This is a genomic window from Emticicia agri (genome assembly GCF_004168285.1).
GTDB classification, from domain to species: Bacteria; Bacteroidota; Bacteroidia; order Cytophagales; family Spirosomataceae; genus Emticicia; species Emticicia agri.
The window spans coordinates 1-115,343 of record NZ_SEWF01000015.1 but is presented as its reverse complement, the minus strand read 5'-3'; the positions used below and the strand labels follow the sequence as shown (position 1 = coordinate 115,343).

At 39.9% G+C, this 115,343-nt stretch carries 98 protein-coding genes (1 of these 98 running past the window's edge); 41 read left to right on the top strand and 57 right to left on the bottom strand.

The features are described 5' to 3' along the window. Positions 1-670 carry the 3' end of a DUF3748 domain-containing protein gene (locus EWM59_RS12235; RefSeq protein WP_130021265.1) on the top strand. The gene continues 683 nt to the left of window position 1, outside the view, so 670 of the gene's 1,353 nt are visible here — the last part of the coding sequence; the start codon falls outside the window, past its left edge; it ends in the stop codon at positions 668-670. Here EWM59_RS12235 and EWM59_RS12230 read toward each other — a convergent pair. The 4 genes from EWM59_RS12230 to EWM59_RS12215 all read right to left on the bottom strand — a co-directional run bounded on the left by EWM59_RS12230 (position 654) and on the right by EWM59_RS12215 (position 7,391). Further along, the gene (locus tag EWM59_RS12230) at positions 654-3,116 is read right to left on the bottom strand and encodes an AsmA family protein (RefSeq protein WP_130021264.1); all 2,463 of its coding nucleotides are present in this window, start codon (positions 3,114-3,116) and stop codon (positions 654-656) included. The two genes, EWM59_RS12235 and EWM59_RS12230, sit on opposite strands and share 17 nt — an antisense overlap. Before the next feature lie 230 nt (positions 3,117-3,346). After that, positions 3,347-4,357 carry an LLM class flavin-dependent oxidoreductase gene (locus EWM59_RS12225; RefSeq protein WP_130021263.1) on the bottom strand — a complete coding sequence of 337 codons (1,011 nt, stop codon included), beginning with the start codon at positions 4,355-4,357 and terminating at the stop codon, positions 3,347-3,349. Between the two features lie 316 nt (positions 4,358-4,673). Further along, on the bottom strand, positions 4,674-5,633 hold the full coding sequence (locus EWM59_RS12220) for a dihydrodipicolinate synthase family protein (protein WP_130021262.1): 960 nt from the start codon (positions 5,631-5,633) through the stop codon (positions 4,674-4,676). Positions 5,634-5,831: 198 nt separating this feature from the next. Continuing rightward, on the bottom strand, positions 5,832-7,391 hold the full coding sequence (locus tag EWM59_RS12215; protein ID WP_130021261.1) for a sodium:solute symporter family protein: 1,560 nt from the start codon (positions 7,389-7,391) through the stop codon (positions 5,832-5,834). Between the two features lie 383 nt (positions 7,392-7,774). Here EWM59_RS12215 and EWM59_RS12210 point away from each other — a divergent pair, with 383 nt between their 5' ends. Further along, entirely contained in the window at positions 7,775-8,653 is an 879-nt protein-coding gene (locus EWM59_RS12210; protein WP_130021260.1) for an AraC family transcriptional regulator, read from the top strand. 137 nt (positions 8,654-8,790) lie between these two features. Here EWM59_RS12210 and EWM59_RS12205 read toward each other — a convergent pair whose 3' ends face one another. The 14 genes from EWM59_RS12205 to EWM59_RS12140 form a co-directional block, all read right to left on the bottom strand. Beyond that, positions 8,791-9,486 carry a sulfite exporter TauE/SafE family protein gene (locus tag EWM59_RS12205; RefSeq protein WP_130021259.1) on the bottom strand — a complete coding sequence of 232 codons (696 nt, stop codon included), beginning with the start codon at positions 9,484-9,486 and terminating at the stop codon, positions 8,791-8,793. Position 9,487: 1 nt separating this feature from the next. Next, positions 9,488-9,925 (bottom strand): FixH family protein, encoded by a 438-nt coding sequence (locus tag EWM59_RS12200; RefSeq protein WP_130021258.1) that lies wholly within the window; start codon positions 9,923-9,925, stop codon positions 9,488-9,490. A gap of 128 nt (positions 9,926-10,053) precedes the next feature. Continuing rightward, on the bottom strand, positions 10,054-11,472 hold the full coding sequence (gene ccoG, locus EWM59_RS12195) for a cytochrome c oxidase accessory protein CcoG (protein ID WP_130021257.1): 1,419 nt from the start codon (positions 11,470-11,472) through the stop codon (positions 10,054-10,056). A 67-nt stretch (positions 11,473-11,539) separates the two neighbouring features. Continuing rightward, the gene (locus EWM59_RS12190) at positions 11,540-12,352 is read right to left on the bottom strand and encodes a cbb3-type cytochrome c oxidase N-terminal domain-containing protein (RefSeq protein ID WP_130021256.1); all 813 of its coding nucleotides are present in this window, start codon (positions 12,350-12,352) and stop codon (positions 11,540-11,542) included. Between the two features lie 31 nt (positions 12,353-12,383). Then, positions 12,384-12,563: a CcoQ/FixQ family Cbb3-type cytochrome c oxidase assembly chaperone gene (locus tag EWM59_RS12185; RefSeq protein ID WP_130021255.1), complete on the bottom strand. Its 180-nt coding sequence runs from the start codon at positions 12,561-12,563 to the stop codon at positions 12,384-12,386. A 31-nt stretch (positions 12,564-12,594) separates the two neighbouring features. Next, on the bottom strand, positions 12,595-14,736 hold the full coding sequence (ccoN, locus tag EWM59_RS12180; protein ID WP_374755945.1) for a cytochrome-c oxidase, cbb3-type subunit I: 2,142 nt from the start codon (positions 14,734-14,736) through the stop codon (positions 12,595-12,597). 124 nt (positions 14,737-14,860) lie between these two features. Further along, the gene (locus tag EWM59_RS12175; protein WP_130021254.1) at positions 14,861-15,253 is read right to left on the bottom strand and encodes a hypothetical protein; all 393 of its coding nucleotides are present in this window, start codon (positions 15,251-15,253) and stop codon (positions 14,861-14,863) included. Between the two features lie 37 nt (positions 15,254-15,290). Further along, positions 15,291-16,154 carry a universal stress protein gene (locus EWM59_RS12170; RefSeq protein ID WP_130021253.1) on the bottom strand — a complete coding sequence of 288 codons (864 nt, stop codon included), beginning with the start codon at positions 16,152-16,154 and terminating at the stop codon, positions 15,291-15,293. A gap of 168 nt (positions 16,155-16,322) precedes the next feature. After that, positions 16,323-17,150: a hypothetical protein gene (locus EWM59_RS12165; RefSeq protein WP_130021252.1), complete on the bottom strand. Its 828-nt coding sequence runs from the start codon at positions 17,148-17,150 to the stop codon at positions 16,323-16,325. Between the two features lie 61 nt (positions 17,151-17,211). After that, positions 17,212-17,379: a cbb3-type cytochrome oxidase assembly protein CcoS gene (ccoS, locus tag EWM59_RS12160; RefSeq protein ID WP_130021251.1), complete on the bottom strand. Its 168-nt coding sequence runs from the start codon at positions 17,377-17,379 to the stop codon at positions 17,212-17,214. Positions 17,380-17,381: 2 nt separating this feature from the next. Further along, positions 17,382-19,790, bottom strand: coding sequence for a heavy metal translocating P-type ATPase (locus EWM59_RS12155; RefSeq protein ID WP_130021250.1), 2,409 nt, complete (start codon positions 19,788-19,790; stop codon positions 17,382-17,384). A 19-nt stretch (positions 19,791-19,809) separates the two neighbouring features. Further along, positions 19,810-20,556, bottom strand: a complete 747-nt coding sequence (locus EWM59_RS12150; protein ID WP_130021249.1) for an acyl-CoA desaturase — start codon at positions 20,554-20,556, stop codon at positions 19,810-19,812. 235 nt (positions 20,557-20,791) lie between these two features. Then, positions 20,792-21,139 carry a hypothetical protein gene (locus tag EWM59_RS12145; protein WP_130021248.1) on the bottom strand — a complete coding sequence of 116 codons (348 nt, stop codon included), beginning with the start codon at positions 21,137-21,139 and terminating at the stop codon, positions 20,792-20,794. Positions 21,140-21,160: 21 nt separating this feature from the next. Further along, positions 21,161-21,979, bottom strand: a complete 819-nt coding sequence (locus EWM59_RS12140; RefSeq protein ID WP_130021247.1) for a universal stress protein — start codon at positions 21,977-21,979, stop codon at positions 21,161-21,163. Positions 21,980-22,138: 159 nt separating this feature from the next. Between EWM59_RS12140 and EWM59_RS12135 the strand changes: the two genes are divergently transcribed. From EWM59_RS12135 to hemN, 3 genes are all read left to right on the top strand, one after another. Continuing rightward, positions 22,139-23,374 (top strand): PAS domain-containing sensor histidine kinase, encoded by a 1,236-nt coding sequence (locus EWM59_RS12135; protein WP_130021246.1) that lies wholly within the window; start codon positions 22,139-22,141, stop codon positions 23,372-23,374. Between the two features lie 13 nt (positions 23,375-23,387). Beyond that, the gene (locus EWM59_RS12130) at positions 23,388-24,428 is read left to right on the top strand and encodes a response regulator (protein WP_130021245.1); all 1,041 of its coding nucleotides are present in this window, start codon (positions 23,388-23,390) and stop codon (positions 24,426-24,428) included. 65 nt (positions 24,429-24,493) lie between these two features. After that, positions 24,494-25,843: an oxygen-independent coproporphyrinogen III oxidase gene (gene hemN, locus EWM59_RS12125; protein WP_130021244.1), complete on the top strand. Its 1,350-nt coding sequence runs from the start codon at positions 24,494-24,496 to the stop codon at positions 25,841-25,843. A 90-nt stretch (positions 25,844-25,933) separates the two neighbouring features. Here hemN and EWM59_RS12120 read toward each other — a convergent pair whose 3' ends face one another. The 8 genes from EWM59_RS12120 to EWM59_RS12085 form a co-directional block, all read right to left on the bottom strand. Further along, a complete protein-coding gene (locus EWM59_RS12120) occupies positions 25,934-28,150 on the bottom strand; it encodes a T9SS type A sorting domain-containing protein (protein ID WP_130021243.1) in 2,217 nt (738 codons plus the stop codon). A gap of 209 nt (positions 28,151-28,359) precedes the next feature. Continuing rightward, a complete protein-coding gene (locus EWM59_RS12115) occupies positions 28,360-28,725 on the bottom strand; it encodes a Rid family detoxifying hydrolase (protein ID WP_130021242.1) in 366 nt (121 codons plus the stop codon). A 34-nt stretch (positions 28,726-28,759) separates the two neighbouring features. Next, on the bottom strand, positions 28,760-29,587 hold the full coding sequence (locus EWM59_RS12110) for a CvfB family protein (RefSeq protein ID WP_130021241.1): 828 nt from the start codon (positions 29,585-29,587) through the stop codon (positions 28,760-28,762). Between the two features lie 266 nt (positions 29,588-29,853). Then, positions 29,854-30,549: a M10 family metallopeptidase domain-containing protein gene (locus EWM59_RS12105; protein WP_130021240.1), complete on the bottom strand. Its 696-nt coding sequence runs from the start codon at positions 30,547-30,549 to the stop codon at positions 29,854-29,856. A gap of 6 nt (positions 30,550-30,555) precedes the next feature. Then, positions 30,556-30,840 carry a PH domain-containing protein gene (locus EWM59_RS12100; protein ID WP_130021239.1) on the bottom strand — a complete coding sequence of 95 codons (285 nt, stop codon included), beginning with the start codon at positions 30,838-30,840 and terminating at the stop codon, positions 30,556-30,558. Between the two features lie 39 nt (positions 30,841-30,879). Next, positions 30,880-31,512 carry a 16S rRNA (guanine(527)-N(7))-methyltransferase RsmG gene (rsmG, locus tag EWM59_RS12095; RefSeq protein WP_130021238.1) on the bottom strand — a complete coding sequence of 211 codons (633 nt, stop codon included), beginning with the start codon at positions 31,510-31,512 and terminating at the stop codon, positions 30,880-30,882. A 25-nt stretch (positions 31,513-31,537) separates the two neighbouring features. Further along, entirely contained in the window at positions 31,538-32,752 is a 1,215-nt protein-coding gene (locus tag EWM59_RS12090; RefSeq protein WP_130021237.1) for a glycosyltransferase, read from the bottom strand. A gap of 139 nt (positions 32,753-32,891) precedes the next feature. Further along, positions 32,892-34,823, bottom strand: coding sequence for a putative porin (locus EWM59_RS12085; RefSeq protein WP_130021236.1), 1,932 nt, complete (start codon positions 34,821-34,823; stop codon positions 32,892-32,894). 169 nt (positions 34,824-34,992) lie between these two features. On the opposite strand from EWM59_RS12085, the gene EWM59_RS12080 reads away from it, so the two are divergent. From EWM59_RS12080 to EWM59_RS12070, 3 genes are all read left to right on the top strand, one after another. Beyond that, positions 34,993-36,096 (top strand): vWA domain-containing protein, encoded by a 1,104-nt coding sequence (locus EWM59_RS12080; protein ID WP_130021235.1) that lies wholly within the window; start codon positions 34,993-34,995, stop codon positions 36,094-36,096. Between the two features lie 68 nt (positions 36,097-36,164). Beyond that, positions 36,165-36,824 (top strand): endonuclease III, encoded by a 660-nt coding sequence (nth, locus tag EWM59_RS12075; protein WP_130021234.1) that lies wholly within the window; start codon positions 36,165-36,167, stop codon positions 36,822-36,824. Positions 36,825-36,852: 28 nt separating this feature from the next. Continuing rightward, the gene (locus tag EWM59_RS12070; RefSeq protein WP_229239345.1) at positions 36,853-37,371 is read left to right on the top strand and encodes an MOSC domain-containing protein; all 519 of its coding nucleotides are present in this window, start codon (positions 36,853-36,855) and stop codon (positions 37,369-37,371) included. Here EWM59_RS12070 and EWM59_RS12065 read toward each other — a convergent pair. Beyond that, a complete protein-coding gene (locus EWM59_RS12065) occupies positions 37,352-37,690 on the bottom strand; it encodes a translation initiation factor (RefSeq protein WP_130021233.1) in 339 nt (112 codons plus the stop codon). The two genes, EWM59_RS12070 and EWM59_RS12065, sit on opposite strands and share 20 nt — an antisense overlap. Continuing rightward, positions 37,687-38,556, bottom strand: a complete 870-nt coding sequence (locus EWM59_RS12060) for a diacylglycerol/lipid kinase family protein (protein WP_165372162.1) — start codon at positions 38,554-38,556, stop codon at positions 37,687-37,689. The genes EWM59_RS12065 and EWM59_RS12060 overlap by 4 nt, the downstream gene beginning before the upstream one ends. A 112-nt stretch (positions 38,557-38,668) precedes the next feature. Between EWM59_RS12060 and EWM59_RS12055 the strand changes: the two genes are divergently transcribed. Then, positions 38,669-39,100 carry a YybH family protein gene (locus EWM59_RS12055; RefSeq protein WP_130021231.1) on the top strand — a complete coding sequence of 144 codons (432 nt, stop codon included), beginning with the start codon at positions 38,669-38,671 and terminating at the stop codon, positions 39,098-39,100. Here EWM59_RS12055 and EWM59_RS12050 read toward each other — a convergent pair whose 3' ends face one another. Continuing rightward, positions 39,101-39,451 carry a LytR/AlgR family response regulator transcription factor gene (locus EWM59_RS12050; RefSeq protein WP_130021230.1) on the bottom strand — a complete coding sequence of 117 codons (351 nt, stop codon included), beginning with the start codon at positions 39,449-39,451 and terminating at the stop codon, positions 39,101-39,103. It lies immediately after the preceding gene. A gap of 98 nt (positions 39,452-39,549) precedes the next feature. Continuing rightward, positions 39,550-42,129: a penicillin-binding protein 1A gene (locus EWM59_RS12045; protein ID WP_130021229.1), complete on the bottom strand. Its 2,580-nt coding sequence runs from the start codon at positions 42,127-42,129 to the stop codon at positions 39,550-39,552. A gap of 198 nt (positions 42,130-42,327) precedes the next feature. Here EWM59_RS12045 and EWM59_RS12040 point away from each other — a divergent pair, with 198 nt between their 5' ends. The 7 genes from EWM59_RS12040 to EWM59_RS12010 all read left to right on the top strand — a co-directional run bounded on the left by EWM59_RS12040 (position 42,328) and on the right by EWM59_RS12010 (position 53,435). After that, positions 42,328-42,756 (top strand): hypothetical protein, encoded by a 429-nt coding sequence (locus tag EWM59_RS12040; RefSeq protein WP_130021228.1) that lies wholly within the window; start codon positions 42,328-42,330, stop codon positions 42,754-42,756. Positions 42,757-43,008: 252 nt separating this feature from the next. Then, positions 43,009-44,757: an ATP-binding protein gene (locus tag EWM59_RS12035; RefSeq protein WP_130021227.1), complete on the top strand. Its 1,749-nt coding sequence runs from the start codon at positions 43,009-43,011 to the stop codon at positions 44,755-44,757. 295 nt (positions 44,758-45,052) lie between these two features. Then, entirely contained in the window at positions 45,053-45,697 is a 645-nt protein-coding gene (locus tag EWM59_RS12030; RefSeq protein ID WP_130021226.1) for a response regulator, read from the top strand. A 216-nt stretch (positions 45,698-45,913) separates the two neighbouring features. Then, positions 45,914-49,132, top strand: coding sequence for a SusC/RagA family TonB-linked outer membrane protein (locus EWM59_RS12025; protein ID WP_130021225.1), 3,219 nt, complete (start codon positions 45,914-45,916; stop codon positions 49,130-49,132). 31 nt (positions 49,133-49,163) lie between these two features. Next, entirely contained in the window at positions 49,164-50,882 is a 1,719-nt protein-coding gene (locus tag EWM59_RS12020; protein WP_130021224.1) for a RagB/SusD family nutrient uptake outer membrane protein, read from the top strand. Positions 50,883-51,149: 267 nt separating this feature from the next. Then, positions 51,150-52,064 carry an ABC transporter ATP-binding protein gene (locus EWM59_RS12015; protein WP_130021223.1) on the top strand — a complete coding sequence of 305 codons (915 nt, stop codon included), beginning with the start codon at positions 51,150-51,152 and terminating at the stop codon, positions 52,062-52,064. Between the two features lie 33 nt (positions 52,065-52,097). Beyond that, positions 52,098-53,435, top strand: a complete 1,338-nt coding sequence (locus tag EWM59_RS12010) for an ABC transporter permease (protein ID WP_130021222.1) — start codon at positions 52,098-52,100, stop codon at positions 53,433-53,435. A gap of 7 nt (positions 53,436-53,442) precedes the next feature. Here the strand turns inward: EWM59_RS12010 and EWM59_RS12005 are convergent, their stop codons facing one another. Continuing rightward, a complete protein-coding gene (locus tag EWM59_RS12005; RefSeq protein ID WP_130021221.1) occupies positions 53,443-54,129 on the bottom strand; it encodes a peptidoglycan DD-metalloendopeptidase family protein in 687 nt (228 codons plus the stop codon). A gap of 117 nt (positions 54,130-54,246) precedes the next feature. Between EWM59_RS12005 and EWM59_RS12000 the strand changes: the two genes are divergently transcribed. Continuing rightward, positions 54,247-56,031, top strand: coding sequence for an ABC transporter ATP-binding protein (locus tag EWM59_RS12000; protein ID WP_130021220.1), 1,785 nt, complete (start codon positions 54,247-54,249; stop codon positions 56,029-56,031). A gap of 1 nt (position 56,032) precedes the next feature. On the opposite strand, the gene EWM59_RS11995 is transcribed toward EWM59_RS12000, so the two are convergent. The 6 genes from EWM59_RS11995 to EWM59_RS11970 form a co-directional block, all read right to left on the bottom strand. Next, entirely contained in the window at positions 56,033-57,868 is a 1,836-nt protein-coding gene (locus tag EWM59_RS11995; RefSeq protein WP_165372161.1) for a TonB family protein, read from the bottom strand. Further along, positions 57,868-58,278 carry an energy transducer TonB gene (locus tag EWM59_RS11990; protein ID WP_130021218.1) on the bottom strand — a complete coding sequence of 137 codons (411 nt, stop codon included), beginning with the start codon at positions 58,276-58,278 and terminating at the stop codon, positions 57,868-57,870. Before EWM59_RS11990 ends, EWM59_RS11995 begins: the two co-directional genes overlap by 1 nt. A gap of 251 nt (positions 58,279-58,529) precedes the next feature. Beyond that, the gene (locus EWM59_RS11985) at positions 58,530-60,140 is read right to left on the bottom strand and encodes a M56 family metallopeptidase (protein WP_130021217.1); all 1,611 of its coding nucleotides are present in this window, start codon (positions 60,138-60,140) and stop codon (positions 58,530-58,532) included. 88 nt (positions 60,141-60,228) lie between these two features. Continuing rightward, positions 60,229-60,600, bottom strand: coding sequence for a BlaI/MecI/CopY family transcriptional regulator (locus tag EWM59_RS11980; RefSeq protein WP_116981083.1), 372 nt, complete (start codon positions 60,598-60,600; stop codon positions 60,229-60,231). Between the two features lie 156 nt (positions 60,601-60,756). Continuing rightward, complete coding sequence (locus EWM59_RS11975) at positions 60,757-61,269, bottom strand: photosynthetic reaction center cytochrome c subunit family protein (RefSeq protein WP_130021216.1); 513 nt, start codon at positions 61,267-61,269, stop codon at positions 60,757-60,759. Between the two features lie 257 nt (positions 61,270-61,526). Then, positions 61,527-62,408, bottom strand: a complete 882-nt coding sequence (locus EWM59_RS11970) for a dienelactone hydrolase family protein (RefSeq protein WP_130021215.1) — start codon at positions 62,406-62,408, stop codon at positions 61,527-61,529. 226 nt (positions 62,409-62,634) lie between these two features. Between EWM59_RS11970 and EWM59_RS11965 the strand changes: the two genes are divergently transcribed. The 11 genes from EWM59_RS11965 to EWM59_RS11915 all read left to right on the top strand — a co-directional run bounded on the left by EWM59_RS11965 (position 62,635) and on the right by EWM59_RS11915 (position 76,150). Continuing rightward, a complete protein-coding gene (locus EWM59_RS11965) occupies positions 62,635-63,861 on the top strand; it encodes a hypothetical protein (protein WP_130021214.1) in 1,227 nt (408 codons plus the stop codon). Beyond that, positions 63,858-64,442, top strand: coding sequence for a DNA N-6-adenine-methyltransferase (locus EWM59_RS11960; protein WP_130021213.1), 585 nt, complete (start codon positions 63,858-63,860; stop codon positions 64,440-64,442). The genes EWM59_RS11965 and EWM59_RS11960 overlap by 4 nt, the downstream gene beginning before the upstream one ends. Before the next feature lie 697 nt (positions 64,443-65,139). Next, positions 65,140-66,615, top strand: a complete 1,476-nt coding sequence (locus EWM59_RS11955) for a peptide MFS transporter (RefSeq protein WP_130021212.1) — start codon at positions 65,140-65,142, stop codon at positions 66,613-66,615. A 102-nt stretch (positions 66,616-66,717) separates the two neighbouring features. Further along, on the top strand, positions 66,718-67,494 hold the full coding sequence (locus EWM59_RS11950; protein WP_130021211.1) for a PASTA domain-containing protein: 777 nt from the start codon (positions 66,718-66,720) through the stop codon (positions 67,492-67,494). 32 nt (positions 67,495-67,526) lie between these two features. Then, positions 67,527-69,365, top strand: a complete 1,839-nt coding sequence (locus EWM59_RS11945) for a T9SS type A sorting domain-containing protein (RefSeq protein ID WP_130021210.1) — start codon at positions 67,527-67,529, stop codon at positions 69,363-69,365. Positions 69,366-69,632: 267 nt separating this feature from the next. Further along, positions 69,633-69,947 carry a rhodanese-like domain-containing protein gene (locus EWM59_RS11940; RefSeq protein ID WP_130021209.1) on the top strand — a complete coding sequence of 105 codons (315 nt, stop codon included), beginning with the start codon at positions 69,633-69,635 and terminating at the stop codon, positions 69,945-69,947. 1 nt (position 69,948) lies between these two features. After that, on the top strand, positions 69,949-70,419 hold the full coding sequence (locus EWM59_RS11935; protein WP_130021208.1) for an NADH-quinone oxidoreductase subunit A: 471 nt from the start codon (positions 69,949-69,951) through the stop codon (positions 70,417-70,419). Next, a complete protein-coding gene (locus tag EWM59_RS11930; protein ID WP_130021207.1) occupies positions 70,416-70,925 on the top strand; it encodes an NADH-quinone oxidoreductase subunit B in 510 nt (169 codons plus the stop codon). The genes EWM59_RS11935 and EWM59_RS11930 overlap by 4 nt, the downstream gene beginning before the upstream one ends. 294 nt (positions 70,926-71,219) lie before the next feature. Beyond that, positions 71,220-72,380: a hypothetical protein gene (locus EWM59_RS11925; RefSeq protein WP_130021206.1), complete on the top strand. Its 1,161-nt coding sequence runs from the start codon at positions 71,220-71,222 to the stop codon at positions 72,378-72,380. 586 nt (positions 72,381-72,966) lie between these two features. Beyond that, complete coding sequence (locus EWM59_RS11920) at positions 72,967-75,180, top strand: TonB-dependent receptor (RefSeq protein WP_130021205.1); 2,214 nt, start codon at positions 72,967-72,969, stop codon at positions 75,178-75,180. A gap of 94 nt (positions 75,181-75,274) precedes the next feature. Then, complete coding sequence (locus tag EWM59_RS11915) at positions 75,275-76,150, top strand: glycoside hydrolase family 16 protein (RefSeq protein WP_130021204.1); 876 nt, start codon at positions 75,275-75,277, stop codon at positions 76,148-76,150. A 185-nt stretch (positions 76,151-76,335) separates the two neighbouring features. Here EWM59_RS11915 and rodA read toward each other — a convergent pair whose 3' ends face one another. Next, positions 76,336-77,610, bottom strand: coding sequence for a rod shape-determining protein RodA (gene rodA, locus EWM59_RS11910; protein ID WP_130021203.1), 1,275 nt, complete (start codon positions 77,608-77,610; stop codon positions 76,336-76,338). Positions 77,611-77,749: 139 nt separating this feature from the next. Beyond that, the gene (locus EWM59_RS11905; RefSeq protein ID WP_130021202.1) at positions 77,750-78,133 is read right to left on the bottom strand and encodes a hypothetical protein; all 384 of its coding nucleotides are present in this window, start codon (positions 78,131-78,133) and stop codon (positions 77,750-77,752) included. Positions 78,134-78,284: 151 nt separating this feature from the next. On the opposite strand from EWM59_RS11905, the gene tsaE reads away from it, so the two are divergent. From tsaE to EWM59_RS11890, 3 genes are all read left to right on the top strand, one after another. Next, a complete protein-coding gene (gene tsaE / locus EWM59_RS11900) occupies positions 78,285-78,689 on the top strand; it encodes a tRNA (adenosine(37)-N6)-threonylcarbamoyltransferase complex ATPase subunit type 1 TsaE (protein ID WP_130021201.1) in 405 nt (134 codons plus the stop codon). 58 nt (positions 78,690-78,747) lie between these two features. Further along, positions 78,748-79,965, top strand: coding sequence for an alanine dehydrogenase (locus EWM59_RS11895; RefSeq protein WP_130021200.1), 1,218 nt, complete (start codon positions 78,748-78,750; stop codon positions 79,963-79,965). Positions 79,966-80,070: 105 nt separating this feature from the next. Then, positions 80,071-80,475, top strand: coding sequence for a hypothetical protein (locus EWM59_RS11890; RefSeq protein ID WP_130021199.1), 405 nt, complete (start codon positions 80,071-80,073; stop codon positions 80,473-80,475). 5 nt (positions 80,476-80,480) lie between these two features. On the opposite strand, the gene panC is transcribed toward EWM59_RS11890, so the two are convergent. The 8 genes from panC to xerD form a co-directional block, all read right to left on the bottom strand. Further along, the gene (gene panC / locus EWM59_RS11885; RefSeq protein ID WP_130021198.1) at positions 80,481-81,323 is read right to left on the bottom strand and encodes a pantoate--beta-alanine ligase; all 843 of its coding nucleotides are present in this window, start codon (positions 81,321-81,323) and stop codon (positions 80,481-80,483) included. Positions 81,324-81,380: 57 nt separating this feature from the next. Continuing rightward, positions 81,381-81,782 (bottom strand): response regulator, encoded by a 402-nt coding sequence (locus tag EWM59_RS11880; RefSeq protein ID WP_130021197.1) that lies wholly within the window; start codon positions 81,780-81,782, stop codon positions 81,381-81,383. Continuing rightward, positions 81,757-85,302 (bottom strand): PAS domain S-box protein, encoded by a 3,546-nt coding sequence (locus EWM59_RS11875; RefSeq protein WP_130021196.1) that lies wholly within the window; start codon positions 85,300-85,302, stop codon positions 81,757-81,759. The genes EWM59_RS11880 and EWM59_RS11875 overlap by 26 nt, the downstream gene beginning before the upstream one ends. Beyond that, positions 85,302-85,739, bottom strand: a complete 438-nt coding sequence (locus tag EWM59_RS11870) for a response regulator (RefSeq protein WP_130021195.1) — start codon at positions 85,737-85,739, stop codon at positions 85,302-85,304. Before EWM59_RS11870 ends, EWM59_RS11875 begins: the two co-directional genes overlap by 1 nt. A 44-nt stretch (positions 85,740-85,783) precedes the next feature. Then, on the bottom strand, positions 85,784-88,513 hold the full coding sequence (locus tag EWM59_RS11865) for a PAS domain-containing sensor histidine kinase (RefSeq protein ID WP_130021194.1): 2,730 nt from the start codon (positions 88,511-88,513) through the stop codon (positions 85,784-85,786). A gap of 292 nt (positions 88,514-88,805) precedes the next feature. Further along, the gene (locus tag EWM59_RS11860) at positions 88,806-89,552 is read right to left on the bottom strand and encodes a PI-PLC domain-containing protein (RefSeq protein WP_130021193.1); all 747 of its coding nucleotides are present in this window, start codon (positions 89,550-89,552) and stop codon (positions 88,806-88,808) included. Then, positions 89,521-90,486 (bottom strand): 1-phosphofructokinase family hexose kinase, encoded by a 966-nt coding sequence (locus EWM59_RS11855; protein WP_130021192.1) that lies wholly within the window; start codon positions 90,484-90,486, stop codon positions 89,521-89,523. The genes EWM59_RS11860 and EWM59_RS11855 overlap by 32 nt, the downstream gene beginning before the upstream one ends. Before the next feature lie 17 nt (positions 90,487-90,503). Next, a complete protein-coding gene (gene xerD / locus EWM59_RS11850; protein ID WP_130021191.1) occupies positions 90,504-91,430 on the bottom strand; it encodes a site-specific tyrosine recombinase XerD in 927 nt (308 codons plus the stop codon). A 76-nt stretch (positions 91,431-91,506) separates the two neighbouring features. Between xerD and aroQ the strand changes: the two genes are divergently transcribed. Next, complete coding sequence (gene aroQ, locus EWM59_RS11845; RefSeq protein ID WP_130021190.1) at positions 91,507-91,932, top strand: type II 3-dehydroquinate dehydratase; 426 nt, start codon at positions 91,507-91,509, stop codon at positions 91,930-91,932. Here aroQ and EWM59_RS11840 read toward each other — a convergent pair. Further along, on the bottom strand, positions 91,929-92,279 hold the full coding sequence (locus EWM59_RS11840) for a LytR/AlgR family response regulator transcription factor (protein ID WP_130021189.1): 351 nt from the start codon (positions 92,277-92,279) through the stop codon (positions 91,929-91,931). The two genes, aroQ and EWM59_RS11840, sit on opposite strands and share 4 nt — an antisense overlap. A gap of 339 nt (positions 92,280-92,618) precedes the next feature. On the opposite strand from EWM59_RS11840, the gene EWM59_RS11835 reads away from it, so the two are divergent. The 3 genes from EWM59_RS11835 (at position 92,619) to EWM59_RS11825 (ending at position 98,395) form a co-directional block, all read left to right on the top strand. Continuing rightward, a complete protein-coding gene (locus EWM59_RS11835; protein ID WP_130021188.1) occupies positions 92,619-93,737 on the top strand; it encodes an efflux RND transporter periplasmic adaptor subunit in 1,119 nt (372 codons plus the stop codon). A 50-nt stretch (positions 93,738-93,787) separates the two neighbouring features. Then, the gene (locus EWM59_RS11830) at positions 93,788-96,892 is read left to right on the top strand and encodes an efflux RND transporter permease subunit (protein ID WP_130021187.1); all 3,105 of its coding nucleotides are present in this window, start codon (positions 93,788-93,790) and stop codon (positions 96,890-96,892) included. 207 nt (positions 96,893-97,099) lie between these two features. Beyond that, positions 97,100-98,395 (top strand): TolC family protein, encoded by a 1,296-nt coding sequence (locus EWM59_RS11825; RefSeq protein WP_130021186.1) that lies wholly within the window; start codon positions 97,100-97,102, stop codon positions 98,393-98,395. Positions 98,396-98,576: 181 nt separating this feature from the next. Here EWM59_RS11825 and EWM59_RS11820 read toward each other — a convergent pair whose 3' ends face one another. After that, entirely contained in the window at positions 98,577-99,899 is a 1,323-nt protein-coding gene (locus tag EWM59_RS11820) for a Gfo/Idh/MocA family oxidoreductase (RefSeq protein WP_130021185.1), read from the bottom strand. Positions 99,900-100,072: 173 nt separating this feature from the next. Here EWM59_RS11820 and EWM59_RS11815 point away from each other — a divergent pair, with 173 nt between their 5' ends. The 4 genes from EWM59_RS11815 to EWM59_RS11800 all read left to right on the top strand — a co-directional run bounded on the left by EWM59_RS11815 (position 100,073) and on the right by EWM59_RS11800 (position 103,067). Further along, positions 100,073-101,218, top strand: coding sequence for a redoxin family protein (locus EWM59_RS11815; RefSeq protein WP_130021184.1), 1,146 nt, complete (start codon positions 100,073-100,075; stop codon positions 101,216-101,218). A gap of 6 nt (positions 101,219-101,224) precedes the next feature. Beyond that, positions 101,225-101,710: a helix-turn-helix transcriptional regulator gene (locus tag EWM59_RS11810; protein WP_130021183.1), complete on the top strand. Its 486-nt coding sequence runs from the start codon at positions 101,225-101,227 to the stop codon at positions 101,708-101,710. Between the two features lie 110 nt (positions 101,711-101,820). Next, on the top strand, positions 101,821-102,348 hold the full coding sequence (locus EWM59_RS11805) for a DUF4199 domain-containing protein (protein ID WP_130021182.1): 528 nt from the start codon (positions 101,821-101,823) through the stop codon (positions 102,346-102,348). A gap of 146 nt (positions 102,349-102,494) precedes the next feature. After that, positions 102,495-103,067: a dihydrofolate reductase family protein gene (locus tag EWM59_RS11800; protein WP_130021181.1), complete on the top strand. Its 573-nt coding sequence runs from the start codon at positions 102,495-102,497 to the stop codon at positions 103,065-103,067. A gap of 285 nt (positions 103,068-103,352) precedes the next feature. On the opposite strand, the gene EWM59_RS11795 is transcribed toward EWM59_RS11800, so the two are convergent. The 6 genes from EWM59_RS11795 to EWM59_RS11770 all read right to left on the bottom strand — a co-directional run bounded on the left by EWM59_RS11795 (position 103,353) and on the right by EWM59_RS11770 (position 109,638). Next, entirely contained in the window at positions 103,353-104,330 is a 978-nt protein-coding gene (locus EWM59_RS11795) for a formylglycine-generating enzyme family protein (RefSeq protein WP_130021180.1), read from the bottom strand. A 219-nt stretch (positions 104,331-104,549) separates the two neighbouring features. Then, positions 104,550-107,009 carry a bifunctional UDP-N-acetylmuramoyl-tripeptide:D-alanyl-D-alanine ligase/alanine racemase gene (locus tag EWM59_RS11790; protein ID WP_130021179.1) on the bottom strand — a complete coding sequence of 820 codons (2,460 nt, stop codon included), beginning with the start codon at positions 107,007-107,009 and terminating at the stop codon, positions 104,550-104,552. Between the two features lie 47 nt (positions 107,010-107,056). Beyond that, positions 107,057-107,494 carry a hypothetical protein gene (locus tag EWM59_RS11785; RefSeq protein ID WP_130021178.1) on the bottom strand — a complete coding sequence of 146 codons (438 nt, stop codon included), beginning with the start codon at positions 107,492-107,494 and terminating at the stop codon, positions 107,057-107,059. A 254-nt stretch (positions 107,495-107,748) separates the two neighbouring features. Next, a complete protein-coding gene (gene coaD / locus EWM59_RS11780) occupies positions 107,749-108,204 on the bottom strand; it encodes a pantetheine-phosphate adenylyltransferase (protein WP_130021177.1) in 456 nt (151 codons plus the stop codon). Between the two features lie 39 nt (positions 108,205-108,243). Further along, positions 108,244-109,122, bottom strand: coding sequence for a DUF3822 family protein (locus tag EWM59_RS11775; protein WP_130021176.1), 879 nt, complete (start codon positions 109,120-109,122; stop codon positions 108,244-108,246). 75 nt (positions 109,123-109,197) lie between these two features. Beyond that, a complete protein-coding gene (locus EWM59_RS11770; protein ID WP_130021175.1) occupies positions 109,198-109,638 on the bottom strand; it encodes an NUDIX domain-containing protein in 441 nt (146 codons plus the stop codon). 281 nt (positions 109,639-109,919) lie between these two features. Here EWM59_RS11770 and ligA point away from each other — a divergent pair, with 281 nt between their 5' ends. Beyond that, the gene (gene ligA, locus EWM59_RS11765; protein ID WP_130021174.1) at positions 109,920-111,998 is read left to right on the top strand and encodes an NAD-dependent DNA ligase LigA; all 2,079 of its coding nucleotides are present in this window, start codon (positions 109,920-109,922) and stop codon (positions 111,996-111,998) included. Between the two features lie 129 nt (positions 111,999-112,127). On the opposite strand, the gene EWM59_RS11760 is transcribed toward ligA, so the two are convergent. Together EWM59_RS11760 and EWM59_RS11755 are read right to left on the bottom strand one after the other, a co-directional pair. After that, on the bottom strand, positions 112,128-113,081 hold the full coding sequence (locus EWM59_RS11760) for a nitrilase family protein (protein WP_130021173.1): 954 nt from the start codon (positions 113,079-113,081) through the stop codon (positions 112,128-112,130). A gap of 6 nt (positions 113,082-113,087) precedes the next feature. Beyond that, a complete protein-coding gene (locus EWM59_RS11755; protein WP_130021172.1) occupies positions 113,088-113,957 on the bottom strand; it encodes a pirin family protein in 870 nt (289 codons plus the stop codon). Between the two features lie 359 nt (positions 113,958-114,316). Between EWM59_RS11755 and EWM59_RS11750 the strand changes: the two genes are divergently transcribed. Next, a complete protein-coding gene (locus EWM59_RS11750) occupies positions 114,317-115,306 on the top strand; it encodes a transposase (protein ID WP_130021068.1) in 990 nt (329 codons plus the stop codon). Positions 115,307-115,343 lie beyond the last annotated feature (37 nt).

The following is a 115,343-nucleotide window of genomic DNA, read 5'->3' as shown; positions in this document are numbered from 1 at the left end:
AACCCCTACCCCACAACCCGGCTCTGACGAAATCAGTCATGCGGCAGGTGATAGCTGGGTAGGGACAAACGGATATAAAAAAACCGACGGAACCAGACAAATGGCAAGGGCTTTTATTGGCAGTGTGAGAGATAGAAATGGTAAAAGTGTTGACGAGGTTTTTATAGTAGATATTCCCGAGGCAATTGATATAGCAGGAGAATCAGGACCATTAGAGGGTACAGCAACCACCATGCCCATGCCGCCCAAAGGTACGCTTCAACGCCGACTTACCTTTACAGCCAATGGCAATCAGCCGGGTTGTGTGGGTATTGTGCGCAGCTCGCCCGACGGGGAGTTATTAGCTTTTTTAGCGAAAGATGAAAAAGGTGTTTTACAGCTATTTACGATTAATCCTGACGGTAAAAATCTGACACAGCTTACCTATCATACAAGCAATGTAGAAGGTTTTTTCCGCTGGCATCCGTCAGGTAAAAGTATTTACTACGTTTGGAACGGGAGTATCGTCAATTGTGAGACAGGGAATGAAGCATTTGAGAAACGCCACCATCTATTAACCGAGCGTACTGTTCCATCACCTACGAATCTTGTGATTTCGCACGATGGAAAAACAATTGCTTTCAATCGGTTGATTGGCAAAGCTAAACAAGTCTTTATCGGAAAGCTCTGAAAGGTATCTTTCGGGTTTTCTTTTTCATCACATACTTGATATTCACTTTTCCGTTTTCGTCCACGGCTTTCAAAAATATATTTGAGCCGATGGCATCAGGGTCATATTCTTTGAACTGATAGGTAGAATCTCTTTTGCGCAGATTACTCAAAGGAATCTGGATATTGAGGTCGGTTTTATCCCCTAAACTGTAAACACCATCTAAAAAGAAAGTCATCACATTGCTTTCTATCTGCATTTTTTTCACTTCTACTTCCTTACCCTTAATCACAAACTCATGCACAATAGGCGCAAATTGTACATGCTCTAAAGGGCGTTTTCTGAAAACCAGTTTTTTCATTTTCAGAAATGGGTCAAAGTCAATAATTTCAGCATCTCTTAAATCAACCGTCAAAGTTCCGTCAACTGAGTTCTGCACCAACGATACATCATTTTTCAACTCGGCAGTAAATTTAAAAGTGCTGCTCAGTTTTCCCTGAATATTTCTGTCGGTCATGGTATATTGACCAAAATTATTAAAAGAAGAAAAAACCGACTTCACATCAGTATTGGTGAGCCTGGCATCGACTTTTAGTTGAATAGGCCTACCTGAACGTAACTGATTCACATTTCCGGCAATCTGAAAAGTGCCACCAAAGGCATTCATTGAGAAATTATGCAGATGAATTTTATCAGTACTCAACGTCATTCTTCCTTTAAGGTTCCGTGCTGATAGTCGGTTATACCTGAATCTTCCGGCCTCAAGTGTAGCATCAATCTCAATGTTATCAATGGCTTTATCTAACAAAGCAGACAAAGTAAACTTCGAATTACCGCTTCTTTTAGGTCTTGAACGGTCAAGGTTCAACAGTACCTTTAACCAGTTCAGTTGCCAGTCTGGTATTTTAATATTGGCATACGCTTTCAGCGGACTATTTTCCAGATAGAGGTAAGGGAAAAATCCGGTTATACGACCATTCACATACAGGTTATTCTGGCCGTCAAATATCTGAATATTAGGTATTCTTATTTCTTCACCTGTAAAAGCCATATCTCCCCTTATCTGCTCAATGGTAACTTTCTGCGGTAGATAAGTAACGGCTAAATCCTGCAAGGATACACTCCCGAAAAGGAGTCCGTTCAATTTCTTTGTTTCCTTATTGAAAAAAGATTGAATATTGCCTTTGTAGGTAAGTTTCATTTCTGCTTTTCCCTTTTGTACCTTATAGCGTTCAGGATCAAGCAAATCATTCAATGAGGTTGGGTCGGCATTTAAAGTACATTCTATATCGGCCAAAGCCTGTTCAAGGTCATTTACTGCTATTTTGCCCTGTATCGGAATGGTCTCAAACAACCCTCTGATATTATTCCCTGTGATACGTGTATTGGCATCGCCTGTGGGTTGGGCATTATCTGCATGATTGGTAAAGATACCCTGAGTACTTAATTCTTTCAGCAACCCGACAGGAAGCCGGTACTCAAAAGAACGGGCATCGAAATTAATATCAAATTTAGGAATTCGTTCGCCAAATTTCCCGTTCAGTTGCACCTGTGCCGTTACGAGCGGGTCTATTTTGATACGCTCTAAAACATTATTTAAATGCGCTGTCAGTAATTTTCTGGCATTACTTAGCCGCAATTCTCTGGTTGTGAAACCTAACCGGAGAGTACGTACATTTTCACTGAAGTTAAATTCACCCGCAAGTTGAATTTTATCTTTGGTAGCCGCTTCAATTTCAGATGGATTGATGGTCAGTTTTTGCTCTTTTTCATGAAAAACAGCAGATAAGCGTAAATCTACTTCCTGATTAGTCAGAAAGCCTCCTTTCTCCGGATTAAAAAACAGCCCTTTAAAAAATACATTACCTTTCGACTCTATGTTCCAAAGGTCATCATCAAATTCAACTTTATTGACAAACTGGTGGAAATCTGCGCCAAAGAATTTTTCCTGCAACGAATCGGCATACTGCACCTGAAAGTCTTTAAACGATACCTCTTCTAAATCTCTTAAAGCACCTGTATCTGTTTTTTTGGTGGTGGTAGAATCTTTTTTACCAGAAGAAGAGAAAATAGAAAGGTTAGAAAAACCATCTTTACGCTTGTAAACATTCAGTTTACCATTGGTAAATTTCAGGCTATGAATCAATACTTTACCTCTGAATAAAGATTGTGTTTCGAGTGTAACATTAATAGAAGCGGCGTCTATCAGATAAGTTTGATGTTGATTAAAGTACTTATCACTGAGTTTTACCCCCATCAGCGAAAACGTAAAGCCTACCCCGTTCTGAAAAGGCGTAAACTTAAAATCTTTTACTTCAAGTGTACCTTCAATTTTTTCATTAACCAATGCTTTCAATCGGGTAAAAAGCGAATCCTGGTTATAATATATCCAAAACCCTACTCCAGCAAAGAGCAAAACAAAACCGCCCAATATAAATAATGCTACTCTCAGGATTTTAGCCATCATAACAGGATTTTTTAACAAATGTGTGAATTCAGCTGATTCACAGGTAAAAGCACGTTTGCATTTCGAATTTACTCAAGAAACTTATGCAATTAGTATTCAATGATGATTTTTAATTAAAAACTAATATATGGTTAAGTAATTTTTAAAATGAGTATGAATAACGCTTTTTACCTGCCTTTATTTCAAGACAGTTCTACTGATATTTTCCCCTATTATAATATAACAAAAAACTATGCCAGTGCCTTTAGTTCAAAGGCTTCGGCTAATAATTCAAACGAACGCATACGGTTCAACGAATGATTGGCCATTGTTGATACTATGACTTCATCTACGCCAAAATCGTTGGCAAGCGCCAGTAATTTTTCTTTTACTTCCTCTTTTGTACCCGATATAACCCTGCCTCTGTTACGGTGAATACGCTCCTGTTCGGCCAATGAAAACTGGTATTTCTGTATATAGGCTTCGTCGCCGAAGTTGTCAAACTTGCCTTGCTCAAACTGCACCAGTACATAATCTAAAAATTTGCGCATTTTTTGGGCTTCTTCTTCTGTTTCGGCACATAATACCGAGATTGACAGCAAAGCATGCGGTTTTGAGAACTGAGACGAAGGTTCGAAATTCCGGCGGTAGGTTTCTACTACATCGGGCTGTGCAAAACCATTGATGAATCGGGCAACTGCCAGCCCCATGCCAAACTGTGCTGCAATTTTACTGCTTCCGCCACTCGAACTCAATATCCATTGAGAAGGGATGGTTGGTGCCTGTGGCACTGCGAGAATCGGCCCGTATCTGGTAGCAGCCGTATCTCTGAAAAACTGTTGCAGATACGCTAATTGTTGTAAATAACTCTCCTCACTAAAATCGTTCGATGGATTTAATAAAGCGGCTGTAATTCTATCGCCTCCCGGTGCTCTGCCTATTCCTAAATCAATACGTCCTGGAAACAGCGTTTCCAACATTCTGAAATTCTCGGCTACTTTTAAAGCACTATGGTTGGGCAACATAATGCCACCTGAACCTATTCTGATGCGTCTGGTCTCATCGGCCAGTTTCACCATCAGCACCTCCGGTGTAGAGCCTGCAATAAAAGAAGAATTATGGTGCTCAGATACCCAGAAACGGCTATACCCTAATTTTTCGGCCAGTTTTACGGTAGCAATAGTTTCTTCTACGGCGTCTATAGCAGTTTTGCCTTGTGTTACTATTGATTGGTCAAGTACTCCTAATTTTAATTTACTCATGTTAAATCCGGTCTTTTGTTTAGTAACATCAATCGGCATTAATTAGTTACCCAAGAGCTACTATACAAAAATATAGCATTAGGAAACTCATAAGGTGAATATATTCAAGAGTTTTTTAATATATCATCCATACGGGACTTAGAAACTATTTTAGTTATGTTTACTACCGATATATCGTCCCTCTGGGTAGGGACGATATATTAAAAGTCTTTCAGTTTATTTAACTCAAAGGTTAAACAAAAAATCTCCGGCAGGTACCTACCGGAGATTGAAGCTAAGAAACAAAACTATTATAAAGAGGAAGGTGATACAAAAATTAAGAAACTAAAGCTGATGAATGTTGGTAAACAGGTTTAATGCCGAGTTCATCATGCAAATTATCTATTGTAATCAATAAGTCGTCCATACCTTCTTTCAGGGCTTCCGTCAAAGGGTCAACTTTTCTGCGGGTATAAGTAGAAATCGGGAAACCTCTTTTCATCAGACTATATTTGGCTATAGTCGGGTAAGCCGAGTGTACAATCTCCATTGAATCATTAAAAAATTGCTGTACTTTCTGTGCTTCCGGTGAGGCGTCGGCATAATGTTCGCAAATCCACACAATCAATTCGGGGTAAATATTCCCCTGTATGCAAGAAAGTCCCGCCGCTCCTGCCTTCAACGACGAAGTAGCGTTTACCATATAGGCATCGTATAAACCAAAATTATATCCTTGTGCAACAGCCAATCTACGTTCTACCTCAGCTGCATCGAGGCAAGTATCTTTATGATAAATCAGGCGTTTGGAAGGGAGAAGTTTTGCCAGCACATCGGCATTAATCAGGCGTTTATAAGGCACAGGACATTCATAAAACCCTAAAGGTACACCCGGTGTCAGGTGCATTAATTCCTCCATCCGCTCTATAAATACTTCGTCAGACTCATCAGCCGCAGCTATCTGACCCGAAATCACAATGACAGCCTGCACACCAGTATCATAAATTCTTTTCACAAAATCTGCCTGTGCGGCTATGGTTCCGCCCAACGTACCTGTTGATACTACCGGAATATGCCCGGCAGCCTGGTCAACTACCTGTTTAGTAATAGTTAGACGCTCATCATTGGTCAATTCATACATTTCACTCGACAAACAATTGGCAAATAACCCTGCCGAACCTGCCTGCATATAATAATCAGTCAAAACAGAAAGTCCTGCATGGTCAATAGCACCTGAATCTGTAAAAGGCGTGAGCATAACAGGAATAAAGCCTTGTGGTAGTGAATTGGTGGAAGCCATAATCTTTTATATTAATCAGTTAAAAACTGTTGAGTTGAGAGTATTTTTAAAATTTATGATTCGACCTACAAAGCCATCTTTTCTGTCTATACCGCGTTGTATTTTTTCGATGTAGCTGCCGGCTACATCTGCAAAATACGCCTTGTATATCCAGAAAATCTGTGCTTTTCGGTCAGAATAACAAAATTTAAACATACTCTATGCTTTTTTGAGTTTTATTTTACTTATCAGTACGCCTGTCAGAAAAATGCTGAGTGTGCCAATAACCATAATCATATTCTGATGGAACGGGCTGCGCAAAGCGGCATATTCATCTGGTATCTGTTTTGAGAAAGTCATCCAGCAAATCACGAGTATGCCTATCACAGTAGCTATTACGGCTTCGGTATTTTTGGCTTTTTTGGCAATCATACCCAACAGGAACAAGCCTAACATACCCCCTGCAAATATACCTGAGAGCATCCACCAGATGTCTAAGACGCTTTTGACGCCAATCATAGCCACCCCTGTCAACATCCCTAACAGCCCAAACACGGCCGTAGCAATGTAGAGTAACCGCAAGGTTTGTGATGACGTTAAATCTGATTTGATGTAACGCTGGTAAATATCAACCGAGAAAACCGTAGCAGAAGCGTTCATACCTGAGCTGATGGTACTCATGGCCGCCGACATAATAGCGGCTACAATCAGCCCTACCAGCCCTGCCGGAATCTTATTGACCATGAAGTGCGGCATGACTTTATCGCCTATATCAGCGGCAGATAAGGTACTGGCTAACTGACTGATGGCATCAGTACTGCCACCGGGCAGACGTTCGGTTGCCACCTGCATTCTTACCTGATTCAGTAAGTCTGGATTGCTTTGATAATAGGCAAATAAACACGAACCTATCACAAAGAATATCAGTGAAACAGGTAAGTACAGATACACACAAAGCCAGATTGAACGGGTGGCTTCTTTGACAGAAGTAGTAGTATGGTACCTCTGCACGTAATTCTGGTCCATGCCGAAATTATTCAGGTTCATAAAGAACCCATATAATAATACTACCCAGAATGTGGATTGAGTAAAGTCGGGAACAAGGCTGCCCAGACTGAATTTATCATTTGCCTGGCCTATTTCTACAATACGACTGATGCCGCCGGGCATTCCCTGAATGACCAGCACCAGAATAATTAAAGCACCGAGGGTTTTTATGACCCCTTGTACTACTTCCGTCCAGATGACGGCCTCCATGCCTCCCATCACAGTATATATAATAATACATATACCTACCACAATCATGATACTTTCCATTGAGTAGCCTGTAAGCGCCTGTAAGCTCAGGGCAATTCCGAAGAAAATAGACCCCATACGTGCCAACTGGGTAAGCAGAAAACAGACTACTGCATAAGTTCTTGCCCAGGCACCAAAACGGTGTTCGAGATGCGTATAGGCCGATACTTCTCCGGTATTCCGGTAAAAAGGCACAAAATAACGAGACGCCACCCAGGCTGCCAGCGGCATAGATAAACTGAACACAAACGAGTTCCAGTTACTGCCGAATGCTTTACCCGGTACCCCTAAAAAAGTATTACTGCTCAAAAAAGTAGCATAAATAGACAACCCGATAGCCCAGCCGGGAATCTTACCCGAAGCAGTGGTAAACTGGTCGGCATTTTTGTTCTTTCTTGAGAAATAAACTCCTATTATTACCATTCCGGCCAGATAGGCAAAAATGATAGCTAAGTCAATAACAGGGAGTGTTTTTAAGTTCATGCGTCAGGTTTCAAAAGATTCAATAGGACAAATAAGATGCTTGGCCGTATTATAGGTGATTCTGTGCTGAGAGTGACAGCGAATAGAAACGGTCCGCCGTCGCGGTCGCCGTCTAAGAAAACAAAGGTCTTTTTTATATATGTAGGCCGACTTAAGTCGGCCTTTGTAAGATGAAAAGACCTTTGTTTTCTTAGCCACCGACTTTAGTCGGTGAAACGCCAAGCACAATGCTAAAAATATACATTGCTTTTCAGCACGATGCGTATTTTCTATAATAAGGCAAATATTTTATTTAACTTTACAAAGATAACAGATAAAAATACAAGCTTTTTATAGACAATTTCCCAATCATTGTACGATATTATCATAAATAATTTTCAGGCATGAAACCCCATTTCCATAAAGTACCCAGTAATACAGAGCAATCGTTTAGCATCAGACATGATATTAAACCTAATTTTGGTACGATATGGCACTACCACCCTGAACTCGAATTGCATTACGTTATCAGAGGTGAGGGCGTACGGTTTATAGGAGACAATGTCAGTAATTTTTCGTCGGGAGAAGTGCTGTTATTAGGAGAGAACCTGCCTCATACCTGGCGTTGTAATCAGGAGTATTTTCAGGGTAATGCCGATTTACAGATAGAAGCCATTGTGATGCAATTCAGACCCGATTGCCTGGGTAATGATTTTCTGGGACTGAGCGAAGCCTATGCTATCAGGAAATTGTATGAAAAGGCAAAAAAAGGCCTGATTATTCAGGGAGGAACTGCGCAACAAATTAAAAATCTGCTGCACAGTGCCCTGCTGGCAAGCCCGCTGCAACGCCTGATTGTTTTGTTATCGATTCTTGAACTATTGACCGAATCGGACGAAATGGAAATGATTACGGCTGCCAATACATTTTATCAGTCTAACGAAATGGAAACCGTCAGGCTGAATAATGTTTGTAGTTATACGCTGGCCAACTATGCTAAAGACATCAAATTAGAAGACATTGCCGCCATTGCCCATTTAAGTACTACTTCTTTCTGCCGTTATTTCAAATTAATGACTCACAAAACCTATAACGATTTTCTGACCGAAATCAGGGTAAGTCATGCGTGCAGGGCATTGATTGAAAACCGATTGAGCATAGAGTTTATCTGCTTTGAAAGCGGCTTTAATAATCTCTCTAATTTTTACAGGCATTTCAAAAATGTAAAAGGCATTACACCGTTGGAGTATAAGAAGCAATACCTAAAGGAAACCAACCCCTAACCGCACGGCGGACCGTCCCTAAAGGGGGACTTAAAATGGTATTTTAAAACCCTTGCTTCAAATATAATGCTTGTGCTTCGTAGATTCTTAAAATAAGACTCTTTAGAATTTAATACCTACAAACAAATATAGCCATCTCACTTCCCATGACAAACAGTAATACCATTTGCCTCATGATGAGCAAAATTGTTTGCAGGCAAATTAACGCCTTTAAAAATCAACCAGATGGCTAAAACAATGTAAGAACAGGTATAAATAACTTTAGGTTTAAAGCTAAACCATTTACGGAGGGTATTACCTAAAAAGGCAAAGCCTAACATCATAGGCAAGGTTCCTAACCCGAATAAGGCCATAAATAAAACGCTTTCCCAAGGTTCACTCATCAGAAAGGCACCGCTCAGAGCTGCATAAACCAATCCGCAGGGCAATAGTCCGTTCAGCACGCCAAAAACCAATTGAGCAAAGAGCGTATGTTTTTTGTAGAAAACCGATAATGAGGCTTTGATGAAATTGTTAAATCGGTTTACGTAGGGCAAAACATCTAAAGATTTTAGCCATCGGGCAGGTAAAATAAAGGCCAAAAGGATCAAGCTACCAACAATGATAAAAAGGACTTTCTGAGAAGTAAACAAAGCAATCTGCTCGCCAACTAACCCAACCAGTAACCCCAGGAGACTGTAAGTAAAAATCCGACCCAGATTATAAACTACCCTACCTATAATGTATCTGCCTCTTTTACTTTTATCACCCGGCAGGAGCATAGAAATAGGCCCACACATACCCATGCAGTGCAAGCTCCCCGCTAAACCAAGTATAAAAGCCGGATATAACATTTCAGAGTACGATTTTTTCTTCTTTCAGATACGCCTTCCCTGCGTTTTCCCATTCTATTTTTACTACCCAAAGCCCTTTTGTCAGGTGATTGACCGGAATATGCTGTACTGCTGTTTCGTTTAACTGTAAATCTACTGCAAAGTCTTTTTTAGCATCAGACGGACGGTAGAATTTTACCTTACCTCTTGCCCCGATTTGCTCTTGCGGAAAACTCACGGTTAGCTGTTGTTCCGCTCCTGCATAAGTTATTTGCACAGGGTTGGTTAACTGCCCGGCGTTGCGTTGTTTGTCTATTTCAGCCTGGTATGCTATTTCCTGTTTGTAATAGTCGTTACTTACCAGCGATATGTCTTTTTGTCTGATACATAGTGTTACGAGTGTAATCATAAAAATGACAAACAACCCGTAAAAAATCCCGATTTTATGCCCGAAGTTCATGTTTTTTGATATTTAGTGATTGAGTGAGTTAGTGATTTAGTGATTATTATTGTTATCTTGAACTATATTTTAACTGATTGAAAGACTTAGCAGATTATAAAAAATTAATCACTCATTCACACAATCACTCATTCACTAAATCCTAAGAATGTCGTCTTAATCGTCTCCAATTTCTCATCGCCTTGCCACACTTCAATTGCCAGATTGGTTTTGATTTTGCTGATAGCCGCTTTATCCATTTCTAAAAAGAAAACTACTTCGGCTTTTCCCTGTTTCTGTATTTTTATACGCTGTTTCCCATCAATCAGCCTGATAGTACCCTCGTTATCTTTAACTTTCAGCAAAACCTCCCTATCTTCATTGCTTTTATTCACAATTTGGGCATTGTAGAGGTTACTGATTTTGTTATTGGCTTGCTCCTGATACATTTGTCCGGGTACCCGCATCACCGTAGTTTCTATGGCCGAGCGGCTCAACAACAAGAATGCTTCAATGCCCACCAATAACAACAATACTCCCGAATAGGCATAGGCTCTTGCCGAAAGTTTAAAAGGCACCCGTTTCTCAATACTTTCTACCGAGCCAAATTTTATCAAGCCTGTGGGCTTGTTGATTTTAATCATTACATCGTCGCAGGCATCTATACAGGCGGTACAGTTGGTACATTCCAATTGTGCACCATTGCGTATATCAATACCCATCGGGCAAACCTGCACACAGAGTTTGCAGTCGATACAATCGCCTTTCGGGGTTGAAACGGGGGCAGCAGGCTCATGCTTATTGAGTTTCCCTCTTGGCTCGCCACGAATCCAGTCATAAATAATATTAACGGTGTTGCGTCCCATTGATACGCCCTGCAAACGACCATAAGGGCAAATAGAAATACAAACCTGCTCACGCAGTACCGCAAAAACATAATAGAAAATACCTGTAAATACCACCAACCCTATAAAACCTGTCAGATGCGCCATAGGCGACTGTGTAATAATATCTCTGGTAGCCTCCAGGCCTATCAGATAGGCCATCGTAGTATGGGCAATCAGAATAGAAATAAGCAGAAATATCAGCCTTTTGCCTCCTTTTTTCAGTATTTTTTCGGTATTCCAGGGAGCTTTGCTGAGTGCTATCTGTTGTTTGCGGTCGCCCTCAATCCAGTATTCTATTTTGCGGAAAACCATTTCCATAAACACTGTCTGCGGACAAGCCCAGCCACACCAGAAACGCCCATAAACCACCGTAAAAACGATAATAAAAACAAAGAAAGTAAGCAGACCAACACTAAAAATGACGGAGTCCTGAGGCAGAAACAATTGCCCGAATAAGACAAACCTGCGTTCAAAAACATTAAGCATTAATAAGGGTTGACCGTTGATTTTAACGAATGGCCCCAAAAAGAACAGGCTCAGAAAAACGATGGTAGCTATCACACGGTAATTATGATAGTGTCCATTAGGTTTTTTCGGATACACCCATACCCTCTTCCCTTCACTGTCTACCGTGGCTATACTGTCCCGATAGGCTTCATCTATAAAATCTAAATTGCTCACCTGATGCTTTAATTTAATTCCTCTTATTTCTATCTGATATACTCATGTCAGCAGTCAACGAGATGGTTTATAAGTTTTCTACCGGCTTGGCAGCGGTAGAGTCTGTACCCTCAGTAAATTTTTCTCCCTGCGGTGCTTTGGCATTGGCAGGATTTGTGCCTTTAATTGACAGAATATAATTACTTACACTCTGAATTTCATTAGGCTTCATGGTAGCCTGCCAGGCAATCATGCCCTTTTCAGGTACACCATATTTGATAGTTTTGAAAATATCGTTGATGCTCCCGCCGTGTAGCCAGTACTCATCAGTCAGGTTAGGGCCTACGCCACCCTCTCCGGCTTGTCCGTGGCAGGCTACACATTTGGCTATATAAATATCTTTTCCGCTACTAACAGTCTTACTATCATCAACTAAGAGTTTTACTGTTTTTTCGTCAATAGTATTGGCCATTTTTGATTGGTATAGCTCTACCTCTTTTTTGGCTTCGTCCATTGCTATTTGGTATTCTTCATCTTGCAAAGGTGTAATATTCCAGACATGATAAAGACCCAGATATATCACTGAAAAAGCAATGGTAGCATAAAACATTTTTACCCACCACGGCGGCAGATGGTTGTCGAGTTCCTGAATACCATCATAATTATGGTGCAATAAAATGGTTTCTTCTTTCTCTACCGGAACATCTGTTCCTGATTCTCTCTCCCACCATTTTTTAAAGCTGAATCGCTCTATGGTTTTTCCTTCTTTTTCGCCAATGATTCTGTAAATAACATTGTACATATTCAGTACAATAAACAAAAGTACAATGGCCGTCAGAATCAAAATAATAAGTATCAGAAACTGAATAAGTTCATCGCCTGATTTGATAAATGTTCCCATAAACAGATAGTGTTTAAAATTTCTTTATAACTCAATGCAAACCCGACAGTTCTTTCTCATCTAATGGCAGGTTTTCTATGTATTGCTGTTTCTTTTTATCAAACCTGAACACGTGCCAGCCCAAACCTAAAAAGAAGAAAAAGAAAACTAATAGTGAGAAAATCGGGTAGATACTTACCCCGTCTATCTGCTCGAAATAATGTTTAAACATGGTCGTAAATTTTAAGTAAAATAGCGGTTACCTACTTTGTTGTTTTTATGTCTGTCCCTAATCTTTGTAAATAAGCAATCAGGGCTATGATTTCCTTATCGCTGCTGGTTTTGATTTTTGCATCAGCCAGACTTTTAGCAATGTCTGCGGCTTGTTTCTCTGCTTCTGCTACTGCTATGTTTTCATATCCTTCAGGGTATGGCACACCCAGTGTACGCATGGCTTTTATTTTGGCAGGCAGCAATTCTTTATCGTAATCATTCTCTAAAAGCCAGGGGTAAGGTGGCATAATTGAACCCGGCGACATAGTGGTTGGGTCCATCATGTGGTTGTAGTGCCAACTGTCAGGATACTTCTTACCTAACCGATGCAAATCAGGCCCCGTACGTTTTGACCCCCACAAGAACGGATGGTCATACACAAATTCTCCGGCTTTTGAGTATTCGCCATAACGCTCGGTTTCTGAACGGAATGGCCTAACCATTTGCGAGTGGCACCCTACACATCCCTCTTTTATATAAATATCACGTCCGGTCAGCTCCAGAGGGGTGTAAGGTTTTACAGCATCAATCGTTGGTATATTAGAGTCAATCAGGGCAGTAGGTACAAACTCTATGACACCGCCTATAATGACAGCAATCAAAGCTAAACCGGTAAATATGAAAGGCTTACGCTCAAGCACCGAGTGCCAGGTACCACCGGTTACTCTTACCCGTTTTTCAAGGGCAGGTGCCTCGGCGTATTCGGCAGCTACAAAAGTGCCTTGTTTAGCAGTTTTAATCAGGTTATATATCATTACCAGCGAACCAATCAGATACATCGTTCCACCCACGGCTCTGAGCATATACAAAGGCACAATCTGTGTTACAGTTTCCAGAAAGTTCGGATAGGCTAAAAAGCCGTCTTTTGTAAACTCTTTCCACATCAGACTTTGTACAAACCCTGCCCAATACATAGGCAAGGCATAAAAAATAATACCTAAAGTACCTAACCAGAAGTGGGTGTTTGTAAGTGTTTTTGAGTAAAGTTTTGTCTGGTACATACGTGGTATCAGGTAATACAGGATACCGAAAATCATGAATCCATTCCAGCCTAAAGCACCTACGTGTACGTGTGCAATGGTCCAGTCGGTAAAGTGAGAAATGGCATTTACATTTTTTAAAGACAGCATAGGTCCTTCAAAAGTGGCCATACCATAGGCGGTTACAGCTACTACAAAAAACTTCAGCACGGGGTCTTCACGTACTTTATCCCAGGCACCACGTAAAGTCAGTAATCCATTCAGCATCCCTCCCCAAGAAGGGGCAATCAGCATAATAGAAAATACCGTACCTAAACTTTGCGCCCAGTCAGGCAATGAGGTATAAAGCAAGTGGTGAGGCCCTGCCCAGATATAGATAAATATCAAAGACCAGAAGTGTATAATTGATAACTTATAGGAATATACGGGTCTGTTGGCAGCCTTTGGCAGAAAGTAATACATCAACCCCAGATAAGGCGTTGTCAGGAAGAAAGCTACTGCATTATGCCCATACCACCATTGTACCAGCGCATCCTGAACCCCGGCATATAGCGAATAACTTTTGGTGAGCGATACAGGTAATTCTAACGAATTGACAATATGCAGAAGTGCGACCGTTACTACTGTTCCGATATAAAACCAGACCGCTACATACATGTGGCGTTCACGGCGTTTAATAATCGTGCCAAACATATTAATCGCAAATACTACCCAAACCAACGTGATAGCAATATCTATGGGCCATTCCAGTTCGGCGTACTCTTTACTGGTGGTCATTCCTAAAGGCAGCGTAATGGCCGCCGCCAGAATAATCAGTTGCCAACCCCAGAAATGAGTCCAGGACAGGGCTTTGCTATACATGGCAGTTTTAAGTAACCTTGGCAAAGAGTAGTAAATACCTGCAAACATGGCATTGCCCACAAAGGCAAAGATAATGGCATTGGTGTGTAAAGGTCTTAATCGTCCGAAGGTTACATGAGGATTTTCAAAATTGGCTCCGGGCCAGAAAAGTTGTATAGCCAGCGTTAGCCCGGCCAACATACCCACTAAACCAAAAATCACCGTTGCGATTAGAAAGGCTTTGACGATTTTATTATCGTATTCAAATCGTTCCAATGTTTCAACTGGTTCAGGTTGCGTCATATACTGCATAGATAAATCTGTTTAAAAACTTTGATGGAGCAAAATTAGGGTCGGTCAGATGCACAAAACATGACTATCATTTGATGGAAATATGAGATTCATCATAATTTCTGATTCGGATATTGGGTTTTCTCTATTCTGTACTTATAGTTTCAGAGTTGGCAATAAAGTCCCTGAACTTAGCTTTTACAATCCGGTAATCCTGCTCAAAATAGTCCATTTCATCTTTCAGGTACTGGTAGTCAAGTTTTTGCTCTTTATTCAAAATTTTTTCCTCTTTTACACCCTCGGCCAGTTCTTGCTCAACCCTGCCTAATTCGCCCTGTATCTGTTTAATCAGGCGTTGAAAGTGATGAAACTGATTGATAAACCAGTTTTGCTTTACTTCTCTATCAGTACCTTCAAGCCTGCTGATTTCCTCAGTTATACTCAGGAAAAAATCAGTCTCTAATTTCATTAACTCCAATTCATTACGCCATATCCGATACTGAAAATGGGTATGATTCAATTGAAAATACTTATTCATGACTGTTAAATAATAGATGATAAATGTCTTTAATTCATTAAAAAGTAACCAATTCGTTGTCAGGCACTGCTGCATGCACATCTTCATAAATACTCAGTAAAGGAATAACAGGATTGAAGGCAAACCTGCGTGTAACTGAGCGGTTAAAAAGTACATCGAAAAATGAATGATGGCGTGTAATCATTACCAGCATATCAGCTTCATGAGCAATTAAATAGTTCACAATTCCTTCTTCAACGCTATCGGCGTGAGTCTGATAATCAATGATACTGACTTCTTTAAAATAATCGTGGTATTCAAACTTCATCAAGCCATCTAATTCGGTAGAAGACTGCCCTTCTTTTAATACGGTTAATAAAGTAAGCGTGGCGTTCTTTTCTGCTATCAGTGCCTTTAATGACGCAAATTCATCAAAAGAGCTTACAGGCTGGTAATCAACCGCAAGCACTACGTTTTTAATGGGTTGTACTTCTGCTTTAACCGGCACAATGAGCGAATTAACCGCTACGTTTCTTACCACATCAGTAGCTGTACTACCAAAATATATATCATTGCCTTTGCCTGTGGCTCCAACAATGACAAAATCATAATTATGACTTTGATTGAGAATCTGAATCGCACTTGCCGGAGAACCCGACACCAGTTCTGTTTTGAAAGTATGAATCTTTCGGGTATCCAGTTCTTTTATTGCTTCAAGATATACAGCTATCTCTTTTTTAGCAGCTTTAAACATTTCATCTATCAGGGCATAAGCAATTTCAGGAGAACCACCTGCCGGAAAAGTATCATAAGCGTGCATCAGAGTAAATTCGCAAGGGGTATCGCCGAATAAACTGAGTGCATATTGAATAGCATTGTCTGAAGCCTTTGAAAAGTCGGTTGTAAGAAGTATCTTTTTCATGAGAGCATTTCGTTTAATTTGATAGAACAAATCTAAAACAGGTACTAAAAGCAATTTATGAGCAGAAATACCTGTAGATATGATATATATCAGAAAAAAAAAGACAGGTAATACCCGTCTTTTTTCATTTTACGAACCTAAAAATTGTACCTGAGAAACGCTATTTTTTCAATGATGCCCTATAACAGGAAACGCTTCACATTTCCTGTTCTTTAGTCTGTTAGCAAAACAAGGGGCAAGCAGGTTTTCTACTTCATCTATGCTAAATCTTAATACCATACCTTTACTACTGTTGAGTATATCGTTGTTCAGATATACTATCAGATGATTGTTAGTTAAACCAAACTGACGTGTATAGGCTTTCCAGTCGTTCACCAGATTCAGTTTTTGTCTGGTTACTTTCTTTTCAATCATGGAAAAGAAGTTTGCCAGGGCTTTTTCATCCTGCCGAATAATATCACCCTCCTGCAAAAATCGTTTCTCTCTTAAATCATATATTTCCCAGTCCTGATTTTCCAGACAGTAAGTCTTTTCATCTTTACAATTGCCCTCATGCAAATAAAAACCTAATAAATCGTTTTGCAGATGTGTTACTCTGGTGGCTTTGTAGTAATAATGATAGAATTGAAAATCGTAACATTCTTTGTCTCCTTCACAGTTACCAAAATAGGTCATGCCCGACAGCCAATCATTCAGAAAATCCTGTGTTTTCGTATCCAACATGCCACTTATTTGTGCATGAGCCGTTTTCCAGGTACAGTCTAATTCTTCATCTCGCTGCACCAGCGTTACATTCCTGACCGTAATCAGGGTTCTGTTATTGATAAACTTTTCATTCGCCGGAATTTTTGAAAAATCTACCTGTGCACCACAGTTTCTGGCAATAAGCAAAAAGATAATTAACAGAATAACACCTGCTACTGCCCCCGATTCGAGTACAAACAAGATAGATTTCTGAACATAGTTATAGAGGTTCTTGTGTAATTTCGGTTTCATACAAAAGATTGATTGAATGAACAAAGCTAAATCACACAGCTCTTCTAAAACCTGTCTCAACTCATAAAGGCTTATGATTTTCAGCAGGTTTTTCATCGTCAAACAAAATTCTGACTGATGGTGTATAGGTATCATCAAACTGTCCATCGTTGGTAGCCCAGAAAAAAGACATCAGAAAACCTCCGGCTACCAGTAATGCGGCTATTACCAAAAATATAATGACTGCCATAGCTATATCAATTTTTTGAGTCTGGCAAAAAGGTAGGTCATACCTACTGCAAATAACACGACTGACAACGAACTTAAAGGCATAAAAATAGCGGCCATTACCGGAGATAACTGCCCGGATACAGCCCACCCAATGCCTATGAAATTATATACTAACGATAGCAAGAAACTGGCTTTTACGATGCCCAATGCCGTTTTACTGAATTGTAGAAAATCAGTCAACCGGGCAAAGTTTGAGGCATCTAAGATGGCATCACAAGCCGGAGAAAATGCCTGTACGTCTTCGCTTAGGGCAATGCCTACATTACTTTGCCGCAATGCTCCGGCATCGTTCAATCCATCACCTATCATCAATACCCGATAACCTGCTTGCTGTTCTTTCCTGATAAAATCCAGTTTATCCTGTGGTTTTTGGTTAAACAATAATCGGTTCTTGTCAAAATAGGGGTTCAGGTTTTCTTTTTCTTCTGCATTATCTCCTGAAACCAAAGCCATTCTGAAATTGGCCTGTAATTGTTTCAATACCTCTTTCCAGTTTTTTCTGTAGGCTGATTTTATAGTAAAATAGCCTCTGTATTCATGGTTAATCTCAACATGTACCTGACTTGCCTCTACCCTTCCGTTTGTCAATCCGATAAATTCAGTATTCCCAAGCCTGATAAGGCCGCCCTCTACTATTCCTTCAATACCCATGCCTTTTATCTCATTAAAATAACTGACAGTCGCCTTACCAACCCCCACCAGATACTGATGAATCATTTTGCTTAACGGGTGCACTGATTGGGCTGCTAAAGCACTGATTTGCTGTTTTTCCTGTTCGCTTAGTTTCCCGTTTTCAAAATGCAGGTACCCGTTTTTGTTTTCAGTAAGTGTGCCTGTTTTATCAAATACAATGGCATTTATTTCAGTCATTGACTGAATCACATTCTGATTTTTCACAAAAAATTTATTTCTGCCAAAAAATCCCATCGTCGTATTCATCGTAAAAGGCAACGAAAGGGTAAGCGCACAAGGGCAGGCCACCATCAGCACAGCCGTTACGCTTGTCCAGACCAAAGCGGGTTCAACAAAATGCCAGTAAATACCTGTTACCAGCGCAATGGCTAATGTGATATAAGTAAAATATTTGCTGAAAGCATTGGCAAGGTCTATGGCCGGGGTTTTCTTTTCTTTCTTAAAGGCATCATTGTTCCATAATTCAGTCAGGTAGCTTTGTGAGACTTTTTTCTGCACAGCTAAATTCACTTTTTCGCCAATCAGTCTGCCACCTGCATAAATTAATTCTCCTTTTTCTTTCTTAATCGGCTCCGACTCTCCCGTTACGAAGCTATAATCAATATAGGCTCTCTCTGATAACAAAAGCGAATCAGCCGGAATTAATTCCTGGTGGTGAATAGCTATTATATCTCCCTTTTGTAAGGCTGATACATTTTTGTAGCCGTCGTTTACTTTTACTGCCAGCGGGAAATAAGATTTATAATTTCGCTCAAACGACAGGTAATTGTAAGTAACCTGTTGTACCCATTTTCCGGTTAGTAAAAAAAACACCAATCCTGCCAGACTATCCCAATAGCCCGCCGAATGATTCACAAAGGTTTCAAAAGTACTCCTGACAAATAAAGCAGAAATGCCTAAAGCAATCGGAATATCCACACTTAGTACATTTGTTTTCTTGCGTACATTCTCTTTAATTGATATGATGGCACCTTTCAGATAATCGGAAGCCCCGAAAAAGAAAACAGGCAGCGATAGCAAAAAATTGAGATACAAGAAAAAGCCTTGATACGTAGCGTCTGTTATCGTATTCAGGTCTAATTTAAAGTACTCAGGGAAACTCAGCAGCATTACATTACCCATACAAAACCCTACTACCCCAATCTGCAAAATCAGGCGTCTTTGCACTTTATTCTGCTTAGGCGCATGCTCGGCACTTTGCAGATTGATTAATGGCTCATAACCCAGCGTAGCTAATAGCTCTACAATGGTTTGCAAGTTTACTTTCGATGGGTCGTAGCTTAACGATAATTCTTTTCTCAGAAAATTAAGCCTTGCAGTAAAGATGCCTACCTGAATCTTATGAAAGTTTTCGAGCAACCATACGCACGAACTACAATGAATAGCCGGAATAAACAGCGTAACTTTATGAATGGTCTTACTCTGAAAATCTAATAATTGCGCCTGTATTTTTTCATCAGTCAGGTAATCAAACTTGCCATTAAAATTAGCCGATTTCAGGCTGACACCTGCGTGTTGATTCAGGTCGTAATACGAACAAAGATTGTTATCCTGCAGAATCTCGTAAACAGTCTTACAGCCATGACAACAGAAGTGTTTGTCTTCCAGCACAATCGGGTTGCCTGTACAATCATCACCGCAATGGTAACACGCTATTTTGGTTTCATTCAGTGTCATAACTGTAAGGTTTAGCAGATTACATGTAATTCAAATCGTTATTCAATTTGAGTTTAATCACGTGTAGTTTATTGAGCAATAAAATAATTGGGTACGTAGGGTCAAACTCGTGCCACTTAATGCCGAAATTTGCCCTACCGCCCAATTTGTGGTGATTGTTGTGATAAGATTCTCCCATCATCAGAAAATCGAATGGAAGCAGGTTTTTGGCGGTGTCGTTTACCTTAAAGTTGGTGTACCCGTATTTATGCGCAAACCAGTTGATGATTACGCCATGCACTGGGCCCATCAGGTAATGAATGGGCAATAGCAGATATACCCAAGGATTGGTAGCAAAATAGATATAAAACAGGGTGTAAAGCACTCCCCAGCCAATTCTCGAAACCCACGCATCGCCCAGGCGTTCAATAAACATCCAGTTGGGTACATTTTTCTTGAATTTAGGTTCTATATCAGCTTTATCGTTCAGAATATCGTTGTAATATGCTTTGGTTTTCCACATCATCTGAAACAGGTTATCAGAATAACTTGGTGAATGAGAGTCTTTTTCGGTATCAGCATAGGCATGGTGCAAACGGTGCATAATGCCGTAGGCTTTAGGACTTAAAAAAGAAGAACCCTGCGTGATATAAGTAAGTATGTAAAAAAACTTTTCCCAGTCTTTTGACATCGAAAACATATGATGAGCGGCATAGCGGTGCAAAAAGAATGTTTGTGAGAATAAGGATAAATACCAGTGAGCCAGAAAAAAAATCAGAATTGCCATTCAGAACGTGTGTTATTTGAATCACAAAATTAGAGTTGAATCAATGGCGCAAGTATGACTAAACCCCAGTTGAAAAACTGATATTTATCATATTTTGAAATAGATTGTAAAGTCTGAAGCACAAATCATCCCTAACAAAACCATTAAATCCGGAATCACTCCCGGATTTTTATTAATCAGTAAGAGGGTAAGCTAATATATGGGAATACTGAACTCCCTATGAACGCCTTAACACTCACGCAATAGCCCCAAAAATATTCCTGCCTGTGCGGTTCTGCCGTTCAAGTGTCCAGTCGTTGGTAAATGAGGTATGTATCCACGAATTACCCACTTTTCTGAAAACTGCCACCTGCAACCCTAATTCTTCCCAGAAAAAGGCTTCAATCTGGTCAATAGTCATGGTAGGAATAATGGTAAATTCAGAAGGTTTTTTCATACTCGAAATCTCTTCCAGCGTATGAAAACAATCCGTACTTATCTCGTTCCCGTTATGATAAATCTCAATTCTAAGATATGGATAATGCTCATTAAAGATTCTTGCCAACTGATTGACAATCATATCTTTATCAACAATAATTTTCATACGCAATCGTAGTTTTTTAATTTATTGAATAGCTAATACTGGCACTTCTGCATCAAACACCAACCGTCGGGTATTCGCCTGCAAAAACACCCTCTCAAAAAAAGTATGATGTTTCGGAAATGTAATCAGCAATTGTGCTTTACGCTTCTTTACAAAACCATTTATTTCAGCAACCTGATTGGTTCCTACCAGTATCTGAAAAGTATGAGGAACATTTTTAAGCAAATCTCTTACCCTTAAACCTGCCTCTTTTACCTCTTTAGTATTTGCTTCTTCAGTCGTTCTGGCTATATATACTACATCAACCATCGCATTCAGGTCTCTCAGAAAATAAGCTGCCGTATCCAGCATTTCAACCTCAAGCGGCTTTTTCAAATCAATAGCCATCACGGTATTTTCAATATAGCTTAGTCTGTATTTAGGCGGCAGTATCAGCATCGGTATTTTCAGATTGTCTATCATGTCGGTAGCAATGCTCCCAAAATAATTCGCACCCAATGGAGTATCCCCCACGCTACTCATCACAATCAAATCAACCCCGAATTCGTCTATTACTTCTTTCACTGTATCCATCACAAATCCATGCCTGTTGCATTGTATAATCTCAAGCGGTTGTTCAAGTCTGCCTGAAATGCGTCTTTTTAAATAGTTTAGTTTTCTTGCACTTATCTTTTCTGCTTCATCAATCGGATACCCATAGTTACCGTCGTAGGTATTCATGAACCGGTATGAATGAAACAAGAGCAACCGGGCATTTTGCTTGATGGCAATCTGGGCAGCTATGTGGGCAGCCTTGTTGGCGGCTTTTGAAAAATCTGTTGCTAATAAAACGGTTTTCATCTGAGTAGTTTTCTATGCAACAAAATTCAGCATTTTGTCAGGCAATGAATATGAGTATTATCATAAGAGAATATGATAATTCAATTAATTTTGCTAACCTTAACCGGGAAAACTGATTTTTGTCATATTTTTAACTCCTAAAACTTCTCTCCTTTGCTGATGAAAAAGAAAACAGGGGCACTGTCCACTATAGAGGAAATGGATATATTACATCAATCAGAGGCACTTTTCCTCTTTGCCACTGAAGGAATTCTCATTGCAGATACACAAGGAAAAATTATCCGGGTCAACCCGAGTGGTGCAGCTATGTTTGGGTATGAACCGGAAGAATTAGAAGATCTGATGATAGAAGACCTCGTGCCTGCACGTTTCCGAAAGGTGCATGTGGAACATCGGAAAGGTTTCAATGAACACCCACATGCAAGGTCGATGGGCGGAGGCATGGATTTATACGCCAAACGCAAAGATGGTTCAGAGTTTCCGGTAGAAATCAGCCTGAGCCCATACCGCAATAGCAAAGGGGCGTATGTCATTGCTTTTGTGATTGATATTACGGTACGCAAAAAATCAGAAGACCGACTGGTAAGTTATAAAAATGAACTGGAGATAGAAGTTGAAGAGCGCACACTGGTATTGAAAGAAGCGATTCAGAAACTTGAAAAGACCAAAGACGAATTAGACAGGGCGCTGAAACGTGAACAGGAGGTAAATCTGATGAAATCAAGGTTCATCAGCATTGCTTCACACGAATTCCGCACACCTTTAGCTACTGTTCTTTCTTCTTTGTCGTTGGTAGAAAAATATGGCGACTTAGCCGAAAACGAAAAACGGGATAAACACATCAACCGCATTAAATCGTCGGTTCGTAACCTGACAGAGATACTCAACGATTTTCTATCGCTCAATAAGCTCGAAGAAGGAAAAGTAGTAGTAACGCCCGAAACATTTGTTGTGAATGATTTATTAGACGAAATATCTCAGCAAATGCAGGGAATTGCCAAAAAAGGACAGAAAATTGAGTATATATGCGAAACTACGCAGGACTCACATGCTGTAAGGCTCGACTCGAAATTGGTCAAGAATATCGTTATTAATCTTATTTCCAATGCCATTAAATTCTCGCCCGAAAATTCAAGTATTGTCATAAAAAGCCAGTTGTCAGACAAGCTGTTGATTATTAAAATAAAAGATGAAGGCATAGGCATACCCGAAGCCGAAAAAAGGCACGTTTTTGAACGATTCTACCGCATGAGCAATGCCGGAGAAATACAAGGAACGGGTCTGGGGTTAAGTATTGTCAACCAGTATGTTTTATTACTGAAAGGGAAAATTGAATTTACCAGTGAAGAAAAACAGGGTACCGAATTTATCATTACCCTGCCAAGATATTTATAAGCACAACCATACCATGAAAAAAATTCTCTTAATTGAAGATAACGTTGAAATCAGAGAAAATACTTCTGAAATTTTAGAATTAGATGGCTACGAAGTTATCACCGCTGAAAACGGAAAAGTGGGTGTTGATGTAGCTATCAGAGAACTGCCCGACCTGATTATCTGCGACATTATGATGCCTGTTTTAGATGGCTACGGGGTGCTACATCTGCTCTCAAAACAGGAAAAAACCGCTTCTATCCCATTCATTTTCCTTACTGCCAAAGCCGAACGTACAGATTTCAGAAAAGGGATGGATATGGGTGCCGATGATTATATTACCAAGCCTTTTGACGATGTAGAGTTACTGAGTGCCATTGAAAGCCGCTTACGTAAAAAAGAAGTCTCGAAAAAACAATATGCACAGGACATAACCGGACTTGACCAACTGATTGCCGATGCCAATGGCGAGCAGGAACTAAAGAAACTGACTGAAAACAGAGAAATAAGGTATTTTAAGAAAAAGGCCGAGATTTACCGTGAGGGCGATTTTCCTTTATATCTCTACTATGTATTAAAAGGGAAAATAAAAGCTTTTAAAACCAATGATGATGGCAAAGAATTTATTGTGAATCTGTACAATCAGGGAGATTTTGTAGGCTATGTTGACCTGATACAGGAAACCAATTTTACTGATACTACCGAAACCCTCGAAGATGCCGAAATCTGTCTGATTCCTAAAAAAGATTTCAACAACCTACTGCATCAGAATCCGCAAGTGGCGCAGAAGTTTATTCAGTTACTTTCTAAAAACATCAAGGATAACGAAGAAAGCCTGTTGAAATTAGCCTATAATTCAGTCAGAAAAAGGGTGTCAGAAGCCTTACTACGTTTCCATCAGCAAAACCATACTTCCATGAAAATAAGCCGGGAAGACCTGGCCAGTGCCGCAGGGACTTCGCTCGAAACGGCTATTCGTACCTTATCTGATTTTAAAGAAGAAAAATTAGTAGAAATTGAGTCGGGCAGAATCACTATTCTGAATATAGACAAGTTAAAAAAGCTAAGAAATTAGCAAATATGACCGTCATCATATTTCTTTTTTTAGCTCAATACTACTTTTGAATAAAAAAAGAGGAGATGACACAATCAGCACTTATTGACAAGTATAATACTTCTGCGCCAAGATACACCAGTTATCCTACTGTTCCTTTCTGGAATAACGATAGCTTTACAGAGGGGCAATGGAAAGAAAGGTTTATTCAGACCTACAAGAATCAAAAAAAACTAAGTCTTTATATACATCTCCCCTTTTGCGAAAGTCTATGTACTTTCTGTGCCTGTCATAAACGCATTACTGTCAACCATCAGTTTGAAGTTCCTTATATTGAAGCAGTGCTGAAAGAATGGCATCTCTACCGCAGTTTGTTAAGAGAGGCTCCGGTCATTGAAGAAATACATTTAGGTGGCGGAACACCCAGTTTTTTCTCTCCCGAAAACCTGAAAGAATTAATTGAAGGCATTTTATCCGGCTCAAAAGTAAGCCCCACGCATGAGTTCAGTTTTGAAGGACACCCCAACAATACTACCGAAACACATCTGAGAACATTGTATAACCTCGGATTTCGCAGGGTAAGTTTTGGCGTGCAGGATTATGACCATCAGGTACAGGTAGCTATCAACCGTCTTCAACCTTTTGAAAACGTAAAAAAAGTTACCGAGTTAGCCCGCCAAATTGGCTATACTTCAATCAGCCATGACCTGGTTTATGGATTACCTTTTCAGAATATCGAGCAGTTTGAAAAAACCATCAGAAAAACCATAGAGCTTGCCCCTGACCGATTGTCTTTGTACTCGTATGCCCATGTACCGTGGCTGAAAGGAAACGGCCAACGGGGATTTGACGAAAACAACTTACCGAGTGCCACAGCCAAAAGAGAATTGTATGAGTTAGGCCGAATGATTTTTGAAGAAAATAACTATACCGAAATAGGCATGGACCATTTCGCACGCCCTACTGACGCATTGTTTAAGGCAAGCAAAAATGGTTCGCTCAACCGCAATTTTATGGGCTATACCACTACCCAATCTAAATGTATGCTTGGGCTGGGCGTATCTGCCATCAGCGATTCCTGGACGGCTTTATCACAGAATACCAAAAGTTTAGACGAATACATACATTTGACCAAAAACAACATCTTTCCGTTGTTGCGCGGGCATATTCAGTCAGCGCAGGATATGCTATGGAGAAGCTACATTCAGAACCTGATGTGTAGATTCGAGACCGACTTCTCATCGAACGACCTCAATCAGGAGCAGGTAAGACAGTTATTGGCCTTGCAGGAAGATGGTATCATTGTATTGAAAGATAATAAGGTAAGCGTTACAGCAGAGGGAAGAGCATTTATCAGAAATGTGTGTATTGTTTTCGACAAGTACATTCGCCCGACAGGCAATGTAATACAAAATACTTTTTCAAAGGCTATTTGATAAGTATTTTAATTTTAGCAAAAGTTGTTATAATAAAAGAAGCGTCTCTTTGAGACGCTTCTTTATTTTATAACAATCTTGAGGTGCTAATTAAAACTTATATACTCTTCTTGAGATATGTTGCGAACCTGTAGTGATATTGATGATATAAGTACCTTCTGAGAAATTACTTAAATCGAAACGATATTCTTTCTGATTCGAGTTCAATTTAGATTTCATTACTTCTCTGTTAGATTTATCAACAATAGTTACTACACCCACCTGATTCTGCATGCTTTCAGGTAAAGTAACCTGTACGGCATCAGCAGTCGGGTTTGGATATACCTGCCAAGATTCGTTGCTGATAGTACCTTTTACCAATCCGCTGGTAGCTGCAGGCGTCATAACAGATACGGTATCTGTATAGGCAGAAGCACCTTTTGGATTGACAGCTCTTACCTGGTACCAGTATTTAGTATTAGCCGCTACGGTGTTATCAACATAAGATGTTACGTTCATAGCAGTAGTGGTTACTCTACCCCAGTTGGTTCCGTCTGTCGAACGTTCAATTTCAAATCCTTCTTCTTTGTTTGAATCATCGCCCCATTTCAAAGTTACAGAACGGGCAGCGGCAGTTGCTTTCAAAGCATAAGGTTTGTTCGGAATAGCTGTGTAGAACGACGTAATACTTGTCCAGTCTGTAAACTCAGAAGAACCGTGCTCGTTTACTGCTCTGATACGGAAATAATAAGTAGCACCTTCATCAAACGGAATACTTGTAGCTGATGTATAGTTTTTCATCAGATTGGCCGTTAATAAATTCTGTGTAAAGTTTACATCGGTTGCTCTCTCTAATACAAAGTAATCTTCATCATTAGAAGCATCGGTCCAGCGTACCATTAAAATATCATTGCCAAGGCTGTCTTTTGTTGAAATAGCTTGCAGGTCAGTAGGCATAGACGGAGGCCCTAAAGTAATTTCAGTAGCTACATTTGAATACGGTGATTGACCGAAAGTATTAGCTGATAATACTTTGTACCAGTATCTGGTTTTAGGCTTGGCTGTTGTATCGCTGTAAGTAAATTGCTCAGGAGCAAGAATGGCAATTTGTTTGAATCCGTCAGTTGCACTTACGTCTGAACGATAAACTTCGGTAGATAATGGGATATCATACTCACCGGCTAAATGATACGACCAGTTCAGGTCAATTCTATATGGCGATAATGTTTTTGCTGCCAAATCGTATGGTGGTGGTGGTGGTACTCTCTTCTTGGTAGAAGCCATCACTATATTTGACGGACCACTGCGACCTCCTTTGTTTACTGTCAGAATTCTGTAATAAAACGTTTGTCCTTCGCCTAATCCTGCATCTTCATACCAGTTAATAAACGGAAAATAGCTATCGTTCAGGTCATAGAAGTTAGCTCCATCAGATGAACGTTGAATAATAGTAGCCGTTTGGTTAGAACCGTTAAATGTCCATTCTAAACGAATTGTATTCAGGTTTGACCATACAAAAATTAACTCTGACGGCGCCTGTGGAGGGTAAGGCAATGTTTCAAATTGTCTTGAGGTTACCACAGTTGAAAGACCACTTACGTTATAAGCCGCTATCTGATAGGTATGATAGGCAGCATCCGGCAAAGTTTTATCAACATATACACGCTGACCTGTACCTGCATAAGCCGGAAGTGTTGCTATACCTACGTAAGGGCCACCATTGGTAGAACGCGAAATGTAGAATCCTTGCTCGTTGGTTGAGTTATCATTAAAATACAATTTTGCTTCAGTCTGTGTTGTTTCATGATCAAGAACCAGCACATTTGAAGGAGCATTTGGGATAGAAGGATTGGTTGATACAGTAATAATATCGCTCCAGCAAGAATACTGGTCAGCAGGAGCATTAACTGTACCAGGAATAGTTACAGTACAGCCTGAAAACACAGTTGGACCAGCACCGGCTTTCACGGCTCTTACTGCAATTTTGTAGGTCATACCAGGTGATAAACCGGGTAGGATTCCGGTAGCAAATGAACCTAATGACTGAGGGGCAGAATTGAAGCTATAACTTGTACCATTGTTGCTTGAAATAGCAATCTGGAAAGAAGTTTCTTGTGAGCCACCAGAAGTATTATCGCGCCAAACGAGGTTAATCTGAGTACCTACTCCGGAAACTGAATTTCCGGCAAGTTCGGTTGGTTTTGGTAATACAGGAGCCATTGTGATGGAAGTAGGCGCGGATTCTTTTGAGATTTCTCTCTCTTTCGCCTCAACATTCCAAAAAGCAATCATCAACAATAATAGAGATAGAAAATAATTTTTTCTCATAGCTAAACTATTTTAGTTTTAGTTACAAATGGGAGGAATTTCTTTTTTTGTAAATATATAAGATTTTCTTTATTAAAGATGTATTCTTAACAATGAAAATTATTTTACGGTAAGGATTTATTTATTTGGAAGAATATTTCTTTATGACAAGTACCTGATAATCAAGTTCAAGCATTTGACATTAAAAAAAACGCTTCCAACATTAAATTTTAATTAACCGCAATGACAGAAATTTCAACATTGACATCTTTTGGCAGACGGGCTACCTGAACGGTTTCTCTCGCAGGCGGGTCTGATGGGAAATAAGCCCCATATACTTCGTTGATGGCCACAAAGTCGTCCATACTTTTCAGGAATATACTTGATTTCACAATGTTTGTATAATCCATTCCGGCGGCGGCTAAAATATGCCCGATGTTTTCCATAATCTTTTTAGCCTCTGCCTTTATATCGCCGGAGGTAGCCAGCTCTAAAGCTATCTGCCCTGATACGTATAAAGTATTGCCTGCCAGTACAGCCTGACTATACGGACCAATAGCTGCGGGGGCTTTTTCAGTAAAAATAATCTGTTTCATATTTTCTTTTTTTGTTGCCTTTTCTTTCTTGTTGTCAGACTAAATAAATTCCGTCGTCTTCTATTCTGATTAAACGTTGCTTGTACAAACCTCCAATAGCCTTTTTAAAGGTCTTTTTACTCATTTCCAACTGATACATTACATAATTGGCATCGCTTTTATCGGTAATGTCTAAAAAACCATTGTTGGCTTTGAGTTTTTCCAGGATTTTCTCTGCATTGGGTTCTATATTGGCATATCCCTGCTTTTGCAGGCTCACATCAATGCGGTTATCTTCTCTGATCAGCTTGATATATCCTTTAGTGCGACTCCCTAACTTTACACGCTGAAAAATCTCATTTTCGTAAATCAGCCCTTTATACGTATTATTGATAACTACATTAAGCCCTAAGTTTGTTTCTTCAAAAACCAATAAATCTACCTCCTCACCTTCGCTTAAATCGATTTTTTCTTTTTCAAAAAACTTATTCACTTTGCAAGACCCTACCAGGCGGTCGGTTTCTTCGTCAAGATACACATACACTGCGCACCAGTCGCCTGTGTTTAGTTTTTTATTCTGTTCTTTAAACGGCACAAAGAGGTCTTTTTCAAGTCCCCAGTCTAAAAAAGCACCAATGCCCGTAACAGCCATTACCTGTAAATACGCAAACTGATTTAACTGAACCTTGGGTTCGAGCGTAGTAGCAATAATCCGGTCTTCGGAGTCTTTATAGATAAATACCTCTATGTCGTCGCCAACGATCAAATCATCGGGTATATATTTTTTAGGCAACAATACATCATTGCCGTGGGTATCGCCCAGATACATCCCCACACTTGTACCCCGAAGCACTCTTAAAGTATTTTTAACGCCAAGATTCATATGGAGTGATTATTTTAATCGTGAATTGTGAATAGCGAATTAGTGAATAATTTAATGCTGAATTATTAGGTAGCAAGTAATTATAAACCATAGCTTTTCTTAATATGATGTGAGTTCGGTGAATAAACCACTCATTACAAGGCATTTACAGCCCCATAGGGACTAAATTGTATCGAACTCACATTAATATACCTATTTCGTGGCATAAAGGTTAATTATTTCCAAGTATTCGCTAATTCACCATTCGCTAATTCGCAATTAACCACTCAATCCAAAAAATAATAAGGATTCCCCACCTCATCATAAACTAAATTAGAAAGTATTCCCAGATTGAGTGTTCCATCTTTTTCAAAAGTTTTGCCTGTAAAAATCATTTCAACTTCCTCGGCACCTACTTTTCTGTAAATGGGTTTCATGGTTCCACCAAATTCTCCGGCATTTACTGTCGGGTTCCATTGAAACTTAGCTTTCACTAAAGTTCCTCTCGGAGCCATCATAGGTGGTGGCAGTTCTCTGTTTCTTAAATCAACATCGTCGGGGTGGTCAAGCCCTAAAGAATGACCAAATTCGTGTGCAGCAGTGGTGGATTCTCCTAAATTATCGCTTATCAGCCAGTGCCCGATATTCCCTCCTAATTCATTGCCCATAAAAGAGCGTTTCAGGATATTATTCTGCTCTATTCTGATAAAGTTATTACGGAAATCGGTATTGGTTTGTACCAGACCGAAAACTGCTTCTTCTGTTACAATCGCTGATTCTATTTCAAATCTGACGGGATAGGTTACTACACTTCTGTCAGCTTTTCTTAGTTGTATTTTACCGTGTGCCCCGTTGTATTGGCTCTGTATCTCCTCTACAATTTTATCAGCCAGTTCGGCGGTGGCAAAGTTGCCATAAAACCAGAGTTTGGCCGCAACAACAACCTCTCCTGTCTCCTCATCGATAGCGGCTATAGCTGACATACCTGCTTAACGAAAGGCACGTTCGAGTATCAATTCTTTTACCTTGCGGGCATCGCCTTTGGTAAAATTCTCAATCACAATCTCTTCTTCTCTGGCTCTTGCCTTGATACGGATTGTTGAAAAAAACACACCTGATTCTATTTCTACACCCGCTATATCGCTATAAAAAACAAAATTTTCAGAGCTACTAAAAACCTTTCTGGCCTTGAAGGTAACGCCTTTTTCGCTGAAAATAACTTCATCAGGCATTAGTGGATTTTTAAGTGTACTGGCTGCAAATCGTTCGTTCATGGTATTGCTTATTTATGGGTTGTCAAAATCTTATGCGCCTCAAAACGGCACATATACTACTTTTTTGGTTTCAAAAAACTCTTCCTCAAAGTAATCAGATAAGTTATAGAGTTTGTATTTTTTACCAAATTCCTCCAATTCTTCGGTTAAATCGCCTCCTTTCAGGTACAGAATACCATTCTTTAAATCGTTAAACTGGTTTCGGGTAACTTTGTGTTGTACCCAGCCATAAAAGGGTTTAAGCCTTGTTACGGCCCGGCTTATAATAAAATCAAAATCGCTTGCCACATTCTCTGCCCTTTCGTGTTGAGCAGTCAGGTTCTTCAAGCCTACCGCCTGCGCTACTTCGGTTACTACCTTTATTTTCTTGCCTATCGAGTCAACTAAATGAAACTGACACTCAGGAAACAGAATAGCTAACGGAATACCCGGAAAACCTCCGCCTGTACCTACATCTAAAATTTCTGTGCCATGCTTAAAATCAAGCACTTTGGCGATACCTAACGAATGTAAAACGTGTTTTTCGTACAGATTCTCAATATCCTGTCTTGAAATTACATTAATCTGGTTATTCCAAAAACTGTATAGTTCCTGCAATTGTTCAAATTGCCCACGCTGTTTTTCGGTGAGTTTCGGAAAATATTTGGTCAGTATAGCTATATTGGCAGGCATATCTGGTACGCAAAAAAGGTAAAACCTATCTCCACTTAATTTTTTTAGGGTTCGAGAAAATGGTAATCAAACCAAACACTAAATAATAACAAGCATACAGAAAATCATAATACGGAATCCGGAATGAACTTAGTGTGCTGTTCAGTTTTTTATTGGCTTTTGCCAATATCAGCCATCTGATAAGCAACCACACAAAAAACACCAGGGTAATCAGGCGCATCCAGTCGTTATAAGGATAAAAATCCTGTAAATGATTATCATCAAGCCATTCAGTCGGAATCCTCGACCATTCGGGGGCTTCAAACCAGTCAGGTTTAATAAAGAAAGTCGGCAACAAAATAAACCAGCACAATAACTGGCTTGTGGCAAGGCTTCCCAATAAAAACTTATCTCTGAATTTATAGCGTTTTCCTACCGATAAATGGCGACGCTTCTGTGTAATCCAGTCGCTCCAGGTTCTTTTAGGTTCCGACACCATGTTTGCTTCTTCGCCGATACAAATAGCCACGTTGGTTTTGTTTGATACTTCGTTCACAAACAAATCATCGTCTCCTCCTAACAGCCCGTGATGGCTCGAAAAACCATTGCTTGTCCAGAACAAATCACGACGATACATCAGATTTCGGCCAACACCCATGTAGGGCATATTGGCTTTGGCAAAAGAAAAATATTGCAGGGCTGTCTGGAAAGTTTCGTAACGAATGAGCGAATTAAGCCGTGAATCTTCGAAACTATACGGCGAAAAACCCAGAACAATGTCTTTTTCTTTGCTCAATTGCGCCACCATTGTATCAATCCAGTAATCGCTCGTTGGCCGACAATCAGCATCTGTCAACAAAATAATGTCTTTAGTGGCTTTTTTAATTCCCATGGTTACCGCAAATTTCTTGGCTGTAAAATGGGCAGGTAATGACTCAATTCTGACAAAATTAACTTTAGAATAACCTCCCTCGTTGAACAAGAGATAATCGTAAGTGCCGTCGTGTGAGCGGTCGTCTGCTACCACTATCTCAAAATCGGGATATTGTTGTGCCTCTAAAATCGGCAGCAGTTCTTTCAGATTCTCCAGCTCGTTCCAGGCTGCTACTACAACCGAAACTCCTGGTTTCTGACTCGAAATTGTATCACGCTCTGTATCCTGATGCGACAATAAGCCCGGAAAAATACCCAAAATGAAAATGAGTTGAACAAAGACAGCAGTGAAAAAAAGAATCGGTAGTAAATAGTGCCAAAACACCATGTATCAAGAGTTTAGGTTTAAAAGTGTGCAAAGATACAAATTCTTTAATTGAACAATTTCTACAAACCTAAATAATTAAATCAAAAAAATTACGTTTATAGGCACTTTGTCAGAGTTTTAATGAAAATTTTATCTTTTCTTAATCAAACAACGGCCAGTTGGCACCTAAGAAAAAGGTGCGTCGCATGCCAGGATAAACAGAGCCTACAAAATACCCTCTGTCGGGGAATCCTTGGTTGACATGGGCAAATTTAAGGAAGACTCTCACTTTGCTTACTTTCAGATTGGCAAATACATCTACCACCGGATACCCCCATGCTTTTTTATCATTCTGTAAATAAAACTGGCGGGTAAGCGGCATATAATTGTCGGCATAATAGGCCGAGCGGTAATAGATTTCAGCTCCGGCATTGATATGCAATCGTTTGGCATATACAAATTCGTAGGCGATAGTCGTATTATTAGTAATAGTGGGCATCCGGATAATATCTGTGCGTGAAGTTCCGGCAAAATATGTCTGATTTCTTACTAAAAATTTTTTCCAATTATACTCAATTGCTAATCCTGCCCTGAAAATACTTACCGATTTAAAAATAGCCGAGATATCTGGCGTTTGCTGAATGTGGGCACTGCTATCATAATAAGTATAGCTACTTACCAGTGAATAAAACCCACTTGGTGTAAACTTAAATCTTTTATAGTTCAGAGAGGTAGAAGCATACAAATTAGTAGATAACTGATTTCGCAAATCTTTATCATATAGCATAGACCAATTAAATGTATTATTGCTTCCCAAACGCTCATCTAACAAAGTTGGTGGAGTTGAGGCCTGATAAAACTCAGCTCTTAATTTGGGGCTTATGTATTCTACTTTTAATCTAAAACTACCTTTAGTGCCTATTTCAAATTCGGCATAAGCTCGTTTCAAGCTATCAGGAAAAAAATAATTTGCCCATGCATTTGCCAGCACCTCATGTTTAAATCCTGTTCTTCTGTGAGTCGTACTATCTAGGTTAAAATCAGAATTGAGGTTATACAAACGATAACGCAAATTAAGTCTATAAGCAAATCCTCTGTAAATACCCTTTATACCGAATTTATTTTCAATCAACCGATACCTCAATGCCAATGACAATGTATCCCTAATACCTTTTAAAAGAACTGGGTTCTTCGGCATTTGCATACCATAGAAATTTACCCCTTCGGCTGTAGTGTCAGCTTTAAAAGTGTTATCCTGATAATAATCAATACGTCTCTGGTAATCTAAAATATGATATACCTGAAAACCATTTGATAACTGATATTGCTGATAAATATGAAACTCATTGCGCCAGTCGCGCGAAGCGGCATTGCCTAATCTTGCCAGAAAGTTTTTGTAGTTACCAAGTTCGTTTGCTTCTACAAATTTAAGACTATCTTCCAGCGGTCTGATACCTCCCTGGTCAACCGGGGCATGGTTAAAATGGTTATAAGTTCCTAAAATGGCATATTTCCCGTCTTTAGATTCGTAATTGGTAGTGGTTAGCACAGCCCAGCTATCCACCAGTCTTTCTTCACGAGTCTGTGGCGCACCATATTGTTTGGCCGAAGTCAGCCGATGGACATCAAAAGTAATATTCCATTGCGGTTTTATATTCTGTGAATGTGTAAAATCAAGGTTCAACATTCCCCCACCCGACTGGGCATAATACATATTGGTATAAGGCGACTTTGTATTGTAATACTTCGATTTTCTGGCATCGAAGGCATAGAAGCCATAGGTAGTAAATCCTAATTGCTTGCTTACGTCTTCATTGGGCTGAAAATACAGAGGTTTCACAGCCGTGCCAATCAATCCTAAATCCTGATACAGCCAGCCGCTTTTGAGATTCCTGTCGAACAAGTGAAAGCCATCTAAGGTAGAATCTGGATTATAGTAGGTTTTACGGTTATTCAGAATATCGTCTTCAAGAATATAACGGGTAGTTTTTAGTCCGTAAACTTGTTTGGTAGAATCATCAAGGATTTGGGCGTGGCACAGGCCGTAAAAATAGCTCAATAAAATAGTGAAGAATAATTTTTTAATGCTCATGTTCCGCCATTACTATGAAAAACGTTGCAATTTACGGCAAATCTTCGGATTTTAGACAAGCCAACTCTTAATAGTTCTTAAAAAGTATGGATTGTTTACATAGCCAAACTTTAAGCTGATAAAAAGCGTTAATAGAAAGAGGTAACAGAATACTAAATCACTGATTGTCATGCTTGGTTTTCGTTTTTCAGAATTTAAGCCCGAAATGAAGGGCAACACCCCATTTGAGCAATTGCTCAATATTTTCCAGCAACTGCTATTAATTACGGCCGGAGATGTAGGCCAGGCACTCAGCTATATGAGCGACCTTGACCGCCAGTATCAGCTCACCAATGATAACTACGGTATGGCTGATTTTATTGAAGATTTGAAAAGACAAGGCTACATAACCGAAGAGAATCAGGAAGGGCAGCAGTACCGCATTACCGCCAAAAGTGAACAGAGTATCAGAAAACAATCATTAGACGAAATATTTGGTAAGTTGAAACGAACCAAATCGAGTGGTAGCCATCATACGCCTTATACAGGAGTTGGTGATGAACTCAGCAGCGATGTACGTGCTTTTCAGTTTGGTGATTCGTTGGAACAGATTTCCATGACTGAATCATTGAAAAATGCCCAGATAAATAGCGGTATTGATGATTTTATGCTACTGGAAAGTGATCTGGAAGTAGTTGACAGGGAATCGAAGATTCAGACTTCAACGGTATTGATGATTGACATTTCGCACTCCATGATTCTCTATGGCGAAGACCGCATTACACCTGCCAAAAAAGTAGCATTAGCTTTGGCAGAATTGATTCGTACCAAATATCCGAAAGATACGCTTGATATACTGGTATTTGGCAATGATGCGTGGCAGATACAACTGAAAGACATTCCTTATCTGGAGGTTGGCCCCTATCATACCAATACCGTTGCCGGATTAGAATTAGCTATGGATTTACTGCGCCGCCGGAAAACCAAAAACAAACAGGTGTTTATGATCACTGATGGTAAGCCTACCTGTCTGAAAGAAGGAATTAAATACTACAAAAACAGTTTCGGCCTCGACCGCAAGATTGTGAATAAAACCCTGACAATTGCCGCACAGGCTCGTCGGTTAGAAATTCCTATTACTACCTTTATGATTGCCTCAGACCCTTACCTGAAACAGTTTGTACAGCAGTTTACACAGGTAAATAATGGGCGTGCCTATTACAGCAATCTGAATGGTCTGGGCGGATTTGTTTTAGAAGATTTCCAACGCAATCGCCGGAAAAATGTGAAGTAATCCGCCTTTTGCTTTCACCATTTAGTTTTTGCTAATTTGGGGAGATGTTTAAAAAATTACCACAAACCATGAACAAAAAAGAACGCTATAGAGCTTTAGTTACTTATTTTACCGAACACTATCCCCAAGCCGAAACCGAATTACATTATACCAATCCTTATGAATTATTAGTGGCTGTGATACTCTCAGCCCAGTGTACCGATAAGCGAATAAATATGGTAACGCCCCGGTTGTTTGAGCGTTATCCTACTCCCGAAAGTCTGGCGGCCTCTACTGCTGAAGAAGTATATGAATACATCAGAACAGTAAGTTACCCTAACAACAAGAGTAAAAACCTGATAGGCATGGCTCGTATTCTGGTCAACGATTTCCAGTCGGAAGTACCCAATACCATCGAAGACCTGCAAAAAATGCCCGGTGTAGGCCGTAAAACCGCCAATGTAATTGTATCGGTTATCTATAACCAGCCTGCTATGGCAGTTGATACGCACGTATTCCGTGTATCTCATCGCCTGGGTTTAGTACCTAAAACTGCCAAAAATCCCTTTTTAGTAGAGAAAGAATTGATAAAATATCTGCCCAAAGATAAAATTTCAGTAGCGCATCACTGGCTCATTCTGCATGGTCGCTACATCTGTATTGCCCGCACCCCCAAATGCCCCGAATGTGAGCTGAAAGGTTTTTGTCTTGCCTACGAAACCAAAGATTTCAAAACACCTTCGCTCTGAAATAGTTATTGTTTAAGAACAGGTTTAAATGAAAGCTGAACAGATGGAAATGAAACAATTATTGAAAAACTTTGCCTTTAATGGCAAGGTAGAATGGTTGAGTTATCGCCCGGGTCCTACTTCGAGAGGGCCACTAAAAATAGTGGATACCATAGACGTAACAGAGCAAAAAGGTATCGTGGGCGACCGATACAAAGGGACTTCACGCAACCGACAAGTAACGCTTATTCAGGCTGAGCATATAGAAGCTTTTGCTAAAATGCTTCATAAAGAAAGTATTGACCCGGCTTTACTCAGACGTAATATTGTAGTTTCAGGCATAAACCTATTAGCTTTTCACGATTCTACTTTCCAGATTGGTGAAGTAGTGTTGAAAGGAACCGGCTATTGCCATCCATGTAGCCAAATGGAAGAAAATCTGGGTTTGGGTGGATACAATGCCATGCGTGGACACGGAGGTATTACCTGCACGGTAATGAAAGGCGGTAAAATTAAAATTGGCGATGAAGTATCGCCTGTGCAAGAACCTATCCCCCAGCCTTCTTAGCTTTATAGCCTTCTTTCAGCAAAAAGGCTAAAATTTTATCCCGGTGGTCGCCTTGTAACAGTATTTCTCCATCTTTGGCAGTACCACCGCTGCCGCATAGATTCTGCAATTTCTTTCTCAGATTCTGCAAATCTTCGTCTTTGGCTATCAGGCCGTCTATTCTGCTTACTACCTTATTACCTCCTTTTCTGTCGAGCCAAATTTTCAGGTTCTGTTGTTGAGGAGCTAAGGTTTCTGTTTCTTCCTGCTCACCAAAATTAAATGCAAAATCAGGGTCGGTCGAGTACACAACTCCTTCCCGGTGTTTTTTATTTTTCATACCATTACATGCAGGCTTTTTTCTCTGATACTTATCGTTAATTCATCTGTATCTAATCTTAACGGCTCACCGTCATAATGAATCAACAGATTTTCCTGGCCTTTTAGTTTAAATTTAGCCCCACGATATACCTCTGCATAAGCAGATTCGTGGATAGTTTTATTGAATAACCTCGTAATAATCGAAGGCACTTTCCAGAGTGGCAACGGATTCAGTAAAGTACAATCAATAAAACCATCATCTATCTGTGCAATAGGGGTAATATACGCATTATTCCCAAACTGTCGGGCATTACCAAAGGTAATACTAAACACCTCATACTTATTGCCACCGAAATCACAAGACAAAGGTTTATATGCCCAGAACTCCTGAAAACCTACCCTGACATAATTAAGCAGTCCACGTCCTTTCAGTCTCGAAAAAACATCGGCACAATGGGCATCGAAACCTACGCCTGCGGTGCAAAAAAACGGAATATCATTCACAAAACAGGCATCAATCTGCTTGATGGTTGCCTTGTTCAGCTTTTCTATTACTTTTTCCGGTTTCATCGGCACGCCTAATTCTCTTGCTAATCCGTTGCCTGAGCCTAACGGCATAATACCTAAAGCCGTTTTACGGCCTATTAAGGCTTTGGCAGTTTCGTTTACTGTGCCATCGCCGCCCATAGCTACTATATAGGGTACTTGTTTTTCAGCCGCTTCATGTGCTAGTTCGGTGGCATGGCCTGCCGCTTTGGTAGGAATAATGGTAGCCTGATATTTTTTCTTGTCTAATTGATTCTCAATCAGACTGATGATTGCCTGATGATTTTTCTTTCTGCCTGAAAAGGGATTAACTACAAACCAGATTTCTTGCTTGCTCACAAATATTGAAAAAAATTTATACTTTCGTACAAATATAGCAAAGGGGTCAAGAAATTGTCTCCTATCCTGTTAAAACTCAGTAAAACTTTATTAAACAAGCTAAACTACTCTAATGAAAACAGCCATCACAGTAATTCTATGCCTTGTATTTGCGATACAGACTTACGCACAGAATACCAACGACCGTCAGGAAGTACTGAAAGTATTGAGCCGCCAGAATGAAAACTGGAATAAAGGCGATATCAAAGCATTTATGGAGGATTATGTAAAATCTGATTCTTTGATGTTTATTGGCAAAAACGGTGTGATTTACGGATGGAAAGCCACATTAGAAAGATACCTGAAAACCTACCCTGACCTTGCCACGATGGGCAAACTCAAATTTGATATTCAGCAAACAGATTTTCATTCGCCTACCACTTGCTGGGTATTAGGAAAATGGCACTTGACACGCCCCGAAAAAGGTGATGCTGGTGGATTTTTTACGCTTGTATTAAAGAAGATTGATGGCAAATGGCTCATCGTATCAGACCATACAAGCTGATTAGCTTGCTTTCTGATACTTTGTTACCGTATCTAAAAAAACCTCTTTTCTGCGGCGGGAAAGGCTCACCTGATGTTCGTCCTGTACTTTTACTAACAAACCTTCGTGTATCTGGTATCCCGTTACGTATTTCAGGTTAACCATGTATGATTTATGCGTGCGAAAGAAATTGAAGCTTTCAAATCTTTTCTCTAACTCTTTCAGGGTTTTTGAGACAATAAATCTTTCACCATCCTGTAAAAAAATCTCGGTGTAGTTTACGTCTGCTTTCAGGAAAAGCACTTCTGCAGGGTTTACTTTCTTTTTTCCTGCTAATTTAATTGTTCCGGCTATGTATAGTTTTGCGTCCATTTGTATGGGAGTTTACCTTGTTCAAAAGCATTGACTCCCATTTGCAGGTAATAGTTGTAAAGAATAAATATTTTTTTTGAGATTCTTTACAACTTTATCTAACGGTTATTTTTTGTAGTATCTTTAGCCGGCTGGTCTCTTGGCGGGAAGGTAATTACCTCTTGCTGAACCGTATTTGAAGAATCTAAAGACACACCGCTTGTATCAGCAGGACTGATTCCGCCGATGTCGCCGCCACAACCCTGATAGGTTTTCTTGATAGGGATACCGGGTTTCGGAAATGGTCCGGGTTTATAGCCTAACGTTTTATCGGTATAGACACTTTGCATAAACTTGCCGAAAATAGGCAAGGCGGAACGGGAACCTTCTCCCATACGTGTACGGAAGTGAATACTGCGGTCGTCGCCGCCTACCCATACCCCACACACCAGGTCTTTGGTAAAGCCCATATACCAGGCATCTGAATAATTAGAGGTTGTTCCTGTTTTTCCTCCGGCCTGTCCGCCATTGCCAAACAGAGCACTGGCATATTCCCACAACCCCTGCGATGTACCACCGGATTCTTCAACCCCACCCCGTAACATATATTGCATCAGAAACGCAGATTCAGGACTGATAACCTGCTGTTTTTTTATCTCGGCCTCATAGATAACCTTACCCTGAGCATCTTCAATTCTCGAAACCAGCACAGGGTCCACGTGTTCGCCACCATTGGCAAATACCGCATAAGCCCCTATGAGTTCATACAATGATACATCAGACGAACCCAGACCTATCGATAAAACAGGGTCAAGTGGGGTAGTAATACCTAATTTACGGGCATATTCTACCGTAACCCGAGGGGTTACTTCATCAGATAACTGCGCAGCAACCGAGTTGATAGAGCGTGCCATAGCCCTGCGCAGGGTCATGCTGGCATAAGTAAATACCCCATCGGCATTTTTGGGTTCCCATACCTTATTTTCGCCATTTTCAACCCATTCCTTTTTAAAAGGTTCATCAGTCCGTCTGTCGCAAGGCGAAAGATTCAGCGGGCCATCAATGGCTGCGGTGTATAAAATCGGCTTAAAGGTTGACCCCGGCTGACGACGCCCCTGACGCACATGGTCGTATTTGAAAAACTCATGGTCTATACCCCCTACCCACGCTTTGATGTACCCCGTGAAAGGGTCCATCGCCATCATACCTGTTTGCAGAATTTTTTTATAATGAATGATTGAGTCAATGGGACTCATGAGCATTTCCTGCGACGAAGCCCCGTCTTTTCCCCACACAAAAACCCTTGTCATTTTCTTTTTCTCATACATATAATAGTGGATGGAGTCAGGGCTGTTTTTAAATTTCTGGGCTAATTTCTTATAAACGGGCGTACGCTTGGCTACCGTATCAATATAACCCAGTATCTCCTGTCCGTTTTCATATATCCACGGGTTTCTGCCTTTCCATTCCTGATCAAAAATCTTTTGTAAGCGTCGCATATGGCTCGATACAGCTTTATCGGCATAATCCTGCATTTTGTAATCAATGGTCGTATAGATTTTCAGTCCATCTTTATACAGATTTATATCAACTTCATTGGTTTCTGCCCATTTTTCAATAAAACGAGCCAATGTGGTCTTAAAGTAAGTTCCCTTATTGTCTTCGTCAACCTCTGTATTTATATCTAATTTTATTTCGGTCTTACTCAATTCGTCTGCCTGTTTTTGTGTCAAATCGCCATTGTTAGCCATTAACTGTAAAACCGTATTCCGGCGTTTAAGCGCATTTTTAGGATTTCTGATGGGGTTATAAAGCGTTGTCCCTTTTTGCAGACCAACCAATACTGCCGCTTCTTCCGGGTTCAGTTTGTCAGGTTCTTTACTGAAATAGGTCTGAGAAGCCGTTCTGATACCGTAGGCATTGTTGCCATAATCAACGGTATTGAGGTACATGGTCAGAATTTCTCCTTTAGTAAAGCGTTCCTCCAGACTAATAGCCGTAAGCCATTCTTTGGTTTTATAAACTATTGTACTTATAACGGGTACATAATATAATAACCCTCTCATTTCAGTACGACGGGTATTATACAGGTTTTTGGCTAACTGCTGAGAAATGGTGCTTCCTCCGCCACGTTCGCCACCTTTTAAAATACCCACAGCTACCCCTGCCATAGACTGAATATCAATACCCGAATGCTCAAAGAAACGTTTGTCTTCGGTAGAAATAAGTGCCTTGAATAACCAGGGCGACATCTGGGCACTATCAATGGTTTGTCTGTTTTCGGTAAAGAATTTACCTAATTCAATGCCATCGCTTGAGTAAATGGTAGATGATTGCGCAATTTTAGGGTTGGTTAATTGCTCAATGCTTGGCATTTTGCCACAAAGCCACAAGAAATTGGTTTCAATACAGAACCAGTAGAAGAAAAGAAAAATAAAAACCCTGACGAATACCCTGTAAAGACCTCTGATAAACGGGAAATAAGGTCCTTCTGTATCGAATTGATTGCGAAAAGTACCGGTTATTTTATCAATGACTTTATAAAAAGAGATAAACACCAGTTCTACTCTTTTTGCCCCGAATATCTTAGCTAAAATAAGGTATATCTGGTCTAAAAACCAACCCCATGCTCCGCCAATCTTTGTTGCAGCGTTTTTAAAAAATTGTCCTTTAGTACCTGTGTTATTATTTTCTTCCATATATAAGATTTCGCCGAAAACCCAACAAATAACTTGATTCTAAGCCAAATAATCAAAAAAGTTGACAGGTTTTTTAGGCAAATAACCATTTACTAAAAAACTTGGCTCAATTCTTAAACAAAACCTCAGTAATTTGCTTCTAATTGGTATATTCATGTTCTAAACCTATCATTCATCTTTCCAAACCCATTTTCAGTCATGAACTTTATACCTGCCGACAAGCCGTTAGAAAAAGAAATACTCCCGCTTTTTACCAAAACTATCCCTTTTCAGTTACCTGCTGAATGGAAAGAATTTATCGTAAAAATCATACCCTGGATTATGCTCCTTCTGGTACCCCTGTATATTCTTGTCATAGGTATTACCGCATTTACTACTCTTTTTACAGCCTTTTTTGACCATCCGCTCTGGTCGGTTAGTATGCTTATTTCTACCGCAGGGCTGGTTTGTAGTCTGCTTTCAATCAAAGGTTTGTTCGACCGTAAACGTGAGGGTTGGGTATGGGCTTATTATGCTTTTCTGCTTTTTTTATTGGCCGACCTTGTGTATCTGAGATTTATTGATGCCATTATTACTTTTCTTATTTCGGGTTATTTTCTTTTTCAGATACGTGAATATTACAAGTAACCAAAAACATAGATAGCGATTGCCCTTGCAGAGGTTCAGCATGCTGAACCTCTGCAAAGATTCTTTTCTTCCTATCCTGCCTTGTCCTTATATGTTTTACTACCAATAGCACAATCAATAGAATCCTGGCATTTTCAAGAATGACTACTCTAAAAGGGATTGGAGCTTTAAGGCTTTTACTTTTATCAGATTTTTGATAACTTACATCAAGTTACAGAAAGCCCTATTCTACCTTTACGTCTTGCCTCATCTATGAAAACCTTTTGTTACCTGAAAGTAGCTACTATCGGTTTGCTTACCGTTTGTTTTTATCTGAATGGGTATGCTCAGGCTGATAATAAAAAAGACCCTGCCAATATCGTTGATTTAAAAAATGCGATTGAAGAAAATAAAGGAAATCCGAACAAATTAGGACCTTTGTATAAGCGTCTGGGAGATACTTACCAGAGTCTGTATGGTTTCAATATCTATAGTCTGGAGGCTTATCAGACCAGCCTGACCTATTTTAAACGAACAGGCGACTCAGCCAGGTATTATGATACTAAAATGGATGTGGGCTGGATGTATTACTTTGATAATTATACCAGAAAATATGCCATTGAAAACTATGAATCAGCTTTAGGCTATTATAAAAGAACAAACCAGCTACAAAAGGAAATTCATACTGAATTATCTATTATTGATGCCAAAAAACATCAGCCTCCTTTTGACTATTCACTTATCAGGCAATTATTGATTATCGAAAAAAAATGTATTGCCAATAATCTTTTTTTGGATCTGGGTTATACCCACAATTTACTGGCTATCAGTTATATTAACCATAAGCATCTGATTCTGGCCCGGAAGTATCTTCTGCTAAGTCAGAAGTATGCCTGGCAGGCAAATGTTAACTGGATGATTTCTGTTAATAATTTTTATATGGGTAGAATAGAAGCACTTTCAGGTAATTATGAATCAGCCATTGAGTACTATCTGAAAGCGTATGAAAATAGTGGAAAAGCCAAAGACGTGGCTTATGCCAAAGACATTTCTTACCACCTTTCTATAGCCTACACCAAAATCGGTGAGTTTCAGAAAGCCAATGAATTTTATCAGCAAACATTGCTGTACTCCAACCAATATTATGAGTCTGAACAAACCATGACCATTCGTCTGGAGGAACTCAACAGCCAGTATAGAAATCTGCAGTTGCAGAATCAATTGACTAAACAGGAAAACCGTGAAGCAAGACTACAGAATATATTGCTTATTGTTTTGACTGTATTTCTTATTTTAGCAGTAGTAGCCCTCTTTGTAGGCCGAAAACAACTGAATACCATTGCCCAACAGAAAGATATTATTCATAGCCAGAAAATCAGGAATCTTGAACTGAAATCATTAGAAGCGCTGATACAAGGGCAGGAAAACGAGCGGGGACGCATTGCCCGTGATTTGCACGATAGTCTGGGCATTCAACTCACACAAATCAAGTTTTTTGTTGAATCAAGACATAAACCGTTTACAGCTAAAGAACGAGCTATGCTGAACCAGATAATTGATGATGCTTGCCAGGAAATCAGACTTATCTCACACAATTTACACCCTACTGCACTTTCTAAATACGGGCTTGAAACAGCATTAGAAGATTTGGTAAACAAATTTCCGGGTACAAAAAAAACCAAAATAAGTCTCGAAAAATATGGTTCGCTGGCTCCTCTGAATCAGGAAGCCATTGCTTTGTTGTATCGGGTTATTCAGGAGTTAATTAACAATGCCATGAAACACGCCTGTGCCCACAGAATAAACATTCAGTTAATGGCCAATCAGGAAAATCTGCTGATAAGCGTAGAAGACGATGGTGTTGGTTTTAATGTTGATGCCCCTTCACAAGGCAGTGGCATACTCAATGTTACTTCACGCATCGAGTACCTCAATGGGCAGGTACTATGGCAAAACCATTCTCCGGCAAGTAGCGGCACATCAGTCATGATTTCGGTACCTATGGCTAAAATTGCCTGTTAATAGCTCTATCCTCCTCTCAAAAAAATAGGGTTTTCCCTAATAGATACAAAGGCCAATCGGTCTAATTTTGCAGGGTAATTACCCCGATGATACTTAGAACGAATGATACCTCTTATTGAAACATTATCCCAAACTAAAGCGCCAACAAAGATTTTCTTAAAAAAAGTAAAAATTAAATTGTAAGAGAGATGGTTTTTAACCATCTCATCTTTTATATCTTTGAAAAATTTATTATTGCCTCATCTACCTGCTTTTATCTGTTAACTTATGCTGGGTTTCTATCTACTGTTCTGCCATGATTAATTTATTGATTGCCGACGACCATAATGTATTTGTAGAAGGAATAGAGTCTTTATTAGCCGATAATGAAGATTTAAAAGTAGCCGGAAGATGCTACAATGTTGAGTCTGTCAAAGACGCATTACAACAACTCTCCATTGATATTATCCTGCTTGATATTTCATTTCCAAGAGTAGAAGATGGGCTGATGTTGTATGAATACCTGCTACAACACTATAAATCGATGAAAGTAATTTTTCTGACCATGCACGACGAGATAAGTATAGTAAAACGGGTCATGCGAAAAGGAGGGCAAGGCTATTTATTGAAAAATACCTCAAAAGCCGAATTGATACAAGCTATTCAGTTTGTTTATGAGGGCAAAAAATACATCAATCCCTTTATTAAAGAATTGATGGATACACACGATAAAAAATCCAGAAAATCTACTTTCATACCTACCAGCGAAATACGCTTATCGCCTCGTGAGAAAGAAGTACTCTTTCTGATTTCGGAAGGTTATACTACCCAGCAAATGGCTACCAAGCTGTTTGTAACACTCAAAGCCATAGAATTTCATCGCAGCAGTTTATTGGTCAAGTTTGATGTACCCAATACAGCTTTATTGATTAAAACAGCATTAGAAATGAATTATTTATAAATCGGCACGAAAGTTCCGAGTGATATATTTTACTCTTAAAGCCGCTTAAATACTATCTCATTAAAATCTTCTTTTACGCTATAAATATAGGGTTTTCCCTAATAAAATGTAATAGCATACCTCCTACTTTTGTAAGTAACATTTTTTATTGGAATAGTGCTATAACACTTTCTGATGAAAGGTGATAACTAAAAAACAAAACAATCATTTAACTTAATGAAACACTTTTATTCTACTTACATGCGGGGTATCAAACTCTGCCTGTTGCTCTGTTGTTCCACAATCCTTACCTATGCACAAACCAACATCAGCGGAAAAGTAACTGATAAAGACGGTGCGGGTATTCCGGGTGTGAGCGTTGTTGTGCAGGGAACTACCACCGGTGCTGTTACAGATGCCAATGGCAGTTACCAGATTGCTGCCAAAGCAGGTGCTAAAAGCCTGACCTTCTCTTCTATTGGTTACACCCTGAAAACCGTAGAAATCGGGTCTAAAACAGTCATTGACGTAACCCTTGAAGAAGATGTAAACTCGCTTGACGAAATCGTTGTAACGGGCTATACCTCTGAAAGAAAGAAAGACATTATCGGTTCGGTAGCTGTGGTAAATACCAAATCTACCTTACAACAGCCTTCATCAAACCTGGGTAATATGCTACAAGGCAGAGCCCCCGGTGTAACCGTAAGTGGTACAGGTGCACCGGGTGCTCCTGCCAAAGTACGTATCAGGGGTTTTACTTCGTTTGGTAATAACGACCCTCTCTACATTATTGATGGTGTACCAACCGACAACGCCAACGCCCTTAATCCGCAGGATATTGAGTCGGTGCAGGTACTAAAAGACCCTGTTTCTGCTTCTATCTATGGTTCTCGTGCGGCTAATGGGGTAATAGTAGTTACAACCAAACAAGGTACATCGGGCAAAACTACTATATCGTACGATGGCTACTATGGTGTTCAATCATTGCCAGACAGAGTTTTCCCAAGTATGATGAATACCCAGCAATATTATGAGTATTTGCAGGCTGCCGCAGCCGGAGCGGGTATTCCGTTCAAAAGCAACGTATTCCAGAATGGTATTCCAAAATATCTGGTTACAAACACAAACGTAGTGGCAAACCCGGGTGATGCGACTAATCCAGATATGAGCAGATATAACTATGACCCCTATAGCTATGACCGCACCTATCAGATTGCCGAAACCAGTATGGGTACTGACTGGCTGAGAGAAGCTACACAAAGCGCCCCTGTACAAAGCCATCAGATTACAGCTACCGGAGGTACTGATAAAGGTGCTTACTCATTAGGGGTAAACTATTTTGGTACAGATGGAATCTTTAAACATACCTCCCTGAATCGGGTAACTGTTCGTGCCAATACCCGTTTTAAACCAACCAAATGGTTGACAATCGGCGAAAATATGCAGGTGGCTTTTACTAATCAGAGTGGTGCCAGTGGAAACCCATTCAACTCGGGCGATGGTCTTGACTTTAATAATGAGGCCAGCCCGTGGTATGCCGGATTACGTACAGTCCCTTTCTTACCGGTTTATGACGTAAAAGGTAATTTTGCCGGTACATCCTTAGGTGAAGCAGGTAGTACAGGGGTACCTACTGTTTCATTATTCCGCAACAAAGACAACAAGTTTACCGGCTTCAATTTATTCGGAAACCTCTATGCCCAGATTGAAGTGTACAAAGATATTGTTCTTTCCACTTCGTTCGGTATCGACCAGAATATGACTAATGGTTACAACTTTGTGTTCATTACGCCTGAAAAAGCAGAGCCAACCCGTAACAATGCTTTCAATGAGTATTTTGGCAGAGGGTTCTCATGGACATGGACCAATAGTATCCAATATAAAAAGGACTTCAACAAAGACCATTCGTTGAAACTATTTGCCGCTACCGAGTCTATCTTCAGCCAGGGTAGAGGCATATCTGGTAGCAGAACTGATTACGACTTCAATGACCCTAATTTCTGGTCGTTGAATACAGGTAAAAACCTGCCACAAAACGGCGGCTCACCCGGAACACCTCGTACCCTTTATTCATTGATGGGGAAAGCTGAATATCAGTTAATGGACAGATATTTATTCAGTGCCACTGTTCGTCGTGATGCGGCTTCAGTATTCGGCCCTGAAAGCCGTGTGGGTGTTTTCCCTGCCTTTGGTGTTGGTTGGAGACTTTCAGAAGAAGCATTCATGAAATCTATTCCGTTTGTTACAGACTTGAAACTAAGAGCCGGTTGGGGACAAATGGGTAGCCAACGTAACGTAGGTTCGGCCAATGCCTACTCGTTCTACTCGGCAGGCCTGGCAAATACCGCTTATGATATTACCGGAGGTAATGGCTTACCGGTTATCGGTTATCGCCCGAGCGTAGTAGGTAACCCTGCTACCAAATGGGAAGCAGCCGAAATGACTAACATTGGTTTAGACGGTACACTCTGGAATGGCAAATTAGATTTCAGTATTGAGTATTTCAACAATACTACCAAAGACCTATTGGTTGACAGACAACCTAACGGCCTGGAACCGACTGTTGGACAGCCCAGAATCAACGTAGGAACGATGGTGAATAAAGGGATAGATATTGCGCTTGGTACGAAAGGTAAAATCACTACTGATTTAGGTTATAGCATTGGTGCTACCTTTACACACTACAAAAACGAAGCAGTGAAAATTGATGCCGAGGGTAGTTCAGCTCTTTTATTTGGCGCAGGTCGTTTAGGCAATATCCAACGTGTAGAAGGAGGCCGTCCGTTAGCTTCGTTCTGGGGTTGGGTAGTAGAAGGTAACTTCCAGAATCAGGCAGAGGTTGATGCACACGCAGCTATGCCTTATAAAAGAGTAGGCTCTTGGAAAATCAAAGATATTAACGGCGACAAAGTAATTGATGGTAACGACCAGACCTATATAGGCAATCCGATTCCTAAATTCCAGATTGGTACCGACATCTCGCTTACTTATAAAGGCTTCGATTTCCAGACATTCCTTTTCTGGAACTACGGCAATGATATTTATAATTATACCAAATGGGCTACTCACCTGAGAGGCTTTGTGGGTGGTTATAATACAGAAGTACTGACTGACTCATGGACACCACAGAATACAAGTGGCCGCCTACCAATATTGAATGCCAACGATACTTATTCAGGGTCAATCTCGACCTCTTATTATGTAGAAAGCGGTTCATTCTTACGTGCCCGTCAGGCACAATTAGGCTATACGCTGCCAAGCAAATGGATTGGCAAAGCGGGTATAGGCAGAGCAAGAATATATGTACAGGTTCAGAATTTATTCACCATTACCAAATACTCTGGTTCAGATCCTGATATCGGAATCTTGGGTAATAGCGAATTACAAATGGGAGTTGACCAGTTCAGAACTCCTGCACCAAGAACTGTGCTTTTGGGTGTGAACATCGGACTATAATTCTTGACATTCATTAAAACTCTTTAAAAAGATGAAAAAATATATTTTAATTTTCTCAACCTCAATTATACTCTCGCTGATGGTGGTGGTCTCGTGTAAAGACGAGTTTCTTGACCGCCCACCGCTTGGAGCTATCTCTGAAGAAGCGATTACCAACGAAAATGGTGTAAACGGTGCCCTGATTGTGGCCTACCGCGCCTTAACAGGCAATCAGATTGCGGCATGGTACACAAGTGCCAGCAACTGGTTATGGGGAAGTATCCGTTCTGACGATGCCTATAAAGGTTCTGAATCTCTTGACCAGGCTACAGAAATCAATCCTACCGAGCGTTTCGAAGTATTGCCAAGTAACCCTTCTGTAACTAACAAATGGAAAGCCGTCTATGATGCTATCGGCATGGCAAATATTGTATTGCGGATTGTTGAAAAAGTACCCGGCCTTACCGAAACCAACAAGAAAAACATTATTGCCGAAGCTCGCTTTCTACGTGGATTCAACCATTTTGAAGCGAAAAGAAATTTTAATAATGTACCTTATGTAGATGAAAAAGTTACTTCTACCGACCAGTACAAAGCCTTGACAAATGAGGCAAGTATCTGGCCTCAGATTGAAGCTGATTTAAAATTTGCTTATGATAACCTTCCTCCTACCCAGGCGCAGATTGGTCGTGTAAATAAATGGGCTGCCGGAGCTTATTATGCCAAAGCATTGCTTTATCAGAATAAATACGCAGAAGCCAAAGCAGTGTTTGACGCCATTATTGCCAATGGTGTAACTTCTAAAGGTGAGAAATATGGGCTGCAAGGCGATTTCAAAGATGTATTCAGAGGTGATTTTGAAAATGGAAAAGAAGTAATGTTTGGTATTCAATATACCGTTGGTGATGGCACAGGTGGTGCTAACAGCAACAAAGAAGGTGAATTGACTAATCCGCATAACGACGGCCCCGGCGGCTGCTGTGGTTTCCATCAGCCATCACAAACATTGGTAAACGGTTTCCGGACACAAGCAGGTTTGCCTTTATTATATACTTCTAATGCCGTAAATGTAAAAAGTCAGGAGTCAAATCCGAACGACTACCCTGACAGAGGCCAGTTAGATACACGTCTTGATTACACGGTTGGTCGTATTGGCATTCCTTACAAAGATTTTGGTCCTGCCAAAGCCACCTGGATTCGCCAGTTGGCCAATGGTGGCCCGTGGTTGCCTAATAAACATATTCAATGGAAAGATGAAGTAGGCAAATATCAGATACCAGGTTCATGGGGTCAGTCACAATTAGGCAAAACCCTTTTACTACTTCGGTACGCCGATTTATTGCTAATGGCTGCTGAATGTGAGGTAGAAGTAGGAAGCCTGACCAAAGCACAGGAATATGTAAACATGGTTCGTGACCGTGCCGTGAAATCGACCAAAGTAATGGATGGTAACCAGCCTGCCGCCGACTATCAGGTAGCTACCTATACTGCTCCGTGGACAGACAAGACTGTTGCCAGAGATGCCGTAAGATTTGAGCGTTTCCTTGAGTTAGCGATGGAAGGTCATCGTTTCTATGACCTCGTAAGATGGGGTGTTGCCGATGTGGTTATCAATGAGTTTATCAAAAGAGAATCTGTGGCAAGAACCAGTATTGCAGGGGTGGTATTCAAAAAAGGGAAAGACGAATACCTGCCCATCCCTGAGTTTGCTATTAATCAAAGTAAGACTTCTGATGGTAAACAAGGTTTAAAACAAAATCCCGGCTATTGATTTAAGCTGAAATACTAAGTCAATACTAATAACGTACGTTTTGTTTCATAAGTAAGCTAAGAGAGACGGTCGCTGGCCGTCTCTTTCTTTTTAAAATCTCCTGAAAATATGGCAATCTCTCCATTTAAAAATCATCTTCTGCCTATCTTATGATGGATTTTTGATTTTTTAAGCCTTTCATGAAAGAATAAATCCTTTTATATATATTTCTTTATTACTTTTGAGAAGACCTTTAAATTTGAGCCACTAAACCAAATAAAAACTACTGTGAATAACATACTCGAAGTACACAATGTTGTGAAACGCTATGCGCAGCATACGGCTCTCAACAATGTAAGTATCAATGTTCCGAAAGGCCTGATTTTCGGGCTATTGGGTCCGAATGGCGCAGGAAAAACCTCCCTTATCCGTATCATTAACCAGATTACCGGCCCCGACGAAGGCCATATCTTATTCAACGGGCAAAAACTGCAACCTGAACACATCAAAGAAATTGGTTATTTGCCGGAAGAGCGCGGACTTTATAAAAAAATGAAAGTCGGTGAGCAATTACTGTATCTGGCACAATTAAAAGGATTGTCGGAAAAGCAGGCGATGGAAAAGCTGAAAGAGTGGTTTATCAAGTTTGATATTAAAACCTGGTGGACCAAAAACGTGGAAGACCTATCGAAAGGTATGCAGCAGAAAATTCAGTTTGTAGCTACTGTTCTTCACGAGCCACAACTGATTATTTTAGATGAGCCTTTCTCCGGCTTTGACCCTATCAACGCCAATCTGATAAAAGATGAGATTCTGGAACTGAAGAAAAAAGGAACAACCATTATTTTCTCAACCCACCGCATGGAATCTGTCGAAGAATTATGCGACCACGTAGCGCTTATCAACAAATCGCACAAGGTATTAGACGGACCTAAGAAACAAATCAAAGAACAGTTTAAAACACATACCTATAGCGTAGAGTACTTAGGCGATTTAAGTGATGAATATGCCGATTTTGATATAATCAAGACCGAAACCGTAGAAGATAACTACAAGAAATCTACCATTAAACTTAAACCTGAAGTACCTGTAAACGGCCTGGTCAGACAACTGATTGACAAAGTTGAGATTCGTACTTTCGGAGAGAATATTCCGAGTATGAATGATATTTTCATTGCGGCAGTTAATGAAATACCTCAATAAGTTTCTATTCTTCAAAACAAGCCTAAAATTATCATGAAAAACATATTCCTCGTTTTAAAAAGAGAATACCTCACCAGAGTGCGCAAAAAGTCATTTATTGTAATGACTATTCTCGGCCCGCTCCTGATTGGTGCCTTTTACGGTTTCATCGGCTGGACGGCCATGTCGTCTATCAGCCTGAAAAAAGTAGAAGTAATCGATGAAAGCAATTTGTTCAAAGGCAAGTTTAAAAACACCGAAGAACTGTCTTATACCTATTCGTCACAATCTTTAGATGCTGCCAAAAAATACTTTTCAAAAAGCAAGCAGGATGCCCTGGTGTATATTCCAAAAGATATTATGGAAAACCCCAAAGGTGTAAAGATTTTTTCTGAAAAAAGCCTTTCAATTGAATTACAGAATGGAATTGAAAAAACCATTGAAAATGAGATAGAAAATATTAAATTGACTGAAGCAGGCATTACACAGAAAGTATTAGAAGATGCCAAAATGAATGTAAGCACCGAAACCATTAGTCTGAGTGCAGAAGGTGAAAAAAGCAATAGTGCTGTGGCAGCCACTATCATTGGTTATATCTGCGCATTCCTGATTTATATTACTGTATTTATTTTCGGTGTGCAGGTAATGAGAAGCGTGATGGAGGAAAAAACCAGTCGTATTGTAGAGGTAATTATCTCTTCTATCAAGCCTTTTGAACTGATGATGGGTAAAATCATTGGGGTAGCCTTGGTAGGATTAACCCAGTTTACACTCTGGATTATTTTGTCTTTTGCCGTAACAACTGCGGCAACCGCTATGTTCGGCGAGAAGTTTGCAGGCTCTCCGCAACAACGTATGGAGCAAGTAAAAAATATGCCTCAGGCACAGGAAATAGAAAAACAAGTAAAAAAAGAATCATCTAAGGGAGTAGGATTATATGGCAGAGCCATGAAAGCCGTGCAGACTTTACCCTGGGTTACCATTCTGGTTTGCTTTATCTTCTATTTCTTAGGTGGCTATCTGTTATACAGTGCCTTATTCGGAGCCGTTGGTTCGGCTGTAGATAGCGAAACCGATGTGCAGCAATTTATGTTGCCCATTACACTCCCCATTATTTTTGCTATTGCCATTGCTCAGTTTGTGATTCGTGAACCTGATGGTAATCTGGCGTTCTGGACATCAATGATTCCGTTTACGTCCCCTATCATCATGATGGTTCGTATTCCGTTTGGTGTGCCGGCGTGGCAAATTATTCTTTCGATGGTCATTCTTACCGGAGGTTTTATCGGTACAACGTGGTTAGCAGCCCGTATTTACCGGGTAGGTATCCTGATGTTCGGTAAAAAACCAACCTTCAAAGAAATTGGTAAATGGATTTTTTATAAGGGGTAAAAGCACCTCACCCCAACCCCTCTCCATTTGGAGAGGGGCTAAAAAAGTCTCCCTCCGCGCGGGGTGAGGACAACCCCAACAAAAAATCAGGATTCAGGCATATTTTCTCAAATTTAGCTTTATCTTCTGCTGTACACACGCCCGGAAAATCGCCGTGCATACCCAACAAATCAGTCATTACCTGAAAATGCAAATGTGGCGGCCAGTCGCCGTTAATCGGATAATCCCCTATTTCAGCAATTTTCTCACCTGCTTTAATGGGTTTCCCTTCATAAAGCCCCTCTAACGATGCTAAAGATAAATGCCCGTAAAGTGTATAAAGTGGTTTACCTTCGTAGGTATGCGCCAATATAATGGTTGGGCCATAATCACCAAAATTGGCGTTGTTTTTAAAACTATGTATCTCACCCTCTAATGGTGCATAAACAGGCGTTCCGGCTTCAGCCCATAAATCAATGCCTAAATGAATATTTCTCTGTACTTCTCCGGCATTTAAGAAATGCTCACTTCTTCTGTAAATCACCCGGTTTTCCATGTATCCTCCTATACCCATCTTCGCCCCTGCTGAATGAATTTTATTAAATACATAGCTGGAGAATTTAGCTGTATCTACTAAATCTACCGTTGCTAATTCAGGGTTATTAGCTGTAAAATCAAGCGGAATATAAGCGTCTATATCAACGACTTTATACATGGTTTTGAGCAGGTTTCTTAATTAAATTGTACGGAATGTATTTTACGCAATTATAACAGTATTTTAAGTAAAATTTGTCAAAAAATCCCGTCCTTTGTAACAGTTTCTGTCTAACCTATGAATAACCCCTACGTTTCTCTCCTCCGCACAGCCTGGAAATACGCCCGACAAGAAAAAAACAAGTATGTTTTTATCTATGGGCTTTTTGTGATGGCCAATGTAGTAGCTGCGCTTAATCCGCTTCTCTACGGCTGGTTTGTAGATAGTATCCAGCGTGATAGTGCCAAAATATGGGATAGTACTTTACTTTATGGGGGTCTATTTTTATTACTGAAATTATTGGAATGGGCTTTCCACGGTCCTGCCCGCATCATGGAACGGGACTTAGCTTTTAACCTTAGCCGGAACTTTTTAGATGAGTTGTATCATCAGACGCTCCATTTACCAATTCGTTGGCACCAGGATAATCACAGTGGGTCAACTATCAACCGCATCCGTAAGGCTTATGAAGCCCTGAAACACTTCTTCCAAGATGGATTCATGTTCTTGCACGCTATATTCAAATTTGTGTTTTCGTTTGGAGCCATGCTCTATTTTTCGCCAATGTTCGGAGGCATCGGTATCCTGATGGGTCTGCTTACTATCTGGGTGATTTTCAAATTCGACAAGCCTTTTATCAAAGCCTTAGACGAAACCAATGAAAAAGAACACGTAGTTTCATCTACCCTGTTCGATAGTCTTTCTAATATCATTACGGTAATTACCTTGCGGTTAGAGAAACGCATGGAATCGAGCCTGATGCAAAAGGTAAAAGAGGTATTACCTCCATTCCGCCGGAATGTGCGTCTCAACGAGTGGAAATGGTTTGTAGCCGATACGCTGGTTACCCTCATTTACTGTGTAATTGCCATTGGCTATGTCTATCAGCATTGGGAGCCGGGCAAGCCTTTTTATATTGGCGGACTGGTTACGCTGTTAGGCTATGTAATTCAGTTTACCAGTGTGTTTCATGATGTGGCGTGGCAATATACCAATATTGTGCAATACAATACCGATGTGCAAACTGCCCGGAGCATCGGCCAATCGTTTCAGGTACATCACAGACCTGATGCTGTTCAGGAATTGCCCGAAGACTGGAAGAAAATTTCTATATCTGGGCTTAATTTTTCGCATAATGCTACCTACGAAGAAGGCAAAGCAGCCCATAGCCTGCACAACCTGAGTATTCTGATTGAAAAAGGGAAAAAGATTGCTTTTATCGGTGAAAGCGGCAGCGGAAAAAGTACAGTACTGGCGCTTTTGAGAGGCTTATATGAGGCTGAACCGCATGTAAAGGTAACGGTTGATGGGGAACAATATGATTCATTAGCTATTATTTCTGAAACCATTACGCTTTTCCCGCAAGAGCCAGAAATATTTGAGAATACGATTGCTTATAATATTACCTTAGGGTTGCCTTTTGAAGAGGACGATATTCTGAAAGTGAGCGAAACGGCTCATTTTAAAGAAGTAATACAGCATTTACCTAAAGGGCTGGAATCGAATATTCAGGAGAAAGGGGTAAATCTATCAGGCGGACAAAAACAACGTCTGGCATTGGCAAGGGGTGTTCTGGCAGCTCGTCTGAGCGAAATTGTCTTGCTCGATGAGCCTACCAGCAGTGTTGACCCCAAAACAGAAGTGCAGATTTATAACAAACTATTCAAGGAATTTAAAGATAAGGCGGTACTCTCTTCCCTGCACCGCTTGCACTTACTGACCAAATTTGATTATGTATATATTTTGCAGAATGGCCGTATTATAGACGAAGGTACTTTCAAGCACCTGAAAGAAAACAGTGCCGTATTTCAGGAATTATGGAAGCATCAGGAACATTTACAGCCTAAAGAAGAAAAAGTTTAGGCTATTTCTTTGTTTCCTTTGCTGTAATCTTTCTGTTGATGATTATCACGCCATTTCTGCCTTTTTCGCCATAAATTTTAACGGCTGATTCATCTTTCAGTACGTGTATTGAATCAATCTCATCAGGGTTCAATTGGTCCATATCTTCCCTTTTTATTTCTTTGCCATCAAGAATAAACAGATTCTCGCTTCCATTAATCCCTCTCAGCCTGACTCTGGCAACGCTTCTGGTTCTATCATAACTTGTAGGAACGTTTGTTATGTTGGCTATTTTATTCTCTTCCATTATAAAATTGACAGGTATTGTAAACATCACATTCACAAGCTCACCGTTTTGCCTGCCGGGTTTCCAGCGAGGCATTTGCGAAAGCACCCTTACCGTTTCTTCATCACAACCATAGCCTATACCTTTCAGAATTTTTATATCGCTGATAGAACCGTCTTTTCTGATGATAAATCTGGCAAAGACTTTTCCGAATATATTATTTTTTTCTGCCTCTAAAGGGTATTTCAGGTTATTGCCAATAAAAGCAAACAGTTCTGTATTCCCGCCCGGATATTCAGGGTTTTCATCTACTGACTCAAAAATTACATCATCACGCCCCCATATACTACTTTTATCAGGTGTTACTTTCACTTCTTCTAATCCTATACGCTCCGGTTGTTTTAATTTCAGCGATACGGTTATGGCCGTTTTATCACCTACCGGTATAGCTGTGGTTTCATAGCCTTTAAAACTAAAACGCAGTTTATCGTCGGCCGAAACATTGATTTTAAAATCACCTTTGGCATCGGTGGTAGTACCTCTTTCTTTGCCCACTACTTCAATAATAACACCGGATAAAGGCTTGCCATCATCGGCAGAAACCACCTTGCCACTAATCACTTTATCGTCTGCATCAGCTAATTGCACGCCTTTTTCAGGGATGGTATGTACCGGAGTTTCAAACCCTACCCTACTTTCATTCAACCCTGTAAGTTTAACTTCTACCAAATCAAGCACCTGATTGGTAACAACGGTAGCTGATGAAAGCACCAGCATCAGCACAAATAAGGGTACAGCCAGGCCATATTTTAATAGCATAATATTGCGTGAACGGGGTTTACTTAGCATCTGAATACGGCGTTTAAGCGTTGAATGTGTAAAAAACCGATTGGTTAACTGGTCGGGTTGTAAGCCAAATTCTTGTGTAAAAAGCAACATGGCGTAGTCGGCCTTTGAGTTTTCGTTTTGTGCCGCAATGTCATCGGCAATAAACTCATGGATATGCTTGATGTCTTTTTTGTATTGATACACCACCGGATTAAACCAGTTCAATAGGGCAATTACTTCAAAAATCATCACATCAGCCGAATGTAATTGCTGTATATGAACGTGTTCATGCGCCAGAATGGTGTCTCTTTTCTTCAGGGTTTCATCAACAAAACTGTATCCGAAAAAAGAAAAGGCGGTAAACTTCTCAAAATCCTTGTTTTTCAGTACGAGTATCAGTTGCAGTAAAGTAATGAGCAGGCGAATAGTAAAAATACCCATACCTGCCATGTATAAGCCCTCTAAAATATCTCCCCAGGTAAAACTGACTCCTTTAGTTGGTTGGATAAGAATCATTGAGGGGTCGTAGATGGTATAAAACACCTCATTGATTTCTTTGGTAATCAACCACGATTGCACATACTCAGAATACCAGAGCGGAATACCGAACGATAACAAAGCTGAGGCAATCAGATAGACCCGATTCAGGTGATGAAACGTTTCACCGAAAAGTACGAGCCGATAAAAAGCGTAAAAGAGTAATAAGTACAGATTTACCTGAACGAGATAAAATAAAAAGTTCATTATTTTGATGATTTTCCTTCTAATGCGAACATAATGGGCAATACGAGCGACGTACGCACCAGTTCGTTGTCTTTCTTGCCAGGCACCCATTTAGGCATGGCTTTCACAACCCGGGTTACCTCTTCGTCGCATCCATAGCCTAAACTTTGGATAATGGCAGTTTCGCTGATACTTCCGTCTTCCTCAATTATTAATTTAATCATTACCTTACCCTGAATTTTCTTTTTTACGGCTTCTTTAGGGTATTTAAGGTTTTTACCGATAAAATCAAACATGGCAGACATCCCTCCCTGATATTCGGGCGTTTGGTCAACCTGTTCCAATACCGGTTTACTTTTATCTGTTTTTTGAGCAAAAGTAATAGTCACAGAAAACATAGTCATTGTCAGAATATAAAGTAGCTTTTTCATAAATTTTAAAATTTTAAGTTGATATATTTAAGTTGAATTTGTTAAAAAATCTATTGGAATGACAGCGAATGAATTCGTCGCCTAAGAGAACAAAATTGTTTTTTTGTAGAGACGTATTGCAATACGTCTCAAGAACTATCTAACTCTAAAATAATATTTATTGGGTTGGATAGGCCTTTGGAGACGTATTGCAATACGTCTCTACTACTAAAATTGTTCATACAGAGGTCGTCTCATTCGGTGAAACGTAATCAGTATTTATCAGTAATAATAATGGCGCCGTCTCTGGCATTTTCGCCATATTTTTTGAATGCTTCTTCTGGTGAAAGTACCTCTACTTTTGAGTCTTCAACACGGATAGAATACACACTGCCTTTGATATAATTCAATTCTTCGCCGTTGTGCATAATCAGGATTTGCTTCTTACTCATCCAGAAATCTACCCCAAACTCAGCCTGTTGACCAAACAAATCAATTAAAGTCTGATTTTCTCCGATTAACTTCAGATAAGTACTTTCCTTTTCATCCAGGTTTTTGTTGTTTTTCAGAATACTGGTGTACTCTTCCCAGTAAAGTTTTTTCGCACGGCTTATTATCTGATTATCAACTACAATTACCCCTCTGAATGCCGGGTCGATATTACTCTGATTAGCCACAATGCCATACGATTTCCCGATAGTCAGCCGAAGAAAAACCCTTGATTCAACAGGTTTCTTCCTTCTTTCGGCAGGTGTCCAGTAAGGCATGCTTGCCAGAACATTGGCTACTCTACCGTTATAGTCAGGTCTTAATCCCTTGTCAATCGATAATTCTGATAGTTCCCCGTCTTTGTTGACTACAAACGAAGCATAGATATCGCCCTCAACTCTTTTTCCTTCGGGGTACTTGAAGTTTTTGGCAAAGTAAGTCTCAAAAGCTCTGATCCCCCCCTTAAACTCAGCCGGAAGTAAATCGACAGGCTTTACTCTTCTGACATCCTGCGCCACTACAAAATAGCTTAAACAAACCATGAGTGGCAGCACAAATATATATTTGCTAATCATCCAGAGCGGTGTGCGGTTTTTCATCATCATCTGAATCCGTTCTTTCAGCAGTGAGTCCTTGAAAAAATCATTCCCTAAGGTACTGGCATTCATTCTGAAATTATAGGCAAACAGAAACTCGGCATAAGGCACTTTTTCTTCTCCTTCTACAATGCTGTCGGCAATAAATTCATGCAATCGGGTCAATGCGGTTTTGTAGGATAATAGCAGCGGATTAAACCAGCAAAAAATATGTACGAGTTCAATAAAAAATATATCCCAGCTATGCCCTTGGCTGATATGTACCTCTTCGTGGTCAGTAATGATATTGCGGTTATAAAATATATCGTCCTTATTCAGAATCAGAAAATTAAAAAACGAATAAGATGAAAATGCCTTATTGGTACGTAGTAACCAGTATTCACGACCACTCCGTGTTTCCGACATATTGATTGGCTCACTATCACGTAATAATAAGTAAATTTTTACCAGTGCAATGATAAACCGTAAACTGAATACTGCTACCCCTGCCAGATAGATAGCCGTCAGTATGTCCATCCAGTTGAATACAAAATTGTAGTTCTCTACTAAAACAGGCTGGTAAACGGCCGCTTTGATTGTTTCGGCAGGTACCTCATTAAGCGTTACAGGAAGCGGCTGCGAGAACGTATAATTATGCCTGATTTTAATAAAAGGCATCAGAAACGATACTCCTACAGACAGCAACAAATACAAACGGTTGGTTTGAAAGAAAGTGTTTTTGCGTAAAAACACCCAGTAAAAAGCATAGAAAGCAATCAATATCAGATTCACTTTCAGAAGGTAAATCAGTACACTCATATTATCACAGTCGTTTAATTTTTTCGAGAACAATATTTCATAAACCTTACCTGTAATATGTAATTTCTGACTATACAACAGCCAAAAATTATTGCTTTTTCATTTTTTCGATGAGCTTCAGTATCTCATCGGCTTCCTGAACATCTATTTTCTTTTCTCTGACAAAAAATGAGAACATTTCTTCAACCGAATTTTCAAAATACCCTTCCATCAATTTTCCTGTAGCAAAAGACTTGTATTCTTCTTTACTTACCAGCGAAAAGTATTCATGAGTTTTTCCGTAGGCTTTATGCCCGATAAAACCCTTCTGCTCCAGAATACGCACAATAGTTGACACCGTATTATAAGCAGGGCGTGGCTCAGGAAACTCTTCAAGGATATCTTTTACAAAAGCGGGTTCACGAGTCCATAATATCTGCATTACTTCCTCTTCCGCACGGGTCAATTCTCTGAGTTCCATTGTTTTTTCAATTAAATGAATGTATAAAAAGGCCTAAGTATGAAACAAATGTATAACTAAATTTTTAGTTTCAAAACTATTTGTGTAGTTTTTTTTGGTTGGGCAAAAAAAATGTGGTATAGTTTTTAACCATACCACATTTATTATTCTGTTCATTTAATTTCTCGGACGAGGTCTTGCGCCATTTCCCTGTGTTTTCGGACCATCATGCGGTGGCTCTTTCATTTCGTTGTGGCACGAGATACACCCCATTACCACAGGCTGACGGAAAGTTTTCAGATTTGCCAGTATCTCTCTGTTCAACTGGTTAGTCATATCAAACATTTCTCGGGTTTGCAGGTAATGGCGAGGTTTTTCAGAAGCAAAATCGTTCATATCATGGCAAAACTTACAGGTTACGCCCAAGGCATGCCCCCAGCTATTCATGATACTCAATACCTGTTCTGCCGATTTCCCTTTCAGTACTTTAATATTCTTAAATACCGAATCGGCTGCCCTATTTTCTTTACCTCTGATAGAATCTTTATACATATTAATGTACTTCTCTCGGTCAGCCATCAGGGTGTCTTTCCAGGTAATGGCGGCATAGTCTTTTTTTGAGGTGCTACCGATTGAAACAAACGAAGAAATGCCGATAATAATAAACAGAACAGGAATCAGTAATTTCATAGATGCGTCTTATATTTAGAGTCATAGTTTAAGAATGAACCTGTTTAAACTTTTTATTTAATGCGGCCGCCGTGCGGACGAGAATGTAATATTTTTTAATCAGATGAGATTATTTGTTGAGTGCGTAGCAGCGCTACGGACGAAATAAATAAGCGAAATATGATTGAAAAATAGCCATTCGTAGTCGAAAGAAATAAGTTTAAACAGGTTCAAAGTGTCAAATTAATTAAAAATCTGACACTTATCCGTCATTTCAATTAAAATTTCTTTTTCAGATAGGCTAAAGACATGGCATAAGCCTCTTTGGCAAGCGCTTCATCATATTTCGGATTGCTCGGATTGGCAAAACCATGTACTCCATCAAAAATCTTATACGTCAGTTTTTTTCCGGCCGCTTTCATATTGGCATCAAATTCCTCAATTACTTCTTTTGAAATACGGGTTTCAGTAGCAAACAAACCCAATACATCGCCATTCAGTTTTTTCAGTTGTTCTACATCTCGTACAGGCATACCATAATACATAACCGTTCCAACAGTCTGAGAGCCACCCAATAAGCCTGAACGAAGCGACCAGCCTCCACCAAAACACCAGCCTACATTGGCAATTTTAGCATTTTTACCTGCATAGGCTATCCCTCCTTTCACAATGTTTTCCAATCGGGTTTCATTCACGCCTGACACCAGTTTACCTGCTTCCTGCGGATTACTTGTTACTTTGCCATCGTACATATCCAAAGCCAATACGTTTACATCTTCGCCCAGGTCTTTATAATAGGTATCCGACTGACGTTTGATATAGTCGTTCAATCCCCACCACTCCTGATACACAAATAACCATTTGTTGCTGTTGCCTTTAGCTTTAATAAAATAGCCTTTAGCGTCCATGCCATCAGGGGTTTTAAATGTAATGTCTTTTCCTGTAGCATCGTAGCTTAATGGCAGTGGAGCGAGGTGCAAAGCCTGAAAAGCAGGATCGAGTGCAAATTGTTTCATGCCATCTTTTTCAGGTAAAGATTCGAGAGGCGTATGACAAACAGTAATTTGAGAAGCAGGAACAGCTTCGTTAGTTTTGGTTACCGAAAAAAATGCCCAGATACTTAAAAATAATACCTGTAGGGTAATCATTGATTTAATCATTTGCTTAGATATGGTTAAGATTAATATGTACTAAATTTACAAATGTTTTTACATTCTGCTAAAGTGGATTACCTTGAATTCTTGAATCTTAAATAATATCCATTTAATAATCTCTTTGCTTTACAGCACTGACTTACAGAAGCCTAAAATACTTTTATCTATGTAAATGTAATATTACTCGTATTTTTTATAATTTGCGTTCGATATTTCAACAAATTCAATTATAATGGACGAAAAAGACCCAAAACCTCTTGAAGAAATTGTTCAACCAGCCCAACCAACAATATCTTATCAATCCGTTGATAAATTACAAAGACTTCTTGCAGATGAGGTTTTTAAGCATACAAAAGACCCTAAAAAGGCGGCAGGTCGAGCTTTAGGTACTTTAGTTGAGGTTATTACTTATTATCTTTTAAAAACTTGGGGTTTAAATAATCAAATATCAATAGAGCAACGATTAGAAGAATATGGGAACACCCTCATCTCTCATAATGTAGAATATTCACTTCATCCAATTATTAGAAGCTATGTTCTTAATTTTCCTAAAACGGAAAAGAATATAACTGCAAATATGATTTTAAAAACACTTACAGGTGAAAGTTTTGATTTAACTGGAATGAAGAAAACAAACCTTAGTTTATTAAGCAATAATATACTCAGGAATGCCTGTATAATTGCTAAGAGTGAAGACACAAATTTGTTATGTAGTATTGAATCTGAGACAGAGGAGTTTTTGCGCCTTCATATATATGAACAGTACAAAAAACCTTACGCAATGCTTGAATGTAAGCGTGTTGGAGTTGAAGAAGGTATGTCAAAAGGTCCTCAAACTATTGAAAAAGCAAAACAGGGAGCATATGTAGCTCGAGTAGCCTCGTCTTTGCAAAAGATAAGGAATGGCGCCGGGGATATGCAAGGAATTATTTATAAGAGTGATGGTGAATTTATATTAAAGCCGTTTGTAGAATTGATGGAGGAAATAATCAATTCCGATGATGGTGATCTATTGCGTCAATTTATTTTAACAGTTGGAGTAGTTAGCAATCATGGAAACTGGATAAAAAGAGATGCGGATGGTGATTTAAGTTTTAGTGAAGAACTCTTCCAAAAGGAACTTATGGTGTTAGCGAATTCATATGATTGGTTATTATTCTTAACAGATCAAGGTTTATCACAATTCATTGATGAATTATTATTTAAACCAACCGAAGAACATAAAATCTTAAGGGAAACTTTTTTATCAAGTTACGCAGAAGGAAAAAAGAAAAATGAATTCACTAAAGTTCAGATGAATATTCAAGCGGATGGGTTACTTTTGAAATATTTTAGGGACAATCTTCAAATGATAGAGGGCTGGTTTAACGTTATTTCACCTTCAACAAAAACTTTAACTAATTTACAGAGAGAATTAGAGCAATTAAAAAATAAAAACTGGATTGATATATACGAATGAGCGCAGGAAGAAGTATTAATACACTAAGTCAAAGTTGGGGAACACCTCATAAATATGTTAAGGCAGTAAAAGAAGTATTTGGAGGAAAAATTGATTTGGACCCATGTTCAAATGAATATTCTGTTGTTAATGCAGAAGTTGAATATATGTTGCCTTATCATAACGGATTAGAAGAATCATGGAATTTTAAAACCATATTTGTTAATCCTCCTTATGGAATAGATAAAGAAAGAAATACAACAATTAAAAATTGGCTATCAAAATGCGCTTATGCTCATGAAAAATTTGATGCAGAGGTTTTAGCTCTTGTACCAATAGCAGCTAATACTGCGCATTGGAAGAGGTTTGTATTTACAAAAGCAACATCAATTTGCTTTTTATATGATACTAGGCTTAAATTTCTTGAAAATGGTATTGACAAAGGTAAAGGGGCACCTATGGCATGTTCAATGATTTATTGGGGTAGCTATTATGAAAAATTTTATGACGTATTTATAGAATATGGAGCTGTAGTAGATATCAGAAATCTTATTGGTGAAAGCATTGGAGCGGATCGCAAAAACTTAAAAATCTTTGCCTAACTTGTAAAATCGATTAGTGTAATCTGTTTTTTTGTAAAAAAATAGCTTTGCAAAAAGCCTTTGAGAAAATATAACTCTTCAAAAACAAGCCCCGCCAAAAGCGGGGCCTTTCTATTTTTATTCTAAGCAAAATTAAACCTTAAAACATACTATCATTACAACATAGAACCATGTGTACCTACACAACCGCCGCAGTCTCTGTTAATCTCTTGTCCGATAAAAGCTCATGTGATTAGGGGTTCTGATGAAGTGAGACAAAGATAGTGAGAATAGAAATGCGAAACAAATATTTTCAGCGAAATTTCGCTATCAATTTATTATTTTTTTATCTCTCTTTTATCAGTGAATTAAATGCTAAAATTGTGATACTTACCTGATGTATTTTTTCGCTTTTCTGACGCAGACTATCGGCACAATTGAAGTTTTTTGCTCCTGATTAGATAAGTTTTTCTAAAATATGCGTTATTTACGGTAATTTCTGATTATTAAGAAAAGGTTTGAATTAAATTTTATAATTCAAAATGAATTATTTTTTGCAAAGACAAGGTGATAAAACCGGAGTTTAGCAGAGCTAAATGAGGATTTTAGCAACGTAGTATTTGCGAAAAATAAACATTTTGAATATAATAAGATTAATTCAAACATTTTCTATCAATCAAAATTCCCTTATTACGATTCATCTTTAACTCTAAACCTAATGAGCGAAAAAACATTGTTTGGCCACCCAAGAGGGCTGTTTGTATTATCTTTTACCGAAATGTGGGAGCGTTTTTCCTATTATGGAATGCGTGCCATTTTGCTACTATTTTTATTAGACAAAACCAAAGGTGGCTTAGGTCTGGACGAGGGAGAGGGCGGTGCTACTTATGGTTTATACACGTTTTCGGTGTATCTATTATCATTACCCGGGGGGTGGCTGGCAGATAATGTTTTAGGCCAACGGAAAGCGATATGGTATGGCGGTATAACCATCATGATTGGACATATAGTATTGGCTTTCCCATCTTCTCAAGCTTTATTCTTTTTAGGTTTGGCACTGGTGGCGATAGGTACAGGCTTATTAAAGCCCAATATCAGCTCGATTGTCAGTGAATTATATCCTGAAGGTGGTGCCGTGCGTGATGCCGCCTTTTCTATTTTTTATATGGGTATCAACCTGGGTTCTTTTTTAGGTATTACCATTGTTGGGTATCTCGGGCAAGTAGTAGGGTGGCATTATGGTTTCGGAGCAGCAGCGGTAGCCATGTTTTTAGGCTTGCTCAATTATCGCTTTTTTGCCGCTCCTTATCTGCAAGAAAAGGGATTATACCCGAAAGCTAAACAAACAGAAAAGACCGATACGCCTGCTAAAGTACAACCTCTTAGCTGGATATTATTAGCCGCTTTGGTGATATTTATATTGGTTATGCAATTCAACGGTTCTTTTACGTGGGGTAGCAAACAAGGCGTAGCTACCTCAATGGGTATTATCTGTGTGGCCGTAGTATTAACTTACTTTGCCAATTTGTTGTTTGCCTCGGGCTTAACTAAAATAGAAATGAAACGGGTAGTTATTCTTTTCATCCTTTTCTGGGGAGCGGTATTATTCTGGGCAGGCTTTGAGCAACAAGGTTCTTCTCTGCAAATTTTTGCCGACCGCCATTCTGAACTACCTTTTAATATGCCTTCAAGCTGGTTTCAGAATTTCAACGCCTTCTTTATCCTGCTTTTTGCGCCAATGGTAGGCGGCATCTGGGTATTTCTTGAAAGACGTAAAATGAATCCGCCATTGCTGGTAAAATTTGCCATCGGATTATTTTTAGTGGCTTTAGGCTATTATATTATGGTAATGGGGGCTAAAGTAGCCGTTCAGGGTTTAAAAGCATCGGCTTTCGTACTTACCTTTACCTATATTTTCCATACATTGGGCGAATTGTGCCTGAGTCCTGTCGGATTAAGTGCCTACACCAAATTAGCCCCCAAACAGTTTTTGAGCCAGTTGATGGGTATCTGGTTTGTGGCAACTGCGCTGGGTAATCTGGTAGCCGGCTTATTTGCCGGAGGCTTTAACGAAGAACGAGTACAGGAAATGCCGGATATGTTCATGAGTATAGTATGGTTCTGCCTCATTGTGGGTGGTATTATTCTGGTGCTTCAAAAGCCATTGAAAAACTGGACAGGCGGCATAAAATAAAAAGTCTTTGTAATTTCCAATAAATCTCTTTTTTTTGCATTGATTCTATATGACAATTCATCATTGTCTAAGGAAAAGAATCCGGAATGCAAACCTATTCAAATGGCAAAATTCAGTACAAGCTCACGGGCAGATATTTTTACGCATATTGGCATCATTATAGCCATCTTTTTGATACTTTTCTTTAGTTTCTTTTTTTTGTATCTCCCCTGGAGTACCAATCACGGGCAATCTATCACCGTTCCTGAACTGAAAGGGATGAGCCTCGAAGAAATGGAAAAAGCCCTGGACGACCGTGACCTTGACTATGAAGTGAGCGATTGCACATTTGTGGCAGGTGCCAGACCATTGACTATCCTGACACAGTTCCCGAAAGCAGGTTCAAGCGTAAAAGAAGGTCGTAAAGTCTATCTGACCATAGTGTCTGAAACCGCACCAATGGTGAAAGTGCCAGATATTATAGGCCGCTCGGTATCAAGTGCTAAAAATCAGTTGCTGAGCAATGGTTTAGTAGCCGGAGAGATTGAATATATTCCGGCAATTGAAGAAAATTCGGTACTGAAAATAAAAGTTGATGGCAGGGAAATAAGTCCCGGCTCGATGGTTCCGAAAGGTTCAAGGATAACCTTTGTGGCAGGTACCGGCTTGAGCGACCAGATGATTGAAGTACCGAATCTGGTGGGAATGGCCGCAGATGAAGCTGAAATATTAGTTTCAGGACAGAATCTTGTATTGACGGTCAATTATGTGGGAGCAGTAGAAGGGTCGGCAGAGGGTACTATTGTCAGTCAAAGGCCAACAGCACAAGGAAATAAAATTCGTGTGGGTGACGTTATCTATGTAGATGTATCAGGCACTGACCCCAATGCACCTAATTGATACAGCACTGTTCATACCATAATCCAAACAACGTGCAAAAGATTTATTTGTATATGCCTTTCTTTTCAGACAACAGACCTGTAATTATTTGCAGGTCTGTTATTTTATTGCTGCTGATTTCGTTACAGACTGCTTATAGTCAGACAGTTCAATTACCTTTTTTTGATGATTTCTCAACTACCATCGGCCCTGTACCTGACCCGAGGCTGTGGGTAAATGGCGGTACGCATATCAATAATACCTTCCCGCTTAATCAGCCCAGCAAAAACGTGGCTACCTTTGATGGCCGTACTGCTACCGGACTGCCTTACGATTATATCAATCAGCTGGCTTATGGCCGAACCGATTCACTGACTTCACGCCCCATTAATCTGGCTGCTTCCCAACCTGCCGATTCGCTCTATTTAAGTTTTTTCTGGCAAGCCCGGGGTATCGGAGAATTACCTGACGATGATGATACCCTGATGGTTTCGTTTCTTTCCAAAAGTAATCAATGGAGGGTAGTGTGGAAACAGGCCGGAGGCATCAGAAGTGATGTTTTTGAGCAGGAACTGATAGCTATTAAAGATACCTCCTTTTTTCATGCCGGATTTCAGTTCAGGTTTGAAACCAAAGGCCGCCAGTCAGGGGCATTTGATACCTGGCACCTCGACTATGTGTATCTGAACAAAAACCGCCGTTCTAACGATATTTATACCAAAGATATAGCCTGTACCCGATTTGTTTCATCTTACCTTAAACGGTATTCAGCTATGCCCATGCGGCAATACAAGGTAAATCCGGCGGCAGAGGTAAACGATACGCTCAGGGCTCAGATGTTTAACTTGCAGGCAGATGCCAATTTCCCGGAGTATGCCTGGAAAATAGAAGAAGTACTATCAAGACGTGTGTATTATAATTCTCCCGGAACTGCATTCGGCACGCTGGCACCAAGAATTACAGGCACCCGACAACTGATTTTCCAACCTATAACCGACCTTACAGCCAATAGAGCTATTCTGAAATTTCAGTTCAGTGTAACTACGGCTGATGCTATTCAGCCCAATTTGCCCGGCTATAATCTTGCCTTAAATGATTCTATTTCGACCTACACCATCTTAGACGATTTTTATGCCTACGATGATGGCACAGCAGAAATTGGGGCAGATTTTGACCAGACGCTCGGCAAAGTGGCCGTTCAGTACATATTAAGTAAGCCCGACAGCATCGGGGCTGTCAGATTCAATTTCAGCCCGTACTTCAGCAATCCTTATCTTAAAGATACTACGGTTTCGGGTGGGCAGTATTTTTTATTGCAGCTATTAGAGAGCGATAAAGGGAAGCCGGGTAAAACCCTGCATCAGCAATCAATCAGAGCAGAATATGGTAAAGCGGTAAATCATTTCAAAGAATATGCCCTCAATCAGAACGTAGCCATAAAAGATACTTTTTATGTGGCATGGACAAAAATAACACAGGAAGTAATTGCGGTTGGCGTTGATAAAAACACGCCACAGTTTGCCGATAAGATATTTTATAACAATGGTGATACCTGGCTACCCAATACCACATTAAAAGGTAGCCTGATGGTCCGCCCGGTTGTAGCTACTAAACCTTCAGGTGGAACCGGCGGCCCCGGTGGTGTAACTTCTACCGAAGAGCCTTTCGGAGAGCCTCTCGTGGTTTATCCGAACCCTACATCGGGCATACTGAAATGGAATTTAACCGGTATCAAATACATCAGGATTATTGATATGGGAGGCAGAGAAGTATTATCAAGAAAAGTTGACGGGCAGGAAATGAATATCGGAAATCTTCCGGCTAATACGTATCTTGTGAACTTTTCTGACGGCAAAAAGAATTTAATTCACAAGATTGTGGTTGTAAATTAAAGCTGTAATTTGTTTATTAAGATTTCAAGAATAATGCGTTCTCAAAATATTATTATCCTTTTCCGTAGAGACGCAATGCTTGCGTCTGCTCCAAAGGGCTATAAATGTTTTAGAACGTTCTATGGGTTTTATCCTTAAATAACATTTACTGGATTGGAAAGACCCAAGGAGACGCAAGCATTGCATCTCTACGAAGAACAATTATTTTATGAAACCAAATAATCAGGTTCTTATCTTTAAGCATACAAATCCAAAACTAATATACTAATGGACAAAAACTATGACATCACCGTAGAGCAACTGAAAGAAATGCTCGAAAGCGAAACACCTATTAATTTAATTGATGTACGTGAAGATTATGAATATGAAGATGATAATCTTGGCGCAAAACTGATACCATTGGGCGAATTGCCTGACAGATTAGATGAATTGGAAGAGCTGAAAGGTCAGCCGATTTATATCCATTGCCGCAGTGGGGCACGCAGCGGACGAGCCAAAGATTTTTTAATAGCCAAAGGCTTTGACGATGTACACAATGTTTCAGGGGGGATTTTAGCCTATCGTGAATTAGAAAACCAATAATATGTTATCTGACTTTGGCATAGTCTTACTGGCACTTATTTTTGCAGCAATAGCCTTAATGCTGGTTTTTGGCATTTCATGGCTGTTGCGCCCTACAAAACCGACCGTAGAAAAGCTGACTACCTATGAGTCTGGCGAAGACCCGATTGGCAATGCCAACATCAGTTTCAACTTCAGATTTTATGTAGTAGCACTGGTTTTTATCTTGTTTGATGTCGAATTAGTGTTTCTGTTTCCGTGGGCAACGGTTTTTGGCAGCAAAGACTTTATTGAACAAACCAACGGACAATGGGGCTGGTTTACACTGGCGGAAATGGTGATTTTTATTGTTGTTTTAGCTTTGGGACTGGCTTATGTGTGGGCAAAAGGGCATTTAGAGTGGGTAAAACCTGAAATAAAAGCGCCTAAATTCAAAAGTAAGATTCCGATGAATATGTATGAGAATGTGAATAAAAAGTACGCAGAAAAATGAATTTCGACTCGCTTGAAAAAGACGTACATATAAAAACGGGGGAAAGTGAGGTAATTCTTACTTCGCTTGACGAAATGGCCAACTGGGCAAGAGCCAATTCTATCTGGCCTATGGGCTTCGGGCTGGCTTGCTGTGCCATTGAAATGATGGCTACCTTTGCCTCTTCTTATGACCTTGAGCGCTTTGGTGTTTTTCCCAGAAACTCTCCCCGACAGTCAGACCTCATGATTATATCAGGTACGGTTACTTTTAAAATGGCGGATAGAATCAGCCGTTTGTATGAGCAGATGCCCGACCCGAAGTATGTTATATCTATGGGAAGTTGCTCAAACTGTGGCGGCCCCTACTGGGAACACGGCTATCATGTAGTAAAAGGCGTTGACAGAATTATTCCTGTTGATGTATATGTACCCGGCTGCCCCCCGCGTCCGGAGGCATTGATAGGCGGTATTTTAAAATTACAGGAGAAAATAAAAACCCAAAAGCTGGCAGATCTGAAAAACTAAAAACAAAATCATACGTTAAGTAAAGAGGTGTATAAAAAGTTGAGGCCTGCAAAATATTATTTGGCGAGACTTCGACCCCACACCCCAACCCCTCTCCCCAACTGTGGGGAGAGGGGCTTTTTTTGTCCCCTCCCCATTGTTGGGGAGGGTCAGGGTGGGGTTATTCCAAATATTATTTGGCATAAAAAACTTTTTAGGCACTCGCTTTTGTTTTATACCGTACCCAATAAAAACATTAAGAAAAATACTATATTGCGAAACATTTCCAAACACTATACCATCTGATATGTTTTCATGAAGACTATTATTTATACCCTTACTGCCTGCGCTATCTTATCTGTTACAGCTTGCTCTAAAAGCGGAACCAAAGCCTTTGAAAAAGGGAATTTCTACGATGCAGTGATGCAGTCGGCAGAAAAACTGAAAAAGGTTAGCGATAACAGCAAATCGGCGGCTGTTTTACCTGAAGCCTACCGCAATGCCCGGAATGAATTTTTAAGAGATATTGAAAGAGCCAGAAATGCCAATCAGCAATTCCGGTGGGAAGCCATCTTGGATTACTATGCCAAACTGAATAATATGCAGAATGCCATTGATCAATGTACGGCTTGCCGTAGGTTGGTGAGTCCGCAGAGCTATTTCAGAGAAGAAGAGGAAGCCCGTGATAATGCTGCTGCCGAACGCTATGCTTTAGGCACTGATTTAATGAGGGCTCGCCCGGGCACTTTACCAAGCCGTGAATCAGCGAGAACAGCTTATGGTCATTTTGAGCGTATAGCCTCTTTTGCACCCAATTATAAAGATGTTCAGAACCGGATGGAAGAGGCCCTGAATGCAGGCTCTTACCATGTAGTGCTTGAGCAACCCAAAATCAATTCACGGTTATTTCAATACAGCAACGAATATTTTCAGGGCCGAATAGATGAGTTTTTGCGTACCAACAGACGCATGAATAAATTTATAAGATTCTATTCGCCACAAGAAGCCAAATCGGCCAAACTTAATCCCGACCAGGTAGTCAGACTTGAATTTATTGATTTTGTAGTAGGTGAAACCAATGTAACCAACGACCGGGTAACTGTAGAAAGCAAAGACAGTGTAAAAACTGGTGAAGCCACAGTAAACGGAAAAAAAGTACCTGTCTATGGCAAAGTAAAAGCCAATCTTGTTCGCTCACATAAGGCAGTTCGTTCAAGAGGGATTTTGTCTTTAGAGATATATGATTATCAGACCAACAAGGTACTTTCAAGAGAAGAAATTCCCGGCGAATTTGTATGGGTAAACGACTGGGCTACTTATAATGGCGATGAAAGAGCATTGAGTCAGGCAGATAGAACCCTTGCGCTGCGACGTGAACAATTGCCGCCTGCGCCTCAGCAATTGTTTATTGAATTTACCAAACCTATTTATGACCAGGTAACCAGCCGTATCAAACGCTTTTATGATAGATATTAAAGCCTTAACACCAGGTATTACATTTACACTCCTCTGATTGATCGTATTATTGAGTGTTCATCTCCAAACAGTTGGAAGAAGGTTCGAGAGACATCAAAGTAGTAGAAGCTATTTATCAGGCTGCCAAAAGTGGTGGTACCGTGAAGATTTCTTCTTAGTGGGGTTGAGGATAGTAATTAGATTTAAGAAATAAACAATCTTTAATAATGACGTTTTGGCTAAAGCCAAATATAATTGATTGATTGATTGTTACCCCCATTTGAAAATGGGCGGACGCCGCGCGGGTCTATTGATTCAATTGCCGCCAGCTTTAGCTGGTGGAATATTAAATTATATCCTTCTAATTGGCTTCAGCCAAAACTATAAGCCGATATTAAAGAATGTTATTTCTTGAGCGTCTTCCAAATATAACAGACATAAAATTATCTTTTGAAACCATCCAAAACAGGGTGGTTTTTTCTTTTAATTTCTATCTTTAATAATTATTTTTAGACTAATCTAAAAATATATTTAGAAATATTTTGAAAATTAATTCCATTGTTCTAATTTTGAATCGTCCACATACAAAATTTTAAATTAGGACAATATGAGAAAAATATTCCTTACTATTATTTATATAGCTATTTACGGATTACTCCCTGTCTTTGCAGGAGAAATTAAGGGGACAATTGTTTCTAAAGACAAGCCCGTCAGTTTTGCGAGCGTTGTAATTGCCAATACAACCATTGGTACACAAGCCAATGAAGAGGGGAAGTTTATTATTGCCAATGCCCCTAACGGGCAGCAAACCATTCAGGTTTCAAGTGTAGGGTATAAAACAAAAACCATTACGGTCAATGTTTCAGCCAACAAATCGAACAACTTACTGATTGATATAGAAGAAGAAAATGCCCAGTTGAGTGAAGTAGTTGTAACGGGCACCATGAAAGAAACCACTATCAATGAGTCGCCTGCCCCTATTCAGATATTAAACCCCACATTTTTCAGAAAAAATCCTACTCCCAACCTTTTTGAATCGCTTTCGATGGTCAACGGGGTTCGTCCACAACTCAATTGTAATGTATGTAGTACTGGTGATATTCATATCAATGGTATGGAAGGGCCTTATACAATGGTATTGATAGATGGTATGCCTATTGTATCAGCTTTATCAACGGTTTATGGTTTGAGCGGTATTCCCAATTCAATGGTGGAACGTATCGAGGTCATGAAAGGCCCTGCTTCTACCCTTTACGGCTCTGAAGCCGTAGGAGGATTGATAAATGTCATTACCAAAAACCCAACCAAAGCACCTAAATTCAATTTTGACTGGAATACGACCTCTTATCTCGAAAATAATTTCGATGCCAGCGTAAAAGCCAAAGTAGGCAATGCCAGTGCCCTGTTTTCTGGCAACTACTTTATATTTGGCAACAGAGTAGATATCAATCATGATAATTTCACAGACGTTACCCTGCAAAACAGGTTTTCGTTATTCAATAAATGGTCTTTTCAACGCCCACAAAACAGGGTGTTTAATCTGGCAGCAAGGTATGTCTATGAAGACCGTTTCGGGGGTGAAATGCAATGGCAACGAAAAAACCGTGGGGGTGATGAAGTCTATGGCGAATCTATTTTTACCAAACGCTGGGAGTTATTAGGCAACTATCAGTTACCTTTTGAAAACGAAAAAGTTACTTTCAATTTCTCGGTAAATCAGCACGACCAGAACTCTGTTTATGGGATTACCCGTTATTTAGCCGTACAAAGAATTGCTTTCGGGCAGTTGTTATGGGATAAAAAACTGTCTAAAAACCACGATGCACTCTTTGGCGCTACAATCCGTAATACTTATTATGACGATAATACGGTTATCACACAAACAGCAGACCTGAAAAATACGCCAGACCGCATCTGGTTACCTGGTGTTTTTGTACAGGACGAAATTACGGCAGGTAGCAAAAATAAAATTCTGCTTGGTGTTCGCTATGATTATAATTCTAAGCATGGCGGCATATTTTCGCCCCGGTTAAACTGGAAATTCTCGCCTGATAAAGATAATATATTCCGTTTGAGTCTGGGCAATGGGTATCGGGTAGTCAATCTATTCTCAGAAGACCATGCCGCCCTGACAGGCTCACGCAAAGTAGTTATAAAAAATGCCCTGAAACCAGAGCGTTCTTATAATGCCAATCTTGATTATCAGAAATTCTTTACTTTTCAAAAAGGCTATGGCAATATTCAGTTCAATGCCTTTTATACCTACTTCTCCAATAAAATCATTGCCGACTACGACCAGGACCCTGAACTGGTAGTATATGATAACCTGAAAGGTCATGGTATTTCTAAGGGTGTAGCTTTTAATAGTGAATTTGCTTTTACTTCCGGCTTAAAAGCTTTCATCGGGGGTACTTTAATGGAAGTGTATAGAGTAGAGAGCAACGAGCTAAGAATCAATCAGATTCAGACACCTAATTTTACAGGTAATTACGCCATCAGTTATGCGTTCGAAAAAATGGCTTTAAGCTTTGATTTAACCGGGAATATTTACAGCCCCATGCGCTTACCTGTAGTAAGGGAATACGGCGATACCCGCCCTGAATACTCACCCTGGTTTGGTATTCATAATATTCAGGCAACCAAACGTTTTAAAAACGGGTTTCAACTCTATGGAGGTGTTAAGAACTTTACCAATTTTCTACCTAAATATCCTATTTTCAGAGCAGATGCGCCTTTTAGTGAGCAATTTGACCCCAGTTACAATTATGCCCCTTTGCAACGCATCAGAGGTTTTATAGGCGCAAGACTGAATATTTTCTGATAGCGAGTTTTACGTACCTATATTATTTATGAACAGGATTGTTTTTTCTAAACAAAAGGTGAGAACTTTACTGCAAACTCACCTATCAATCTCTATGAAAAAACATGCAATAATAGTATGTGCCTGGTTATGTTATCTGTCGGCACTTGCACAGAAACCAGACCCTTTCAAGCCCGATTTTTCTGAACCCAAAGCAATACCGGGTATGAAACTCGTCTGGAACGATGAATTTAATACCAATGGCAAACCAGACCCAAAAAACTGGCGACACGAACAGGGGTTTGTCAGAAATCAGGAAACACAATGGTATCAGGCAGATAATGCTATCTGCAAAGACGGCGTATTGCTGATTGAAGGCAAAAAAGAAGCCATCAAAAACCCCGATTATGTAGCCGGAAGCAACGACTGGCGTAAAAACAGAGAGTATGCAGAATACACTTCGTCGAGCATTCAGACAAGAGGCCTTAAACAATGGCAGTTCGGGCGGATAGAAGTACGGGCTCGGATTGATACAGCTATGGGGTCGTGGCCTGCTATCTGGACATTAGGCGTCAGTAAACCCTGGCCGTCGAATGGTGAAATAGATATCATGGAATTTTACAGGGTAAATAATGTACCTACCATTTTGGCTAATACAGCCTGGGGAACAAATACAGCCTACAAAGCGAAATGGGATGACCAGAAAATACCTTTACAGCATTTTACAGCCAAAGATAAAGACTGGGTAATGAAATTTCATACCTGGCGTATGGATTGGGATAAAGACACTATCAATCTATATTTAGACGACGAACTACTGAATAGCACGGCACTCAGCGAAACCATCAATGCCGATGGTAGTAATGGCTTTTTACAGGAACATTACCTTTTATTAAATCTGGCTATAGGAGGCATTAATGGTGGCAAAGCCATCAATAACCTGATAAAATACGAAGTAGATTACGCAAGGGTATATCAAAAAGCAGATTGAGAACCAGATTTATTTTTTACTTAATCAGATATTCTTTTCATTTTGCCACAATGTACACAAGGAAGCACGGAGACGCCCAGTCAATGTTACACTATATTAATAAAGACGATTGTGTAACATTGTGTATTAGTGTACATTGTGGCTATTCCTTTTTCCTTCCTCCATTCTCCGTTCTCCGATAAAAATTATACCTTATAACTCCTATGCGCATCTAATTTCAGGAAGATAAACAGTAAGAGAGTAAACGACCATAAAGATGACCCCCCATAGCTCAGGAATGGTAAGGGAATACCAATAACGGGCATCAGGCCGATGGTCATACCAATATTTACCAGTAGGTGAAAAAACAGAATGGCGGCCACACAATAGCCGTAAATTCGGGCAAACTTGCTTCGCTGTTTTTCGGCCAGATTCACAATGCGGTTAAGGAGGGCGGCAAAAATCAATATCACAATCAGACTACCCAAAAAGCCCCACTCCTCTCCTACTGTGCAGAAAATGAAGTCAGTCGATTGTTCAGGCACAAAGTCAAATTTGGTTTGTGTTCCCTGTAAGTATCCCTTGCCGATAACACCCCCCGAACTGATAGCAATTCTTGACTGCGTTACGTTCCAACCTGCCCCCAGAGGGTCAGAGTCTGGATTTACCAGTACCTGAATACGCTTTTGTTGGTGAGGTTGTAATACTTTATTGATAAAGAAGTCAGTACCAAATACAAACACGGCAGCAATCACAAACACGGCAATAAGCCTGAACATATTCTGCTGCGTTCGCTCATAGCGTTTCAGGAAAAAATACCAGAACAAACCACAAAGCACGAGAATACCGATAATGATATAGAGCTTGGGGAAAAACAAGGTAAATACAAACAAAATGGCCAGCGCAATACCTAAAGCCGGATAAATGCCGGGCAGACCCTCCCGATAAAATACAGCCACAAAAGCCGCAAAAGTAAGGGCTGAACCCGTTTCTTTTTGCAGAATAATAATCACAGGCGGCAAAAATACCATCACCCCGGCCACAAAAGCATCACGAAATCTGGAAATATTTACGTTCTGTGTACTTAAATACCTTGCCAAAGCCAGCGCAGTAAACACTTTTGAAAACTCGGCAGGCTGAAACGAAAAGGTGCCTATTTTAATCCATGAGCGGGAGCCTTTGATTTCGGTAGCGATAAATATGGTTCCTATAAGCACCACTACAATAAGCCCATAAAATATATAGGCAAACGAATCATAGACCTTGTAATCGACAAACAGAATAATCAGAATCAGCAAAAACGACGCACAGATAAATATCAGCTGCCTTCCGGCATTGTGCGAAAGCGAAACAATCTCAATCGGGTTTTCCGGATTGTAAACTGCTGCATAAATATTTAACCAGCCAAATAATACCAGGGCCCCATAAAGCCATACGGTTGTCCAGTCAATTCCTTCTCTAATATCAATATCACGTGCCATATTACTTCGTATTCTTTGGTGCTAACAATTTATCTTTAGGTGTTATAAAATCTATTTTTACTGATTTTGGTGTTTCTTGTGGTGGATTTCCGGGGATTTGTATGGGTTTGCTTCTTTATCGACAGGCGGCATATAACTTTTAGCTGCTATTGCTTGTACCTGAATAAGTTCCGGCAACAGCCATCGTGCTATCATAATATCCGCTAATATTGTACAACTGACAAAACATAGATATATCAATGTTCTTTGCCTTATAGAGCGGTAGATACACATCTTTATTAGCACCATAGTGGCCATAAATCTGTCCTATTAACGGAATCTGAACTTCTTTTTTGATAACCTTGGTTGAACCTACCGTAAGATATCTATCATCAATTACTTGCAGATACAGCAGCCTAAGGAGATACCCTCCACCAACCATAAAGAAAAAGCTTGGGATAATCTGTTTACCGTTCTGGAACATACAATAGGAATGAACAAAATAGGATAACACAAAAGTCGGTTTGGCGCAAATAACTTTCATTTAACAAAGTTCTTGAAAAAACAAGACAAAAACATACTTATTGTCAAGAAAAAGATGTTTTTTTTTATCAAATTTATTTATTGGATTAAGATTGGAAATATTCTAAGGATTTATGCGATTTTTGCAATAGAATCAGAAAAATCAACCGAAAATGATTTATTATCTCACAGATTTAGAAGAGATTGCAAAAAAAATTATTGGTAAGGCTGAAGACAAAACTATCTGGATATTTGAAGGGGAGATGGGTGCTGGTAAGACCACAATGATTAAGGCTATCTGCAAGGAATTAGGGGTACTGAGTACAGTACAGAGCCCGACTTTTTCGATTGTGAATGAATATGTAACTGCCGATGGAGGCAATATTTATCACTTTGATTTTTATCGTTTAAAGCGTGAATCTGAAGCCCTTGATTTTGGGATTGAAGAATATTTTGACTCAGGCAATATCTGTCTGCTCGAATGGGCACAAAAAATAGAATCACTTTTGCCTGAAAATTGTTATACTATTCGGATAGAGGTTATTGACAATAATAGCCGAAGTCTGAGCTTGAATTAATTCTAATAGTCAGGGTATGTTTACACCTGCGCTGACACAATAAAAATGCAACTAACCTATGACAGGTCAATCTGTTTCTGAATTAGCACGCCAGTCTGTACTATATCCGCAAGAATCTCCGGCACTTATAAAAAAAGGCAAAAAAAGCCTTTTTATCGGCCTTCCAAGAGAGATTTCTTTACAAGAAAGCCGGATTGCGCTAACACCTGATGCGGTAAGTCTGCTGGTAAGGAATGGGCATCAGGTAATGGTTGAAAAAGGTGCTGGAGAAGGTGCCAAGTTTTCAGATAACGATTATAGCGAAGCCGGGGCACAGATTGCTTATACGCCGGAAGAAGTTTTTGAAGCCGATATTATTCTGAAAATCGAGCCGCTGATAGAAAAAGAAATCGTTTATCTGAAAAACGACCAGACGGTAATTTCAACCCTGAATATTCCAAATCTTGACAGGAAGTATTTTGAGAAACTGAACGAAAAGAAAACTACCGGCATTGGTTTTGAATTGATACAGGACAAGGTAGGTGGTTTGCCTATTATCAGAGCGATGAGTGAGATAGCCGGCAATACAGTAATGCTCGTAGCTGCCGAATTACTGAGCAGTGTGCATAATGGCCGGGGAATTATTTTAGGGGGTATTACGGGAGTTCCTCCCACCAAGGTAGTCATTTTAGGTGCCGGAACCGTAGGTGAATATGCTGCCAGAGCTGCTCACGCCTTGGGTGCTGAAATTAAGGTTTTCGACCAGCATATTTATCGCCTGCAACGTATCAAATACACCATCGGACAGCAGATTTATACCTCCATTATTGATTCAGAAACGCTGTCAGCCGAGTTGGCAAGAGCCGATGTGGTAATTGGTGCCATGCGTGCTGAAGATAGTATTTCGCCAATGGTAGTAACAGAAGAGATGGTATCGCAGATGAAGAAAAATTCTATCATCATTGATGTTTCTATTGACCAGGGTGGTTGTTTTGAAACTTCTGAAATGACCACTCATAAACAGCCGACTTTTCAGAAATATGGTGTAACACACTATTGCGTACCCAATATTGCTTCTCGTGTAGCGCATACAGCCAGCATTGCCCTGAGCAATGTATTTACGCCTTTTTTATTAAAAACAGGTACAGTTGGTGGCATTGAGGAAATGATTTTTGCCAAACAATGGTTTACTAAAGGTGTGTACTGTTATAAAGGAAGTTTAACCAATCTTCCGATTGCCCAACGCTTTAACCTGCGCTACAAAGACCTCGGGCTTTTAACGGCAGCGAGGCTGTAGAATTATTAATAACGAATTAGTGAATGGTGAATTAGCGAATAAGTAATTCGTTCGTTTTATTCACTAATTCACCATTCGTAATTCACAATTAATCACTCAATTATCATGATTAATCATTCAAACGAAAATACAATTTTAGACGATGCTAATTCGCCCGAATTAGATAAGAAAATAATGGGTCGGGTCTCAGAGGATTTTGTGATTGTAGCCGACCACCTGAAAGAAGCCTCTTACCAGATAAGAAAGCGAGGCTTTTCTGAAAACCCTATTTTTGTGGTAACCAAGACTCCGGTTGAAGTGGGTCAGTTACTTTTTGACCGTACAGACTTCAACACAAAATTTGACTACAAAGCCTCTTTTCTGAACGAATTTGTGCAACGCCAACTGATTGGCGAAGAGTCGATAGAATTGTTCAAGGAAAATTATAAAAACCCTGAAGAATACTGCTGCCTTTTTGTCATTGAAAACGAATTTGCAGGATTTGTGTTTGTGCCGTACCCCGAAGATTAATCGGCTCAGAAAACAATATTATCAATCAGCCGTACACCTCCTAAAAAAGCAGCAATACAAATGGCTGTTTTTCCCGGCTCCTGAGCTTGTTCAACAGGAGCTAAATTATCAAAATCGGCAATTTCAAGGTATTCCAACTCAAATTCAGGAGTTTTTTTGAAATACCCGGCAGCAAATACCTTTGTGTCGGCTGATAGTTCGCCATGCTGCAGACGTTCTTTGGCTAATAGCAATAACTGATATATATGTGGTGCTAAAGCCCGGGCTTCGGCCGATAAACGCATATTGCGTGACGACATCGCCAGTCCGTCGGCTTCTCGTAAGGTTGGGCAGGGAACAATTGTTAAATCAAAACTTAAATCTGCTACCATTTGCCTGATAACTGCCACCTGTTGCAAGTCTTTCAGCCCGAAATAAGCTTTGTCGGGCTTCACGATGTGAAACAGCTTTGATACTACAATCCCTACCCCATTGAAATGCCCAGGGCGGAACTTCCCCTCCATGACTGTTTCTAAAGTACCAAAGTCGAATTTAAGTTTGGGTAATGAGGGATACATTTCTTCGGCAGAAGGCGCAAAAACCACATCGCATTGAGCAGCCTGTAAGAGTTCAGCATCTTTTTCGAGCGTGCGTGGATACTTTTTCAAATCCTCCGGATTATTGAATTGCGTGGGATTGACAAAAATACTGCACACAGTGAGGTCGTTTTCTTTTTTCGACGATTCAATCAAAGAAATATGTCCTGTATGTAAAGCACCCATCGTTGGCACAAAACCGATGGTTTTCCCGGCTTTTTGCTGGGTTTTAAGATACTGCTGGGTTTCGGCAATGGTATAGAAAATCTGCATTCTGCTTATCGGGTTATCTGTTTTTTTTTACAGAGTGCCAAATTTAGCAAATTCAGCTTATTTCTTTACTAACATTTTCAATAAGTCGGCTGTAATAGGCTTCGAGATATACCCTATGATAATCGGGTATAGTTTAGCCTTTTCTTTATCAACCGGATTGGCCGAAGAAGAAAGAATAACCACCTTGGTATCAGGAAACTGCGGCAAGTAGGTTCTGACAAACTCTTCTAAAAACTCCCAACCGTTCATCACAGGCATATTCAAATCCAGAAAAATTAGCCGTGGATAATCTGCCTGTTTACTGGCAGGCTCATTTAATAGATTTTCATAATACGCTAATGCCTCTTTACCATTCATAGCTACTACTACCTCTTTGGCAAAAGAAGCTTTTTCTGTTACCATTTTAATGAGCATCAATGTGGTTACGTCATCATCAATGCAAAGTAGTTTTTTTATCATTTCTTAGTTTGAATTTTAGAATGAATTTAGTCCCTTTATCCACCTTGCTTTCTACATCTATACTGCCTCCGAGGCTTTCTAACTGAGACCTGATTAAATACAATCCCATGCCTTTGCTATTAGGTCTGTCATGGAATTTCTGATAAAGGCCAAACATTTTTTCTCTGTGCCGTTCTAAATCTACTCCAATGCCATTGTCTTCAAAGGTCAGCACCACAAAACCTCCCTGATGTTTGGTAGTAATGCTTATTTTAAGCGGTTTTGTATAAGACCTGTATTTAATGGCATTGGTCAATAAATTGAGCAGGATACTCTCCAGATACGTTTCGTTGAAATTCACAGTCGGAACGCTGGTAAAATGCGTCTCTATCTCTGCCCCTGACTCCACTATCAGGTTCTCAACCTGAGTCATTACCTGACTAAGCATTTTTGCAAAAGAAATATCTCTCAGTTCTTTTGAATCGCCATCTCTGATAATGAGTATCTGCACTAAATCATTGATAGTATCATTCAATAAATGAGTAGAAGTTTTAAAACCCTGAATAATCTGGCTTAAAACCGGATTTTCGATAGGTATATCATCAATAATATTCAGAAATCCAATCAGGTTTGATAAAGGGGCTTTAAAATTGTGTGAGGTTATGTAAGAAAAATGGCGCAAGTCTTCGTTGGTATGATTCAACTCATTTATCAGGTCTTCTCTTTCTATTTCTCTGTGTTTACGCTCGGTTACATCTCGCTGAATGGCAATCCAATGGGTAAAAGAACCTGTATTGTCTGCCATAGGAGCAACTGACAGATTTATCCAGAACTCTTCTCCGTTTTTCTTATAGTTGATGAGTTCCATTTCACAATGCTCCCAGTTAAGCAATGCTTTTTTCAGACGCGCCAAATCTGCCTGATTGGTATTTTTACCCTGCAAAAATCTTGGATTTTTACCAATTACCTCTTCTCTGGTATATCCGGTCATTTTTGTAAAAGAGTCGTTTACATATACTATCGTTGGGCCGGGTTCATCAAGCGGTTCTGCATCTGTAATCAGCACAGCATCAGTCGCATTGGTAATAACCGATTCTAAGAGCCGCAGTCGGTTTTCTTCTTCTTTCTGGCGTGTAATATCCTGCATAGCCCCTATTATTCTGACAGGATTATGGTCGTTGTCCACTACAATAAAACCCCGGTCTAACACATATTTATAAGACCCATCGGCACAACGGAAGCGATATTCAATCTGAATATGCGATTGTTTTTTCTCAAAAACCTCGTTCAGGGTATCGGTTACTTTCTTTAAGTCTTCGGGATGAATGCTTTTTTTCCACCATTCTTCCACGTTTTCTATCTGTAAATGCTCGAATGAGTAGCCAAAAACTTTGTTAATGCCTTTGTTATAAGTAATGCGGTCTTTGATAATGTCCAGATCCCAGATGGTATCACTGGTTGCTTTCATCACAATATCATACCGTTCCTTTGATTGTTTTACTTTCTCACTTGCCTCTCTGTTTTCAATCAATACGCCTACCAGCCCGGCTGCTCGCTCAATAAAACTGATTTCGTGCGGCTTGGGCGATTTTCTGGTACGGTAATAGGTGGCAAAGCTGCCAAGTACTTCTCCGTCGCTCCTTTTAATAGGAATAGACCAACAGGCCAGAAAATGATAGGGTTCTGCCAGAGACCGGTAATTATTCCATAAAACATCTGTTTCAATATCTGTTACAATCACATTCTTTCCCAGATACATGGCCGTTCCGCATGAGCCCGCTTCGGAACCAATAGGCAGGCCATCAATACCAGCAATGTATTTAGGCGGAATTGAATCTCCGGCCAAATGATGCATGGTTTTGCCGTCTTTGAGCTGAAGGATTGAGCAGAGCGAATGAGGGATTAAATCTTCGACACTATCAATCAGTTTTTCTAAAATAGTATCTAAAGAAACCCCCGCAGTAGCATTAAGTGCATAAATTTCTTTTTCAATAGCCAGAATACGCGCCTGGTATTTGCGGGTGGTAATATCCTGCATAGCCCCCAGAATCCTGACGGGCTGATTATTTTCATAAATAATAAATGCTCTGTCGTGTACATAGGCATAGTCGCCGTCTGCTTTCAGGAAACGGTATTCAGATGAGCATTGTGCTCTTGACTGTGCCATGGCATCAGTCAATTCTTTTGCAGCATTTATCTTATCTTCAGGGTGTAAGTGGTCCTCCCAGAAATTCATATCCAGGTATTCATTCACAAACGGATACCCGAAAAGTTTCTGATACCCATTGCCTGATATGAATGTTTCTTTAGTGATTAAATTACAATCCCAGATAGCATCGCTGGTAGCCTGGGCTACGGCTTCATACCGTTCATTGGTCAGGCGAAGTTGCCTTTCATATCCGAGGCGTTTGCCTATATCTCTTGAGTTGGTTACATAGCCTTCTATGGCAGGGTCGTTCAGCAGATTTACAATGGTAGTCTCTAACCATACCCAACCGCCATCGGCATGCCTGAACCGATAGGGTGAAACATTTACACTTTTATGTAATTTAAGTTCATTGATAGTTTTCTGTATCAATTCTACATCTTTGGTATATATAAAATCAAAAGCGTTTCTATATAAAAGGCTGGCAGGCTCATACCCAACAATAGACTGATGGTTAGGACTTATATATCTGAACTTGCCATTCCGATCGATAATCGTCATCAGGTCTGCGCCGTCCTGCACCAGAGCTCTGAATCTTTGCTCACTTATTTTCAGGGCACTTTCTATTGCCAGTTTTTCGGTAATATCTGTTGCTAATACCAGGCGGGCTTTTTTTCCGGAAAAATCAATAAGATTCCCTTCTATCTCTACATAAATTAATGCTCCGTTTTTCTTTAAGTGTTGCCAGATTCTTCTGATAGTTTTTCCATGATGCTTAATTTCGTTGATGGTTTCTATTACTTCCGGAATGCTTTCTTTTGGGCGGATTTGCAGAATATTCATTTTCAGAAACTCTTCTTTTGAATACCCGTAATGCTCAACAGCGGCCTGATTGACATCTAAAAACTGCAATGTGTTGATTTCGTACACCCACATAGGTACGGGGTTCAGATGAAAAAGCTCTTTGTACCTTTTTTCTGTCTCACGTAGCGATATATTAAATTTACGGCGCTCTATACTATAAAGTGTACTTTTAGTCAATAAAGAGGCACTGAGTTCGTCTTTTAGCAGATAATCCGCTACACCTAACGATAAACTCCTGACACCGAAATCCTTATCAGCATAGCCTGTCAGCACAATAACAGGTATTTGCTGGGCAATGGACAATACTTCTTTTACCAATGTTTCACCGCTGCCATCGGGCAGAGAAAGATCAAGCAGTATCACATCAAACCCAATATGGGTCATCAGTTTTGCTTTCATTTCAACCAAAGTTCTGACATGAAAAATCGTATGCGGCAATACTTCATCTGACAGATACTCTTCTATCAGAAAATAGTCTCCGGGGTTATCTTCTACTACCAGAATATTTAGCTTTTTTGTAAAAACTGACATTACTTATGCAAAGTTTTAGGCAACGTAACAATAGAAATCCAGAAATGTTCAATAGAGGCCACTACTTTCAGAAAATCACCTGCATCAATAGGTTTGGTAATATAACAGTTTACATAGTTTTTATATGACTGATAAATATCTTTTTCTGATGAAGAAGTAGTAAGCATAATGACAGGAATATGCTTGGTGTTTTCATTAGACTTTATGGCTGTTAGTACCTCATGCCCATTCATTTTTGGCAGATTCACATCTAATAATATTAAATCGGGCATGGTTACCCTCACGTATTCTCCTTTTTTTTCTAAAAACTGTATAGCCTCCCAGCCATCTCTTACAATGCTTAACTTGTTAGCTATTTTACTTTCGTGCAAGGCTTCTGTCGTCAGAAAAATATCTCCTTCATTGTCTTCAACTAATAAAATATGTATCGGTTCCATAGATTTACAGAGTTAAGGGGGGCTATCTATTCAGTTTTCAGAAATTACTTATTAATGATAAAATGAAAGGTACTACCACTGCCATATTCCGACTCTACCCATATTTTTCCGTTATGATTCTCGATAATTTTTTTACAGATGGCTAATCCGATACCCGTGCCCGAGTATTCTTCTTTATGATGAAGCCTTTGAAAAAGATTAAAAATTTTATCAAAAAACTGTTTTTCTATCCCTATGCCATTGTCGGCTACCGAAATCTGCCAATGTTTATGGTTATCTGTGGCTATAATCCTGATTTTCGGCTTTTCTTCTTTTTTCTGGTATTTGATAGCGTTTGAGATAAGGTTCTGCATCAGTTGATACAAGGGTAACCTGGCACCGTAGAGCGTGGGCAGGTCTTCCCATACGATTATTTCCTTTTCTTCATGCCAGATATTTTTCTGCACTACTTCCTGTACCAGTTCATTCATGTTCACCCAATCGACTTCATATTCTTTTCTGCCGATTTTTGAATACTCCAACAGGTCTAAAATAATGGTTCTCATGCGGCTCGCCCCATCTACAGCAAAGTTTATGTATTGCCTTGCCCGCTCGTCCAGTTGGTCTTTATACTTTTTATCTAACTGGTTCAGAAAACCCGTAATCATTCTTAGTGGTTCCTGCAAGTCATGAGAGGCTATATAGGAAAACTGCTCTAATTCGGCATTAATCGCCGTCAGTTGTTCGGCTCTCTGATTCAGGCTCTGGTTCAATGCCATCAAGTGTAACTGGTCTCTTTTTCTGGCTGTAATATCTTCAATCTGCGAAACGAAATGGAGTGGTTCGCCAAATTTATGCCTTACCAGTGAAACCGCTATGTGCACCCATATTACATGTCTGTCTTTATGTATATATCTTTTTTCAACCTGATAACTTTCTCTTTTTCCTGCCAATAGCTCTTTCTTAAACCTGAGATGTGTTTCTACATCGTCCAGGTGGGTAATCTGCTGAAATTTTAATTCTCTGAGTTCTTCAGCACGATAGCCGGTTATATGGCATAAATTTTCGTTGACTGCAATAAATTTCCCATCAAGACCCACAATTGCCATGCCAATAGCCGAGAACTGAAAGGCGGCTCTGAATTTTTCCTCGCTTTCTCTCAGGCTCTCCTGTAATTCTTTCTGCCGGGTAATATCTCTTGAATAACAGGCTAAGGAAACCACTTTACCAGCCTCATAAATCGGGTTCAGGCTTATCTCTTTCCACCCACCTTTTATGCCTAATATTCCGGTGATATAAACCTCTTCTTTTACTGTTTCTCCTCTTAAACCTTTCAGATAGAGTGTTCGCCAGAACTCAATAAACCGGTGGTCAAAAAAATCGTCCATTAACAGGCAATCGCCTGTTACCAATATTATTCCGGTAGAGGCTCGCATAGATTCTATAAACGCCCTGTTACCTGCTATCAACCTGAAATCTCTGCTTACACTCCATATCAGGTCTTCTGTATTATTAATCAGTGCCTCTTTATCTCTTCTCTCAAACTCTTTTTCCTGCTCAGCCAGTATTTTGGTGGTTACGTCTCTGAAATTGTTGACAATGCCCTCAATACCCGGTTCATGCAGCATATTAATCAGAACCCCTTCTATCCACCGCCAGTTACCATTTTTATGTCTGATTCTTGCCACCTGCCCTAACACAGGCACGCCCGGTTTTTCCATCATCTCCATCCAGGCTTGCTGCACATATACCATATCATCGGGGTGAGTAGCCGAAAACAAATCTAAACTCGTCGATTCTTGTACGGTATAACCCAATACTTTTTCAATAGAAGGAGAAATATATTGGGGGACACCCTGAGTTGACAGAATAGCGACGCCATCTGCTCCGTGTTCAACTAATGAGGCAAAGCGTTTTTCTCTGAGTTCTGCCTCTTCTTCTACTCTTTTTCTATCTGATATATCGTTAATAAAAGTACTTATTTTCCCGTCATGCCTGCCGGTACTGCCTTTATAGAAAATTGAGGAAAATTCACACGGAAAATGTCTGCCACTCTTATGAACCCCTGTCAGTTCACCTCTTACTTTGCCTGTTTTATTTCTTTCTTCTTTATAAATATTGATAACTTCGGGTTCATACACGATAATATCGTGCCATTTTAACCCTCTGAACTCGTCGAGGGTATAACCAAACATCTGGCATGAAGCCCGGTTGGCATCTATGATAGTTCCGTCTCTATCACTAAAGATAAAACCATCTAAGGCGTTTTCAACAATGTATTGATATTTTTCTTCGCTCTGGCGAAGGGCCATTTCTGTATTTTTGTGGGCAGTAATATCAGATGAAGAAACAAAAGCACCTATTATTTTTTGGCTATTATCATAAATCGGCTTATACTTATGCTGGAAAAAATGCGCTGACCCATCAGACCCCGGCACCTTTGTTTCTGACTCCTGCTTTTCTCCTGCCAAGACTCTATTATAAATCTGTCTGACAATTTCTACCCTTTCAGGGTGAACATAAGAAAGAACAGAGTTACCTTTCTCTATTTTTATGCCGAAATAAATGGTATATAGTTCCTGAAATTTCTGATTGCAGGTAATAATATTCAGGCTATGGTCAACTACCAACAGAGACTCATCGGAATTAACCATTAAGAAATTCAGCTTTTCTTCTAATTCTTCGAGACTTTTCTGTCTTTCTGAAGAACCGAAAGAAGACTTTTTACCAAGGCTTTCAGTGCTATGCCTTTTATTTTGGGCTATGTTGTTACTCATCAGTGTTTTTTGTTTCATCCGATAGCATGTGGTTACTGACTAACCAATGGCAATGAATAAATAAGTATTGACACAAAAAACCACCTGAGGCATTTGCATCAAAAAATTTCCTTATTCACTCTGAGCCTTGTCAGTCTTCGCTGTTGTATGAATGATGACACTTAAAAAAACAAACTACGCCACTTTAATCTCAATAAAACTGATAATCTATCTATATTTACGATACAGATAATAAGCCAGCAAAAAGTAACGCTATTATCTATATGTAATTACTTGAAAAAATACTGATTACAAGGTAGCAAACATAATTTTATTTTTCAACAAAATTTTTCAATAACTCTAAATCATCGGTGCCTATAAAATCTACTTCCAGCTTTTTCAGGGTCTCAAAACCAAGGGTGGTATTGGGTGTTCCCCATATTCTCACCCGCTTACCTTTGGCATGATTTGCCATCACAAAAGCCCTGATATTCTGGTAGGTTTCTTCGGGTAATTCCTGTTTTCCAGGCCAGTATTTACCAAAATCCAGAAAACTGGCACTTACCATATCTACTCTTTTATAGGCTTCGTCAGAATACTGCGTGTTTCGTCTGCCATCAAAGAAAAACAGCTTATCATACTGCGCATATTCTTCGGTCTTGGGCATATCTCCACTAATCGTAATATGCACGTGTTGCAAATCTTTTTTATGACGTTTTATGAGTTTTTCCAGTTCTGCCATTATCAGTTTGCCATCTTTTTTCAAATCGAGCAAAAGATATAATTCTTTTTTATCAGCATAAGCATACCCTTTATTGGTTTTGATTTTAGCCAACAGGGGTTTCCAGTATAATGCCTTAAAGGTACGTTTCTTTGTAATATTCTTCCAGTCGTGGGCTACATAGAGTTTTCCGTTTTTAATGTATAAATCAGCTTCGATAGAGTCAAAGCCTAAATTATAAGCATCATAAAAAGGTTGTCTCTGCTCATAGTCATTGTGCGAATGAATGAGTTGGGCAAAAGCCTGATTGCCTAATACCAATAAACTAAAGAGGATGAATCTGATATTTTTCTCCATAAGTATTTAACCATTTAATGAGTTTAAGTGCGTCTTCTTTTCTGAATAATTGTGTACCCTCGTTCATGGTGGCTGCCGAGCCGCAAGCTACTCCCCAGCGAAGCATTTCTGATAAATCTTTTCCTTCTGACAAAGCCCATACCATACCCCCTACCATACTGTCGCCTGCGCCTACTGTACTCTTTTTTTGTACAGGTGGGGCCGGAATATGCTCGCATATATCTTTGGTTACCAATACTGCCCCCTGCGGGCCTAACGAAACCACCACTACCTCACATTTGCCTTTACTGATGATTTGTCTGGCAGCATCATCTACTTCATTAATTTCAAGCGATTCGGCTTTTACCAGTTTGGCCAGTTCGCCTACATTGGGTTTTAAAAGAAATACGCCTTCGTCAATGGCTTTTTCCAACGGTGCGCCAGAAGTATCAATAATCAGTTTAGAACCTGTCTTGCGCGATACTGCCGCTACCCTTTCATAAAAATCATCACCTAAACCCGGCGATAAACTCCCACTGGCTACCAGAAATTCAGGCTTTGCTTCCTCTATAGCTTTCAGTATCTCCTGGGCTTCTTTAGTTGTAATAGCCGGGCCGGGCATACCAAACCTGTATTGCGCATTAGTAAGGGTATCTACTGCTATAAAGTTTTCTCTTGTCCAGCTTTCGGTTTTTATTACCTCATAGGCAATCTTTTCTTTCTTTACCAACTCCTGTAACAATTCGCCCGAGGCACCACCTACCGTAAAAATAGCTAATGAATTGCCGCCCAGACGAGCAATAGCCTTCGATACATTAATACCTCCGCCACCCGCATCAAAATGTGGGGCTTCACATCTGATTTTCTGTTCGGCTACCAAACCCGAAAACTTGGTACTCTTGTCAATAGCCGGACTAACCGTTAAAGTAAGAATCTTATGGTCATTTTTTTTCATGGTGCCTTACAATTTAATTATTTCTTTACCTGTTTAAACTTGTTTCCCTCTCTTGGGTGATAACTTTTAAGGGTTTCCTGTAAAAATGCTCTGTCTAAATGCGTATATATTTCGGTAGTCGTAATAGACTCATGCCCCAGCATTTCCTGCACGGCTCTCAGATCTGCCCCTCCTTCTATCAGATGGGTGGCAAACGAATGGCGAAAAGTGTGTGGCGAAATGCTTTTATGAATACCTGCCCGTTCGGCAAGTTCTTTAATAATCAGAAAAATCATGACCCTTGTCAAGGCTTTTCCACGGCGGTTCAAAAATACAATATCTTCTGCCTCAGGTTTTATATCCAGATGGTTTCTGCTATTTTCGAGATAAATCTTCGTGTATTTAATGGCATCTCTGCCAATAGGAACCAGCCGCATCTTGTTACCTTTGCCTACTACCCTGATAAAACCAATATCAAAATAACAATTCGTGAGTTTTAAATCAACCAGTTCAGAAACCCGGATACCACAACTATACAGCACTTCTATGATTGCCCGGTTACGAGTGCCTTCTGGGGTTGACAAGTCTATTATAGCCAACATTTGCTCAATTTCGGGAAAAGATAAGGTATCAGGCAATTTTCTCCCGGTTTTGGGTCCTTCAATCAACTGGGTAGGGTCAATCTGAATCAGGTTTTCTATAGCCAGGTACTTGTAGAAGGATTTGATACCTGACAGGATTCTGGCTTGCGAAGTGGGAGTAAGTCCGAATTGATTAATGTACTCAAGAAAATCTGCGATGTCTTTTTCGGTAATGGCTTCAGGGCCGCGGTTATGCGCTGCCATAGCCGCAAACTGGCTTAGTTTTTCAACATCTCTCAGGTATGCCTCGATAGAGTTTTCAGACATAGACCGCTCAAGCCGAAGATAGTTTTTAAAATGTTGAATGTAGATGGGCCAATTCAAAAGAGTCAGATTTTATCAGTAAACACGAATCGTTTTCGTAACTTGCCGTAAAAATACTGAATCAATCGTTTTTTCGATGAAAAAAATTATTATTATCAATGGCCCTAATCTGAACCTGCTCGGCAAAAGAGAACCACATATCTACGGTAGTCAGACTTTTGAAGATTATTTAGGAGAACTCAAACAACTTTTTTCAACCATTGAGTTACATTATTACCAATCGAATCATGAGGGAGGTATTATTGATAAAATACATGAAGTAGGCTACGGGATAGTGGAATTTGATGGGCTGATAATTAATGCAGGGGCTTATACGCATACATCTATTGCCATTGCTGATGCGCTTTCGGCCATCAAAACTCCGGCAATAGAAGTGCACATTTCTAATATTCATGCCCGGGAGGCTTTTCGCCACCACTCTTATCTGTCGAGCCGATGCAAAGGCATGATATGCGGATTAGGCATGAAGGGTTACGAAATGGCTATCCGCTATTTTATCTAAACTGCCATTTTCAGGCAGGCCAGTTTCTGAACCAGCGCTTCTTTTCTACGGCGGGCTACCAATACAGTTCTGTTATTGGCCAGTTGTACGGTGTCTTCACCACAGGTATTTACATGATTAAGATTGATAATAAAAGAGCGGTGCGAACGGAAAAACGAAACGTTGGCGGCTAATCTTTCTTCTAATTTTTTCAGATTAGTAGCTACATAGATTACTTTACCAGAGTTTAAATGAACTTTGGTATAATTAATGTCAGCTTCCATCAGTACAATAATTGATGGATTAAATTTTTTATGTCCGCCTACTCTTACAAGGGTCTCGCTTTTCAAGTTCATATTTGCTTTCATGGCTTTATTTTTCAGGTGGTTATTAAAATCTTTAGTCAAAATTAGACAGTGCTTTAACACCCTCCTATCCAAAATAAGTATCTGGTAGTTTTAGCTTTTTAAACGGCGGATTTAGCTTCAAATCTGGTTATTTCTCCTCATAATACGTTTTTTAATGAATAGTCGTCAAAATCGACTAATTTGTCGTTTATTTATAGTTACAATCACTAAAAACACTTACTTTCGTAAAAAAAAGTTACTATTTTCCGTTTATAATTAAGAAAAAATTAAATTATACATCGAATTGGCACTTAATCCTTAATTACTTACCCTATAATAAAAAATAAGACAAATTTTAAGATGCGTACTATACTAATCATTATTGCAGTTGTTGTTGTGCTTGTGCTGGGCAAAATATTCTTTTTTAGTAAACCGGAAGAAAAAGGAGCCGGTGGCCCGGGTGGTGGCGGTGGGGCAGCAGCAGGCAGAGGAGGAGAAAAAGGTAAAGGCGGTGGACCCGGCGGGGCAGGTGGTGGCGCACCTACAGCCGTAAATATATTTGTTACAAGTTTTGCAACGCTTGATAACGCAGTTACCTCACCGGGTACTGTTTTCCCGAACGAAGAAGTACAATTAATGGCAGAAGCAGCCGGACGATTGGTATCTCTCAATATCAAAGAAGGTAGCAGAGTAGCAGCCGGACAGGTAATTGCCAAAATTAAAGATACCGATTTACAGGCGCAATTGAAAAAAATCAATTATCAGATTGAGCTGGCTAAACAAACAGATGCCCGTCAGAAGAAACTATTAGAAATCAATGCCATCAGTAGAGAAGAATATGAAATTACCTCTAATACTTTGAATACGCTTGATGCCGACAAAGAGTTTTTAGAAACCAGTATTGAAAAAACGGTTTTGAGAGCGCCCTTTTCAGGAAAAATAAGTTTTAAAAACGTGAGCCAGGGAGCTTATGTTTCACCAACGACGAGTCTGGCAACATTGGTGCAGACCAATCCTGTAAAAGTTGACTTTGCCATTCCTGAAAAATATTCAACACAAATCAGATTGGGTAGTAATGTAAAATTTGAGGTAGAAGGGCAAACCGCCAGTTATTCAGCAACTATTGTGGCAATTGACCCGAAAATTGATCCGAATTTACGTACCTTAAAAGTAAGAGCACTCGCACAAAACCCGAACGACAGACTGATTCCGGGTATGTTTGTGAAAGTAACCGTTGATTTAGATATTTCGCAGGCTATTATGGTACCTACCGAAGCTATTATTCCGGTATTGAAAGGGAAGAAAGTATATGTGATGCAAAATGGTAAAGTAACCGAGAAAATGGTAGAAACCGGCTTGCGTAATGAAAAAAATATTCAGATTACAAGTGGGCTTGTATCAGGCGATTCGCTGATTGTGAGCGGTATTATGGCATTGAAAAAAGATGCACCTGTAAAAGTAAAACAGGTGATGAAATAAGAGATTGCTCATGCCTGTTGGCATGAATTAACAACGAAATTCACAAAATTATGTCTATATCAACTATTTCCATCAAGCGCCCGGTATTAGCCATAGTGATGAACCTTGTCATCATCCTATTTGGTGTTATTGGATACACATTTTTAGGCGTACGCGAATACCCGTCTATCGACCCGCCTGTGGTGTCGGTGCGTACCGCTTATGCCGGTGCCAATGCCGATATTATTGAATCTCAGATCACCGAACCTCTTGAGAAAAACCTCAATAGTGTAGAGGGTGTCAAATCTATCAGTTCCTCTTCTAATGTAGGTACCAGCCAGATTACCATCGAGTTTGAATTAGGGGTTGATATGGAACGGGCTGCAAACGATGTACGCGATAAAGTATCAGGGGCTGTAAGACAGCTACCTCAGGATATTGATGCCCCGCCTACCGTATCTAAGGCCGATGCCAACTCTGATCCGATTATGAGTATGTTGTTGCAAAGCGAATCACGTTCTCACCTTGAAATCAGTGATATGGCTGAAAACGTTGTGGCCCAACGCTTACAGACCATTCAGGGGGTAAGCTCGGTAATGATATGGGGACAGAAAAAATATGCCATGCGTTTGTGGATGGACCCGACCCGTATGGCTGCACAGGGCGTAACGACACAAGATATAAAACAAGCTCTTGACCGTGAAAATGTAGAGTTGCCAAGTGGAAAACTCGCCGGAGACAATACTGAATTAACCGTAAAAACCGTAGGTCGTTTCAAAAATGAAACTGACTTTGAGAACCTGATAGTAAAGACTATAGGCGATAAAATTATTCGTTTTAAGGATATTGGTAACATTCAGTTAGGCCCTGAAAATGAAGAAACCATTCTGCGTCTGGGAGGTATTCCGATGATTGGTCTGGCTATCGTGCCTCAACCCGGTACTAATTATCTTGAAATTTCGAAAGAAATTAAAAAGAGATTAGACGAGATTAAAAGAGATTTACCGAAGGATTATAAAATGGACATATTGCTTGACAATACAGTCTTCATCGAAAACTCAGTAGAAGAGGTAGGTGAAACTTTATTGATTGCGATTGTGCTTGTGGTAATTATCATATTCTTGTTCTTCCGTGACTGGATTATCGCCATCAGACCTCTGATTGATATTCCGGTTTCGTTAATCGGTACTTTCTTTGTGATGTATATGCTGGGATACTCGGTTAATGTACTGACACTCTTAGCGATTGTATTAGCGACAGGTTTGGTGGTTGATGACGGTATTGTGGTAACGGAGAATATCTATAAAAAGATAGAAGAAGGCATGAAGCCGATAGAAGCAGCTATTAAAGGAGCCAATGAGATTATATTTGCCGTAGTTTCTACCTCTATTACGCTGGCATCGGTATTCTTACCCGTAATATTCATGCAGGGCTTTGTAGGTAAACTCTTCCGTGAGTTTGGTATCGTGCTTGCTTCCGCCGTATTGATTTCTGCCTTTGTATCCTTAACACTTACCCCTATGCTGAATGCTTATCTGGTAAGAAAAACCAATAAGCGTTCGTGGTTCTACGAAAAAACAGAGCCTTTCTTTGAAAACATGATTAACGGTTATCGTGACCGATTGACCAGTTTCATGAAAATGCGTTGGCTGGCTATTCCGATTCTGTTCCTGACTTTAGGTATTGCGTGGTTCTTCGGTAGAAATGTTCAACAGGAATTAGCACCATTAGACGACCGTAACTGGTTCCGTATTTCGGTTACTGCCCCTGAAGGTTCGTCGTTTGAGTACATGGATAACTACATGCTTAAACTGGGCAAAATGTTACAGGACTCAATACCAGAGGCAAGAGGAATCATGTTGATAACTGCACCCGGTTTCTCAGGTTCGGGTTCGCCAAATACTGGAATGGTGCGTGTGGCTCTGAAAGATAAAAAAGAAAGAAAACGCTCGCAACAGGAGATTGTTGACTTTGTTACCAAAAAACTGAGAGGTATGCCAGATGCCCGTGCGTTTGCCATTCAGCAGCAAACTATCTCGGTTGATGCCCGTGGGGGTTTACCTGTGCAATATGTAGTTCAGGCACCTGACTTTGAAAAATTGCGTGATTATATGCCTAAGTTTATGGATGAAGTAGCAAAAGACCCGACTTTTGTGGTATCAGACATGAACCTGAAATTTAATAAACCGGAATTAGAAGTATCTATTGACCGTGAAAAAGCGAAAAGTATGGGTATTTCGGTAGCAGATGTTGCGCAGAATATGCAATTGGCTTTTGCCGGACAACGTTTTGGCTACTTTACCATGAATGGTCGCCAGTATCAGGTTATCGGGCAATTTGACCGTGCCAACAGAGACGAGCCTTTAGATTTGAAAAGTACCTTTGTGAAGAATAATCAAGGTGAACTGGTTCAGTTAGATAACATTGTAAAAACAGAAGAGCAAAGCAGTCCACCGCAATTGTATCACTTTAACCGATACATGAGTGCAACGGTATCTGCTGGTTTAGCCCCTGGCAAAACCATTGGAGATGGTATCAAAGCAATGGACGCAATCAGAGATAAACTGAACGATGAGTCAATCAGAACAACACTTTCGGGTTCTTCACGCGACTTTGCCGAAAGTTCATCTAATACACTTTATACTTTCTTATTGGCACTCTTATTGGTTTATCTGATTCTTGCCGCTCAGTTTGAAAGTTTCGTTGACCCATTCATTATTATGCTTACCGTACCGTTAGCGGTAGCAGGTGCCATGTTCTCGTTATGGTATTTCAATCAGACCCTGAACATTTTCAGCCAGATTGGTATGATTATGCTGATTGGGTTGGTAACAAAAAACGGTATCCTGATTGTGGAGTTTGCCAATCAGTTACGTGAGAAAGGTATGTCAATCAAAGAAGCGGCTATTGAAGCAGCGGCCATGCGTTTCCGCCCTATCTTAATGACCAGTTTAGCCACTGTATTAGGTGCAGCGCCTATTGCTTTTGCGTTAGGTTCAGCCGGAAAAAGCCGTATGTCAATGGGTATCGTAATTATGGGTGGCTTGTTGTTCTCGCTGGTACTTACCTTATATGTAATTCCTGCCATCTACTCTTTCTTGTCTCGTAACAAAGATTTTGAGCGTATGAAACAAATTGAGAAAATTGCGCACGAGTCGGAGCATGAAATGGCATAATCTAAAAACAGGGAGATACTTTGGAGTATCTCCCTGTTTTTAAGTATGCCAATGAACAAACCTCATAACCTGATTATTTATCTTACTTGTAAAATCAATTGCCCGATTAACAATCCGGCATACTAATAAAAATCGAAGCATCATTTCAGTAGTTTCATTGAGCTAAATTAACCCAAAATCAATGAAACTAAGTAAAAATACAACAACGTGAAAAATTACCTAATTCTTCTATTATTCATTGCCCAAACCTCATTTGCACAAGACACACTAACCTTAGAGAATGCCATAACCATAGCACTCGAAAAAAACTACGATGTAAAAATTGCCCAACTGCAACAAACCGTAGCAGAAACACAGGTTTTTAAAGGAAATGCAGGGATGCTGCCAAATATCAATTTCAATGCCAATGCCGGAACAGCCTTTAACGAAGTAAAACAGGTATTAGCCAACGGCAATGAAACCAATCGTTTTGGGGTGAACTTAACACCTTCGGCAAACGTAACCTTTGCCTGGACATTATATGACGGCAAACGTATGTATGCCATTTATGACCGTTTGAAAAACCAAAGCCAGTTAAGTCAGATTCAGACCCGTATAGCGATGGAGAATACGATGGCTAATGTAATGGCCGCCTATTATGAAATTATGCGGCAGAAACAGACTGTCAGGTTTTTAGAAACGATTATTAAATATTACGAAGAAAGATTAAATATTACCGACCAGCGCTGGCAGTTTGGTAAAGGCTCTAAATTAGATTATTTGCAGTCGAAAACTGATTTAGGTACACAAACCAGCCTATTGGTTCAGGCCAAGACCGACCTGAAAAATGCAAAGGTGGCCTTGAATAACCTGCTGGCAAGAGAACCTAACACAGACTTTGAAGTGCAGGAGGTTGTAGCCCTTACTTTTGACCCATCGCAGGAAGAACTCAGAAACAGAGCCCGCACAGCTAACAAAACCCTTCTGGCTTTCAGAAAAGCCACAGATATTACCTTGATTCAGCAAAGAGAAGCACAAGGACTTAAACTACCAAGGGTAACGCTTAATGCCAATTTAGGATATTCATTGAGTAAAACCAATGCAGGTCTCTTTTTATATAACCAGAACTACGGTTTGTCTCCGGGGGTTGGTCTGACGGTACCTATTTTTAACGGGCAAATTATCCGCAGACAGATTCAGACCTCTAAAATCAATACCGAAATTGCCCGAACACAGGAGCAGGATTGGATTATACAGATGGAAAATGACCTGGTGAGGGCCTATAACCAATACCAGACCGATAAAGAAATTCTGAAATTAGAAGAAGAATATAATCAGGTAGCGGAGGAGAATATGAAAATCTCATTGGAGAAATTCAGATTAGGAGGTTCTACTATTTTAGAGATAAACGAAGCGCAACGTAGTTTGAATACTTCGTTGAACCGCCTGACTAATGCCCGTTTCAATATCAAGATTTCAGAATTGCAATTGTTGCGTCTGAGTGGAGAGTTAGTGAAGGAATAAATTGAATCTTAGAAAGAAAGATTTTAAAAATCGGAATTTCATTTCAGAAGTGATTTCCTCCCTCCGCGCGGCGTCCGCTCTAAATCTCCCTCTCCTGAAAAAGGAGCGGCCGCCGCGCGGAGGGAGACTTTTTTTTAGCCCCTCTCCCAAGGGAGAGGGGTTGGGGTGAGGGGATTCTGTATTAAACAGCTTTGGTTTTACCCGGCATTGGAATCTGATACCAGCCATCTTTATCAGGTAAAACTTTTGGAAGTGCATCCCATGTGAATTTTTCAGGCATTAAATCAATATTAGAATTTAAAGCATCTTCCCATTTCACACGTTTGCCCGAATAGCTTGCCATACGTCCCATAATAGCCGTCAGGGTACTATTCGCTCCTCTTTCGGCATCGTTGATAGGTTTGTTGTTTACAATGCAATCAAACAATACATCGTGTTCAACCTGATATGGGTCTTTGTCGCCTTCGCTTTTATGTCTCCAGATACTGTTTCCTTTCAAATCAAATATTTTACCTTCGGTAGCACGGCCTTTGGTACCTACCAGATGCTCTGATACATCTGAAACCGTACCCGGCTGATGGCGGCAGTAGCTTGATAAAACCATACCATCGGCATATTTGAATTCTACGGCATGGTGGTCATAAATTTCACCGAATTTTTTATCTGTTCTTACCTGACGTCCACCCATCGCAACGGCTTCTACCGGATTACCTTGTTTAAACCAGTTTACAACGTCGATATTATGAATATGTTGCTCGTTGATGTGGTCGCCACAAAGCCAGTTGAAATAGTACCAGTTACGCATCTGGTATTCCATTTCGGTTTGTCCTGCTTCACGTTCTTTTACCCATACCCCATCGTTGTTCCAGTAACAACGGGCAGCTACGATATCACCAATAAGACCTTCGTCGATAACTTTTTTGTAGGTTTCAAGATATGATTTCTGATAGTGACGTTGTAAACCAACCACCACTTTCAGGTTTTTCTTTTTAGACTCTTCGGCAGCCGCTAATACACGACGGATACCCGGCGCATCGGTAGCCACAGGTTTTTCCATGAAAACGTGTTTGCCCTGGCGTACGGCTTCTTCAAAATGTATTGGACGGAAACCCGGAGGGGTTGTCAGGATAACTACATCGGCCAGTGCAATGGCTTGTTTGTAACCATCAAAACCAACAAATTTTCGTTCTTCTGGTACATCAACACGGCTTTTTACACTTTGTCTTTTGCTATTTTCTTTTTCGGTAGTAAGATTTTTGTAAGCATAGTCAATTCTGTCACGGAAAGCATCTGCCATTGCTACTAATTTTACATTTTCTTTCACAGAAAGTGCCTGAAAAGCAGCACCTGTGCCACGGCCACCGCAACCCACCAAAGCAACTTTGATGGTATCGTCAACCGATGAGTTGGCATAAGAATTTAAAGGCAGGCTTGTTACCGATAGGCCTCCTGCAACTACCGCAGAAGCCTTTACAAAATCCCGGCGAGAAAAGTTTGAGTTCATGTATTTGTGAGGTTATACGAGTTGAAATATTTAAGAAAACAAATTTAGAGCATTTATTGAAATTATAACGCTTTTGAGCAGAAAATGTGAAACTCTGCTCCTTAATAATTTTGAAAACCATGCAATTTATCGGTAAATTTGAGTATCAATTCTACCTATCTACTATTACATCTATGAAACCATTTATTGCCATTTTGTTGCTATTTTATAGTTGTTTATCATGGGCACAGCCTAAATTTGTACCCAATCCGCAGGCTGTACCCAGGCAACCCACCCCTACTTTGGCTATCGGTGCCAAGGCACCTGATTTCAGATTACCTGCCTCTGACGGCAAATATTATTCGCTGAAAGATTTTGCTTCTGCCAAAGTATTAGTTATTATTTTTACCTGTACTCACTGCCCTACGGCACAAGCCTACGAAGACCGAATAAAGGCCATTGTAACAGATTATAAGAGTAAAGGCGTATCGGTAATAGCTATCTCTCCCAATAGCCCTATTTCAGTATTATTAGAAGAATTAGGCTATACCGACCTGAACGATGATTATGAAAATATGGCTATCAGAGCCAAAGACAAAGGGTATAATTTCCCTTATCTATATGATGGCGATACAGAAGCTACCTCTATTAAATACGGCCCGGTAGCTACCCCTCATGCCTTCGTATTTGATAGCCAGCGACTATTGAAATACAACGGACGTCTGGACGGCATTGAAAAACCCGGACAAGCCAATGCCGAAGATTTAAGAGCGGCTATTGATGCTACCTTGGCAGGCAAAGAAGTGGCAACACCAGTAACCAAGACTTTTGGCTGTTCGGTAAAATGGGCATGGAATACAGAATATAAAGCCAAAAACGAAAAGAACTGGGAGTCGAGACCTGTGAATTTAGAAGAATTAGATACGGAGGGAGTAAAGAAATTAGTGAGTAACGACTCGGATAAATTGCGATTGATTAATGTATGGGCTACCTGGTGCGGGCCATGTATTCTTGAATATCCTGATTTTTTAGAATTGCAGCGAATGTATGGTGCACGGGACTTTGAATTTGTATCGCTGACAGCTGATAAAATGGATAAAAAAGACAAAGCCCTGAAATTTCTGCAAAGCAAACACTCAGGAGTAAAAAACTATATTTTTAAAGAAGATGATACTTACAAACTCATAGAAGCCATAGACCCTAAATGGAATGGCGCATTGCCCTATACACTACTGATTGAACCTGGCGGCAAGGTTATCTACTCTTTGCAAGGAAGCATTGAGAGCCTGAAACTCAAAAAACTGATTGTTGAACACCCTAAAATCGGAAGATATTTTTAGAACCTGATGATGCTTAATTTCCTGATACGAAACAAGTCTGTTATTCTTTACGGCATTTCATTGGCACTACTCATGTTTATTCTGAAATGGCTTGAGCTGCGCTTAATCATTTTCAATCATGCGTTTGAAATGTATGTTGGTGCCATTGCCCTTATATTTACGGCTTTGGGCATCTGGTTGGCACTTAAACTTACCAAACCCAAAGTGCAGATTCAGGTAGTAGAACAGATTGTTGAAAGAGTTTATCAGGAAGAAAACGCTGAGGAGTTCAGAGTAAATGAACAGGCATTACAGGAGTTAGGGCTAAGCAAAAGAGAATTAGAAGTTTTACAGTTAATGGCTACCGGTCTGAGTAATCAGGAAATAGCTGCGAAACTATTTGTATCGCTCAATACTATCAAAACACATACTTCCAAGGTTTTTGAAAAATTAGATGCCAAGCGCAGAACACAGGCTATTGAAAAAGCCAAACGGCTGCATCTGATCCCTTAGTGTACCTCACGCTTTAGTATGAAAATTGCCTTTTTTGATAAAATCACCCAAAAGTATGAGTGAAAACCGGCGTTAAGGTTTCAGTTTTGTGCCACACAAATCTAAAACATATGAAAAGACTAATTATCATCTGTGGATTAATTTCAGGCGTTATTATATCCACGTTTATGGTTTCATCAGTTGGCTATTGCTACTCTTCGGGCAACTTCGATGGCAATATATGGGTAGGCTATGCCTCTATGTTGTTGGCATTCTCGCTCGTTTTTGTAGGTATTAAAAATTACAGAGACAAATACAGCAATGGCACAATTACTTTTGGCAAAGCCTTTCAGGTAGGCCTATACATCACCCTGATTGCCTCTACCATGTATGTAATCGTCTGGGCTATTGATTACTATTTCTTTGTCCCCGACTTTATGGAGAAATACACCAGCCATGTGATAGAAAAAGCAAAAGAAAGCGGAGCAAGCCCAGCAGAAATTAATGAACAAATTGAAATGATGGAAAAATCTTCCAAACTCTATGAAACACCCATTGGCGTAGTTTTATTGACCTATATGGAGATTTTACCTGTGGGACTTGTGGTAACCTTAATAAGTGCCTTGATTCTGAAACGGAAGAATATGGCATTGGCGTGAACAATTGTGAATTAGTGAATAGCGAATTAGCGAATAGCAAATTAGCGAATAGCAAATTAGCGAATACGGACGCCGCGTGGGTGAATTAGTGAATTTCAATCACTGTAAAAACAGTAATAAACATTAACAATAGAAAGTAGAACCGTATGAGAAAAATAATTTCATTTATGCACTTATCGCTTGACGGTTTTGTGGCAGGACCGAACGGAGAACTTAATTGGGCGAAAGTTGATGAAGAACTTTTTGACTATGTAGGCAGCCGGATAAGTGAAGGCGACACTGCCCTATATGGACGGGTAACTTACCAGATGATGGAAAGTTACTGGCCTACCGCAGCAGACCAACCGGATGCAAGCAAGCACGACATTGAACACTCAAAATGGTATAAAAAAGCACACAAAGTTGTTTTATCGAACACCCTGAATGAAGCAGAGTTGACTAATACAACGGTTATCAGCGACAACCTTTCGGATAGACTCAATGAAATAAAACAACAGGGAGGCGAAGATATTCTGCTTTTTGGTAGCCCGACCGCCACACACGCCTTGCTTGAACAGAATTTAATTGACGGCTTCTGGCTATTTCTCAACCCGATTGTGCTTGGAGCAGGTATTCCCTTGTTTACAGACATTAAAAACAAAATAAACCTGAAACTATTGAATACCCGACAATTTGCTTCAGGTGTAACTGAATTGAATTATGTAGTGGATAGGGAATGATAGTGAAATGGTAACGGCACGGTCTTGAAGGAATTGCCAGACTGCCTATGCAAAGTAGTATTTGTAGCAATCCAGCATTTTTTAAAATAAAAATGGGTTCAAAGTTCATATGAGTTCACAGAAAAACCAAAGGTAAGCACAAACCAGATACGTTGATGTAGAAAGAAAAATAAAATTCGTTATTAATCATAAATCTCTCGCAATAAGCCAGTTTAGTGGCTTTTGCGAGAGATTTATTAAGAGAAATTATTCACTAATTCACAATTCGCTAATTCACGATTCCTATCAAGGAATATCCTTCGGAGGGCGAGAGAAATAGGCTTCTATTTCTTCTTTTGATGGTTCTTTTAGCGGTCTCACTACTCTGAAACCTAAAAACGGAGCATCGGTCAGCCACCAGTCAGATTTCGGAATCTGTGGGTCACGTTGTTTCAATTCCGGTGTTGACGTACGACGTGCCGCACTACGCAATTTATCAGCATCATCGTCCCAGTGTCCGCCACGAATAGCGTGTGGATAATGGTTGCTTGGTTTTACATAAGGATTATTACCTGCTTCCGGTTTGCCATAAAAGTCAGCTACATACAAGTCTGAAGTCCATTCGGCTACATTGCCATACATATCATACAAGCCCCAGGCATTAGGTTTCTTCTGTCCTGATTTCTTATAGGCACCATCTGAATTATCATAGAACCACGCATACTCTTTCAGTTGCGAAGCATCGTTACCAAAATGAAACGTAGTGGTAGAACCTGCACGGGCGGCATACTCCCATTCTGCTTCGGTGGGGAGGCGGTAGAAATGCCCTGTTTTGGCATACAACCATTTACAAAAAGCTCTTGCCGCAAATTGTGTAACATTACATACCGGAAAACCACTCTCTTTTCCTTGTCCGAAAGACATCTCCACATAAGGTTGTGTCGGGCGGGCTACTACGTCAACACGGTTTTTTACTTCGGCTGTATTTTTATCGTCGGTTACTTCTAAATCTTTATTAAAAAAGGTCTCATACATTTCCCATGAGATTTCGTATTTAGCCATCCAGAAAGCATCAATTTTTACTTTGTGTTGTGGGCCTTCGTCGTCTTTGCGGTTCTTTTCATCTGCGGGGCTACCCATCGTAAACTCTCCTGCCGGAATGGGTACCATATCAAGGCCATGTGCTAATCCTGGGATATGTTCGGTGTAAGGTTTTAAATCTTCGCTACGAAAAGCGGTGAAGAATAGTAAAGTTGCGATGACAAATAAAGATACTTTTTTCACTTAGGTTGAAATGTTTGGTTTCACAAATATAATTACGACTTTATTACAAATCAAAAAAGACAATTATTCCTTTGATGCCCTATAAAATTTTGCCACAATGTACACAACAGAAACACAATGTTACACAAATGTCCTTTTCCTGAAATTGTGTAACATTGTGACTATAGTGTACATAGTGGCAGATAGCTATTTTTATTATAAAAAGGCATGACAGCATGCTTATTCCTTATAAAAGACACGTTTTACACGCTCACTTACGCCTGTCAGTATCTCGTAAGGAATAGTACCGATAGAGGCTGCCAATTCATGAATGGGCAGATCTTTACCAAAAATTATTACCTCATCTCCTTCTTCGCATCTGGCTTCGGTTACATCAACCATCGTCATATCCATACATACATTGCCTATTACCGGGCATCTGACACCATTTACCAGAACCTCCCCCACTCCTTTGCTAAAGCCTCTGTCGAAACCATCGGCATAGCCAATGGCAATGGTAGCAATACGTGAATCTTTCTCTAATACCCCCTTGCGGCTGTACCCGATGGTTTCGCCTTTTTTCAGGTGTTTAATCTGTGAGATAATCGTTTTCAGGGTGCCTACTGTCTGCAAAGATTTCTGCTCAATTCCGGTGGCTTCTACGCCATATAGCCCTATGCCTAACCGAACCATATCAAACTTGGCTTCAGGAAAACGGATAATTCCGGCAGAATTACAGATATGGCGAAGCGGGGCTTGTCCTTTAGGTAATGCCTGAATGATTTTGTCAGACATACGCTTAAAACGTTCTATCTGAGATTTCGAGAAATCGTTATGCTCGCTTTCATCGGCCCCTACTAAATGGCTGAAAATAGAAGCAACTTTAATAGCCGGATTCTGTGCTAACTGTTCAATCAGCTTATCAATATCCTGTTCTTCAAAGCCCAGGCGGTGCATACCTGTATCTAACTTGATATGGATTTTGAAAGTAGAATCAGGAAATGAACGAATGAAATCAAGAAAACGACGGAATATCTGAAAACTGTAAATCTCCGGTTCCAGGTCATATTCCACCAGTTTACTAAAAGTTTCCGGCTGCGAATTGAGTACCATAATGGGCAGTTTAATTCCATTCTGGCGTAAGGTTACGCCCTCGTCAGGATAGGCCACACCGAGGTAATTTACCCGATGATATTCTAATAAACTGGCGACTTCTGCACTGCCGCTGCCATAAGCATAGGCTTTTACCATTACCATAATTTTAGTATCGCTGCCTACTTTGCCCCGATAAAAATTAAGGTTATGCGTAAGTGCATCGAGGTTTATTTCAAATACAGTTCCGTGTACTTTCTGAATCAGCTTATCTACTATCTTTTCAAAAGCAAATTTTCTTGCTCCTTTTACCAGTATCAGGCTATCATGTAGCTGATTAATGGGATATGCTTCCAGAAAATCTTCGGTAGATTTAAAGAAAACAGCCTCCACATCAAAAAACCTTGAATTTCTTGAAATATCCTCGCCAATACCTACCATCTGGTCTATCTGTTTGCCTTTTATCAACTCAGCAATGCTTCTGTATAAATCTACCTCTTTCAGACCCGACTGTAACAAATCACTGATAATTAGTACCTTATTATTTTTGGTATGATGCTGGCTCATAAAATTGAGCGCCATGTTCAAGCCTGCATAGTCGTTATTATAGGTGTCGTCAATCAGGTAACAATCATTAATCCCCTGCTTTAATTCCAGACGCATGGCAATGGGTTTCAAGGCCATCAATGCTTCTTCGGTTATACTTAAATCCTGTCCTTTAGGTGTCAGTAAAAGCTTGGCAAAAACACAATGTGTAGCATTTTCGATAGAGGCATCATCAGTAAACGGAATCCTGAATTCATATTCTTCGGCATTCCAGTTAATGGCTAAAGTAGTATAAGTAGCCGCTTTGGTAAAAGTAACATTAATCGGGCTTTCCTGGCTTTTAGACCAGCCAATGAGTTCTATTTCCGGATTAACGGCTTTCAGCAGAAGTTTGATTTCTTCGTCTATTTCTTCGTAATCTTTGCAATAAATAAGTGTTTTAGTCCGACGGAACAGGCGTAGTTTTTCGGTAACTTTCTGTTTACGGCTTCTGAAACCCTCATCATGTGCCGAGCCTATATTGGTAAAAATCCCGATTGTAGGACTGATAATAGGCTCCAGATTTTCCATTTCACCCGATTTTGAAATTCCGGCTTCAAAAATACCCAGCGTATGGCTATCATTCATTTGCCATACCGATAAGCCCACACCAATTTGAGAATTATAGCTGCGCGGGCTTTTAATAATGGTATAGTCTTTTGCTAATAAAGCACTCAACCACTCTTTTACAATGGTTTTACCGTTGCTCCCTGTGATACCTATTACCGGAATATTGAATTTCTTTCGATGATTGGCCGCCAAATTCTGCAAAGCTCTGATACCATTTTCTACCAGCCAGAATTTTGCTTCCGGAAAACGCTCATTCAAATCGGGTTTAGCTGCTTTTTTTTCGACAACAAACTCACGGACACCCTTTTCGTAGAGTTCTTCAATAAAATTGTGTCCGTCGTGGCGTTCTCCTTTAATGGCAAAAAAGATACTTTGCTGCGGCTGAGAAACAAAACGGCTATCGGTCAGTAAAACCGTAGCGCCGGTAATAAGAGGTTCAGAAAAGAAGTTCACTGTATATGTTGTAGAAAATAGCTGAGACTAAAGAAAAACAATCAATCTTATAGAGAAGGTACTAATTCTAAATTGATTGTACTTGATGCGGCAATAAACTTGTTGTTTTCGGCCTGTAAAATAAGTTTATTATTGGATAGTTGCAAAACTTTAAACTCTCCGCCAAATCCGGTAATCTGAATATCCAATACCTTATCGTCATTTTTCAGATACCAGGTTCCGGCATTTAAAATCTGCTTTGATGCACGGTCTCTGCCACGGGTAATATTATCTGCACGAAATTCGAAATCAAGAGAAAAAATAGCCTGTGCCTGAGAACCTACTTCATTTTGCCCCAGCGTTCTGCCGGTAGGGTCGGTATAACGGTCTAATTTCCAGTAATTGGCTGTAAGAATTTTGGCAGAGGCATTCATAGGTTCTTCTGTTTTGTCTCTACAAGCAAAAACAAAAGCAACGAGTGTCAGAACAATTAGTATTTTTTTCATTGTGAGTGGAGCGTACGGATACGCCTGATTTAAAATGAATACAAAATTAGCATTTTCAGCTTAGAATTAAGAGTATGTTTAAAAATTATCGTTCGACCTACAAAGGCATCTTTTTCAGCTATCCTGCGTTGCATTTTTTCGATGTAGCTGCCTGCTACATCTGCAAAATGCGCCTTGTTTAGCTTAAAAATCTGCTCTTTTCGGTCAGAAAAATAAAATTTAAACATACTCTAAAAACGCAGATGGTACGCATTTTATTCCAGATCGTAAGGCAAATAATCGTTTACTTTGGCACCAAACTTATGTAATTCTCTCACAATAGTAGAACTAATAGGGGCTAATTCGGGAGAAGTAATCAGGAAAACAGTCTCTAAATCTTTAATCAGATGCCTGTTTACCTGCGATATTGTATTCTCGTATTCAAAGTCGGTAGTGTTTCTTAAACCTCTCAGCAAAAATCTGGCCCCATACTGCTGTGCTATGCTGGCGGTTAAGCCATCATAGGTAATAATGCTGATATTCTCTGTCTCATGAAAAGCCTCTTTAATTTTCAGCGTCATGAGTTCGAGTGGAAAATGTCTGTTTTTTTGCGTATTGTTACCGATTCCGATAATCACTTCATCGAAAAGTTTCAATCCACGTTTAACAATATCTGCATGACCTTTCGTGAATGGGTCGAATGAACCGGGAAAGAAAGCTATGTTTTTCATGAAATGAGTGTCAGAGGTTAAATAGTCGTTTTTGTTGTACTAATACAGGTAATAAGAACAAAACAGCGTATAATAGCGGTGTTCGGGAATTTGCTCAAAGTACTGGCTAAATCGTATTTTTACCGGATTTCTGGCAAATTCAATATTTTTAAGGGTCTTGTTCAACAAAATATATCCTTCCGAAAAAGAGGTTATTTCACCATAAAATGTAACAGGCATTTCAGTTTCCAGCCCTAATTCGTTCATAATAAACAATACATGATATACCATGTCGGGGGCCGTGCGGTATTGAAAACGGTTGCAAAAATGCAGTTTATCGTCCTGAAAGTAAATCAGCGACACATAATTCTCCTCAAAATACAGATGCAAGCCATGATTGGTTCTGTCTTTTACTATCCCCTCAATCAATGTACTAATCACAGGAACAGGCGTAATTTTCTTGGCCGGATACATCTCTTTCAGCCAGTTTATGAGGTCTCTTTCAACGCTAAAAACATTGATGATACCAAAATGACTGTTCTTAAACTCAAATATCTGCTCATGTTCGGCCAGATTTTTTCCTGCGGCAAAATTGAGGTATTTAACCACCTCATCTGACTGATAATATTCTTCAGGAATCAGTGTAAAGTGATTGGCATTGACTGTTAATCTGATGGTTTTCCAGTAATTGGCGGCTAAAAACTGATGCCCCTGATAAATTCGTTTGACAGTACTTAACAACTGGTTATGTGTCAGTAACGAAAAAACGTGGTAATCTTCGAGCCACATAATTACGTTATGAATGGTACTATATATAGCAAAGCGAAAACGGTCATGCCCCACTTCAATCATCAGGTGGCTATCGGCTATCTGATTTACATCAAAGCGGTCGTCTTTTATTTCAAAGCTCGGTGAAATATGCGTAACTGTGGACTCCAAGTTTATGACTGGATTTGGTTGTTCCTAAACAAATTGCCGTTTCACGGACAATTTTAATAAAATTTAAGCGATTTCCTAAGAATTTATCGCTAAATATACTTCTTCTGTGAAAAATTCTCTCTTTTGCAAGGGTATCCATCTCACATCTTTTATCAACTGTGCATCGGGCATTAATTCGGGGTCAATTCCTTTCATTAATTCACCTGATTTTATCTGTACCCTGAAATAGAGTTCTATGGCATGTATAGGCGGATGAATAAATTCGTTTTTAAACCAGAACTGTCCGACCTCTACCTCAAACCCTGTTTCTTCCTTAAACTCTCTTATCAGTGTTTCTGCCATAGTTTCTCCCTCAGCCATGCCTCCACCGGGTGGTAGCCATACCTCATTGTCGTTGATTACACCTTTATGGCATACCATCAGCACCTGTTCGTTTTCAATACAAATACCGCATACCCTTATCCGTATCCGGTTACTATAAAGTTTTCTGGCTATTTCCTGGGCCTCATCAATCATCGGGTATGATAGAAAATTTTGCAAAGATACTGATTGCAGGCTACGAGAATGAAAGTGGGGTTTAAAAATTATTGGAGATTCAAATTAAAATTTACCTGAACAAATGATTCTCTTCTCAACCGATGGCTTCGGACGTCGCACAGTCGAAGCCAGTAGCCAAGCCTGTATTTCATTAAAAACTCATTCATAAATTTAACCTCATTCCTCCACTTCCTTGAATATTTCTCCTAAATTTGAACTGATAAATCAAACCTTATTTATACCATATACCCACATACCACATGAACCCGGCTGACAGAATTATTGAACTAACCGAAAAGCTGAACTACTACAATGAACGCTACTATATGGATAGTGTTTCGGAAATTTCAGACCAGGAATTTGACTTACTGCTGAAAGAATTAGAAAGTCTTGAAACCGAATACCCCGATTTAAAACAACCTGATTCGCCTACGCATAGAGTGGGTGGAGGCATCACCAAAAACTTTGCCAATGTAGCCCACCGCTACCCGATGTTATCATTGGCAAATACCTATAGCGAGCAGGAACTGATTGATTTTGATGAACGAGTAAGAAAAGGGCTGAATGGAGAAAGTTACGAATATATATGCGAGCAGAAGTTTGACGGTATTTCGTTATCAATGACTTTTGAGAACGGGATTTTTGTAAGAGGTGTAACCCGAGGCGATGGGGTAAGAGGCGACGATATTACAACAAATGTAAAAACCCTGAGAAGTCTGCCTTTGAAAGTAAATCCTAAAGAAGGCATTTCGGTACCGCCTATTTTTGAGGTACGCGGCGAGGGATTTCTGCCTTTTGCTTCGTTCGAAAAAATGAATAGAGAAGCCGAAGAAGCAGGAGAAGAAAGTTATGCCAATCCACGCAATGCGGCTTCGGGCACATTCAAATTGCAGGACTCAAAAGAAGTAGCCCGCAGAGGGTTAGATGCCTATATTTACCAGTTTTTAGCCGACCAGGAGATTTTTGCTACCCATGAAGAAAGCCTGATAGCATTAAAAAAATTAGGCTTTAATGTCTCTCAGACTTATTGCAAATGTGCTACCATAGCCGATGTAATGGCTTATATAAAAGAATGGGAAGACAAACGTTATTCTCTCCCATTAGCCACTGATGGCATTGTAATAAAACTGAACTCGTTTGCCCAGAGAGAAGAATTAGGCTACACCGCTAAAAGTCCAAGATGGGCGATTGCTTATAAATACAAGGCCGAATCGAAGCCTGCTATTCTGAGGGGAGTTACCTATCAGGTAGGCCGCACAGGGGCTATTACACCCGTGGCTGAATTAGACAACGAAAAACTGAACCATAAAGGGATTCATTTATCAGGCACCACAGTTAAACGGGCTTCTTTGCACAATGCCAATGAAATAGAACGGCTTGATTTGAGAATCGGCGATACGGTTTTTGTAGAAAAAGGCGGAGAGATTATCCCGAAAGTTACCGGCGTTGATCTTACCCGAAGAGGAATGTTTGATACTCAAAAAATTGAGTACCCGACTAATTGCCCTGAGTGTGGGGCTGAACTATATAGGAAAGAAGGCGAAGCTAACCATTATTGCCCGAATGAAAAGGGTTGTCCGCCGCAAATCAGAGGAAGAATAGAGCATTTTATCCATCGCAAGGCCATGAATATTGATAGTCTGGGAGAGGGTAAAATTGAATTGCTTTACGAAAAAGGCTTGGTTAAAGATGCGGCAGATTTGTATGATTTGAAATATGAGCAGTTATTTGGCTTAGAAAAAGTAATTGAAGATAAAGAGACAGGCAAGGTTAAGCGAATTGGATTTAAAGAAAAAACAGCACAGAATATAGTAGATGGCATTGAAAAATCGAAAGAAATGCCTTTTAAACAGGTGCTTTTTGCCATTGGGATACGCTATGTAGGTGCCACAGTAGCCGAAAAGTTAGCGAGTTTTTTCAAGAATATTGATGCCATTAAAAATGCGTCTTACGAAGAACTAAGAACTGCGCCGGAGATTGGTGATAAAATAGCCCTGAGTGTATTGGAGTATTTTCAGAATGAAGATAACCGCCAGTTTATTGAACGATTACGTACGGCAGGTTTACAACTAACCGCACAGAATGAAGTAAAAGAGATAGAGGGCGATACGCTGACAGGCAAAACGTTTCTTTATACCGGAACATTTGAGAACTTTGAACGTGAGGCTTTGGAACTGAAAATTGAAGCCAATGGTGGTAAAGTAGTAAGTGGAGTATCAGGCAAATTAGATTACCTGATTGTAGGCGATAAACCGGGTTCTTCTAAAATAGAAAAAGCCAAAAAACTGAATGTAAAGATGATTTCTGAGACTGAGTTTATGGCAATGTTAGCCGTTTAAAGCTGTTCGAACAAATTCACTAATTCATCAATTAGTCTTTTACCGATTGTTTTATCAGGGTCTAAGTCAGGGTCGTAAATGGTTAGCTGAAAACCTGTAACGAGCCCTGACTTGAGAAATATCCATTGTTTATTTATTCATATTCAACCAGACTACTTTTTGTTCGGGTGTATGCTCCTGCCCGATAATATCTCTGTATAAATCAGGTCTGCGGGCTTTTTTGTAGCGGTATCCTCCTGCCTGTGTTAGTTTTTCGGGGGTGAGTGTAGCGGTTACAAAATCGTCGCCGAGGGTTCTGCATTCGGCTATTATATCGCCAAAAGGGTCTAAAATCATCGAGCAGCCGTTTTTCAACTGGTCGGCATCCATGCCAATCGGGTTCGAAAAAATGGCGTAAATGGCATTGTCATAAGCTCTCGCAGGTAACCATTTCATCAGCCATCCTCTACCTTTCATGCCATCAAACTCTAAACGCAACGAGGTTGGGTCGGCCTCTCTGTTTTCCCAGAGTTTAGGGTCAACAAAACCTGCTCCCGGCCGTGTAGATGGGGTGCACATGGTTACATGTGGCATAAAAATAATATCAGCCCCTAAAAGCGTAGTGGCTCTTACATTTTCAATCACGTTGTTGTCATAACAAATCAGAATACCGCATTTCCAGCCATGTATCTCAAACACACAATATTCATTACCGGGTGTCAGGTGTGTATTGATAAAAGGGTGTAATTTGCGATACTTAGCCACCAGACCATTTTTATCTACGCACACATAGGCTTTGAAAAGGTTGTCGTCTTCGTCTTTTTCAAAAAGCCCGGCCAATACTACAATATCATGTTTTTTGGCAATGGCAATCAGTTGTTGAATACTTTCTCCGTCAGGTATCGGTTCGGCAATGTCAAGCATCTGCGCTTTTGTAAAAGGCATGGCAAAGGTATAGCCCGTAATAGAACATTCGTGAAAAGCAATGACTTGTGAGCCTTCTGCTGCGGCTTTTCCGGCTAATCTGTCAATTACAGATAGGTTATAGGCTTTATCACCACTTTTGTTTTCAAACTGGGCAGTTGATACTTTCAGGTTATTCATGAATCATCAGGTTGGTAGTGGTACAAATTCGGTTTCTCCCGGAATCTTCGGAAAAGTCTGCTCTTTCCATTGGGTTTTAGCTTCTTCTATGGCTTCTTTACTGCTTGATACAAAGTTCCAATAAATGAAGCGTTCTTCGGGGAATGGTTCTCCGCCAAAAATATAGATAGTACTGTTTTCTTTTAAGGTAAACTCGCATAGTTCGTCCTGTTTGGCTACCAATATGCGCTTAGGCTCATAGCTGATACCCTCATTTTCAATGCTCCCCTCCAGTATATAAATTGCTACTTCACCAAACAATTCATGCCCTATTTTAATGGTTTTCTCTGCTGTGCTTTTGAGTTCTAACAAAAACAATTTGCTATACACAGGCACAGGCGACTCATGCCCGAAAGCTGTACCTGCAATGAGTTTGTAAGATACGCCATCATTTTCCCAGGCAGGAATTTCGTTTTCAGAAGCATGATAGAATGACGGCTCCATAGTTTCTAAATCTTTGGGCATAGCTACCCATATCTGTAAACCATGTAACATTTTATCTGATGTTCTCAGGTAATCAGGCGTGCGCTCAGAGTGAACAATGCCTTTCCCCGCGGTCATCCAGTTTACTTGTCCGGGTTTAATTTCCATTTCTACCCCAAGGCTATCACGGTGCATAATGCTCCCCTCAAAAAGATAGGTCAATGTCGAAAGTCCGATATGTGGGTGCGGTGGAATATCAATATTCTGGTATTCACTCATACACGCAGGCCCCATGTGGTCGAGAAAGATAAACGGCCCAACCGTTCGCTTACCCCTGAAAGGTAGCAGTCGCCCCACCATAAAATTCCCAATATCGTGCGGACGTTCTTCTATAATTAAGCTGATGTTTGACATGAAATATAATTGAGTGATTTAGTGAATGTGTGATTGAGTGATTAATTAATTTAGCTGATTTTAAGTGATATGTAATTTCCCGATATGTATCGATAACTATTTACTTTTCGACTAATCACTCAATCACACATTCACTAAATCGTAGTATTGCAAAGTCGGAATAAAATTTGGTTTATAGTTAAGATACAATAAAATTAAGACACGGTTAAGTTGGTCATATTGACGCTAAATTGGTAAAATATATCTGGAGTGATGCTAATAGCCAACTTACCCACTTCATGCGATTATGGACAGTTCACTGGGACATAGATCTCTTCAAACGATGATGTTATAAGCATGAAATAAACTATTTTAAAACAATGACTATAAACAAACAGTACATAGGTATCGATGTGGGAAGCCATGAGTTAGTCATCGCTCAGGGCTTAAGTCAAGCTTCATCCAAATTCATCAAACTTCCTGTACAAACTATCGACAATACTATAGAAGCTATCAATCAGTGGATTGAGACACTTGGTGAAAATGTACATATTATTTTTGAACAAACTGGTACTTATAATCTTCCATTAAGCTATGCTTTAACGCTTCATGAGATTACTTTTAGTGTAATCACTCCAAGCCAAAGCAAAGGGTTTGTCAAAAGTATGAAAGTTACTCATCAGCATGATGGAGTGGATGCAGCCTTATTAAGCTTGTATGGAGCCAATTATCAACCTGCTCCCACCAGTATCGAAGATGAGCATTTGCATCATCTCAGACAAAAAAGGAAACATTTATCCACTTTAATGACTCAGAAACAAGCCTATGAGAATCAACTTCATGCCTTGTCTTTTGACCCAAGAGCTGACAAGTTAGTCATTGAAAGTTTAGAATTATTGCAAATGACCTTGCAAATACAAATCACTAAATTTAAAGAGGAACTCTTTACTTTAGATGATGACCAACATAAACACTTGTTTGGTTTAATCAAATCAGTAGTGGGTATCGGTGATGCCTCTGCCAATGCTTTGATTATCGCCAGTGATGGGTTTAAGAACTTTAGCAATGTCAAGCAAGTACTTAAGTTCTTAGGAATTGTTCCCATCGAAAAACACTCCTCCAAAAGTGTACACAAAAACTATGGGCTGGCTAAAACCGGACTGGGTTATGTCAGAGCGATTCTTTATATGGCTGCCCGAAGTGCTAAAAAATATAACCTGGCCTGTGTGGCTGTTTATCAAAGGCAAAGAGCCTTGGGTAAAGCTCACAAAGTCGCTATGATTGCCGTGATGAACAAATTAATCAGACAAGTTTTTGGGGTGGTTAAAAACCAAACCTTGTTCGTCAATGATTTTGAGTTTGCCAAATAATATTTCGACTTTTTATTGACTTTTAACACAGTTCATC

Coding starts and splice junctions, on each gene's coding strand:
- ccoN (WP_374755945.1), bottom strand. CDS start 14,736: ATGCAGTATATGACGCAACCTGAACCAGTTGAAACATTGGAACGATTT.
- rodA (WP_130021203.1), bottom strand. CDS start 77,610: ATGGCACGTGATATTGATATTAGAGAAGGAATTGACTGGACAACCGTA.
- EWM59_RS11980 (WP_116981083.1), bottom strand. CDS start 60,600: ATGGAACTCAGAGAATTGACCCGTGCGGAAGAGGAAGTAATGCAGATA.
- EWM59_RS11835 (WP_130021188.1), top strand. CDS start 92,619: ATGCGTACTATACTAATCATTATTGCAGTTGTTGTTGTGCTTGTGCTG.
- nth (WP_130021234.1), top strand. CDS start 36,165: ATGAACAAAAAAGAACGCTATAGAGCTTTAGTTACTTATTTTACCGAA.
- EWM59_RS11785 (WP_130021178.1), bottom strand. CDS start 107,494: ATGAAAAAAATACTAATTGTTCTGACACTCGTTGCTTTTGTTTTTGCT.
- EWM59_RS12085 (WP_130021236.1), bottom strand. CDS start 34,823: ATGAGCATTAAAAAATTATTCTTCACTATTTTATTGAGCTATTTTTAC.
- EWM59_RS11800 (WP_130021181.1), top strand. CDS start 102,495: ATGAGAAAAATAATTTCATTTATGCACTTATCGCTTGACGGTTTTGTG.
- EWM59_RS11975 (WP_130021216.1), bottom strand. CDS start 61,269: ATGAAATTACTGATTCCTGTTCTGTTTATTATTATCGGCATTTCTTCG.
- EWM59_RS12025 (WP_130021225.1), top strand. CDS start 45,914: ATGAAACACTTTTATTCTACTTACATGCGGGGTATCAAACTCTGCCTG.
- EWM59_RS12005 (WP_130021221.1), bottom strand. CDS start 54,129: ATGTATAAAGTCGTTGATATAGACGCTTATATTCCGCTTGATTTTACA.
- EWM59_RS12020 (WP_130021224.1), top strand. CDS start 49,164: ATGAAAAAATATATTTTAATTTTCTCAACCTCAATTATACTCTCGCTG.
- EWM59_RS12150 (WP_130021249.1), bottom strand. CDS start 20,556: ATGGCAATTCTGATTTTTTTTCTGGCTCACTGGTATTTATCCTTATTC.
- EWM59_RS12175 (WP_130021254.1), bottom strand. CDS start 15,253: ATGAATAAGTATTTTCAATTGAATCATACCCATTTTCAGTATCGGATA.
- EWM59_RS11810 (WP_130021183.1), top strand. CDS start 101,225: ATGATGCTTAATTTCCTGATACGAAACAAGTCTGTTATTCTTTACGGC.
- EWM59_RS12040 (WP_130021228.1), top strand. CDS start 42,328: ATGAACTTTATACCTGCCGACAAGCCGTTAGAAAAAGAAATACTCCCG.
- EWM59_RS11960 (WP_130021213.1), top strand. CDS start 63,858: ATGAGCGCAGGAAGAAGTATTAATACACTAAGTCAAAGTTGGGGAACA.
- EWM59_RS12030 (WP_130021226.1), top strand. CDS start 45,053: ATGATTAATTTATTGATTGCCGACGACCATAATGTATTTGTAGAAGGA.
- EWM59_RS11880 (WP_130021197.1), bottom strand. CDS start 81,782: ATGATAAAAAAACTACTTTGCATTGATGATGACGTAACCACATTGATG.
- rsmG (WP_130021238.1), bottom strand. CDS start 31,512: ATGCCTGCCAATATAGCTATACTGACCAAATATTTTCCGAAACTCACC.
- EWM59_RS11820 (WP_130021185.1), bottom strand. CDS start 99,899: ATGAACTCAAACTTTTCTCGCCGGGATTTTGTAAAGGCTTCTGCGGTA.
- panC (WP_130021198.1), bottom strand. CDS start 81,323: ATGCAGATTTTCTATACCATTGCCGAAACCCAGCAGTATCTTAAAACC.
- tsaE (WP_130021201.1), top strand. CDS start 78,285: ATGATTTATTATCTCACAGATTTAGAAGAGATTGCAAAAAAAATTATT.
- EWM59_RS12140 (WP_130021247.1), bottom strand. CDS start 21,979: ATGAAAACCGTTTTATTAGCAACAGATTTTTCAAAAGCCGCCAACAAG.
- EWM59_RS11830 (WP_130021187.1), top strand. CDS start 93,788: ATGTCTATATCAACTATTTCCATCAAGCGCCCGGTATTAGCCATAGTG.
- EWM59_RS11995 (WP_165372161.1), bottom strand. CDS start 57,868: ATGAACTTTTTATTTTATCTCGTTCAGGTAAATCTGTACTTATTACTC.
- EWM59_RS11920 (WP_130021205.1), top strand. CDS start 72,967: ATGAGAAAAATATTCCTTACTATTATTTATATAGCTATTTACGGATTA.
- EWM59_RS11815 (WP_130021184.1), top strand. CDS start 100,073: ATGAAACCATTTATTGCCATTTTGTTGCTATTTTATAGTTGTTTATCA.
- EWM59_RS12230 (WP_130021264.1), bottom strand. CDS start 3,116: ATGATGGCTAAAATCCTGAGAGTAGCATTATTTATATTGGGCGGTTTT.
- EWM59_RS11950 (WP_130021211.1), top strand. CDS start 66,718: ATGGCAAAATTCAGTACAAGCTCACGGGCAGATATTTTTACGCATATT.
- EWM59_RS12220 (WP_130021262.1), bottom strand. CDS start 5,633: ATGGCTTCCACCAATTCACTACCACAAGGCTTTATTCCTGTTATGCTC.
- EWM59_RS11840 (WP_130021189.1), bottom strand. CDS start 92,279: ATGAAAGCAAATATGAACTTGAAAAGCGAGACCCTTGTAAGAGTAGGC.
- EWM59_RS11760 (WP_130021173.1), bottom strand. CDS start 113,081: ATGAATAACCTGAAAGTATCAACTGCCCAGTTTGAAAACAAAAGTGGT.
- EWM59_RS11895 (WP_130021200.1), top strand. CDS start 78,748: ATGACAGGTCAATCTGTTTCTGAATTAGCACGCCAGTCTGTACTATAT.
- EWM59_RS12105 (WP_130021240.1), bottom strand. CDS start 30,549: ATGTCAGCTATAGCCGCTATCGATGAGGAGACAGGAGAGGTTGTTGTT.
- EWM59_RS12170 (WP_130021253.1), bottom strand. CDS start 16,154: ATGAAAAAGATACTTCTTACAACCGACTTTTCAAAGGCTTCAGACAAT.
- EWM59_RS12190 (WP_130021256.1), bottom strand. CDS start 12,352: ATGGGAACATTTATCAAATCAGGCGATGAACTTATTCAGTTTCTGATA.
- EWM59_RS12200 (WP_130021258.1), bottom strand. CDS start 9,925: ATGAACTTCGGGCATAAAATCGGGATTTTTTACGGGTTGTTTGTCATT.
- EWM59_RS11805 (WP_130021182.1), top strand. CDS start 101,821: ATGAAAAGACTAATTATCATCTGTGGATTAATTTCAGGCGTTATTATA.
- EWM59_RS11915 (WP_130021204.1), top strand. CDS start 75,275: ATGAAAAAACATGCAATAATAGTATGTGCCTGGTTATGTTATCTGTCG.
- EWM59_RS12100 (WP_130021239.1), bottom strand. CDS start 30,840: ATGAACGAACGATTTGCAGCCAGTACACTTAAAAATCCACTAATGCCT.
- EWM59_RS11855 (WP_130021192.1), bottom strand. CDS start 90,486: ATGAAAAAAAATGACCATAAGATTCTTACTTTAACGGTTAGTCCGGCT.
- ccoS (WP_130021251.1), bottom strand. CDS start 17,379: ATGGCAGTCATTATATTTTTGGTAATAGCCGCATTACTGGTAGCCGGA.
- EWM59_RS12045 (WP_130021229.1), bottom strand. CDS start 42,129: ATGGAAGAAAATAATAACACAGGTACTAAAGGACAATTTTTTAAAAAC.
- EWM59_RS12090 (WP_130021237.1), bottom strand. CDS start 32,752: ATGGTGTTTTGGCACTATTTACTACCGATTCTTTTTTTCACTGCTGTC.
- EWM59_RS11750 (WP_130021068.1), top strand. CDS start 114,317: ATGACTATAAACAAACAGTACATAGGTATCGATGTGGGAAGCCATGAG.
- hemN (WP_130021244.1), top strand. CDS start 24,494: ATGACACAATCAGCACTTATTGACAAGTATAATACTTCTGCGCCAAGA.
- EWM59_RS11865 (WP_130021194.1), bottom strand. CDS start 88,513: ATGAAACAAAAAACACTGATGAGTAACAACATAGCCCAAAATAAAAGG.
- EWM59_RS12035 (WP_130021227.1), top strand. CDS start 43,009: ATGAAAACCTTTTGTTACCTGAAAGTAGCTACTATCGGTTTGCTTACC.
- coaD (WP_130021177.1), bottom strand. CDS start 108,204: ATGAAAAACATAGCTTTCTTTCCCGGTTCATTCGACCCATTCACGAAA.
- EWM59_RS11770 (WP_130021175.1), bottom strand. CDS start 109,638: ATGATTGATGAGGCCCAGGAAATAGCCAGAAAACTTTATAGTAACCGG.
- EWM59_RS12110 (WP_130021241.1), bottom strand. CDS start 29,587: ATGAATCTTGGCGTTAAAAATACTTTAAGAGTGCTTCGGGGTACAAGT.
- EWM59_RS11985 (WP_130021217.1), bottom strand. CDS start 60,140: ATGAGTGTACTGATTTACCTTCTGAAAGTGAATCTGATATTGATTGCT.
- EWM59_RS11990 (WP_130021218.1), bottom strand. CDS start 58,278: ATGAAAAAGCTACTTTATATTCTGACAATGACTATGTTTTCTGTGACT.
- EWM59_RS11970 (WP_130021215.1), bottom strand. CDS start 62,408: ATGATTAAATCAATGATTACCCTACAGGTATTATTTTTAAGTATCTGG.
- EWM59_RS11860 (WP_130021193.1), bottom strand. CDS start 89,552: ATGGAGAAAAATATCAGATTCATCCTCTTTAGTTTATTGGTATTAGGC.
- EWM59_RS12080 (WP_130021235.1), top strand. CDS start 34,993: ATGCTTGGTTTTCGTTTTTCAGAATTTAAGCCCGAAATGAAGGGCAAC.
- EWM59_RS11935 (WP_130021208.1), top strand. CDS start 69,949: ATGTTATCTGACTTTGGCATAGTCTTACTGGCACTTATTTTTGCAGCA.
- EWM59_RS12055 (WP_130021231.1), top strand. CDS start 38,669: ATGAAAACAGCCATCACAGTAATTCTATGCCTTGTATTTGCGATACAG.
- EWM59_RS12010 (WP_130021222.1), top strand. CDS start 52,098: ATGAAAAACATATTCCTCGTTTTAAAAAGAGAATACCTCACCAGAGTG.
- EWM59_RS11965 (WP_130021214.1), top strand. CDS start 62,635: ATGGACGAAAAAGACCCAAAACCTCTTGAAGAAATTGTTCAACCAGCC.
- EWM59_RS12130 (WP_130021245.1), top strand. CDS start 23,388: ATGAAAAAAATTCTCTTAATTGAAGATAACGTTGAAATCAGAGAAAAT.
- aroQ (WP_130021190.1), top strand. CDS start 91,507: ATGAAAAAAATTATTATTATCAATGGCCCTAATCTGAACCTGCTCGGC.
- EWM59_RS12145 (WP_130021248.1), bottom strand. CDS start 21,139: ATGAAAATTATTGTTGATAAAGATATGATTGTCAATCAGTTGGCAAGA.
- EWM59_RS12115 (WP_130021242.1), bottom strand. CDS start 28,725: ATGAAACAGATTATTTTTACTGAAAAAGCCCCCGCAGCTATTGGTCCG.
- EWM59_RS12155 (WP_130021250.1), bottom strand. CDS start 19,790: ATGACACTGAATGAAACCAAAATAGCGTGTTACCATTGCGGTGATGAT.
- EWM59_RS11870 (WP_130021195.1), bottom strand. CDS start 85,739: ATGGAACCGATACATATTTTATTAGTTGAAGACAATGAAGGAGATATT.
- EWM59_RS12185 (WP_130021255.1), bottom strand. CDS start 12,563: ATGTTTAAACATTATTTCGAGCAGATAGACGGGGTAAGTATCTACCCG.
- EWM59_RS12215 (WP_130021261.1), bottom strand. CDS start 7,391: ATGAACTTAAAAACACTCCCTGTTATTGACTTAGCTATCATTTTTGCC.
- EWM59_RS12205 (WP_130021259.1), bottom strand. CDS start 9,486: ATGTTATATCCGGCTTTTATACTTGGTTTAGCGGGGAGCTTGCACTGC.
- EWM59_RS11940 (WP_130021209.1), top strand. CDS start 69,633: ATGGACAAAAACTATGACATCACCGTAGAGCAACTGAAAGAAATGCTC.
- EWM59_RS12070 (WP_229239345.1), top strand. CDS start 36,853: ATGAAAGCTGAACAGATGGAAATGAAACAATTATTGAAAAACTTTGCC.
- EWM59_RS12065 (WP_130021233.1), bottom strand. CDS start 37,690: ATGAAAAATAAAAAACACCGGGAAGGAGTTGTGTACTCGACCGACCCT.
- EWM59_RS12225 (WP_130021263.1), bottom strand. CDS start 4,357: ATGAGTAAATTAAAATTAGGAGTACTTGACCAATCAATAGTAACACAA.
- EWM59_RS12120 (WP_130021243.1), bottom strand. CDS start 28,150: ATGAGAAAAAATTATTTTCTATCTCTATTATTGTTGATGATTGCTTTT.
- ligA (WP_130021174.1), top strand. CDS start 109,920: ATGAACCCGGCTGACAGAATTATTGAACTAACCGAAAAGCTGAACTAC.
- EWM59_RS11905 (WP_130021202.1), bottom strand. CDS start 78,133: ATGAAAGTTATTTGCGCCAAACCGACTTTTGTGTTATCCTATTTTGTT.
- EWM59_RS11925 (WP_130021206.1), top strand. CDS start 71,220: ATGAAGACTATTATTTATACCCTTACTGCCTGCGCTATCTTATCTGTT.
- EWM59_RS12165 (WP_130021252.1), bottom strand. CDS start 17,150: ATGAAACCGAAATTACACAAGAACCTCTATAACTATGTTCAGAAATCT.
- EWM59_RS12050 (WP_130021230.1), bottom strand. CDS start 39,451: ATGGACGCAAAACTATACATAGCCGGAACAATTAAATTAGCAGGAAAA.
- EWM59_RS12210 (WP_130021260.1), top strand. CDS start 7,775: ATGAAACCCCATTTCCATAAAGTACCCAGTAATACAGAGCAATCGTTT.
- EWM59_RS11755 (WP_130021172.1), bottom strand. CDS start 113,957: ATGTCAAACATCAGCTTAATTATAGAAGAACGTCCGCACGATATTGGG.
- EWM59_RS12000 (WP_130021220.1), top strand. CDS start 54,247: ATGAATAACCCCTACGTTTCTCTCCTCCGCACAGCCTGGAAATACGCC.
- EWM59_RS11930 (WP_130021207.1), top strand. CDS start 70,416: ATGAATTTCGACTCGCTTGAAAAAGACGTACATATAAAAACGGGGGAA.
- EWM59_RS12135 (WP_130021246.1), top strand. CDS start 22,139: ATGAAAAAGAAAACAGGGGCACTGTCCACTATAGAGGAAATGGATATA.
- EWM59_RS11955 (WP_130021212.1), top strand. CDS start 65,140: ATGAGCGAAAAAACATTGTTTGGCCACCCAAGAGGGCTGTTTGTATTA.
- EWM59_RS11875 (WP_130021196.1), bottom strand. CDS start 85,302: ATGTCAGTTTTTACAAAAAAGCTAAATATTCTGGTAGTAGAAGATAAC.
- EWM59_RS11890 (WP_130021199.1), top strand. CDS start 80,071: ATGATTAATCATTCAAACGAAAATACAATTTTAGACGATGCTAATTCG.